General features: G+C 66.7%; 111 protein-coding genes, 1 tRNA gene and 2 pseudogenes (1 of these 114 cut by a window edge). 49 read left to right on the top strand and 65 right to left on the bottom strand.

Annotated features, from left to right (window positions below; translation table 11 throughout):
• Positions 1-136 precede the first annotated feature (136 nt).
• Positions 137-598, bottom strand: a complete 462-nt coding sequence (locus QM748_RS15555) for a MarR family winged helix-turn-helix transcriptional regulator (RefSeq protein ID WP_415247816.1) — start codon at positions 596-598, stop codon at positions 137-139.
• Positions 599-1130: 532 nt separating this feature from the next.
• Between QM748_RS15555 and QM748_RS15560 the strand changes: the two genes are divergently transcribed.
• From QM748_RS15560 to QM748_RS15675, 24 genes are all read left to right on the top strand, one after another.
• Positions 1131-2246: an amidase gene (locus QM748_RS15560; protein ID WP_415247817.1), complete on the top strand. Its 1116-nt coding sequence runs from the start codon at positions 1131-1133 to the stop codon at positions 2244-2246.
• Between the two features lie 17 nt (positions 2247-2263).
• Positions 2264-3430: an acyl-CoA dehydrogenase family protein gene (locus tag QM748_RS15565; RefSeq protein ID WP_415247818.1), complete on the top strand. Its 1167-nt coding sequence runs from the start codon at positions 2264-2266 to the stop codon at positions 3428-3430.
• 42 nt (positions 3431-3472) lie between these two features.
• Positions 3473-3832: a hypothetical protein gene (locus QM748_RS15570; RefSeq protein WP_415247819.1), complete on the top strand. Its 360-nt coding sequence runs from the start codon at positions 3473-3475 to the stop codon at positions 3830-3832.
• A 37-nt stretch (positions 3833-3869) separates the two neighbouring features.
• Positions 3870-4391 carry a nuclear transport factor 2 family protein gene (locus QM748_RS15575; RefSeq protein ID WP_415247820.1) on the top strand — a complete coding sequence of 174 codons (522 nt, stop codon included), beginning with the start codon at positions 3870-3872 and terminating at the stop codon, positions 4389-4391.
• A gap of 53 nt (positions 4392-4444) precedes the next feature.
• Positions 4445-5734, top strand: a complete 1290-nt coding sequence (locus QM748_RS15580; RefSeq protein WP_415247821.1) for an aromatic ring-hydroxylating oxygenase subunit alpha — start codon at positions 4445-4447, stop codon at positions 5732-5734.
• Between the two features lie 6 nt (positions 5735-5740).
• Positions 5741-6223: an aromatic-ring-hydroxylating dioxygenase subunit beta gene (locus tag QM748_RS15585; RefSeq protein ID WP_415247822.1), complete on the top strand. Its 483-nt coding sequence runs from the start codon at positions 5741-5743 to the stop codon at positions 6221-6223.
• Positions 6224-6233: 10 nt separating this feature from the next.
• On the top strand, positions 6234-6977 hold the full coding sequence (locus tag QM748_RS15590) for an SDR family NAD(P)-dependent oxidoreductase (protein ID WP_415247823.1): 744 nt from the start codon (positions 6234-6236) through the stop codon (positions 6975-6977).
• A gap of 71 nt (positions 6978-7048) precedes the next feature.
• Positions 7049-8005 carry a PDR/VanB family oxidoreductase gene (locus QM748_RS15595; protein WP_415247824.1) on the top strand — a complete coding sequence of 319 codons (957 nt, stop codon included), beginning with the start codon at positions 7049-7051 and terminating at the stop codon, positions 8003-8005.
• 27 nt (positions 8006-8032) lie between these two features.
• Positions 8033-8947: a flavin reductase gene (locus QM748_RS15600; RefSeq protein ID WP_415247825.1), complete on the top strand. Its 915-nt coding sequence runs from the start codon at positions 8033-8035 to the stop codon at positions 8945-8947.
• Positions 8948-9052: 105 nt separating this feature from the next.
• A complete protein-coding gene (locus tag QM748_RS15605; RefSeq protein ID WP_415247826.1) occupies positions 9053-9448 on the top strand; it encodes a tautomerase family protein in 396 nt (131 codons plus the stop codon).
• Positions 9449-9514: 66 nt separating this feature from the next.
• Positions 9515-10660 carry an ABC transporter substrate-binding protein gene (locus QM748_RS15610; RefSeq protein ID WP_415247827.1) on the top strand — a complete coding sequence of 382 codons (1146 nt, stop codon included), beginning with the start codon at positions 9515-9517 and terminating at the stop codon, positions 10658-10660.
• 114 nt (positions 10661-10774) lie between these two features.
• The gene (locus tag QM748_RS15615) at positions 10775-11812 is read left to right on the top strand and encodes a branched-chain amino acid ABC transporter permease (protein ID WP_415247828.1); all 1038 of its coding nucleotides are present in this window, start codon (positions 10775-10777) and stop codon (positions 11810-11812) included.
• Positions 11809-13602 carry an ABC transporter permease subunit gene (locus tag QM748_RS15620; protein WP_415247829.1) on the top strand — a complete coding sequence of 598 codons (1794 nt, stop codon included), beginning with the start codon at positions 11809-11811 and terminating at the stop codon, positions 13600-13602. The genes QM748_RS15615 and QM748_RS15620 overlap by 4 nt, the downstream gene beginning before the upstream one ends.
• A complete protein-coding gene (locus tag QM748_RS15625; protein WP_415247830.1) occupies positions 13599-14369 on the top strand; it encodes an ABC transporter ATP-binding protein in 771 nt (256 codons plus the stop codon). Before QM748_RS15620 ends, QM748_RS15625 begins: the two co-directional genes overlap by 4 nt.
• A gap of 23 nt (positions 14370-14392) precedes the next feature.
• Positions 14393-14992, top strand: a complete 600-nt coding sequence (locus QM748_RS15630) for a hemerythrin domain-containing protein (protein WP_415247831.1) — start codon at positions 14393-14395, stop codon at positions 14990-14992.
• 65 nt (positions 14993-15057) lie between these two features.
• On the top strand, positions 15058-15930 hold the full coding sequence (locus QM748_RS15635; RefSeq protein WP_415247832.1) for an MbnP family copper-binding protein: 873 nt from the start codon (positions 15058-15060) through the stop codon (positions 15928-15930).
• Positions 15927-17063: an MbnH family di-heme enzyme gene (locus QM748_RS15640; RefSeq protein WP_415247833.1), complete on the top strand. Its 1137-nt coding sequence runs from the start codon at positions 15927-15929 to the stop codon at positions 17061-17063. Before QM748_RS15635 ends, QM748_RS15640 begins: the two co-directional genes overlap by 4 nt.
• 62 nt (positions 17064-17125) lie before the next feature.
• Entirely contained in the window at positions 17126-18124 is a 999-nt protein-coding gene (locus QM748_RS15645; RefSeq protein ID WP_415247834.1) for an AraC family transcriptional regulator, read from the top strand.
• A gap of 134 nt (positions 18125-18258) precedes the next feature.
• Positions 18259-19713 carry an aldehyde dehydrogenase family protein gene (locus QM748_RS15650; protein ID WP_415247835.1) on the top strand — a complete coding sequence of 485 codons (1455 nt, stop codon included), beginning with the start codon at positions 18259-18261 and terminating at the stop codon, positions 19711-19713.
• A 59-nt stretch (positions 19714-19772) separates the two neighbouring features.
• Positions 19773-22091 (top strand): primary-amine oxidase, encoded by a 2319-nt coding sequence (tynA, locus tag QM748_RS15655; RefSeq protein ID WP_415247836.1) that lies wholly within the window; start codon positions 19773-19775, stop codon positions 22089-22091.
• Between the two features lie 95 nt (positions 22092-22186).
• Positions 22187-23038, top strand: a complete 852-nt coding sequence (locus QM748_RS15660) for a transporter (protein ID WP_415247837.1) — start codon at positions 22187-22189, stop codon at positions 23036-23038.
• Positions 23039-23228: 190 nt separating this feature from the next.
• Positions 23229-24836 carry an amidase gene (locus QM748_RS15665; RefSeq protein ID WP_415247838.1) on the top strand — a complete coding sequence of 536 codons (1608 nt, stop codon included), beginning with the start codon at positions 23229-23231 and terminating at the stop codon, positions 24834-24836.
• A gap of 159 nt (positions 24837-24995) precedes the next feature.
• Complete coding sequence (locus QM748_RS15670; RefSeq protein ID WP_415247839.1) at positions 24996-26339, top strand: DcaP family trimeric outer membrane transporter; 1344 nt, start codon at positions 24996-24998, stop codon at positions 26337-26339.
• A 184-nt stretch (positions 26340-26523) separates the two neighbouring features.
• A complete protein-coding gene (locus QM748_RS15675) occupies positions 26524-27189 on the top strand; it encodes an alpha/beta hydrolase (RefSeq protein WP_415247840.1) in 666 nt (221 codons plus the stop codon).
• A gap of 18 nt (positions 27190-27207) precedes the next feature.
• Here the strand turns inward: QM748_RS15675 and QM748_RS15680 are convergent, their stop codons facing one another.
• The 18 genes from QM748_RS15680 to QM748_RS15765 form a co-directional block, all read right to left on the bottom strand.
• Entirely contained in the window at positions 27208-27471 is a 264-nt protein-coding gene (locus tag QM748_RS15680) for a Txe/YoeB family addiction module toxin (RefSeq protein ID WP_415247841.1), read from the bottom strand.
• The gene (locus QM748_RS15685; RefSeq protein ID WP_415247842.1) at positions 27468-27710 is read right to left on the bottom strand and encodes a type II toxin-antitoxin system Phd/YefM family antitoxin; all 243 of its coding nucleotides are present in this window, start codon (positions 27708-27710) and stop codon (positions 27468-27470) included. Before QM748_RS15685 ends, QM748_RS15680 begins: the two co-directional genes overlap by 4 nt.
• A 59-nt stretch (positions 27711-27769) precedes the next feature.
• Entirely contained in the window at positions 27770-27973 is a 204-nt protein-coding gene (locus QM748_RS15690; protein ID WP_415247843.1) for a hypothetical protein, read from the bottom strand.
• 6 nt (positions 27974-27979) lie between these two features.
• Positions 27980-28177 (bottom strand): HigA family addiction module antitoxin, encoded by a 198-nt coding sequence (locus QM748_RS15695; RefSeq protein ID WP_415247844.1) that lies wholly within the window; start codon positions 28175-28177, stop codon positions 27980-27982.
• A gap of 5 nt (positions 28178-28182) precedes the next feature.
• On the bottom strand, positions 28183-28671 hold the full coding sequence (locus QM748_RS15700) for an NUDIX hydrolase (RefSeq protein WP_415247845.1): 489 nt from the start codon (positions 28669-28671) through the stop codon (positions 28183-28185).
• A gap of 22 nt (positions 28672-28693) precedes the next feature.
• A complete protein-coding gene (locus QM748_RS15705; RefSeq protein WP_415247846.1) occupies positions 28694-28957 on the bottom strand; it encodes a hypothetical protein in 264 nt (87 codons plus the stop codon).
• A gap of 240 nt (positions 28958-29197) precedes the next feature.
• Entirely contained in the window at positions 29198-29974 is a 777-nt protein-coding gene (locus QM748_RS15710) for a ferredoxin--NADP reductase (protein ID WP_415247847.1), read from the bottom strand.
• Positions 29975-29992: 18 nt separating this feature from the next.
• The gene (locus tag QM748_RS15715; RefSeq protein WP_415247848.1) at positions 29993-30301 is read right to left on the bottom strand and encodes a DUF971 domain-containing protein; all 309 of its coding nucleotides are present in this window, start codon (positions 30299-30301) and stop codon (positions 29993-29995) included.
• The gene (locus QM748_RS15720; RefSeq protein WP_415247849.1) at positions 30298-31173 is read right to left on the bottom strand and encodes an ABC transporter ATP-binding protein; all 876 of its coding nucleotides are present in this window, start codon (positions 31171-31173) and stop codon (positions 30298-30300) included. Before QM748_RS15720 ends, QM748_RS15715 begins: the two co-directional genes overlap by 4 nt.
• Complete coding sequence (locus tag QM748_RS15725; RefSeq protein ID WP_415247850.1) at positions 31170-32147, bottom strand: ABC transporter permease; 978 nt, start codon at positions 32145-32147, stop codon at positions 31170-31172. The genes QM748_RS15720 and QM748_RS15725 overlap by 4 nt, the downstream gene beginning before the upstream one ends.
• Before the next feature lie 3 nt (positions 32148-32150).
• Entirely contained in the window at positions 32151-33596 is a 1446-nt protein-coding gene (locus QM748_RS15730; protein ID WP_415247851.1) for an ABC transporter substrate-binding protein, read from the bottom strand.
• Between the two features lie 56 nt (positions 33597-33652).
• Complete coding sequence (gene fdxA, locus QM748_RS15735) at positions 33653-33988, bottom strand: ferredoxin FdxA (RefSeq protein WP_415247852.1); 336 nt, start codon at positions 33986-33988, stop codon at positions 33653-33655.
• A gap of 13 nt (positions 33989-34001) precedes the next feature.
• The gene (locus QM748_RS15740; RefSeq protein ID WP_415247853.1) at positions 34002-34949 is read right to left on the bottom strand and encodes a HEAT repeat domain-containing protein; all 948 of its coding nucleotides are present in this window, start codon (positions 34947-34949) and stop codon (positions 34002-34004) included.
• A 10-nt stretch (positions 34950-34959) separates the two neighbouring features.
• Positions 34960-35193, bottom strand: coding sequence for a ferredoxin family protein (locus QM748_RS15745; protein ID WP_110526524.1), 234 nt, complete (start codon positions 35191-35193; stop codon positions 34960-34962).
• A gap of 56 nt (positions 35194-35249) precedes the next feature.
• Positions 35250-36980 carry a fumarate reductase/succinate dehydrogenase flavoprotein subunit gene (locus QM748_RS15750; RefSeq protein ID WP_415247854.1) on the bottom strand — a complete coding sequence of 577 codons (1731 nt, stop codon included), beginning with the start codon at positions 36978-36980 and terminating at the stop codon, positions 35250-35252.
• Between the two features lie 235 nt (positions 36981-37215).
• Positions 37216-37986, bottom strand: a complete 771-nt coding sequence (locus QM748_RS15755) for a GntR family transcriptional regulator (protein ID WP_415248083.1) — start codon at positions 37984-37986, stop codon at positions 37216-37218.
• Positions 37987-38209: 223 nt separating this feature from the next.
• On the bottom strand, positions 38210-39001 hold the full coding sequence (locus QM748_RS15760) for a TSUP family transporter (protein WP_415247855.1): 792 nt from the start codon (positions 38999-39001) through the stop codon (positions 38210-38212).
• Between the two features lie 141 nt (positions 39002-39142).
• Positions 39143-40138, bottom strand: a complete 996-nt coding sequence (locus QM748_RS15765) for a YeiH family protein (RefSeq protein WP_415247856.1) — start codon at positions 40136-40138, stop codon at positions 39143-39145.
• Between the two features lie 105 nt (positions 40139-40243).
• On the opposite strand from QM748_RS15765, the gene QM748_RS15770 reads away from it, so the two are divergent.
• On the top strand, positions 40244-41137 hold the full coding sequence (locus tag QM748_RS15770) for a LysR substrate-binding domain-containing protein (protein ID WP_415247857.1): 894 nt from the start codon (positions 40244-40246) through the stop codon (positions 41135-41137).
• A gap of 14 nt (positions 41138-41151) precedes the next feature.
• Here QM748_RS15770 and QM748_RS15775 read toward each other — a convergent pair whose 3' ends face one another.
• The 4 genes from QM748_RS15775 to QM748_RS15790 all read right to left on the bottom strand — a co-directional run bounded on the left by QM748_RS15775 (position 41152) and on the right by QM748_RS15790 (position 43456).
• The gene (locus tag QM748_RS15775) at positions 41152-42393 is read right to left on the bottom strand and encodes an ATP-binding protein (RefSeq protein ID WP_415247858.1); all 1242 of its coding nucleotides are present in this window, start codon (positions 42391-42393) and stop codon (positions 41152-41154) included.
• Between the two features lie 84 nt (positions 42394-42477).
• Positions 42478-42861: a DsrE family protein gene (locus QM748_RS15780; RefSeq protein ID WP_415247859.1), complete on the bottom strand. Its 384-nt coding sequence runs from the start codon at positions 42859-42861 to the stop codon at positions 42478-42480.
• Positions 42858-43340 (bottom strand): glycine cleavage system protein H, encoded by a 483-nt coding sequence (locus tag QM748_RS15785; RefSeq protein WP_415247860.1) that lies wholly within the window; start codon positions 43338-43340, stop codon positions 42858-42860. The genes QM748_RS15780 and QM748_RS15785 overlap by 4 nt, the downstream gene beginning before the upstream one ends.
• Before the next feature lie 19 nt (positions 43341-43359).
• Positions 43360-43456: transfer RNA gene (locus tag QM748_RS15790), tRNA-Sec, on the bottom strand.
• A 58-nt stretch (positions 43457-43514) separates the two neighbouring features.
• Here QM748_RS15790 and QM748_RS15795 point away from each other — a divergent pair.
• The 4 genes from QM748_RS15795 to QM748_RS15810 all read left to right on the top strand — a co-directional run bounded on the left by QM748_RS15795 (position 43515) and on the right by QM748_RS15810 (position 47353).
• On the top strand, positions 43515-44000 hold the full coding sequence (locus QM748_RS15795) for a DUF2946 domain-containing protein (RefSeq protein WP_415247861.1): 486 nt from the start codon (positions 43515-43517) through the stop codon (positions 43998-44000).
• Between the two features lie 203 nt (positions 44001-44203).
• Positions 44204-44683, top strand: a complete 480-nt coding sequence (locus QM748_RS15800) for a copper chaperone PCu(A)C (RefSeq protein ID WP_415247862.1) — start codon at positions 44204-44206, stop codon at positions 44681-44683.
• 54 nt (positions 44684-44737) lie between these two features.
• Entirely contained in the window at positions 44738-45151 is a 414-nt protein-coding gene (locus QM748_RS15805) for a DUF2946 family protein (RefSeq protein WP_415247863.1), read from the top strand.
• A gap of 123 nt (positions 45152-45274) precedes the next feature.
• Positions 45275-47353, top strand: coding sequence for a TonB-dependent copper receptor (locus QM748_RS15810; RefSeq protein ID WP_415247864.1), 2079 nt, complete (start codon positions 45275-45277; stop codon positions 47351-47353).
• A gap of 77 nt (positions 47354-47430) precedes the next feature.
• Here QM748_RS15810 and selB read toward each other — a convergent pair whose 3' ends face one another.
• From selB to QM748_RS15860, 10 genes are all read right to left on the bottom strand, one after another.
• On the bottom strand, positions 47431-49389 hold the full coding sequence (gene selB, locus QM748_RS15815; protein ID WP_415247865.1) for a selenocysteine-specific translation elongation factor: 1959 nt from the start codon (positions 49387-49389) through the stop codon (positions 47431-47433).
• A gap of 138 nt (positions 49390-49527) precedes the next feature.
• A complete protein-coding gene (locus QM748_RS15820; protein WP_415247866.1) occupies positions 49528-50661 on the bottom strand; it encodes a Fic family protein in 1134 nt (377 codons plus the stop codon).
• A 210-nt stretch (positions 50662-50871) separates the two neighbouring features.
• A complete protein-coding gene (locus QM748_RS15825) occupies positions 50872-52251 on the bottom strand; it encodes an FAD-dependent oxidoreductase (RefSeq protein WP_415247867.1) in 1380 nt (459 codons plus the stop codon).
• A 236-nt stretch (positions 52252-52487) separates the two neighbouring features.
• A complete protein-coding gene (gene selA, locus QM748_RS15830; protein ID WP_415247868.1) occupies positions 52488-53891 on the bottom strand; it encodes an L-seryl-tRNA(Sec) selenium transferase in 1404 nt (467 codons plus the stop codon).
• A 108-nt stretch (positions 53892-53999) separates the two neighbouring features.
• Positions 54000-54947, bottom strand: coding sequence for a formate dehydrogenase accessory protein FdhE (fdhE, locus tag QM748_RS15835; RefSeq protein WP_415247869.1), 948 nt, complete (start codon positions 54945-54947; stop codon positions 54000-54002).
• Between the two features lie 77 nt (positions 54948-55024).
• Positions 55025-55648, bottom strand: a complete 624-nt coding sequence (locus QM748_RS15840; RefSeq protein WP_415247870.1) for a formate dehydrogenase subunit gamma — start codon at positions 55646-55648, stop codon at positions 55025-55027.
• Positions 55645-56532, bottom strand: a complete 888-nt coding sequence (gene fdxH / locus QM748_RS15845; protein ID WP_415247871.1) for a formate dehydrogenase subunit beta — start codon at positions 56530-56532, stop codon at positions 55645-55647. The genes QM748_RS15840 and fdxH overlap by 4 nt, the downstream gene beginning before the upstream one ends.
• Before the next feature lie 10 nt (positions 56533-56542).
• Entirely contained in the window at positions 56543-59599 is a 3057-nt protein-coding gene (gene fdnG, locus QM748_RS15850; protein ID WP_415247872.1) for a formate dehydrogenase-N subunit alpha, read from the bottom strand.
• 156 nt (positions 59600-59755) lie between these two features.
• Positions 59756-60706 (bottom strand): DMT family transporter, encoded by a 951-nt coding sequence (locus QM748_RS15855; RefSeq protein WP_415247873.1) that lies wholly within the window; start codon positions 60704-60706, stop codon positions 59756-59758.
• Positions 60707-60788: 82 nt separating this feature from the next.
• A complete protein-coding gene (locus tag QM748_RS15860) occupies positions 60789-61541 on the bottom strand; it encodes an AraC family transcriptional regulator (protein ID WP_415247874.1) in 753 nt (250 codons plus the stop codon).
• Between the two features lie 128 nt (positions 61542-61669).
• Between QM748_RS15860 and QM748_RS15865 the strand changes: the two genes are divergently transcribed.
• Entirely contained in the window at positions 61670-62374 is a 705-nt protein-coding gene (locus QM748_RS15865) for an SDR family NAD(P)-dependent oxidoreductase (protein ID WP_415247875.1), read from the top strand.
• Positions 62375-62424: 50 nt separating this feature from the next.
• Here the strand turns inward: QM748_RS15865 and QM748_RS15870 are convergent, their stop codons facing one another.
• Together QM748_RS15870 and QM748_RS15875 are read right to left on the bottom strand one after the other, a co-directional pair.
• Positions 62425-63180 carry an enoyl-CoA hydratase gene (locus tag QM748_RS15870; protein ID WP_415247876.1) on the bottom strand — a complete coding sequence of 252 codons (756 nt, stop codon included), beginning with the start codon at positions 63178-63180 and terminating at the stop codon, positions 62425-62427.
• A 19-nt stretch (positions 63181-63199) separates the two neighbouring features.
• Positions 63200-63925, bottom strand: a complete 726-nt coding sequence (locus tag QM748_RS15875) for an NAD(P)H-dependent oxidoreductase (protein WP_415247877.1) — start codon at positions 63923-63925, stop codon at positions 63200-63202.
• 170 nt (positions 63926-64095) lie between these two features.
• Between QM748_RS15875 and QM748_RS15880 the strand changes: the two genes are divergently transcribed.
• On the top strand, positions 64096-65091 hold the full coding sequence (locus QM748_RS15880; RefSeq protein ID WP_415247878.1) for a GlxA family transcriptional regulator: 996 nt from the start codon (positions 64096-64098) through the stop codon (positions 65089-65091).
• A gap of 203 nt (positions 65092-65294) precedes the next feature.
• Here the strand turns inward: QM748_RS15880 and QM748_RS15885 are convergent, their stop codons facing one another.
• Positions 65295-65771 carry a cytochrome P460 family protein gene (locus QM748_RS15885; protein ID WP_415247879.1) on the bottom strand — a complete coding sequence of 159 codons (477 nt, stop codon included), beginning with the start codon at positions 65769-65771 and terminating at the stop codon, positions 65295-65297.
• 314 nt (positions 65772-66085) lie between these two features.
• On the opposite strand from QM748_RS15885, the gene QM748_RS15890 reads away from it, so the two are divergent.
• Positions 66086-66613, top strand: a complete 528-nt coding sequence (locus QM748_RS15890) for a hemerythrin domain-containing protein (protein ID WP_415247880.1) — start codon at positions 66086-66088, stop codon at positions 66611-66613.
• 40 nt (positions 66614-66653) lie between these two features.
• On the opposite strand, the gene QM748_RS15895 is transcribed toward QM748_RS15890, so the two are convergent.
• Both QM748_RS15895 and QM748_RS15900 read right to left on the bottom strand, forming a co-directional pair.
• Positions 66654-68279, bottom strand: a complete 1626-nt coding sequence (locus QM748_RS15895; protein ID WP_415247881.1) for a peptide chain release factor 3 — start codon at positions 68277-68279, stop codon at positions 66654-66656.
• A 255-nt stretch (positions 68280-68534) separates the two neighbouring features.
• A complete protein-coding gene (locus tag QM748_RS15900; protein ID WP_415247882.1) occupies positions 68535-68753 on the bottom strand; it encodes a glycine zipper 2TM domain-containing protein in 219 nt (72 codons plus the stop codon).
• A gap of 358 nt (positions 68754-69111) precedes the next feature.
• On the opposite strand from QM748_RS15900, the gene QM748_RS15905 reads away from it, so the two are divergent.
• The 14 genes and pseudogenes from QM748_RS15905 to QM748_RS15970 all read left to right on the top strand — a co-directional run bounded on the left by QM748_RS15905 (position 69112) and on the right by QM748_RS15970 (position 83134).
• Positions 69112-70254 carry a sugar diacid recognition domain-containing protein gene (locus QM748_RS15905; protein ID WP_415247883.1) on the top strand — a complete coding sequence of 381 codons (1143 nt, stop codon included), beginning with the start codon at positions 69112-69114 and terminating at the stop codon, positions 70252-70254.
• Between the two features lie 151 nt (positions 70255-70405).
• Positions 70406-71560, top strand: a complete 1155-nt coding sequence (locus QM748_RS15910; protein WP_415247884.1) for a glycerate kinase — start codon at positions 70406-70408, stop codon at positions 71558-71560.
• A 32-nt stretch (positions 71561-71592) separates the two neighbouring features.
• On the top strand, positions 71593-72528 hold the full coding sequence (locus QM748_RS15915) for an AEC family transporter (protein ID WP_415247885.1): 936 nt from the start codon (positions 71593-71595) through the stop codon (positions 72526-72528).
• Complete coding sequence (locus QM748_RS15920; protein WP_415247886.1) at positions 72528-73478, top strand: AEC family transporter; 951 nt, start codon at positions 72528-72530, stop codon at positions 73476-73478. Before QM748_RS15915 ends, QM748_RS15920 begins: the two co-directional genes overlap by 1 nt.
• A 583-nt stretch (positions 73479-74061) precedes the next feature.
• A pseudogene (locus QM748_RS15925) lies at positions 74062-74235 on the top strand (glycoside hydrolase family 19 protein); the annotation flags it as partial.
• Between the two features lie 1172 nt (positions 74236-75407).
• Complete coding sequence (locus tag QM748_RS15930; RefSeq protein ID WP_415248092.1) at positions 75408-75851, top strand: hypothetical protein; 444 nt, start codon at positions 75408-75410, stop codon at positions 75849-75851.
• Between the two features lie 105 nt (positions 75852-75956).
• Positions 75957-76457 carry a thiol peroxidase gene (gene tpx / locus QM748_RS15935; RefSeq protein ID WP_415247887.1) on the top strand — a complete coding sequence of 167 codons (501 nt, stop codon included), beginning with the start codon at positions 75957-75959 and terminating at the stop codon, positions 76455-76457.
• A 61-nt stretch (positions 76458-76518) separates the two neighbouring features.
• The gene (locus tag QM748_RS15940) at positions 76519-77829 is read left to right on the top strand and encodes an NAD(P)/FAD-dependent oxidoreductase (protein ID WP_415247888.1); all 1311 of its coding nucleotides are present in this window, start codon (positions 76519-76521) and stop codon (positions 77827-77829) included.
• Positions 77830-77886: 57 nt separating this feature from the next.
• Positions 77887-78882 (top strand): hypothetical protein, encoded by a 996-nt coding sequence (locus QM748_RS15945; RefSeq protein WP_415247889.1) that lies wholly within the window; start codon positions 77887-77889, stop codon positions 78880-78882.
• Complete coding sequence (locus QM748_RS15950) at positions 78879-79661, top strand: lysophospholipid acyltransferase family protein (protein ID WP_415247890.1); 783 nt, start codon at positions 78879-78881, stop codon at positions 79659-79661. Before QM748_RS15945 ends, QM748_RS15950 begins: the two co-directional genes overlap by 4 nt.
• A 3-nt stretch (positions 79662-79664) precedes the next feature.
• A complete protein-coding gene (locus QM748_RS15955) occupies positions 79665-80450 on the top strand; it encodes a glycosyltransferase family 2 protein (RefSeq protein WP_415247891.1) in 786 nt (261 codons plus the stop codon).
• The gene (locus QM748_RS15960; protein WP_415247892.1) at positions 80450-81199 is read left to right on the top strand and encodes a class I SAM-dependent methyltransferase; all 750 of its coding nucleotides are present in this window, start codon (positions 80450-80452) and stop codon (positions 81197-81199) included. Before QM748_RS15955 ends, QM748_RS15960 begins: the two co-directional genes overlap by 1 nt.
• On the top strand, positions 81196-82374 hold the full coding sequence (locus tag QM748_RS15965; RefSeq protein WP_415247893.1) for a cation:proton antiporter: 1179 nt from the start codon (positions 81196-81198) through the stop codon (positions 82372-82374). The genes QM748_RS15960 and QM748_RS15965 overlap by 4 nt, the downstream gene beginning before the upstream one ends.
• A 175-nt stretch (positions 82375-82549) precedes the next feature.
• Positions 82550-83134, top strand: a complete 585-nt coding sequence (locus QM748_RS15970) for a hypothetical protein (RefSeq protein ID WP_415247894.1) — start codon at positions 82550-82552, stop codon at positions 83132-83134.
• Between the two features lie 74 nt (positions 83135-83208).
• Here the strand turns inward: QM748_RS15970 and QM748_RS15975 are convergent.
• The 9 genes and pseudogenes from QM748_RS15975 to QM748_RS16015 form a co-directional block, all read right to left on the bottom strand.
• Positions 83209-83673 (bottom strand): annotated as a pseudogene (locus tag QM748_RS15975) (penicillin-binding transpeptidase domain-containing protein); the annotation flags it as partial.
• A 154-nt stretch (positions 83674-83827) separates the two neighbouring features.
• A complete protein-coding gene (fabG, locus tag QM748_RS15980; RefSeq protein WP_415247895.1) occupies positions 83828-84547 on the bottom strand; it encodes a 3-oxoacyl-ACP reductase FabG in 720 nt (239 codons plus the stop codon).
• Positions 84544-84996, bottom strand: coding sequence for a 3-hydroxylacyl-ACP dehydratase (locus tag QM748_RS15985; protein WP_415247896.1), 453 nt, complete (start codon positions 84994-84996; stop codon positions 84544-84546). Before QM748_RS15985 ends, fabG begins: the two co-directional genes overlap by 4 nt.
• On the bottom strand, positions 84990-85820 hold the full coding sequence (locus QM748_RS15990; protein ID WP_415247897.1) for a beta-ketoacyl synthase chain length factor: 831 nt from the start codon (positions 85818-85820) through the stop codon (positions 84990-84992). Before QM748_RS15990 ends, QM748_RS15985 begins: the two co-directional genes overlap by 7 nt.
• The gene (locus tag QM748_RS15995) at positions 85817-87007 is read right to left on the bottom strand and encodes a beta-ketoacyl-[acyl-carrier-protein] synthase family protein (RefSeq protein WP_415247898.1); all 1191 of its coding nucleotides are present in this window, start codon (positions 87005-87007) and stop codon (positions 85817-85819) included. Before QM748_RS15995 ends, QM748_RS15990 begins: the two co-directional genes overlap by 4 nt.
• Positions 87008-87075: 68 nt before the next feature.
• Positions 87076-87810, bottom strand: a complete 735-nt coding sequence (locus QM748_RS16000; RefSeq protein ID WP_415247899.1) for a class I SAM-dependent methyltransferase — start codon at positions 87808-87810, stop codon at positions 87076-87078.
• Entirely contained in the window at positions 87807-88607 is an 801-nt protein-coding gene (locus QM748_RS16005) for a polysaccharide deacetylase family protein (RefSeq protein WP_415247900.1), read from the bottom strand. Before QM748_RS16005 ends, QM748_RS16000 begins: the two co-directional genes overlap by 4 nt.
• Before the next feature lie 22 nt (positions 88608-88629).
• Positions 88630-90978 carry an MMPL family transporter gene (locus QM748_RS16010; RefSeq protein WP_415247901.1) on the bottom strand — a complete coding sequence of 783 codons (2349 nt, stop codon included), beginning with the start codon at positions 90976-90978 and terminating at the stop codon, positions 88630-88632.
• Positions 90975-91208 carry a LolA-related protein gene (locus QM748_RS16015; RefSeq protein WP_415248084.1) on the bottom strand — a complete coding sequence of 78 codons (234 nt, stop codon included), beginning with the start codon at positions 91206-91208 and terminating at the stop codon, positions 90975-90977. Before QM748_RS16015 ends, QM748_RS16010 begins: the two co-directional genes overlap by 4 nt.
• On the opposite strand from QM748_RS16015, the gene QM748_RS16020 reads away from it, so the two are divergent.
• The gene (locus QM748_RS16020) at positions 91207-91587 is read left to right on the top strand and encodes a hypothetical protein (RefSeq protein ID WP_415247902.1); all 381 of its coding nucleotides are present in this window, start codon (positions 91207-91209) and stop codon (positions 91585-91587) included. The genes QM748_RS16015 and QM748_RS16020 overlap by 2 nt on opposite strands.
• On the opposite strand, the gene QM748_RS16025 is transcribed toward QM748_RS16020, so the two are convergent.
• From QM748_RS16025 to QM748_RS16055, 7 genes are read right to left on the bottom strand one after another with little or no spacing between them, the layout of a single operon-like run.
• Positions 91545-92447, bottom strand: coding sequence for an acyl-CoA synthetase (locus QM748_RS16025; RefSeq protein ID WP_415247903.1), 903 nt, complete (start codon positions 92445-92447; stop codon positions 91545-91547). The two genes, QM748_RS16020 and QM748_RS16025, sit on opposite strands and share 43 nt — an antisense overlap.
• Positions 92444-92749, bottom strand: coding sequence for a 3-hydroxyacyl-ACP dehydratase FabZ family protein (locus QM748_RS16030; RefSeq protein ID WP_415247904.1), 306 nt, complete (start codon positions 92747-92749; stop codon positions 92444-92446). Before QM748_RS16030 ends, QM748_RS16025 begins: the two co-directional genes overlap by 4 nt.
• On the bottom strand, positions 92742-94091 hold the full coding sequence (locus QM748_RS16035; protein WP_415247905.1) for an AMP-binding protein: 1350 nt from the start codon (positions 94089-94091) through the stop codon (positions 92742-92744). The genes QM748_RS16030 and QM748_RS16035 overlap by 8 nt, the downstream gene beginning before the upstream one ends.
• On the bottom strand, positions 94088-94762 hold the full coding sequence (locus tag QM748_RS16040) for a hypothetical protein (RefSeq protein WP_415247906.1): 675 nt from the start codon (positions 94760-94762) through the stop codon (positions 94088-94090). Before QM748_RS16040 ends, QM748_RS16035 begins: the two co-directional genes overlap by 4 nt.
• Positions 94759-95043, bottom strand: a complete 285-nt coding sequence (locus QM748_RS16045; RefSeq protein WP_415247907.1) for a phosphopantetheine-binding protein — start codon at positions 95041-95043, stop codon at positions 94759-94761. The genes QM748_RS16040 and QM748_RS16045 overlap by 4 nt, the downstream gene beginning before the upstream one ends.
• A gap of 18 nt (positions 95044-95061) precedes the next feature.
• Positions 95062-96309, bottom strand: coding sequence for a beta-ketoacyl-[acyl-carrier-protein] synthase family protein (locus QM748_RS16050; protein ID WP_415247908.1), 1248 nt, complete (start codon positions 96307-96309; stop codon positions 95062-95064).
• 2 nt (positions 96310-96311) lie between these two features.
• Entirely contained in the window at positions 96312-96554 is a 243-nt protein-coding gene (locus QM748_RS16055; RefSeq protein ID WP_415247909.1) for an acyl carrier protein, read from the bottom strand.
• Between the two features lie 241 nt (positions 96555-96795).
• Between QM748_RS16055 and QM748_RS16060 the strand changes: the two genes are divergently transcribed.
• Complete coding sequence (locus QM748_RS16060) at positions 96796-97485, top strand: phosphatase PAP2 family protein (RefSeq protein ID WP_415247910.1); 690 nt, start codon at positions 96796-96798, stop codon at positions 97483-97485.
• A 59-nt stretch (positions 97486-97544) separates the two neighbouring features.
• Here QM748_RS16060 and QM748_RS16065 read toward each other — a convergent pair whose 3' ends face one another.
• The 7 genes from QM748_RS16065 to QM748_RS16095 form a co-directional block, all read right to left on the bottom strand.
• Positions 97545-98372, bottom strand: coding sequence for a hypothetical protein (locus tag QM748_RS16065; protein WP_415247911.1), 828 nt, complete (start codon positions 98370-98372; stop codon positions 97545-97547).
• A gap of 81 nt (positions 98373-98453) precedes the next feature.
• The gene (locus QM748_RS16070; protein WP_415247912.1) at positions 98454-99047 is read right to left on the bottom strand and encodes a tetratricopeptide repeat protein; all 594 of its coding nucleotides are present in this window, start codon (positions 99045-99047) and stop codon (positions 98454-98456) included.
• 175 nt (positions 99048-99222) lie between these two features.
• Positions 99223-100560 carry a hemolysin family protein gene (locus QM748_RS16075; RefSeq protein ID WP_415247913.1) on the bottom strand — a complete coding sequence of 446 codons (1338 nt, stop codon included), beginning with the start codon at positions 100558-100560 and terminating at the stop codon, positions 99223-99225.
• Between the two features lie 489 nt (positions 100561-101049).
• Entirely contained in the window at positions 101050-102546 is a 1497-nt protein-coding gene (locus QM748_RS16080) for an AMP nucleosidase (RefSeq protein ID WP_415247914.1), read from the bottom strand.
• Between the two features lie 58 nt (positions 102547-102604).
• Positions 102605-103102: an LEA type 2 family protein gene (locus QM748_RS16085; protein ID WP_415247915.1), complete on the bottom strand. Its 498-nt coding sequence runs from the start codon at positions 103100-103102 to the stop codon at positions 102605-102607.
• An 88-nt stretch (positions 103103-103190) separates the two neighbouring features.
• Positions 103191-103709 carry a DUF302 domain-containing protein gene (locus QM748_RS16090; protein ID WP_415247916.1) on the bottom strand — a complete coding sequence of 173 codons (519 nt, stop codon included), beginning with the start codon at positions 103707-103709 and terminating at the stop codon, positions 103191-103193.
• 6 nt (positions 103710-103715) lie between these two features.
• Complete coding sequence (locus tag QM748_RS16095; RefSeq protein ID WP_415247917.1) at positions 103716-105812, bottom strand: TonB-dependent receptor family protein; 2097 nt, start codon at positions 105810-105812, stop codon at positions 103716-103718.
• Between the two features lie 209 nt (positions 105813-106021).
• Between QM748_RS16095 and QM748_RS16100 the strand changes: the two genes are divergently transcribed.
• Positions 106022-106837: a DUF3750 domain-containing protein gene (locus tag QM748_RS16100; protein ID WP_415247918.1), complete on the top strand. Its 816-nt coding sequence runs from the start codon at positions 106022-106024 to the stop codon at positions 106835-106837.
• Between the two features lie 37 nt (positions 106838-106874).
• Here the strand turns inward: QM748_RS16100 and QM748_RS16105 are convergent, their stop codons facing one another.
• The 4 genes in view from QM748_RS16105 to QM748_RS16120 are tightly spaced (at most 19 nt apart) and all read right to left on the bottom strand, a layout consistent with a single transcriptional unit that may run on beyond the window.
• Entirely contained in the window at positions 106875-107525 is a 651-nt protein-coding gene (locus QM748_RS16105; RefSeq protein WP_415247919.1) for a response regulator, read from the bottom strand.
• Positions 107522-108943 (bottom strand): HAMP domain-containing sensor histidine kinase, encoded by a 1422-nt coding sequence (locus QM748_RS16110; protein ID WP_415247920.1) that lies wholly within the window; start codon positions 108941-108943, stop codon positions 107522-107524. The genes QM748_RS16105 and QM748_RS16110 overlap by 4 nt, the downstream gene beginning before the upstream one ends.
• 19 nt (positions 108944-108962) lie before the next feature.
• On the bottom strand, positions 108963-109955 hold the full coding sequence (locus QM748_RS16115; RefSeq protein ID WP_415247921.1) for a quinoprotein relay system zinc metallohydrolase 1: 993 nt from the start codon (positions 109953-109955) through the stop codon (positions 108963-108965).
• On the bottom strand, positions 109952-110609 hold the 3' portion of the coding sequence (locus QM748_RS16120) for a quinoprotein dehydrogenase-associated SoxYZ-like carrier (protein ID WP_415247922.1). The gene runs 119 nt beyond the window's last position; only the last 658 of its 777 coding nucleotides appear in the window; its start codon lies beyond the right edge, outside the window — the gene reads right to left on this strand; the stop codon is at positions 109952-109954. Before QM748_RS16120 ends, QM748_RS16115 begins: the two co-directional genes overlap by 4 nt.

A 110609-nucleotide genomic window follows, 5' to 3' on the forward strand; every position in this document is an offset into this window, starting at 1 on the left:
TTTTTTGCAGCGCAGCAAACTGTTCTCCAGTGTTTCCTGGTGAAGTTTCTGCTGCCTGCGGCAAAGCTGCCCGATTCTGTCCGCCTCGGCCGGGAACGCTGCGTGCAGTGCGTCCTCCCCTGCCTGCGGCGGCGTGTCAGCTTTCGGCGAAATTCCTGAAGATCACCTTCAACGTCTCGTTGAGTTGCGCCAGTTGCGCTTCCGTGAGGTCGCGATATCCCTTCACGTAGACCTTCTGGGTCGCCTCCTGGATCTGGTCCAGCAAGGCCACGCCCTTAGCGGTCATGGACACGTCGGTGATGCGGGCATCCTCGGCATTGGCGCAGGTCGATACCAGCTCCGCATCGCGCATGCGCTGGATGATGCGGGTGAGCGTCGAGAGTTTGATGATGGTGTGTTCGGACAGTTGCGACATGGTGGCGGTACCCCTGAGGTGCAGCATCAGGAGCACGCGGCGGGTCGGCACATCCGTTCCCAGTTTCTTCAGCACCTTTTCCTGTTCGAGCATGTACATGCTGTGCACACGGGCAAGCCAGAAGAAGGGAAATTCTTCGTAGTCGAAGGCCGGGTTGTCGGGGAGAAATCGATGACTCTTCATGATAGGCATTATCACTCGGCTTCGGTCCTGCTTGGAATGCGCTCCACGCCGAACTGCCAGAGGCCGTGAAGGGCGGGCACTGTCCGCTGCCGCGGCGCGTCCGCCGGGCTGCCGCCCGGGGCTTCATGCTGCTTTTGCTCGCGGCTTCATGGGCGCCGACGCCTGCCCCGCTCGATCCCGCCGTATGCCTCTCCCGCATCCGTCCGCACCATGCGCTGGACCGGATGTGGTGCATGCCGCACCGCGGCAGTGCGTACCGTCCTTGCGCGGCAGTGCCTCTGTCGACGATAAAACATCAATAAAAACAACATTTTGATTCGTTTTTGTGCAGCTCGGGAAGCTGGCATTGCAATTGCTAGGTATGAAACGTTCCAAAGCGGGTCGAGGTGCGTGGCGCACGTCCCTCAAAAAATTTGCAAAATCACTTGATGATTCAAATAAATTTCCGATATGCTTTCATTCATCAAGTACATGGCCGGGTGCGATCGAACGGATCGCCTGGGATGAACCGAGTTCTCCGAGGAGTCAGAAGATGACGATTTTTGTCGAAAAGCTGGATCTGGGCGGCAGCGGCCCGACCGTCGGCATCAAGGATTCGATCGATATCGCCGGTTGCTGTACGCGGGCGGGCAGCCGTGCGCTGGAGGACGTCGCACCGGCAAGCGCGAATGCCGATGTCGTCGATGGCCTGCTTGCGGCGGGCTACCGCATCGTCGGCAAGACCAACCTGCACGAACTGGCATTCGGCACCACCGGCCTCAACAACTGGACCGGCACGCCGGTGAATCCGCTCTTCCCCGACTATGTCCCGGGCGGTTCGTCGAGCGGCTCGGCGGCGGCGGTGGCAGCCAGGCTCGCGGACGTGGCCATCGGCACCGACACTGGCGGTTCCGTGCGCATCCCGGCATCCTGTTGCGGCGTGTTCGGCTTCAAGCCCAGCTTCGGCCGGGTCAGCCGCCGCGGTGTCATGCCCGCGCAGACCACGCTCGACTGTGTCGGTCCGTTCGCACGCGACATGGACGCCCTGATCGACTGCATGCGTGCGATCGATCCCGGTTTCGGCGCCCTGCCCGATACCGCCGATGTCCGCATCGGCTTGCTGGACGTCGAGGCGCGGAGCGAAATCCGCGCAGCCGTCGAAGCGGCCGTGCGCACCAGCGCCTTCCCCTACGCCAGCCTGGCGCTCAGTGAATTCGTGCCTGCCTACGAGGCCGGACTGGTGATCATCAATGCCGAGACCTGGGCCGCCTGTGGCTCGCTCGTGGCGGGCGGCAAGGTCGGCGCGGACATTGCTGCGCGCCTGCTCGCGGCATCGAAAACCACCGCGGCGGACGTGGCGGCGGCGGAGCGCGTGCGTGCCGCCTTCACGGCGCAGCTCGATGAAGCCCTGCAGCAGTTCCAGGTGCTCGCCCTGCCCACGATGGCCGACGCGCCGCCCCTGCTCGAATCCGGTGCCGACACCAGCAAATTGGTCGGCATGACCTCGCTCGTGCGCCCCTTCAATCTTTCCGGCCATCCGGCCATCACGATTCCCCTGCCTGCCAGGGATGGGTATCCGGTCAGCCTGCAACTGGTGGCGGGAATGAATCAGGACGAATTGCTGTGTGCGGTGGCGCGCCAGCTCGTTCAACGATCGATGCAAGCCTAACTACAAAGGAGACAGCAATGTCAGCGACTCTCGAGACCGTGAAGAAGGTTGCGGCGGCTGAGCCACCGGCCGCCGGCATGGATGAATTGCTGCAGGACATCCGCGCGCGTCGCCGGGAGTTCGAAGCGCAGAGCTACATTCCGCAGGACATCGTCGACCGCTTCAAGGCCGTCGGGGTGTATCGCGCACTGGTTGCCAGGCGTTTCGGCGGCGACGAGAAGTCGCCGGCGGAGTTCTGCCGCCTGGTCGAGCAGATTTCGCAGGCGGACGGTTCGGCCGGCTGGGTCGCCAGCTTCGGCATCGGCGCGGTCTATCTCGCGGCGCTGCCCCTGGAAACCCTGGAAAAGCTCTATGCCAACGGACCGGACCAGGTGTTCGCCGGGGGCATCTTTCCGCCGCAACCGGCGGTGCAGGTGGAAGGCGGCCTCAAGGTCAATGGCCGCTGGAGTTTCGCCAGCGGCTCGACCTGTGCCGATGTGATCGGCACGGGCATCCTGCCCAGGAGCGGCGACAAGGTCGGCCTGCCGCGCATGGCGGTGATGCCGCGCGAGAAGGTGCGCATCGAGTTCAACTGGGACGTCATGGGCCTGAAGGCCACGGGCAGCAACGACCTCGTGGTCGAAGACGTCGTCGTGCCCGAGGAATGGACTTTCGTCCGCGGCGGCGCCTCGTCGCTCGACACGCCGCTGTACCGCTACCCCTCGCTGTCGCTCGCCACGCAGGTGCTGACCGTCGTCGGCCTGGGCATCGCGCGTGCCGCGATCGACGAAGTGCTGAACATGGCGGGCGGGCGGGCGTCGGTGACCGGCGCCCCCAACCTGGGCGAGCGCGTCTATGTCCAGCTCGAGATCGCCAAGATCGAAGCCGAGCTGCGTGCGGCGCGGGCCTGGTTCTACGAAGCGATCGACGAGGTCTGGCAGGTCCTGCTCGGCGGCGGCACGCCCTTGGATGACCAGATCAGCATGCTGCGCCTGTCCTCGACCCACGCCAGCCGAGTCGCCGCCGACGTCACGCGCCGTGCGCAGATGGTCACCGGCATGACGGGTGTCTATGAGACGAGCCCGCTCGCGGCCCAGGTGCGCGATGCCCAGATGATCACGCAGCACGCCTTCATGGGCGAAGTCACCTACCAGAACGCCGGCGCCATGCTGTTCGGCCTGAAGCCGCTGCCCGGTTACCTCTGATCCTCCGCACCAACCCGCACCAACCACTTCGAGGGAATGAAAATGAGCGACAAACAAGCGTTGCGCGTGCTGTTCTGTATCGGTGTGAACCAGAACTTCATGGATGGCACCGCCGAGGAAATGAAGGACGTCTGGGGGGCCTTCGTGGCCATGATGCAGGGCATCGCCAAGCTGCCCGGGGTCCGCGTGCTGGGCAACATGGATGACGACCGGATCATGGTCGGCCCTTCGGTCGCCTTCCCCTGGACCACCTACGTGCTGGCCGACGTGCCCGACTACGACACCGTGACCGCTGCGTGCAACCTGCTGCGCATCACCCCGGTCGGCGACGGCACGTACAAGCTGTGGAAATACATGCGCATCGAGGCCCGCATCGGCCGCGAACTGCAGTTCCCGGCCTGAAGCCGGACGGTCGCCGCATCGAATGCCGAGGTGCCCCGTGCCGGACGCAGAAACCATCATCGCCCTCACCCGCCGCATCGACGCGCTCGAAAGCGAGCGCGCCGTGCGGGCCTGCATGAATCGCTACATGTACCTGTGCGATCGGCTCGACGTCGGGTTTCCGCTCGACGACCTGATGGCCTTGTTTACCGACGATGCCACCTGGGAAGGGACGGGCGGACGCTACAAGAAGACCTTCGGCCGCCACGAAGGCAAGCAGGCGATCAGGGCGATGTTCGCGAAGTACACCGTCCCGCCCGCGCATTTCAGGCTGAACGTGCATTACCTGACATCCGAGCTCATCACGGTCGATGACTCGTCGGCGCATGGCAGTTGGGTACTGCTCCAGCCCTCGACGTTCTCGTCGGGGAAGTCTCAGCTCAGCAGCGCCAGGCTGAGCGTCGTGTTCCGCAAGGAAAGGGGGGCCTGGAAGATCGCTGAATTCCAGACCGAAGCCTTGTTCAGCCGTCCCGTCGAGCATCCATGGGATGCCAGCGCCGATCTGCCGGTTCCGGACTGACGGCGGGGCTGCAAGGCACTTTTACGCAACATATTCGCAAGGAAACAGAAGACATGACACAAGCTAACGCGAGCAATGGCCAGTGCATCGATGTCGGTAGCCTGGTCCAGGAAGACCGGGTGCACAAGAAGCTGTATTCGGACCCCGACATTTTCGCCGCCGAGATGGAGCGGATCTTCACCAAGACCTGGGTGTGGGTCGCGCACGAGAGCGAGATTCCCGACGTCGGCTCGTACAAGACGTCCTTCGTCGGCAACCACCCGGTGATCGTCAGCCGTGACCGCAAGAAGAACATCCACGTGCTGCTCAACCGCTGCCGCCACCGCGGCGCGACCGTGTGCGAAAAGAAGCACGGCAACACGCGCGCCTTCACCTGCCCCTACCACGGCTGGGGCTACTCCCTCGACGGCGAGCTGCGTGCGCTGCCGAAGCCCGAGGAATACGAAGGCGTGATCGACAAGAAGGATCTGCCGCTGCAGAGCCTGCGCACCGAGTCCTATCGTGGCCTGATCTTCGCGACCTTCGACAACGACATCGAGCCGCTGGAGGATTTCCTCGGCGGGGCGAAGAAGTGGATCGACCTGTTCATGAAGCAGTCGGGCGGCTTCCCGCTCAAGGTCCTCGGCGACCACCGCTTCCGCTTCGAGGGCAACTGGAAGATCCAGCTCGAGAACACGACGGATGCCTACCACTTCCCGATCGTGCACAAATCCTTCATCTCGTCGCTGGACGATCAGACCTCCGACGTCTTCGATTTCCTGGATGGTGCCGGCTTCGTCGAGGACCTCGGCAACGGCCACAGCGTCATGGTGATGATTCCGGAGCTGGTCGATCTCGAGGCGAACCTCGACGAGCCGATTCCCGACCGCTTCAAGGCGCTCGCCGAAGAACTGGCTAAGGAAGGCCTGCCCGACATGGAAGTGCGCAAGCTGGTGCGCGCTGCGACCGGGTCCGGCTTCAACCTCAACCTGTTCCCGAACCTGGCCTGCTCGATGGCCTTCTTCCGCGTCCTGCGCCCGGTCTCGGTCAGCGAGACGGAGATCCACCACATCGCGATCGGCGGCGACGGCGCGCCCGCGGCCTTCAACCAGAAGCGCATCCGCCTCCACGAGCACTTCCAGGGCCCGATGGGTTTCGGCACGCCCGACGACTCCGAAGGGTGGGAGCGCGTCCAGCGCGGCTCGGTGTCCGGCAAGGATGGCTGGATCCTGGTGAACCGCGGCATGAGCAAGCTCACCAGCAGCGAGGACGGCAACGTCGCCGGCGCCGTGTGTTCGGAGACCGGCATGCGCGCGGCCTACCGGAAGTACAAGCAAATGATGACTGCCAACGAAGCGGAGTGAGCACAAATGACATCGAAAAACACCGTAGCGGCCAATGTCATCGACCTCATCAACCTCGAAGCCGATCTGCTCGACCACAAGAGCTATGACGAATGGCTTCAGTTGTGGACGGATGACGGGCTGTACATCGTCCCGGTCGATACCCAGACAACCGATTTCGCCAACGCCGTGAACTTCGCCTACGACGACGCCGAAATGCGCCATCTGCGGACGGCGAGGCTGATGGGCGGGGAGTCCGTGTCGAGCGGCGCGCTCGACAAGACCGTGCGCAGCGTGTCGCGCTTCCGCCTGCTGGAGGAAACCGAAACCACCGTGCGCGTGCGCTGTGCGACGACGATCAACGAAGTGCGCGCCGGCCGCCTGCTCAGCTATCCCGGCGACGTCGAGTTCGAGCTCGTCAAGGGCGAGGAAGGCCTCAGGATCAGGAAGAAGATCGTGAGACTGCTGCACGCGGCCAGCTACCTGGCAACGGTTGCCTTCATCTTCTGAGGGGGACGACATGAAGCAGGTCGTTCTGATCACCGGTGCGGCGCAGGGCCTCGGCCATGTGATCGCGCAGAAGTTCTGCGCCCAGGGCGCGTGCGTGGCCGTCACCGACGTCGACCAGGCGAAGGCCGCGGAAGCGGCCGGCAGCCTGGACGCCAGCGGCGAGCGCGTCATCGCCCTGAAGCTCGACGTCACCCGCAAGCAGGATTTCGCCGATGCGCTCGAGGCCGCGGTCGCGCGTTTCGGCCATGTCACCACCCTGGTCAACAACGCCGCCATGACGCCGACGACGCCGGTCATGGAGATCAGCGCGGAAGAGTTCGACCGCGTGGTCGCCATCAACCAGCGCGGCACCTTCTTCGGCTGCCAGGTTTTCGGCCAGTACTTCGCCGGCCGCAAGCATGGCCGGATCATCAACATGGCCTCGCTGGCGGGGCAGAACGGCGGCACCGCCTCGGGCGCCCACTATGCCAGCAGCAAGGGCGCGATCCTGACCCTGACGAAGATCTTCGCCCGCCAGCTTGCCGCCAGCGGCGTCACGGTCAACGCGGTCGCCCCCGGGCCGATGGACCTGCCCTCGGTGCATGCCGCGGTGCCGGCCGACAAGCTCGCGGCGATCATCAACGACATGATCCCGGTCCGGAAGCTGGGTGATCCGGCGTTCGTGGCCGAGCTGGTGCTCAGCCTCGCGGCGGAGAACGCCGGTTTCGCCACCGGTGCCACGTTCGATGTCAATGGCGGCATCTTCATGCGCTGAAGCGGGCGCCATGCCGCGCCGCACGCAGTTCCCAGCGCGTGCGGCGCGCAACATTCTTCAAAGGATTGGCCATGGATCATGAATCGGTAAAGGTGGTGATCGCCCGTCGCGAGCTGCAGACACCGGAAATCGTAGTGCTCGAGCTGGCGCCCGCGGACGGGGCGAAGCTGCCGCCCTTCGAGGCGGGCGCGCATATCGACGTGCAGGTCAGCGACGACATCGTCCGTCAATACTCGTTGAGCAATGCCTTCGAGGACGGTGGCGTCTATCGCCTGGGCATTCTCAACGACCCCAACTCCCGCGGCGGTTCGCGCACCATCCACGCGCAGTTCGCGGAGGGCGACGAGATCAGCATCAGCCTGCCGCGCAACCATTTCCCGCTCGACATGAGCGCCGCGCACACGATCCTGTTCGGCGGCGGCATCGGCATCACGCCGATGATCGCCATGGCGTATGCCCTGAAGAAGGCCGGGAAATCGTTCGAGCTGCACTACTGCTGTCGGTCGTCCGCCAATGCCGCCTTCGTGGACGAGCTCGCCAGCCAGTTCGGCGACCGCCTCTCGCTGCATTTCGACGACGGCGCGGATGAACAGAAGCTCGCGCCCGCCGCCATGCTGCAGTCGCCGCGCGAGGGCTTGCACGTCTATGTGTGCGGGCCGACCGGCTTCATGGACTGGATCATCGACACCGCGAAGCAGGCGGGCCTGCCCTCCGCGCAGATCCATTTCGAGTATTTCAGCGCGGAAGTCGACACCTCGGGCGCGGCCTTCGAAGTGTTCGCGGCGGCCAGCGGCGTCACCGTCCAGGTGCCGGAAGGGGTCTCGATCGCGAATGCGCTGAAGGCGGCCGGCGTCAAGGTCGATGTCTCGTGCGAAGAAGGCGTGTGCGGCACCTGCATCTGCGACGTGCTGGAAGGCACGCCGGACCACCGCGATCACTTCCTCAACGACGAGGAGAAGGAATGCGGGGACCAGATGGCCGTGTGTTGTTCTCGAGCGAAATCTGCGCGGCTGGTGCTGGATATCTGATCGCGCGGCAGATTGTAGGGAGGTGATATGAGCTTGGATCCGAGGAATTTCCGCCGCGCGCTCGGCAAGTTTGCGACGGGCGTCACCGTGGTGACGACCGTCGACAGCCAGGGGCAGCGCATCGGCGTGACCGCCAGCAGTTTCAATTCGGTGTCGATCGACCCGCCGCTCGTGTTGTGGAGCGTCGACAAGAGCGCCTATTCGGCAGAGGTGTTCAGGAACGCGCCGCATTTCGTCATCAACGTGCTCGCCAATGACCAGGTCGATATCTCGAACCGGTTCGCGCGCCGCGGCGAAGAAAAGTTCGAAGGCGTCGCCTGCAGCGAGGGGGTCGGCAACGCGCCCAGGATCGCGGGTGCGGTCGCCTGCTTCGAATGCCGCACCTGGAACGTCTATGAGGGCGGCGACCACCACATCATCGTCGGCGAGGTGCTCGATTTCCATTACGACGAAAGCCGCAATTCCCTCGTCTTCCACAACGGGCGCTATGCAATCCCGCAGCAGCACCCCGTGACGCGGGAGGTCGACGAGAGCCGGGCGCTCGACGGCGTGCTGGGCGAAAGCCTGATCTACCTGCTGCGCCAGGCCTACTCGGCGTGCTGCGACGGCCTGTATCCGAAGTTGGGCGATTACGGCGTCACCGCCCAGGAGTGGCGGGTGCTGACCCTGCTAAGCGACCGCGGGCCGATGAAGGTCGACGACATCGGCGCCGTCGTCATGCAGCCGCCGAAGGGCATGAGGGACACCCTGGCCTGGCTTTCGGAAAAGGGCTTCGTGCACGTCGACAGCGACGACGTGGTCACGCTGACCGATGCGGGCAACAAGATCACCCATCGCTTGCTGGACATGGCGCGCGAATTCGAGAGCAACGCGCTCGGCGCCCTGAGCGCGGACCAGACCGGGCTGCTCAAGCAGCAGTTGCGGGACATCGCGCGCTCCTGAGCGGCCGCGGCAGGAAGCACTTTATCGGGGAAGTGCGTGGCGGATGTTCCGGCGGTCCAGCCGGGACGCGTTTGCGCACGAATCAACAAGGACTCCAGGACGATCATGCCGAATCTGAACATTTATCTCGTGGAAGGCTTCAGCCAGGAGCAGAAAGCGCGCCTGATGCGGCGGGTGACGGACGTCGTGGCGCAATGCCTCGCCGCCCCGCTGCCGTCGATCCGCATCTTCCTGATCGAACTGCCGAAGGCGCACATATGCGTCGGCGGCGAAATCCTCGCGGCCCAGGACTCCTGTGGTCTGACGGGAGGGCCGACGGTGCATGCCTTCCTCATCGCAGGACGCAGCGATGCGCAGAAGGAAGCAATGATCGCCGGCCTCACCGAAGTCATCGAGGAAACGCTGGGTATTCCGGCCGAACCGGTCCGGGTCATGTTTTTCGATATCGCCAATACCGATTTCGGCATGAAAGGGCTTACCGCCAAGTCGCTGGGGCGCTGAGCCGCTGGGCTTCGACACGCCAGCCCGAACGGCAGCATTTCGTTTCAGACCACAGGAGAGACCAAAATGAAGTACAGCAAGATCATGGGTTCGCTGTTGCTGGGTGCATTGATGCTTGGCAACGCACAGGCGCAGGTCAAGGTCGGGGTCGTCTCGTCGGCCACCGGTCCGGTCGCGATGGTCGGCATTCCGCAGAAGAACACGGTGTCGCTCCTGCCCGGGAAGGCCGGGGACTACACCATCGAATACATCGCACTCGATGACGGCAGCGATCCGACCGCGTCGGTGGTGGCGGTGAGGAAGCTGATCAGCGAACAGAACGTGGACGCCATCATCGGGCCGTCGGGTTCGCCCAATGCGATGGGCGTGATCCAGTTCGTCGCCGAGGCGGGCGTTCCGCTGCTCGCCCCGGTCGGCACGGCGGCGGTCGTGCAGCCGATGAACGAGCAGAAGAAGTGGGTCTTCAAGACCACCCAGAACGACGACCTGATTGCCGAGGCGCTGCTCGATCACATGGCCGGCGCCGGCGTCAAGACGCTCGGTTTCATCGGCACCTCCGATCCCTATGGCGAGAACTGGGCCAAGGTCGTGAAGGCGGGCGCCGAGGCGAAAGGCATCAAGGTGGTGGCCGACGAGCGCTTTGCGCGCCAGGATTCGTCGGTCATCGGCCAGGCGCTGAAGGTGATGGGCGCACGGCCCGACGCGGTCCTGATCGCCGCGCCGGGCACGCCCGCCGTGCTGCCCCAGACCACCCTCGTCGAACGCGGCTACAAGGGCCAGTTCTACCAGACCCATGGCGCCGCGCTGCCTGACTTCCTCAAGCTCGGCGGCAAGAAGGTCGAGGGCACCATTCTCGCGGCCAGCCTCATGCTGGTCGTCGATGAAGTCGCCGACAGCCACCCCTCGAAGGGCATCGCGAAGGACTACATGGCCCGTTACGAAAAGGCTTATGGCGTCGTTCCGGCGACCTTCGGCGGCAACGTGTTCGACGCCGGCCTGCTGCTCGAGAAGGCGATCCCGGTCGCGGCCGGCAAGGGCAAGCCCGGCACGCGCGAATTCCGCGCCGCCCTGCGCGAAGCGCTCGAGAAGACGACCGAGATGCCCGCCACCCAGGGTGTGTACAACATGACGGAAGAGGATCACAGCGGCTTCGACGCCCGCGGCCGCGAGCTGATCACCGTCAAGGACGGCACCTGGACGCTGGTCAAGTAAGGCTTTGCCCCCACCCGCGCGAGAGGCATCGCGCGGGCGGGAAATCAGCGTGAGAAACACAAGGACGAAAACGCGGCTCCGGCACCGTTCCGTGCCCGCGTGCAGGGGTTGTTCATGGATATGTCAATTGCATTGATCCTTGGCCAGGACGGGATCACCAACGGTGCGATCTACGCGCTGCTTGCGCTTGCGCTGGTGCTGGTGTTTGCGGTCACGCGGGTGATTTTCGTCCAGCAGGGCGAGTTTGTTGCCTACGGTGCGCTGACGCTGGCGATGATGCAGGCGGGCACGGTGCCGGCCACGGTGTGGCTGCTGGTGGCGATGGGGGGTCTGGTGACGGTGCTGGACGCCGGCCGCGCGCTCAAGGCGGGCCAGGTGCGGCGCGCCTGTATGGTGGCGCTCTGGAACCTGGCCTACCCGCTGGCGCTGGCGGGGCTGCTTTGGGCGTTGCCGGCCAATGAACTGCCGCTGTTCGCGCAGGTGCTGCTGACGCTGGCGATCGTGGTGCCGATGGGCCCGATGATGTACCGGCTGATGTACCAGCCGATCGCCTCGGCGCCGGTGCTGATCCTGCTGATCGTGTCGGTGGCGTTGCACATCGCGATGGCGGGCCTGGGCCTGCTGTTTTTCGGCGCCGAAGGCCAGCGCACGCCGTCCTTCAGCGACGCCAGCTTCGAGCTCGGTCCGCTGATGGTTTCCGGGCAGACGCTGTGGGTGCTGGTGGTGTCGGCGCTGCTGATCGTCGCGCTGTACCAGTTCTTCGAGCGCACGATCTACGGCAAGGCGCTGCGCGCGACGGCGATCAACCGCGTGGGCGCGCAGCTGATGGGCATCTCGCCGGCGCTCGCGGGCAAGCTCACCTTCTTTCTCGCCACCTTCATCGGCGCGCTCTCGGGGGTGCTGATCGCGCCGATCACCACCATCTACTACGACACCGGCTTTCTGATCGCGCTCAAGGGCTTCGTTGCCGCGATCATCGGCGGGCTGGCGAGCTACCCGCTGGCGGCGCTGGGCGCGCTGGTGGTGGGCCTGCTCGAAGCCTTCGCCTCGTTCTGGGCCAGTGCCTACAAGGAAGTCATCGTGTTCACCCTGATCATTCCCGTGCTGCTGTGGCGCTCGCTGCGTAGCCACCACGTGGAGGAAGAAGAATGAGAACCGACCGTCTGGTGCTCGGCGCCTTCCTCGCGCTGCTGCTGGCCGTGCCGGCGATCCTGTCGCCGTATTACGTCACCTTGCTGAACTACATCGGGCTGTATGCGATGGTGGCGCTCGGGCTGGTGCTGCTGACCGGCGTGGGCGGCCTGACCAGCTTCGGCCAGGCGGCCTTCGTTGGCCTGGGCGCCTACACCACCGCGGCGCTGACCACGGCGGCCGATCTGCCGGGCTGGCTGGCCTGGGTGGGGGCGTCGCCGTGGCTGACGCTGGTCGCGGGCCTGATCCTCACCGCCACCGTGGCGCTGATCCTGGGCTCGCTGACCTTGAAGCTGTCGGGCCACTTCCTGCCGCTGGGCACGATCGCCTGGGGCATCAGCCTGTACTTTCTGTTCGGCACGATGGAAAGCCTGGGCGGCCACACCGGCATCTCGGGCATTCCGCCGATCGAGCTGTTCGGCTGGACGCTGGACGAAGGCAGCGAGATCTACTACCTGATCTGGGCCTTCCTGCTGCTGGCGATGCTCACCACGCACAACCTGCTCGACTCGCGCGAAGGCCGCGCCATCCGGGCGCTCAAGGGCGGTCGGGTGATGGCCGAAGCGATGGGGGTGGACACCTCGCGCTCGCGCATGATCATCTTCGTCATCGCCGCGCTGCTCGCCTGTGCCTCGGGCTGGCTGTACGCGCACATGCAGCGCTTCGTGAACCCGACCCCGTTCGGCGTGCACATCGGCATCGAGTACCTGTTCATGGCGGTGGTCGGCGGCGCCGGCTACGTCTGGGGCGCGATCGTCGGCGCGGGCGTCATCACCGTGCTCAAGCAGTGGCTGCAGGACTGGCTGCCCGCTCTGCTCGGCGCCAACGGCAACTTCGAGATGATCGTGTTCGGCATCCTGATGGTGCTGGTGCTGCACCGCGCCCGCGAAGGGCTGTGGCCCATCCTCAGGAAGCTGGCGCCGATGCCGGTGGTGAACAAGAAGATCGACGAATCGGCCGAAGTGCTGCCGCGCCGCACGCTGCCCAAGGCGGGCGAGCTGATCCTCGAAGCGAAGAACGTCACGCGCAAGTTCGGCGGCCTGGTGGCGAACAACGACATGAGCCTGGAAGTGCGCGCCGGCGAGATTCTGGCGCTCATCGGGCCCAATGGCGCGGGCAAGAGCACGATGTTCAACCAGATCTCGGGCGTCGACACGCCGACCTCGGGCGAAGTGCTGTTCCTCGGCAAGCCGGTGGCGGGCCACGACTCGCGCGAGATCGCCCGCATGGGCATGAGCCGCACCTTCCAGCACGTGAAGCTGCTGCCGACGATGACGGTGCTCGAGAACGTCGCCATCGGCGCGCACCTCAGAAGCGGCAAGGGCGTGCTCAGCTCGGCCTGGCGCCTGGACCGCGCCGAGGAAGCGCGCATCCTGAAGGAAGCGGCCTGGCAGATCGAACGCGTGGGCCTGAAGGAGCACATGTACGAAGAGGCGGGCAGCCTCGCGCTCGGCCAGCAGCGCATCCTGGAAATTGCCCGCGCGCTGTGCGCCGACCCCTGCCTGCTGCTGCTCGACGAGCCGGCCGCCGGCCTGCGGCTGAAGGAGAAGCAGGCGCTGGGCGATCTGCTGCGCAAGCTGCGTTCCGAGGGCATGGCGACGCTGATCGTCGAGCACGACATGGACTTCGTCATGAACCTGGTCGATCGGGTGGTGGTGATGGAGTTCGGGCAGAAGATCGCCGAAGGCCTGCCCGACGAGATCCAGAAGAACCCGGCGGTGCTCGAAGCCTATCTGGGAGGTGTGGAATGAACGCACACAGCAATGCCGGCGCCGCGAAGCCGGTGCTGGAGGTCAAGGACCTCTGCGTCTCCTACGGCAAGGTCGAGGCGCTCACCAACGCCAGCCTGACCGTGGGCGAAGGCCAGATCGTCACCGTGATCGGCCCCAACGGCGCGGGCAAGACGACGATGCTGTCGGCGATCATGGGGGTGCTCGGCTCCAAGGGCAAGGTCGCCTTCGACGGCACGCTGGAAGTCGTGCCCGAGGTCGAGCGCATGGTCGCGCGCGGCATGAACCTGGTGCCGGAGAAGCGCGAGCTCTTCGGCGAGATGAGCGTCGAGGACAACCTCGTGCTCGGCGCCTTCCAGCGCTACCGGATGGGCAAGCGCGACCACGGACAGACGCTGGAAGAGGTCTATGCGCTGTTCCCGCGCCTGAAGGAGCGCCGCGACCAGGCCGCCGGCACCATGTCGGGCGGCGAGCGCCAGATGCTGGCGGTGGGCCGCGCGCTGATGGCCAAGCCCAAGCTGCTGATGCTCGACGAACCGAGCCTGGGGCTGGCGCCGCTGATCGTGCGGGAGATCTTCCGCATCATCGCCGAGCTGCGCCGGCGGGGGGTGTCGATCCTGCTGGTCGAGCAGAACGCGCGCGCGGCGCTGCAGGTGGCCGACTACGCCTACGTGCTCGAGACCGGGCAGGTGGCGATGGAAGGGCCGGCGCACCTGCTGGCGGACGACCCCCGCGTCATCGAAGCCTATCTGGGCTTCGGCAAGCACCAGGACATGCTGGCGACCTGAGCGCGCCGGGCAAGGAGAGACCGATGGAAGCGATGCGCATCTTGATGGACGAACACCAGTCGCTGGCGGCGATCATTCACGCCATCCGCTACATGATCAAGGAGATCGGCGAAGGCCGGCTCGAGCCGGATCAGAAGCTGCTGAAGGCGATGGTCGAATACCTGGACGCCTACCCCGAGAAGCGCCACCACCCGAAGGAGGACGAGTTCCTCTTCGGGCCGCTGATGGCGCGCACCCGGGAAGGGGCGGAAGTGCTGGCCCACCTGGGGCGGGAGCACGCCGAAGCGGACGCCCGCATCAAGACGCTGGAAGCCGCGCTGGCGCGCTACCAGGCGGGCGAGCCCTGTGGCTTCGAGGGCTTCAGCGAGGCCTTCGACGCCTATGCCGAGTTCTACCGCCTGCACATGATGACCGAGGAGCGCGAGGTCATTCCGCTGCTGATCAAGCATCTCACGCCCGAGGACTGGGCGCGCGCCGATGCCGGCTTCGCCGCCAACCGCGACCCGATGGGCGGCACGCGCAACGCGGGCGGGCAGGAGGACTTCGGCCGCATCTTCTCCAAGCTGGTCGCCGCTGCGCCCGCCCCCATTGGACTCGGCGCAGGACCCTACAAGGACGACTGACGCCCGTTCCGCCCTGCCGACAAACCGATGACAGAAGCCCGGACACCATGAAACCCGTTTCCGCCATGATCCTGCTGGCATGCGCTGCCAGTGCTGCCGGGTACGCAAATGCCGGCACGACGGCTGCGGCCGCCCCCCGGCAGCTGGACATTGCCTTCGAGATGCTGGCCAACGGCCAGCCTGTGCGATGCGGGCAGCCGCTGGCCAGCGTCGGCAGCGATGCCAGGCGCGCGACGCTGCGCGACGCGCGTTTTTATGTCTACGACGTCGCCCTGATCGGCGCCGACGGTAAAAGGACGCCGCTTGCCCTGGACATCAACGATTGGCAGAACGAGCAGGTGGCATTGCTCGATTTCGAAGACGCCAGCGCGGGCTGCAGCGGCGGAACGCCGGCCACCAACATGGTGGTCAGCGGTACGGTGCCGGCTGGCCAGTACAGCGGCCTGGCCTTCACGATCGGCGTGCCGCCCGCGTTGAACCACACCAGCACCGAACTCGAAGGCGCGCCGCTGGACATCGCCGCCATGGGCTGGAGCTGGCAGGCGGGCCGCAAGTTCACCAAGATCGAGATCGATCCGGAAGGCGGCGTCACCAAGGCGGATGGCTCGCGCGCGGCCGCCTGGTACGTGCATCTAGGCGCGACCGGCTGCACCGGCAACCCGGTCACGGGGGAAACGGTTTCCTGCCGGCGCGCGAACCGGGTGCCGGTGGTGATGGAGCGCTTCGATCCGGCCGGCGAACGCGTCGTGCTCGATCTGGACGTCCTGTTCGAGGCCACCCAGGTGTCCGCGGACCGGGGCGGCGCGGTCGGCTGCATGAGTGGGCCGACCGACCCCGAATGCAAGGGCATCTTCGAGCGCCTGGGCCTGTCCGTCGAGGAAGGCACGCCGCTCGCGGCCGGACGATCGCCCGCGTTCGGCACCAGACCCAAGCCATGAAGTCCTGGGCGCTGCCCGTGGCGCTGAGCCTGCTGGCCATGCCGGCGGCGTTCGCCGTGGCCGATACCGCCGCCTGGTCATGGAAGCTGCCCCCGCACGTGCCCGAACCGCGGGTACCGGCCGACAATGCCATGTCGGCGGCCAAGGTCGAACTCGGCCGGCACCTGTTCTACGACACCCGGCTGTCCGGCAACGGCACGCTGTCCTGTGCGTCCTGCCACCATCAGGAGCGGGCGTTCACCGACGGCCGCCCCCTGCCCGTGGGCTCGACCGGAGAATTCGCCCACCGCAACGCCCCGGGCCTGGCCAACAGCGCCTGGCACGCGACCTACAACTGGGCGAATCCGGCGCTGGTCTCGCTGGAGCAGCAGATGGAGATTCCGCTGTTCAGCGACGACCCCGTCGAGATGGGCGTCAATGATGCCAATCGCGCCGAAGTGCTGGACCGCCTGCGGCGCGAACCGATCTACCCTCCGCTGTTCCGGCAGTCTTTTCCTGACGAAGCCGAGCCCTTGAGCATGGCGGCGGTGATCAAGGCCATCGCCGCTTTCCAGCGCGCCCTGGTCTCGGCCGATAGCCGCTACGACCGCTATCTGCAGGGCAAGGAAAGCTTCACCGCCTCGGAAGAGCGCGGCATGAACCTGTTCTTCGGCGAAAAGGTCGAGTGCCACCATTGCCACGGCAGCTTCAATTTCAACGACCAGGTGGTGCACAGGAAGAGCCGCGTGGTCGAGACGCTGTTCCACAACACCGGGCTCTACGACATCGACGGCCAGGGCAGCTATCCCTATCCGAACCGGGGCGTGTTCGAAAGCACCGCCAGGCCCGAAGACATGGGCGCCTTCCGCGCGCCGAGTCTGCGCAACGTGGAAGTCACCGCGCCCTACATGCACGACGGCAGCGCCGCCAGCCTGGAGGAGGTCATCGAACAGTACGCCCAGGGCGGGCGCGTGACGGCTTCCGGACCGCACCGGGGCGATGGACGCCTGAACCCTTACAAGAGCGGGTTGATCTCGAAAATCGACCTGAGCGCGCAGGACAAGCAGGACCTGCTGAGTTTTCTCAAGACGCTGACCGACGAGGCTTTCCTGAACGATCCGAAGCTGTCGGATCCCTGGAGGCCGCGGCGCTGAATACCGCCGGCCGATGGCGTTTCGCCTGGCCGCATCGTTTGAGCAGAAAAAAGGAGACGCGCATGTCATGGACTGACGCAATTGGCTCAAGCAGGCTGGCCGGTGTCGGCATGCCTGCCGCGGATCAGGCTTTCCACCCTGCTCTATGGGCGCAGCAGGTCCGGCAGAGTTTCTTTCCGCTCGACGTGACGGTCGATGCCGATACTCCATTCACCGCCCAGTCGCGCCTGGCGGGGTATGCGCAGTGCAGGATGGCGCAGGTCGCGGCCGGCCGCCATGTCGCCTCGATGAGCCAGGCGAACTGCGACGACCTGGGCCAGCGCTACGTCAAGATCCTCTGGGAACTGGACGGGGCTGGCTGGCTGGAGCAGGCGGGTCAGGGCGTCTGCCTGCAGCCGGGCCACTTCACGATCTACGAGGCCAGCCGGCCCTATTCGATCCAGATGGAAGCCGGCTCCGCCTTCGTCGTCCTGCTGTGCGAGGTGGCGCCCAATGATCTGCTGACGTCGCTGGCGCAGCGCGTGGCCGGCCGCGCGCTGCCGACGACCGGCGGCGCGGCGGTGGCGCTGGCCGCGGTGCAGGAAATGGTGGCGCAGGGGCAGGCCATCGGCCACGGCAGCCGGTTCACGGTGGTCGAGTTCGTCTCCACCCTGCTGGCCCAGCAGGTCAAGGCCCTGGAAGGCGAGCGTGGCGCGCGGCAGAAGCGTTCGCAGGAGGAACTGCTGTGCGAGGCCTTGCAGTACATCAAGTGCCACATGGACGACAGCGACCTGTCCCCCGACCGCATCGCCAGCGCCTTGAGCGTCTGCCGCCGCACGCTCTACCACGCGTTCTCGTCGATCGACGAGACGCCGCAGGCCACGGTGCAGCGTCTGCGGCTGGAACGCTGCCGCGAGATGCTCGCGCAACCCGGCGGCGCGAGGCCCACCGTCACCGAGCTGGCGCTGCAGTACGGTTTCTCCGATCCGGCCTACTTCGCCAGGCTGTTCCGCAAGCGTTTCGGCATCACGCCGTCGCAGTGCCGCGCCGAGGAGGAGTTCGAGCGCAGGGGCGGCCGCTGACCCTGGACAGGTATGCACCCGTTTCAGGCTGCAGGTGCATCCAAATGCAAGCCAAGCCAGGGTCGGGCTCCTAAAGTCATTCCAGTCCCGCAGGCGCAAGGCCAAGGGGAAATGCAATGCATTTGGAGAGCTGAATGTCCGTGCCGAACACATACCGACACCTGATTGCCGGCGCGTCCCGGGATGCTTCCGACGGCGCCCTTTTCGACAAATTCGAGCCCAGCAACGGCCGGGTGATGGCGCAGGTCGCCGCGGGGACGCTGCAGGACGTGGACGCCGCCGTGGCGGCGGCGCGCGCCCAGTTCGACGGCGGCGAATGGAGCAGGATGCCCGGCGCCGAGCGCGGCAGGCTGCTGCTCCGGCTGGCGGATCTGCTGGAGCGCGATGCCGAGCGCTTCATCGAACTGCTGGCGCGCGAGCAGGGGCGGCCGGTGATGGAGATGCGCATGCTCGACCTGCCCGTGGCGATCGATACCCTGCGCTACTTCGCCGGCTGGGCGGACAAGCTCGAAGGCCGCCAGATCCCGACCGGCGGCTTCATGGGCCGGCCGACGCTGAACTACACGGTGCGCGAGGCTGTCGGCGTGGCCGCGCTGATCGTGCCGTGGAACGCGCCGCTGATGATCGCGTGCTGGAAGCTCGCGCCCGCGCTGGCGGCGGGCTGCACGGTGGTCCTCAAGCCTTCGGAAGACGCGCCGCTGGCCGTCGATGCGCTGGCGCGGCTCACGCTGGAAGCGGGCTTCCCGCCGGGCGTGGTCAACCTGGTGCATGGCATCGGCCCCACCGTGGGTTCGGCGCTCGTCGAGCACGCCGGGGTGGACAAGATCAGCTTCACCGGCAGCACCGCCGTGGGGCGCCAGATCGCCCAGGCGGCGGGGCCGAAGTTCAAGCGCCTGACCCTGGAGCTCGGCGGCAAGGCGCCGCAGATCCTGCTGGAGGACGCCGTCCTGGAGCAGGCCGTCGGCGGCCTCGTGATGGGCCTGTTCGTCAACCAGGGGCAGACCTGCGCTGCCGGCAGCCGGATTCTGGTCCACCGCCGCCACTACGAGGACGTGGTGGCGGCGCTCGCGGAGGCGGCGCGCTCGATCAAGATCGGCGACCCCTTCGACCCCGACACCCGGATGGGCGCCCTGATCAACGCCAGGCATGCCGAGCGGGTCCGCGGCCACATCGACAGGGCCCTGAACGAGGGCGCGCGACGGGTCGCGGGCGACGAGACGCTGCCCGTCAACGGCTATTTCGTGCGGCCGACGATCTTCGCCGGCGTCAAGCCGTCCATGGGCATCGCCTGCGAGGAAGTGTTCGGCCCGGTCGGCGCGGTGATTCCGTTCGACACCGACGACGAGGCGGTGGCGATCGCCAATGACACGCCCTACGGGCTGTCCGCGTCGCTGTGGACCCAGAACGTCGCCAAGGCGCACCAGATCGCCGGCCGGCTGCGCGTCGGCGCCGTCGCGGTCAACGCCTGGGCGCCGCTGGACGCCCGCCTGCCCTGGGGCGGCCTCAAGGACAGCGGCATCGGCCGGGACCTGTCCGCGTGCGCCCTGGATGCCTACCTGGAAGACAAGGTCGTCACCGTGGTGATGTGAAGGCCCGCCGCCTCGCATCCCCGTTCTTCACCTGCCCCCAACACCGACAAGAGGAAACCATGTCCCGTTCGTCCGATCCACATCACGCCTTCACGCTGCCGCCGGTCCTGCGTACCGTCGCCGTGGCTGTTTCACTCATCTGTGCCGCATCGCTGGGCGCGCCCGAGGCCCGCGCCCACGGCGCGCCTGCCGAAATGAAGCCGCTGTCCCAGGTGCTGGAGGGCTTCGACGCCCGCGTGCGCTGGGATGAATTCGCCAAGGTGTACGACATCCAGCACAACAGCACGCTGGTGCGCATCAAGCCCGGTTCGAACGAGGCGACGGTCAACGGCCAGGCGCTGAAGCTGTCGGCGCCCGTCATGCTGCGCGACGGCCAGCCCCACGTGTCGAAAGACTTCGTGAACGAGGTCTTCCAGTCCGGCCTGGACAAGACCTTCGTGATCGAGAGCACGCCCAGCCCGCTCAATCCGCTGACGTCCGAGGAAATCAGCACCACGGTGGAAGTGCTCAAGGCCTCGGGCCGCTTCCTGCCGGGCTACCGCTTCACCGAGATCACGCTGAAGCGGCCGCCCAAGGACCAGGTCTGGGCCTATGCGCTGGAAGGCAAACCGGTCACCGCTCCACGGCAGGCCGCGTTCGTGATCCTCGACGGCAAGAAAGTGATCGAAGGCAGCGTCGATCTCGCCAAGCGCGAAGTGAGCGGCTGGGAAGAGATCAAGGGCGCGCACGGCATGGTGCTGCTGGACGACTTCGAGGCCGTGCAGTCCGCGATCGAGAACAGCCCCGAATACGCCGCGGCGCTGGCCAAGCGCGGCATCACCGACGTCAAGAAGGTGGTGGCCAACCCGCTGACCGTGGGCTACTTCGACGGCAAGGACCAGCTCCGGCAGGAAGACCGCCTGCTGAAGATCGTCAGCTACCTCGACGTGGGCGACGGCAACTACTGGGCCCACCCGATCGAGAACCTGGTCGCGGTGCTCGACCTGGTGCAGAAGAAGATCATCAAGATCGAGGACGCCGGCGTGATCCCGGTGCCGCTCGCGCCGCGAGCCTACGACGGCCGCGACGGCAAGTCTTCCGAGCCGCCCAAGCCGCTGCGCATCGTCGAGCCCGAGGGCAAGAACTACACCATCACCGGCAACACGCTGCGCTGGCGCAACTGGGACTTCCACCTGCGGCTGGATTCGCGCGTGGGCCTGATCCTGTCCACCGTCACCTACAACGACAAGGGCACCAAGCGCAAGGTGATGTTCGAGGGTTCGCTCGGCGGCATGATCGTGCCCTACGGCGACCCGGACGTGGGCTGGTACTTCAAGGCCTACCTCGACTCCGGCGAATACGGCATGGGCACCCTGACCTCGCCGATCGAGCGCGGCAAGGAAGCGCCCGAGAACGCCGTGCTGCTCAATGCGGTGCTGGCCGACTTCACCGGCCAGCCCACCGAGATTCCGAACGCGATCGCCATTTTCGAGCGCTACGCCGGCCCCGAGTTCAAGCACAACGAGATCCTGACCGAACCGCGCAACGTCGCCGTGGAACGGCGCGAACTGGTGGTGCGCTGGCTCAGCACCGTCGGCAACTACGACTACATGTTCGACTGGGTGTTCGCCGAGAACGGCACCATCGGCATCAACGCCGGCGCCACCGGCATCGAGGCCGTCAAGGGCGTGCTGGCGCGCACCATGCAGGACCCGAGCGCGGTGGAGGACACCCGCTACGGCACGCTGATCGACCACAACATCGTCGGCACCACGCACCAGCACATCTACAACTTCCGCCTCGACCTGGATGTGGACGGCGAGGGCAACGCGCTCACCGAGATCGACCCGGTGGTCAAGCCCAATACCCGCGGCGGCCCGCGCACCAGCACGATGCAGACCGAAGAGCGCACGGTGCAGAGCGAGAAGCAGGCGGCGCAGAAGTTCGACCCCGGCACCATCCGGCTGCTGAGCAACCCGAACAAGCTCAACAAGGTCGGCTATCCGGTCAGCTACCAGTTGATCCCGTATGCCGGCGGCACGCACCCGGTGGCCAAGGGCGCCAACTTCGGCACCGACGAATGGATCTACAACCGCCTGAACTTCATGGACAAGCAGATCTGGGTGACGCGCTACAAGTCCGACGAGTTCTTCCCCGAGGGCACCTACCCCAACCGTTCGGCCAAGGACACGGGGCTGAAGCATTTCACCGACGACGACGAGAACATCGTCAACACCGACAACGTCGTCTGGCTCACCACCGGCACCACCCACGTGGCGCGCGCCGAGGAGTGGCCGATGATGCCCACCGAATGGGTGAACGTGCTGCTCAAGCCCTGGAACTTCTTCGACGAGACGCCGACGCTGGGGCTGAACCCGCCGTTCCAGAAAAAGCCCTGAGGGCACACCCGACACCGCCGCGTGCCACGGCGCCCGCCTGAAGGGCGCGCGTGTGCACGCCGGCCCGTGCATTCATTTTCCAGGGACCACATGTCATGAAAAAGCATCGACTCCTGCGTCGCGTACTGCCCCTCATCCTCATGGCCGGCACGGCCAACGCCCTGGCCGCCGGCACGCCCGACCCCGGCGACTACGTGCCGGCGCCCCCGGGTGCCACCATCGTGGCGCTCTACGGCCAGCACTTCCGCGGCGACAAGGTCTACGACGGCGGCAGCCGCGTCGCCGATGACCTGGGCTTCAAGCTCGACATCGGTCTGGCGCGGGTCATGCACTACTTCGAGCTGGGCGGCATGCCGGCCGACTTCGAAGTCATCCTGCCCTATGCCCGCCAGCGCATCGACGCCGACGACTACCGCGAGTCGGGCGTGGGCAACCTCATCCTCGGCATGACCTTGTGGCCCAAGAGCGACGAGGCGTCCGGCCGCCACCTGGGCTTGGCTGCCTACCTGAGCCTGCCCACCGGCCAGAAACGCGACGACGGCCTTGCCGTGAGCGAGGACCGGTATGCGCTCGACATCGAGACCGGCTACATCCTCCCGCTCGGCGGCGCCTGGTCGCTCGACCTGATCGGGCAGGTCGAGTTCTACGGGCAAGATCGGACCACCAAGGTCAAGCGCAAGCCCATGGTGCGCGGCTTCGCCCACCTGAGCTACCACCTCTCCGACGCCACCCGGCTGGCGTTCAGCGTGCGCCAGACTTGGGGCATGCGCGAGTCGTACCACGGCGACACGGTGGTCGGCGCCCACAACGACACCAACCTGATGCTCACCTGGCAGCACCAGCTCACGGAGAACGCGCAAGTGCAGGTGCAGTACACGCGGGACGTGGACGTGCGCAGCGGGCTGAAGATGGACGGGCTGCAGACGCGGCTGGCCTTCTTCTTCTAGGCCGGCCCGGCCACTTGCCGCCGCTGGCGGGAGCGGGCGGACGGGATACCGGAAAGAAGGCCCGTTCCGCTCCCCGCTCGCCCGACGGCGGTCGGCGATCCATGTCTTATGCCCAGAAGACAGGATAAGGACACATAAATATAAAGATGGGCAGCCCCTGGCCAATATCAAGAATAAATACGGAGAGAACATGAGCACGGATGCGAAGAACGAGGATCTCGGGACGGAAGGCGAGCGGCGCGTGGCGCCTGACTCGGGGCGGCGGGCGTTCCTGCGCCGTTCCGGCCTGCTGGCGGCGGCGACGGCGATGCCGGGCATGCTTGCTGGCGGCCGGGCAATGGCGGCCGGCGGCGGCACGCACGGCCCGGCGGACATCGTCATGGCCGATGCGCTCGAGCTGTCGGAGTGGATCAGGTTGCGCAAGGTGTCCTGTCGCGAGGTCATGACTGCTTTCCTGGACCACATCGACCGCATCAATCCGGTGGTCAATGCGCTGGTCTCCCTGCAGGATCGCGGGAAGTTGCTGAAGCAGGCGGACGAGCATGACGCCCTGCTGGCGCGCGGCCAGTATCTTGGCTGGATGCACGGCTTGCCGCAGGCTCCGAAGGATCTGACCAATACCGCCGGCATCCCGACGACCAACGGCTCACCGATCCTGAAGGACTACATACCGGCGAAGGACTCGATCATGGTCGAGCGCATGCGCCGCAGCGGTGCGATCCTGATCGGCAAATCCAACACCCCGGAGTTCGGCGTCGGTTCGGTGTGCTACAACGCCGTCTTCGGCATCACCCGGAACGCTTACGACCAGAGCCGTAACGCGGGCGGAAGCAGCGGCGGTGCGGCGGTGGCGCTGGCGACGCGGATGCTGCCGGTAGCCGATGGCAGCGACATGATGGGCTCCTTGCGCAACCCGGCGGCCTACAACAACGTCTTCGGTTTCCGGCCGTCGCAGGGACGAGTGCCTTTCGGGCCGACCAGTGAAGTTTTCTTCCAGCAGATGGGTTACGAGGGGCCGATGGCGCGCACGGTACGCGACCTCGCCATGCTGCTGTCGGTGCAGGCTGGCTACGACGCCCGCACCCCGCTGTCGATCGACCAGGATCCGGCCATCTTCACCGCGTCCCTGCAGCGTGATTTCCGCGGTGCGCGCATCGGCTGGATGGGCGATTACCGCGGTTACCTGCCGATGGAGCCTGGCGTGCTCGAACTCTGCCAGGAAGCGCTGAAGGGTTTCGAGGCGGTTGGCTGCGTCGTCGAGGAGGTGATGCCCGACTACCCGATGGAGCAGTTGTGGCAGACCTGGCTGACACTGCGCCATTTCAGCATTGCCGGCGTGGGCGGCGGCTTCTACGCCGATCCCGCCAAGCGTGCGCTGATGAAGCCCGAAGTGATCTGGGAGATCGAGGGCGGACAGAAGCTGGGGGCGGGCGACGTGTGGCAGGCCAGCGTGCAGCGCAGCAAGTGGTATGAAACCCTGCGCCGGCTGTTCGAGACTTACGACTACCTGGTGCTGCCCACCGCCCAGACCTTCCCCTTCGACGCCGAACTGCACTGGGCCACCGAGATCGCCGGCCGGCCGATGGATACTTACCACCGTTGGATGGAAGTCGTGGTCGGCGGCACGCTTGCCGGCCTGCCGATCGTCAACGTGCCTGCCGGCTTCAATGCCGAGGGCCTGCCGATGGGCCTGCAGATCATCGGCCCTGCCCAGGCCGACCTCGCCGTGCTGCAGATGGCCTACGCCTATGAGCAGGCGACGCACTGGGTTCAACGGCACAAGCCGGCCCTGCTCTAGCCTTGCTGCCCGCCCCGCGCCCGAAACATCGGGCGGGGGCTTGCCCTAGCCTCTTCGCCACCCCCGGCCCTGCCGCCACCGATGTCCCCATCGGCATCGGCCGGCGGGTAGGCGCGCGCCCCTACCCTGCCCGTAATACTGTCCACGAAGGAGACAGACATGGATCAACCGCTCGTGCAGCCCATGCTGCGCACTCTCTCCGCCAGCCTGTTGTCGACGGCCATGGCCACCACTGTCCATGCCAGCGACGAAATAGCCGAACTGCGCGCCCTGGTGCAGGATCTGCAGGCCCAGATCAACGCCCTCAAGGCGCCCCTGCAGACTGCTGCTGAGCCGGCGCCTGCCACCGCGACGCGCTACGTCGAGGCCGGTGATTTGCCCGGTTCGTTCAAGCTGCCTGGTAGCGACATTTCGATCAAGCTCTACGGTCACGTCCGCTTCGACAGCACCTACGACATCAAGGGCCGCCAGTCGAACATCAATTCCACCGGCTGGGCCAACAGCCTGTTCGTACAGCCTCTCGACCGCAGCGCGGCAGGCAGGCGCCACGGCCAGACCTATGCCACCGCCCGCGGCTCGCGCTTCGGTTTCATGGCGTCGATGCCGACCGGCACCGACGCAGGGCCGTTGCTCGCCAAGCTGGAGGGGGATTTCGACGGCCGCAATGATCTGGGCGGCGAAACCCAGACCAGCGTCCGCCTGCGCGAAGCATACGTGAAGCTCGGCGGCCTGCTCGTGGGCCAGTCCTGGAGCACCTTCGTTGACCTGCGTGCCGTCCCCGAAATGGTTGAATGGAACAGTACCGGCATCGTTCCCAACATCCGCCAGGCCATGCTGCGCTACGGCCTGCCGCTGGGGGAAAACGGCCGCGTCGAACTCGCCGTCGAGAACTCGATCGGCAATAGTTGGAGCCGGCCGCCGAATGCCGATTTCGACACGGGCTACGACCTGGTCGCGCGTTACGACCACAATACGGCCTGGGGGCATTTCTCGCTGCGTGGCGTGAGTGTGCAGTACGAGAATGACCGCCATGATCGCCGCGGCTATGGCCTGGCGGCCAGCGCACGCGTCAATCTCGGTGCAAGCGACAGCATCGTGCTGCTGGCGGCCGGCGGCGAGGGTATCGGCCGCTACCTGTACAACGGCCTGGTACAGCAGGCCGTGGCCACGGACGAGGGCATCCGGCTGTGGAAAGGCTGGGGCGCGCATCTGGGCTACACGCATAAATGGTCGGACATCCTGCGCAGCACGGCAGCCGTGGCCTACACCCGCTTCACCGCCGACGAGACCGCGAATGCCGCCCAGCTCGCTGCGGTGGGCGGCCCCTTGTCGGATTTCGCGCCCAACCGGGAACTGCGCCAGATATTCCTGAGCACCCTCTGGAGTCCATACCGCAATGTCGACGTCGGCCTGGACTATACCTACGGACAGCGCGAGACCTTCCAGGACGACGAGGGCACCATCAGCCGCCTGAGCGCGATGATGCGCTACCGGTTCGAATGACGGATCAGCTGCACAGGACGCACCGCGCGAAGAGCGAGCGCTCAGGCGCGGGCCGTCCGCTGTTTGCGGCCATACCGGCGCCGATCGGGCGCGGTGCCGGGCCGCGCAAGGGGAATGGCTGCAGCGCCTGCCCCCGCTGATCCCCGAACGAACCGATAATGGCGGCTCAGATCCAGGAGCTGCCATGCCCGATATCAGTTTTGTCGAACTCGAAACCGCGCCGAACCCCGGTGTGGCGGTGATCTGGCTGCACGGCCTCGGCGCCGACGGCCACGATTTCGAACCCATCGTCCCCGAACTCGGGCTGGCGTCCTCGCCCGCCGTGCGCTTCGTCTTCCCGCATGCGCCCCACCAGCCGGTCACCTGCAACGGCGGCTACGTCATGCGCGCCTGGTACGACATCGTCTCGCTGGCGCCGGACAGCCGCAAGATCGACGAAGCGGGCCTGCTCGCCTCGCGCGACGTCGTCCGCGCCCTGATCGCCCGCGAAGTGGCGCGCGGCATCCCCAGCAGCCGCATCTTCCTTGCCGGCTTCTCGCAGGGAGGCGCGGTCGCCTACCTGAGCGCGCTGACGCATCCCGAGCCGCTGGCAGGCGTGATCGCGCTATCGACCTACATCCCCGCTCCCCATCTGATCACCGATGCTCTGTCCGCCGCCAACCGCGACATTCCGCTGTTCGTCGCCCACGGCAGCGAAGACGACGTGGTATCGCCGGCGATGGGCAGGCAGGCGCTGGAACTGCTGCAGAGCCTGGGCCTGAAGCCGGAATGGCGCACCTACGCGATGCCGCATGCGGTTTGCACGCAGGAGATCGACGACATCGGGGTATGGCTGCGGGCGAGGTTGTGAGGCGGGCATCGTTGGCTGCTACTCGTAATGTGTCCACATGCGCAGCACTTTGACTGTGTGCTCCGGTTGAAGCACCTCATAAACGAGACGATGCTGGATGTTGATGCGTCTGGAACAAGCGCCAGCCAGATCACCGACGAGCTTCTCGTAGGGCGGCGGATTCTGGAAAGGATCTTCCGCAACGATGGCGAGCAAGGCTTGCGCTTTGTCCTTGAGCCCTGAAGAAGCAAGCTTGCGTGCGTCTTTCTGCGCCTGCTTGGTGAAGACAACCTGCCAAGTCACCAGTCGAGCTCCGTTGCGCAGGAATCAACAGGTTCAGCCATCCCGGCCTTGATGGACTCACGCATGCCGGGAACGGAGAGCAGGAAGAGCGTTTCCTGGATCGCAGCCCAATCCTCCTCCGCGACGAGAACGGCATTGCCGCGCTTGCCGGAGATGAGGATCGGACGATGTGATTCCGCTGCCTGATCGATGAGGCGATAGAGATTGGCACGCGCTTCGCTGGCAGTGAGCATGGTCATGACGGTGCTCCGGAGATTAGAGTACATATCGTACGGCATTGCGTACGTGATCGCAAACGTCACACTTGTGGCAGCTTGCAAATGGTAGGCCGATACAGCGCTCCTTCCCCGCGCTTGGCACGCCCCCATATCTCCTCGTCGGACAGGGAGGTCTGGATCAGCTCCACCGGAACGCCTGCATCATTGATGATTGCGACGAAGTAGCCATCGATGGGCTCGTACGGGCCGAGAATCACTTCCTCGCCAGCGATGGCATCCTGCATGGCGAGTCAGCTTTCCGGGCTGCGCCCGATGGCCTTGGACAAGCGGAGCGCCATTTCGGGGGTGACCCGGCTGCTGCCCTTGAGGACACGGCTCAGCGTGGAGGCTGCCATATCGAGCTTTTCCGCAAGTTCGCGGCCACTGATGCCATTGGGCTCAAGATGGACGGCGGTGATGAACTCACCCGGGTGAGGAGGATTGTGCATAGCCTTCAGCTCGTCGGAGTTCCCTCGTGCCGGTGCACGACATGCCGCAACGAGAAGTCCTGGTCTTGCAATAGCTGCTTCAGGAAAGAGGGGCGAATGTCAATCGAAGCAAGCTCGTCCGGAGAAAACCAGGCAAACTCCAAACGACAATGCTTTTCCAGCCCTACATACGGCCCCGGTTCATTAAGCAGCAAACTGTCTTCTGACGGCTCTGCGAGGAAATACAAACCGACCTCGTGATGGGCTTCACCTTCGTGCTGAAAGAAATTCTCCACCACCCATGTCAGTTGCGTAGGCGTGACTTCGACCGCGAGTTCTTCCTTCATTTCGCGTGTCACTGCATCTGCCGCAGCTTCGCCTGGCTCGACTCGCCCGCCGGGTAAACCCCAGAATGTGTAACCTTCGGCACGATGCAGCAGCACGGCGTCGTCTCGAACCAGAACTGCTGCTGCGCGCAGATGAAACCTATGGGTGCCGATGGGGAAGCTGATCATGGGTTGTATGCTTGATCGCCCGTCATAGCGGCAGATCGTTCGGCCACAGAAAATAGGGGCCGAATTTGGGGCTCATGCGAAATTCGCCGCCGGCTTCTTTCCCCTTGGCGGTGAGGTAAGTTTTTCCGTCGCGCAGTTCCAGCAGCCCGATCGTAATCAAGCGTTCGGTCAGAGCCTGCGTTTTCAAGCCGGAAGCCTTGGCGAGTTTCGATGTAGTCAGTTTGGCGCTCGGGGTTGCTTCATCGGTTCGTGCGCTCTGTTCGGGTGCCCTCACGGCCAGTGGCATGAGAGGGCTTCGTCGTTACCTGGTTCAAATTGCCCATCATGGTAACCAGGATTTTGAAGACATGCCGTGATCTGGTTGGTATGTGATGTGGACGGCTGCTGGTTCTGTCTGGTCTGCTGCTCACATCGAGGCTGCAAGTAGCTTTGCACCGCACGGGATCGGTTCCCGTCCGGTGCAAAGTATTGCGCCACGCTGGAAGCCTCGCGGCTCGATCTTCAGCGGCTTTGCACCGCTGGTACTTCACTTCTCGACAAAAGCCCGCTCGATCACATAATCCCCACGCTCACCCTGCCGCGGGCTGATCTCGAAACCACGGGCATCGAGCAGTTTGCAGGTGTCGGCCAGCATTGCCGGGCTGCCGCAGATCATCGCACGGTCGTGCGCGGCGTCGAGCGGCGGCAGGCCAAGGTTGGCGCAGAGCTTGCCGGAGTCCAGCAGGTCGGTCAGCCGGCCCTGGTTGCGGAAGGGCTCGCGCGTCACCGTCGGGTAGTACAGCAGCTTCTCGCTGACCACTTCGCCGAGGAATTCGTCCTGCGGCAGTTCGCGCTCGATGAAGTCCACATAGGCCAGTTCGCTGACCTGGCGCACGCCATGTACCAGCACGACGTGATCGAAGCGCTCGTAGGTTTCCGGGTCGCGGATGATGCTGAGGAAGGGGGCGAGGCCGGTGCCGGTGGCGAGCAGGAACAGGTTGCGGCCGTCGTGGACGTCGTCGATCACCAGGGTGCCGACCGGCTTGCTGCCGACGATCAGTTCGTCGCCCGGGCGCAGGTGCTGCAGGCGCGAGGTGAGCGGGCCGTCGGGCACCTTGATGCTGAAGAACTCCAGGTGTTCGTCGTAGTTGGCGCTGGCGATGCTGTAGGCGCGCAGCAGCGGCTTGTTTTCGCCGGGCAGGCCGATCATGACGAAGTGGCCGTTGCGGAAGCGCAGGCCGGGGCTGCGCGAGGTGCGGAAGCTGAACAGGGAGTCGTTCCAGTGGTGGACGTGCAGGACGCGTTCGGTGCTGAGATTGCTCATGATGGTTTCCTTTTCGGTTCAGGCGCGCCCGTCGCCGAGTTCGCGCAGATAGGCCCAGGGATAGATGCCGCGGTCGTGGCCGTCGGCGAAAACCAGGTTGAGTCCCTTGTCGGCGACCGGCCGGATGTCGGCCAGGGCGGAAGGCGGGGCGGGCATTTCACCGTTGCGCCGGCGCTGGGTGCAGGCGGCGCAGCGGCATTGCTGGCGCAGCCTGCCGTGCTGCAGCAGACTCAGCGCGCCGTCGTCCCATTCGATGACCAGCAGGCCGGATCGGCGCCTGTCGGTGATCTGCACCGGCAGGCAGGATGGCGTGGCGACGGCGTTCATAGCACGGCCCTCACGTCGTCCTTGCTGCCGAGGTGCCAGTCCTGGCCCAGGCCGCCGTCCTTCAGTTCGCCGCCCATCGCGGCCAGGCTTTCCTCGCGGATCAGCGCCTTCAACTGGCGGTGCAAGGCCATGAAGGTCGGCGATGCGGTCATCTCCGCGGTGCGCGGGCGCGGCAGCGGGATCGGGATCTCGGCCTTGATCCGGCCCGGCCGTGCGGTCATCACATAGACCTTGTCGGAGAGGAAGATCGACTCTTCGATGTCATGAGTGATGAACAGCACCGACAGGCGCAACTGCTGCCACATGTTGGTGAGGATTTCCTGCATCACCACCCGGGTCTGGGCGTCGAGCGCGCCGAAGGGCTCGTCCATCAGCAGCACCTGCGGGCCGGTGGCGAGTGCGCGGACGATGCCGACGCGCTGCTTCATGCCGCCGGAAAGCTGGTCCGGGTAGTGGTTCTCGAACGAGAGCAGCCCCGCCAGGCCGAGCAGGGTGCGGGCCTTGGACTCGCGCTCGGTCCGCCCCATGCCCTGCATCCTGAGACCGAACTCGACGTTCTCGCGCACCTTCAGCCAGGGGAACAGCGAGTATTGCTGGAACACCACGCCGCGTTCCGAACCCGGGCCGTCGATCGGCTTGCCGTCCACGCGTGCTTCGCCGCCGCTCGGCTTCAGGAAGCCGGCGACGATGTTGAGCAGGGTGGATTTGCCGCAGCCCGAAGGGCCGACCACCGAGACGAATTCGCCCGGCTGGACGTCCAGCGTGACCCCGCTCACCGCATCCAGCGACACGCCGTTCTGCATGAAGCTGACGCGGATGTCGCGCAGATCGATGTGGCCCCTGGCCGGGCCCCTGTCTTCGCTTGCCATCATCCATTCTCCTTGTGGCCGGCGCGCTGCCAGGGCATCGCCAGCCTTGCCAGCAGGCGGATGCCGCCGCTGCAGAGCAGGCCGAGGACGCCGATCACCAGCATGCCGATGACGATGTGGGGATACTCGATGAGGGAATAGGCTTCCCAGGTGAAGTAGCCGACGCCGAACTGGCCGGAGATCATCTCGGCCGCGATCAGCGACACCCAGGCCACGCCCATGCCCACCGCCAGGCCGGTGAAGATGTGCGGCAGTGCGCCGGGCAGGATCACGCGGACCAGCAGCGCCAGCTCGCCCGCGCCCAGGCAGCGCGCGGCCCGGATCAGCACCGGGTCAACCGCGGCGACGCCGTGCAAGGTGTTGAGCAGGATTGGGAAGAAGGCGCCGATGAAGGTGATGAAAACGATGCTGCTCTCGGTGCTGGGCCACAGCATGATCGAGATCGGCACCCAGGCGATCGCCGGAATCGGCCGCAGCACCTCGAGGGCGGGAAACAGCAAGCCCTTCAGTATTGCGTAGCGCCCGCACAGCAGCCCCAGCGTCACGCCGAGCACGGTGGCGATGCCGAAGCCGGACAGGATCCGGCCCACCGAGGTGCCGATGTTGGTCTGGAACTGGCTGCTGCCGATCAGGCCCATCAGCTCGGTGAACACCTCGCCCGGGCTCGGTATGTTGGTGAAGCGGATGTAGAAATCCCAGCGGTACTCGGTGCCGAGGTACCAGAAGCCGAGCAGCAGCGCGATCGACAGCACGCTCAGCGCCAGCGAGCCGAGCTGGGCGCGCAACTGGCCGAGCAGCCGGGCGCCGGTTCCGGGCGGTGTGCCGGACGGTGCCGCCGGCGTGCTGCCCAGGTCGCGGCGCTTGATCACCAGCGGAGGGTTGATGCCTTCCTCCACCTGATGCACTTCCGCCGTGTGCGGCGGGGCGATGTCGGCCGAGCTGCCGACGATCGCTCGCATTGGAATTGCGCTGGCCATGGCTCAACTCCCGATCAGCGCGAGCGCTTCTTCATAGCTGCCGACCTTGCCGCCGTTGGCGGCGGCATGGGCTTCGGCATCCTTCTTCAGCAGGAAGGCCACCACCGAGGGCTTGCCGTCGACGCTGGCGAGGGAATAGAAGGCCTTGTCGGCGAACAGCTTGATCCGGGTCGTGTGATCGAAGACATAGCTGGCGCCGATCTTCTTGCCTTCGCCGACCGCCTTGTTCACCGCCGCCAGCGTGCAGGCGGTGGATTTGTAGGCGGTGATGCCGGCGCCATCGATCCATACCTCGCCGGCTTTGCGCGGCGTGTCGATGCTGCCGCCGCACAGCGGGTCGGTGCCGCCGATCTCGTAGTTGTCGAGGCTGGCGCGCTGCTGCTCGTAGTCGAGGCCGAGTTCGGCGTAGGCCTGGCGCAGGTAGCTTTCATCCACCCAGGCATCGGCGTCGAAGTCCTTCACCCGGCCCATGCGCTGCAGCACGCCATGGTCGTACTTGATCGTCTCGACCCACTTCGGCTTGATCGTCGGGTCCAGCGTATGCACGCCGCTGGGGCCGAGGAAGATGTAGGCGACTTCCTTCTCCACTCGGGTCCATTGCTCGATGCGGGCCGCCGCTTCGGCCGGGTTGCTGCGCACCCAGTCGTTGGCCTCGATCAGCGCCTTGATGTAGGCGACCACCACTTCCGGGTACTTGGTGGCGAAGTCCTCGCGCACCACCACGCCGTGGAAGGTCGGCACCTTGGTCTCGACGCCGTCGAAGATCTTGCGGGCGAAGCCGCGGTAGGGCAGCAGCTCGGCGAAGGGCACGAAGTCGCCATGGCCGTCGATGCGCTTCTCCTGCAGGCTGGAGGTGCCGACTTCCGGGCTCTGGCTGGAGAGTTCGAAATCCTCCGGCTTCCAGCCGCGGTCCTCGAAGGCCTTCAGCAGCATGCCGTGGGCGGCGGAGCCGAAGGGCACGGACAGCTTCTTGCCCTTGAGGTCGGCCAGCTCGTAGTAGGGCGAGTCCTTGTGCACCACCACGCCGTTGCCGGCGCCGTCGGCGTTGTAGGCGATCAGCGCGATCAGGCGGCTGTTGGTGCCGTTGGCGTTCTGGAAGGTGGCGCCGTTCACCAGCAGCGGATAGTCGCCCATCATGCCGATCTGCAGCGTGTCGGCGACCATGCCGTTGGTGACGGGCGGGCCGGAGGTGAAGTTCTGCCACTGGATCCGGAACTCGATGTTCTGGTACTTGCCGGTCTTGGGCAGGTGCTTTTCGAGCAGGCCGAGCTCCTTCAGCACGATGCCGCCGGTCACCGTGTTGGTGGTGGTGTTCTGGGTGCCGATACCGATGGTGACGACTTCGGCCATCGCAGGCAGCGAGAGGCAACAGCCCAGGGCGAGCGTGCCGAGCCGGCTGGCGAGGCTCTTCCTGCCAGGCCGGGCGGTGATGCTGGAATGTGCAGTCATGATGTGCGTCCTTTTCCGGTGAATCCAGGGGGGAGGGGCAGGTGGAAAGGCGGTGTTCAGGCCGCCGCGCCTTCTTCGAGGTATTGGCGCTTGTCCTTTACTTCGGCCCAGGTTTCGGCCTCGGGCAGCGGTTCGCGCGCTTCGGTGATCAGCGGCCATTCGGCTGCGAGCCGGGCATTGATCTCGACGAATTCGAGCTGGTCCGGCGGCAGCTCCGCTTCGTCGAAGATGGCGCCGATCGGGCACTCGGGTACGCACACGCCGCAGTCGATGCAGCCGTCGGGGTCGATGACGAGGAAGTTCGGCCCTTCGTGGAAGCAATCGACCGGGCATACCGCCACGCAGTCGGTGTATTTGCAGCGCACGCAGGCTTCGGTGACGACGAATGTCATGTCCGTTCTCCTGTTACTGGCGTGCCAGCTCGATTGCCGTCAGCGCCAGCCGGGACAGCTTGCGGACGTCTGGATCGGGGTCTTCGAGCGCCTTTTCCAGCGCGGGAATCGCGCGCGGGTCGGCGATCTCGCCGAGGGCGATGGCGGCTTCCTTGCGCAGGTTGCTGATCGTGTGCGAGAGCGCTTCCACCAGCGCCGGCAGGCCGGCCGCGGCTTTCAGCACGCCGAGGCTGCGCGCGGCCTTGACCCGCACCTGCCAGTACTCGTCGTTCATGGCCTTGACCAGGTCCGGGATCGCCGGGCCGAGGCGGAGCTTGCCGATGGTCTGGGCCGCTTCGTCGCGCACCATCCAGGCGCCGTCGTTGAGCGCCCGGGTCAGCGCCGGCAGCACGCTGATCTCGGAGGTGTAGCCGAGCGCGCCGACGGCGATGCGGCGCACTTCGGCGTCCGGGTCGTGGGCGGCGACTTCGGCCAGCTCGCCCACCGCCTCGGCGCGGCGCAGGTAGCCGAGCACGCCCACCGCCTCGCGGCGCACGCCGGGGTCGGGGTCGCGCAGGGCGTCGATTGCGGGCTCGAAGGCGCCGGCGACGCGCAAGGCCCGCACCGCGCGGAAGGCCAGCATGCGCACGGCTGCGGCATGGCCGCGCAGGTAGGGCAGCAGGTGCTCGGCCGAGTCGCTTTCCTTCAGTTCGGCGAGCACTTCGCCGGCGGCGTCGCGCACGCCCTCGTCGTCGTCGAGCAGGCGGGTCGCCAGCGCCGCCACCACTTCCGGCTCCTCGAAGCCTTCGAGCGCGCGCACTGCCTCGGCGCGGACGTCGGCGACCTCGTCGGTCAGGCGCGGCAGCAGCAGCGGCACGATGTCGTCCTCGTCACTGTACGGCAGGTCGATCACCGCCAGGCGGCGGACTTCGGCGTCGTCGCTGGCGAGGCGTTCGGCCATGGAATTCAGGCTGATCGTCATCGTGTTCTCCTCAGCGCAGCAGATAGGGGATGCTGACCTCGACCGCGCCGGTGGGGCAGTCGGTCTCGCAGGGCAGGCAGTACCAGCATTCGTCGAACTGCATGAAGGCCTTCTTCTTCACCAGGTCGATGGCCAGCACGTCGAGCGGACAGACGTCCACACATACGGTGCAGCCTTTCTCGGCGATGCATTTGTCTTCATGGACTTTGACCGGCACCTGGGTCAGGGTGGTGGCGATGCTCATGGCGGAATCCTCTGTTCGTTGGGGTATCTGGGCGGGCGGCGGGTGGCTGGCCGGAATCAGGCGGCCTCGGCCTTGCGCTCGACGCGCAGGCGCTGGTAGGCGTCGCGCTCGTCGTCGTCGATCTGCACGACGTAGGGCTCGACGGCCTTCTTGGCCATGCTCATGCTGCCGTCGGCTCCCTTGCTCAGCAGGGTGTGGCAGAACCAGTCGGCGTCGTTGCGCTCGGGGTGATCGACGCAGTAGTGGTACAGGCCCCAGCGGCTCTCGGCACGGAACATCGATGCACGTGCGGCCATCTCGGCGCAGTCGATGATCGACATCGCTTCCATCGCCCGCATCAGTTCGTGCGGGTTGGTCGCCACCATGGTTCGGGCGTCCTCGCGTACCTCGTCGAAGCGGCGCAGGCCGATCTCGTACTTGCGCGTGATCTTCGGCGGCTGCAGGTAGTCGTTCACCAGGCGGCGGGTCTTGTACTCGATCTGGAACGGCGTCAGCCCTTCGCTGCGCTGCAGCGGCGCCGAGATGCGGGCCTGTTCGGCAGCCACCGCGGCCTCGTCGATTTCCGCGCCGGCGGCCGTGCTGCAGTACTCGGCGGCGTTGTAGCCGCAGATACGGCCATAAACGAAGGCGCCGAGCATGTAGTTGTGCGGCACGCTGGCGCAGTCGCCGGCGGCGTACAGGCCGGGCACCGAAGTTTCGCCGCGCGCGTTGGTCCAGATGCCCGAGGCGCTGTGGCCGCTGCAGAAGCCGATCTCGGAGATGTGCATCTCGATCATCTGCTTGCGGTAGTCGTTGCCGCGCTTGTCGTGGAAGCGGCCGCGGCTGGGGCGCTCGTTGGTGTGCAGGATGTGCTCGATCTCGCTGATGGTCTCTTCGGCGAGGTGGTCGAGCTTGAGGAACACCGGGCCGTTGCCGCTCTGCAGCTCGCGGTAGAACTCCAGCATCATCTGGCCGCTCCAGTAGTCGCACTCGATGAAGCGCTCGCCCTTGCCATTGGCGGTATAACCGCCGAAGGGGCCGGTGACGTAGGCACAGGCGGGGCCGTTGTAGTCCTTGATCAATGGGTTGATCTGGAAGCACTCGAGGTTGGCCAGTGCCGCACCGGCGTGATAGGCCATGGCGTGGCCGTCGCCGGAGTTGGTCGGGTTCTCGTAGGTGCCCATCAGGTAGCCGGATGCAGGCAGGCCGATGCGGCCGGCGGCGCCGGTGGTGATGATCGCGGCCTTGCAGCGGATCACGTAGAAATCCGCGGTGCGACAGTCGAAGCCCATCACGCCGGTCACTTCGCCGTTGGTCCCGGTCAGCAGGCGGGTGACGACGACGCGGTTGGTGATCTCCACCCGTGCGCGCTTCATCTGGCGGTAGAGGATCTTCTTCATGTGGTGGCCTTCCGGCATCGGCAGCACATAGCTGCCGAGGTGATGCACCTTGCGCACCGCGTAGTCGCCGGTCTCGTCCTTCTCGAACTTGACGCCCCAGCGGTCCAGCTCCTGGATCATGTCGAAGCTGTTGGCCGCATAGGCCATCACCGCTTCCTGGTCGACGATGCCGTCGTTGGCGATGGTGATTTCCTTGACGTACTGCTCGGGCGTGGCGTGGCCGGGGATGACGGCGTTGTTGAGGCCGTCCATGCCCATCGAGATCGCGCCGCTGCGCTTGACGTGGGCCTTGTCGATCACCAGCACCTTCAGCTTGGGGTTCTTTTCCTTGGCCTTGACCGCTGCCATCGGGCCGCCGGTGCCGCCGCCGATCACCACCAGGTCGAATTCCATGTCGATGCGTTTCATTGCTGCTCCTTGAGTCGGAAGTACGTCTTGCGGTGAGGGCGCCGGTGACTGGCGCAGCGCAGGCTGTGCGGCATCGGCTCCCACGTTCCGGCCGGCATCGCTGCCAGCCATGTTCATCGCGGCTGTCCTGCGCCTGGGGGCAGAACCTTATGCCGCTCCGATTCGGTCACGAACCAATATGAATTGCTATCCATTCCATGCCCGTGAATAAGTCGGACGGCGGAACGAGCCGGTTTCAGCTGCGGTCGATGCGCAGGCGATACTGGAAGGCATCGCCGCGGTAATAGAGGTATTCGAAATCGACGGGCGTCTCGCCGGCGTGGGTCATGCGCTCCATCCTCAGCAATGGCGCGCCTTCCGCGATGCCGAGCCGGCGGGCGAGAAACTCGTCGGCGCAGATCGCCTCGATCTGCAGGTCGGCATGGGTGAGATTCAGGCCGTAATCGTTTTCGAGGATCACGAATATGTCGCGCGTGGCCAGGTCTTCCTGGATCAGGCGCTGGCCGATATCCAGCGGGAAATAGCTGACATCGACCGAAATGGGTTCCCTGTTCAGGTAGCGCAGGCGCTGTATTTCGAAAACCGTGCTGCCGAGATTGAGCGAAAAGCGCTGGGCAACGACGGCGCTGGCCTCGATTTCACGTGCGCTCAACAGCCGGGAACAGGTTTCGTAACCCGCTGGCGCCATGGCCTCGCCGAACCCCTGAAGCCGGGAAAGGCTTTGGAAAGCCTTGGGTTTCGCGACAAAGCTGCCCTTGCCCATGATCTTGAAGATCAGGCCTTCCTTTTGCAGATCGCCCAATGCCTGCCGAATCGTGATCCGGCTGACGCCGAATGAGCTCATCATCTGGCTTTCGGATGGAATCTGCGAATGAGGCGCCCACCGGCCATCGAGAATATATCGCCTTAGCGTTTCCCGAATTTGGGTATGGAGCGGAACCGGAGAAATGGGTGTGACACCGTCCCTGGCTTGCTGACTGGCATGCATGTTTCCGATTTGGGGCATATCGATCACCTGAATTGCTCAACCTGTCATGACAGGTCATGTCTAGCAATTGCAGTGCCAGTTTTCCGCGTTGCACAATAAAATATAATTCATTGTTTTTATTGAATATTTATTTTTATTCTGGAACTGGGGTGCGGCACTGCACGAATGCCGCGCACTGGCGCAGTGCGACATGCACCACATTCGTTCGGGCGAATGGCGGAAATGAGTGCGGAAAAGCCGCTCAGCGGGAAAGGAATGAAGCGGGATCGAGGATGGCAGGCAATGCCGCCATTGCGCCCGCGAGCAGAAGCAGGGCGAGAACCAGATGGCGGAGCAGGCGTTTTTCGATATTCTGGTACAGCTTCACGCCGAATGATCCGCCGACATGGAATAGCGGAAACAGCAGCAGGCCGGAAAGCAGGACCGAATTCGACATCAATCCCGATAACAGCAGGAGTGCGCAGGACACCGGATAGAGCAGCGCAAAGAAGATGACGAAGTTGGCGCGCGCCCGGTAAGGATCATCCTCGATGCTTGCCAGGTACAGGATCGCCGGCGGTCCGCCGACGCCGCTGAAGCCGGTCAGCATTCCGCTCAGCCCGCCGACTGCTGCAGATGCCCTGCCCGAGCGCAGGTTCGGCAGGCGGATGCCGGACATCAGCACCAGCGCGCTGGCCATGACGCCGAAACCGATGATCGGGCCGAACACCTTGCCCGGAATCCGGGTCGCCAGCCACATGCCCGGCGCCAGTCCGCAGATTGCGGTGATGGTCAGCGGGCGCACGACGCCGGCATCCATGTCCTGCCAGGCCAGGCGCATGTTGCGCGGACTCAGCGGCAGCACGCTCAGCAGCGTGATCAGGCACAAGGTGTCGCGCGGCGACATCACCAGGCTGAACAGTGGCGCCATCAGCAATGCAGCGCCGAAGCCGGTGAGTCCGCGCACGATGCCGCCGGCGGCGACGGCGAGCATCAGCAGAATGGATACGGGGAGGGAAGGAAGAAGGCTTGCTGTCGTGGCCAGTGCGTCCACGCCCGGCTCCAGGGGAAAAGTGACAGATGCGCGGGGCGCTTCGCGGCTGCCTCAGCGAGATCGGATGCTGGCGCCGCTTGTGGCCTCAGTGTGACACAGGACGGAGATGCTCGCTGTTTTCCACCTCCGTGCCGGCCTCCATCATGCCAGCCACTTCACCAACCCGAAGCCGGCCACCAGCAGATAGGACCACAGCAGCAGGGCCAGCACCCAGACCTTCGTGCCTGCCGCCCTGATGTCGGCGATGCGGGTGAGCATGCCGAGCGCGGCCAGGCCGCTTGCCAGCAGCGCATCGGCGAGCAGGGCGCCGGGCTGGCGCAGGGCTTCGGGCACGAGGCCGGTGAGGTTGAGGACCAGCACGGCGAGGAAGAACCACAGGAAAGCCGGGACTTCGATGCGTGCGCCGTTGCCGGTCCGTCGTTGGCCGGCTTGCAGCGCGATCCACAGCACCGCGGGCGCCAGCAGCATCACGCGCAGCATCTTCTCGACCAGCGCGGTGCTGGCCGCATCGGGGCCGACCATCGCCGCCGCGGCGACGACGTGGCCGAGCTCATGGACGGTGAGCCCGATCCACAGCCCGAAGTCGGCGCCGGACAAGCCGGTCAGCGGCATCAGCAGCGGCATCAGGTACATCGCCAGCGTGCCGCAGATCACCACCGCGGCGACCGCCGATGCCACCTGCCGCGCCCGCGCGCCCAGCACGCCGTCGGCGGCGGCGACCGCTGCCGCGCCGCAGATCGCGCTGCCGGCGCCGATCAGCAGTGCCAGGCTGGGCTCCAGCCCCAGGCGGCGGCCCAGCAGGCGCGCCAGCAGCAGCGTCGAGGTGACGATGACACAGGCCAGCGCCAGTCCTTGCCAACCCACCGAAGAGAGGTCGGCAAAGCTCAGCTTCAGGCCGTACAGCACGATGCCGGCGCGCATGAGCGTGCCGCGCGCAAGCGCCAGGCCGTGGCTGCCGGACTGCGCCAGGCTCGGCCACAGGTTGCCGACCACCATGCCGAGCACGATCGCCAGCGGCAGCCATCCCAACCCATGGCTGGCCAGTGCCGGCAACGCAGCCAGCCCTGCGGCAGCGGCAGCGAGCGCGAAGCTGGTCAGCAGGCCGGTGCGGGTGTCCAGGCGCAGGATGGAGGTCATTATGTCTTCCAGTTCTATGTTCAGTTTTGCTGGGCATAACGATAGAACGGCGCCTAGAATTCTTGTAGGCAATGAAAGTTAAGTTTGAATTCCTCCGGGTTATGCATGAACCTGCATCTGCTCAAGATCTTCGTCCAGGTCGTCGAAGAGAACAGTTTTTCGCGCGCGGCCGAAACGCTCGGCATCAGCCAGCCGGCGGCATCGAAATCGGTGCGCGAACTCGAATCCCAGCTCGATGCCGTGCTGCTGGAACGACGTGGCCGCTTCTTCGAGCCGACCGAGGCCGGCCAGGTCCTGCTCGAATATGGCCGCAGCCTGTTCGCGCTGGAGCGCGAAGCGGACGAAGCGCTGCGCGCGTTCAACGGCCTGGGGCGTGGCCGCCTGCGCATCGGCGCGAGCACCACGATCGCGACCTACTGGCTGCCGCCCTTCCTGCGCCGCTTCCACGACCGCCATCCGGGCATCACGCTGCAGGTCGTGGCTGCCAACACCCACCAGATCGCTGCCCGCCTGCTCGATTGCGAGGTTGACGTAGCCTTGGTCGAAGGTGGGATCGACGATGCGCGGCTGGAGATACGCCCATGGCGCAGCGAAGAGATGATCGTGATCTCGCCGCGCGAGGCCTTGCTGCCGGTGGCTGGCGACGAGGCGGAACCCTGGGGGCCGCAGACGACATGGATCGTGCGTGAGCGCGGCTCCGGCAGCCGCGATGCCACTGAGGCGCTGTTGCGCAGGATCGGTGCCGAATCGGCGGAGATCATCGAGGTGGGCAGCAACGAAGCCATCGTGCAGGCCGTCGCAGCCGGCATCGGCTGCGGCGTGGTGCCGCGAATCTGCGCCCGCGATGCGCTTGCCCTCGGCCGCGTCCGCCGCCACGTCCCCGTCAGCGGCCCGATCGAACGGGCGCTCTACCGCCTGCGCCTGCCGCACCGGCCGGTCAGCCCTGCCGCGCTGGCTTTCGAGGCTTTGCTGGCAGTACCGGAGTCGGCCGAGGATTGAGCGGAATCAGGCGCTCAATTCGGCTGCGCCCACCACACCGACATCGGCACCGCGAACAGCTTTTCGCCGAAAGGGATCGTTTCCCGCCCGGTGTAGAGCACGATGCCGCGCTGGAAGCGTTCCGGCTCGGTCTCCTGCAGGTGCTTGAGGCCTTTGAAATCCTTCCGGTCGACGCTTGTGGCCGCCTTGACCTCGATGCCGGTCAAACGGCCCTGGCGGTCTTCGAGCAGGAAGTTGACCTCGGCGCCGGTCTGGGTGCGGTAGTGCCAAAGCGACAGGCCGCGCGCCGAGAAGGCGAGATGCTTGAGCAGTTCGGCGGCAACGAAAGTTTCGACCAGATCGCCCGGCAGACCTTGGGCGGCGTCGAGAGCGGCGGCGTTGTGGCCGCAAAGATGGGCGAGCAGGCCGGAATCGGGCAGGAAGATCTTGGGCGCCTTGACCAGGCGCTTGGACGGGTTGCGTTCCCAGGCGGGAATGCGCTGGACGAGGAAAAGCGTTTCGAGCAGGGCGAAGTAGCGTTTGAGCGTGGTTTGCGCCAGGCCGCTGCTGCGCGAGAGCTCGGCGAAATTGAGCAGGCTGGCGCTGCGGTGGGCGAGCAGCTGGACGAGATTGGGCATCTCGGTGAGCTGTTCCAGATGCGCAAGTTCGCGCACGTCGCGTTGCAGCACGGCTTGCAGATAGCTGTCGAACCAGGCTTCGCGGCGGCGCGGCGTGCTGCGTGCCACGGCTTCCGGAAAACCGCCGGCGAGCAGCGCGTCGACGAAGAACCCGCGGTCACAGGCCGGCAATGGCTGCTCGGCGATTTTGCCGTCGAAAAGCCAGTCGACCCGATTGAAATGTGGGAAACCCGCCTGCTCCGCGCAGGACAGCGGCGTGAGCTGGACGATCTCCATGCGCCCGGCCAGCGAGTCGGCCAGCGCCGGCAGCAGCATGACGTTGGCCGAGCCGGTGAGCAGGAAGCGCCCTGCCTGGCGGTCGCGATCCACCGCGGCCTTGATGGCGAGGAAGAGCTCGGGGGCGCGCTGGATTTCGTCGATCGCGACCGGTCCGGTGATTGCCGTGATGAAGCCGCTCGGATCGGAGCGTGCGGCAGACAGCGTGGTGTGCTCGTCCAGCGTCAGGTAGCGGCGCGGCGTGGATTCGCGCAAGGACTGGGCGAGCGTGCTCTTGCCGGTCTGGCGCGCGCCGTTGATCAGGACGACGGGCGTATCGGCCAGGGCTTCGAGCAGCTGGGGCGTGATGTGGCGATCGAGCATGGCGCTCACTCTACGCCGTTGAGTGGCTGAAAATCAACCGCCAAACGGCTGAAAATCATCCATTGAACGGATGATTTTCAGCCATCAGAACGTCAGCGCCCGCCATGCCGGATCGAGTGTGCGGCCGATGAAGGCAGCGGCGCCGGCCTGGCCGCGGACTTCGGTGCGCAGCGCTTCCGGTACCACGCCATGGGCCTGCATCGCAGTCGGGCAGGCATACAGCCGGGTGCCGTAGCGGACGGCTTCGTGCAGGAAGTGGGACAAGGGCGGCATGCCGCTGCCCTGCCCGCCCGGATACAGCGTTTCGGCCACACCGGGCACCAGCAGGCGGACCGAGCGGGCGGTGAAATACATTTCGACTTCTGCATCCATCGCGGCGGCGACGGCGGCGAAATGGAAAGGCGTGGCGCACAGATGCGGGCTGTCCGGATCAACTGCCCAGACGAGGATGGCGAGGTGCTCGCTCATTCGCGCAGGCCTTTCGCGCCTTCGCCCAGCAAGGGCGCCTGGAAGCCTTGCAGGTCATCGAAGCGCCACAGGTCCATCTGCGCGGCGATGCCGGCGCGGGCCTCTTCCCAGCGCAGCAGGTGGCTGGCCGCATCTGCCGGCGCGATGCGCAGCCGTGCCAGCCAGGCAGCATAGGCGTTGGTATTCATCTGCGCGGCGGAGTACGACAGCGCCTCGTTGCCTTCGACCAGCATGGCCTCGACCGGCGTCTTCACCGGGAACACGGTCTTGCCCGCTTCGAGCAGGCCGAAGGCGCGCCCGGCGGCCAGCGTGCGTCCGGCCGGCTTGGGCGTGAATAGCAGGATTTCGCCGGCGATGGCGACGCCAAAAGGTGTCACGCCGACGCGCCAGACATCGTCCGCCTCGGCGGCAAACCACAGGTGGTTGGCCGGGTCGTAGCGGAGGTCTTCCGGAAAGCTGCAGCCGCGGAGTTCAGCCATGGCGGATCGTCGGAAAGGATGGCGGAAGAGAATGGGAGTCGAACCCACCTGGGACCGGCTGACGGCCCCACCTGGTTTTGAAGACCAGTCGCCCCACCGGGGAACGCCTCTCTTCCATCGGAGCGGGGATTGTAGCCCGCTGGGCTGGATTCTTCACCCAGCGGAAATTCGCGCTTGATCTCCGTCATTGCCGTATACCCAGGGGGCTGGAGAAACTTGGGGCGTGGCTATAATCGATCCGCTCCGAACAGCATTGCTGCCATGACCACTGTCCGCCCTTCGCGCTTTATCGCCTGGATCGCCGCCTTCGCGGTGGTGCTGGCTGCGCTGATGCCCACGCTTGCCCAGGCGGTGGCTTCGGCTGGCGGCGGGCAGGTGAAATGGATGGAGCTGTGCACCGTGGCCGGCATGAAGCTGGTGGCCGTGCAGGACAATGACGATCCGGCCAGTTCCGGCAGTGACAGTCAGGGCATCCTGAAGGTCGCGCATTGTCCTTATTGCTGCTCCCATGCCGGCAGCTTTGCCCTGCCGCCTTCGGCAACACCTCTGCTGGCGGCACCGCTCGCCACCTGTCGGCAAGCTGCCTTCCTGCCGGTTGCGCACAAGGCACTCCAGCGCTGGGGCATCTTCCTTTCCCGCGCTCCCCCGGCACTTTCCTGATCGCCTCGTGCTGCACGCCGCCGCTGTTCTCCCGGACACGGCGAGCTATCTCTCCGGTCCTTTGGGAGCTGGCTGGTCGCCACGTCGGCAGCACGCGTTTTCGTAAGCAGCGGGCACCTGCATGCCCGCTGCTCCGCTCGACTGGTACGTCCTCGATCCCGAGGGCGCTGCATGGGGGGCAATCCCCCGCAAGGAGAGGAAGCATGAGAAGGAAAGTCGTCGTATCGCTGTTCGCCGCATTGCTGTCGTCCGCCGCATTGGCCCAGGTGGAGGTGGCCGAACCCTGGGTGCGTGCCACGGTTGCGCAGCAGAAAGCCACGGGCGCCTTCATGCGGCTGACCGCCGCCAAGGATGCACGCCTGGTCGAGGCCCGATCCCCGGTGGCCGGCGCGGTGGAAATCCATCAAATGAAGATGGAAGGCGACGTGATGAAGATGAACGCCATCCCTGCGCTCGACCTGCCTGCCGGCAAGACGGTCGAACTCAAGCCCGGCGGCTATCACGTGATGCTGCTCGGCCTGCATGCCCAGGTGAAGGAGGGCGAGATGGTGCCGCTCACGCTGGTGGTCGAGGACCGCGACGGCAAGCGCGAACAGATCGAGGTGCAGGCACCGGTGCGTCCGCTGGCCGCAGGGCGCGAAGCCCAGCACGATCGCGGCCATGCCATGGAGCACAAGCACTAAGACGACGTCCGCATGATCCGCTGATTTGAGCGCCGTTTTTTCCTTCAGTCCATGATGCCGCGTTCCTTGCGCCGTATCCGCCTGTTCGCCCGTTTCGCCGTGCTGGTGATTCTGGTGGGCACGCTCGCGCCCTCGCTGATGCAGGCCAGCGTGCGTGCGGCCGATGTCGAGCGCTGGATGGAAGTGTGCTCGGTCGCCGGCATGATGCGCATCGCCACTCCGGCGGCCGATGCGGACGGCGATGCCCGATCAGCCAATACGCTCGACCTTCGCTATTGCCCGCTGTTCGTTCCGCTGGGCGGCCATGTGGCGCTCCCCGGCAGCCTGGCATGGCTGCCGCCGATGCTGCCGAAAGCGCATGCACAACCCGTCCATGCAGACCTGCCCGCCGTTATTGCGCGAACCTGGCGCAAGACCTTGCCGCGTGGCCCGCCGGATTCCTCGATGCCGTTCATCGCTTTCGCCTGAAAGCACCCGGCTCCTTCGGGCGCCGGCACACCTGCCTTTCCCGACGGCACCGTACACCGCCACGCCGGCTGCGCATGGCGGCGCTCGTCCGTGTCGATCGAATCCGCTTCAAGGAATCCGACAATGAAATCCCTGCCGTCTCCCAGCCGTCTGGCATTGGCGTTGTGCGCCATGCAGGCCGGCATGCTTGCCTCTCCGGCGGTATCCGCCGCCGACACCGAAAACGCCTTGGGTGCCGTGGTGGTCACCGCGCCCACCAGTGCCGAGCCGCTTACCGTGGTCACCGACCCGAAAGCGCCGCGCCAGCCCATTCCCGCGCATGATGGCGCTGACTTCCTGAAGAGCATTCCGGGCTTCTCGGTGATCCGCAAGGGCGCCACCGACGGCGATCCGGTCTTCCGCGGCATGGCCGGCTCGCGCCTGGGGATCTTCCTCGACGGCCAGGAAATCTACGGCGGCTGCGGCGGCCGCATGGATCCGCCGACGGCCTATGTGTATCCCGAGTCCTACGACCGCGTGACCGTGCTGAAAGGGCCGCAGACGGTGCTCTACGGCGCGGGTTTTTCGACCGGTGCGGTACTGTTCGAGCGTGACTTGCGCCCTTTGAAGGAAACCGGCTGGAGCCTGAACGGCAGCCTGACGGTGGGCAGCTTCGGGCGCAACGACCAGGTCATCGACGTGAAGGGCGGCACGCCGCAGTTCCAGGTTCGCGCGGGCGCCACCTACGTGGATTCCAACGACTACGAGGACGGCGACGGCACCCGCATCCATTCGCACTACCGGCGCTGGAACACCCAGGCCGCACTGGCGTGGACGCCGGACGAGCACACCGCGCTGGAGCTGTCCGCGGCGCGCAGCGACGGCAAGGCGGCTTATGCCGACCGCGGCATGGATGGTTCGCGCTTCGCGCGCGACAACGTCGCGCTGAAGTTCGAAAAGCGCGAACTGTCGCCGCTGGTGCAGAAAGTCTGGGCACAGGCCTACTACAACTACGTCGATCACGTGATGGACAACTACAGCCTGCGCGACCAGCCGCTGGCCAACCGCTTCTCGGCGATGAACCCGGATCGCATCACCGTGGGCGCACGCGCCGGCATCACCCTGGCGCCGGGCGAAGCCTGGAGCGTCACCCTGGGTGCCGACACCAAGCGCGATACGCATCGTGGCCGCAACGTCATGAACGCATCCAGCAGCGATGCCGCGAAGGCTGCCTTCCGCGATCAGCCGTATGAGGAGGACATGAGCTTCCGCCAGTTCGGTGTGTTCGGCGAGATGGCCTACACCATGGCCGACGGCGGCCGCGTGGTGGGTGGTCTGCGCGTGGATCGCCATGCGGCCAAGGACAGCCGCCATTGCGTCAATGGCATGTCCATGAACGGCATGTGCATGATGGCGCCGATGAACCAGACCCGCGGCAAGACCGACCGCGACACCCTGAGCAGCGGTTTCCTGCGCTACGAGGGCCTGTCCGAACTGGGCAACTGGTACGTCGGCCTCGGCCATGCCGAACGCTTCCCCGATTACTGGGAGCGACTGCTGCGCGACGAGGACACGTTGAACAGCGCCTTCCTCAGCATCGAACCGGAAAAGACCACCCAGCTCGACGTGGGCATGAACTGGCAGCATGGCGCATGGAACGGTTCGGTATCGGCCTACTACGGCAAGGTGCAGGACTACATCCTGCTGAAGTGGGTGGCGCCTGCCCGCGTGCGCAACGTCGATGCCACCATCTACGGCCTGGAAGCCGATGCGACCTGGCGCTTCGCGCGCAACTGGAGCACGACCGCCACGCTGGCCTGGGCGCAGGGCGCCAACGACACCGACGGCAAGGCACTGGCCCAGCAGCCCCCGCTGGAAGGCCGGCTGTCGCTGGACTACGACGACGGCAGCTTCTCCTACGGTGCGCTGCTGCGCGTGGTCGCAGCACAGAACCGCGTCGATATCGGCTCCGGCAACATCGTCTCGAACGGCCAGGACATCGGCAAATCCTCCGGCTTCGGCGTGTTGTCGCTGAATGCCGGCTGGCGGCCGAAGAAGGGCGTGCTGCTGACCGCCGGCATCGACAACGTGTTCGACCGTACCTACGCCGAGCACCTGTCGCGCACCGGGGCATCGCTGCCGGGCTTCGTGTTTCCGGCCGACACTCGCATCAACGAGCCGGGCCGCAATGCCTGGCTGAAGCTGCAGGTCGCGCTGGATTGAAATCCGTGCGGTGTCTCGTTTGCAGCAATGCCGCACCACCCGCGGCACTGCTGCAAGTCCTGTCGGCCGCTGTCGGGCTACGCGTCCTCGGTGATAGGCGGTTCGCCGCGCAGGATGTGGGCGCGCTGGCTGCCTTCGCCGACGCGGCGGGTGAAGCCGAAGCGGTCGAAGAATTCGAGGATCTGGATGGCGCGCTTGCGGCCGCCGCCGATGCGGTCGCGGAAGTCGGCGGCGCGGATGCGGCCGTCGTTGCCGGCGGCCAGTTCGCGGACGATGCCGATCATTTGGGCGACGATCGCGCGCGGATAGAACAGGTCGCGGACGATCTGGAACACTTCGCCGCGCATCGCCACGCGGCGCAGCAGGCGGCGGACTTCGACCTCTTCCATGTTGCAGCTCGCGGCGAGATCGCGCACCCAGGGCGGATCGAAAGCGCCGTCGGCCAGGCGTCGCAGGATTTCGTCGGCGCGAACCCGCTCGGCGGGCGAAAGCTCGGCGGTATGGGTCGGCAGATGCCAGGCCGAGCCGGCGCGGCGCAGGCGATCGTCGACCAGCAGGCTTTCGAGGCGGGCCAGGAAGATCGCCGGCGGCAGTTGTGGGGCGCACATCCGGCGCAGGCGTTCGCGTTCCACGCCCGGTTCGTCGGCAAAGGCTTCATGGTGCGCTGCCAGGCGGGCGAGGATGCGTTCGGCGAGTGCTTCCCAGGCCACAGGCGAGAACAGCCGGGTGCCGCCCTTGGTGGCGACAACGTCCACCTCGGGCAGGCGCTGCTGCCAGGACGGTGCGTCGGCACTGTGCAGGTTGTGGGCGGTGGCCAGTTCCCCGGCGTCGGCGCCGAGTACGGCGGCGTCGATCAGCGCACGCAGGCGAACGTCAACGTCACGGTGTTCGAGCGCCGCCAGCAGGGCGAGGCGTTCGGGCCGGCGGCGATGGCGCGCGGGCGGGAAGGGGTCGAGCACCACGCCGCCGCCCAGTGTCTCGCGGCCGGCGGCGTCGCGGATCACGATGCGGTCGCCGCAGCAGGCGAACAGCGGGCGGTCGAGCACGGCCTGCACCAGGCCGTCGTCCCCGCCCTTCAGGCCGCCCGCCTCCAGCGCGCCGTCGAGCAGCACCAGCCGTGCCATCGCATGGCCGCCGGCATGGTGCAGAGTCACGCCCGCCCATTGCCCCAGCTTGCGCCGCAGCTCCGGCAGCAGATGCAGGCGCAGGTCGAGGCGGTCGGTGCTACGTATCGGATGCGGCGACAGCAGCCAGTCGCCGCGCTCGATGTCGCGGTATTCGATGCCGGCGAGGTTGACCGCGCAACGGCTGCCCGGCCCGCCGGCCTCGGCCTTGCGGTTGTTGACGTGCAGCCCGCGCACCCGCAGTTCGCGCGCCTCACCGCCCGGCCGGGCCAGCAGCACGGTATCGCCGACGCGCAACTGGCCGGCATGCACGGTGCCGGTCACCACCGCGCCAGCGCCGGCGATGGCAAAGCGGCGATCCACCACCAGGCGCAGGCCGCCTTGCACGCTGCGTGCATCTTCGGCGGTTGCTACCGCTTCGAGATGGGTGCGCAGTGCCGCCACGCCCTCCCCGTTCTGTGCCGACACCGCGAACACCGGCGCATCGGCCAGCCGGGTCGGCGCCAGCAGCGCCGCCACTTCGGTACGGACTTCCTCGATGCGTTCATGCGGCACGCGATCGCTTTTGGTGATCGCCACCGCGCCGCGGTCGATGCCGAGCAGATGGACGATGGCGAGGTGCTCGCGCGTCTGCGGCATCACGCCGTCGTCGGCCGCCACTACCAGCAGGGCGAAGTCGATGCCGCTGGCGCCCGCCAGCATGGTCGGGACGAATTTCTCGTGCCCCGGCACGTCGATGAAAGCCAGCGTCCGCCCTTCGCCATCGCCCGCCAGCGGTGCATAGGCATAGCCCAGTTCGATGGTGATGCCGCGCTGCTTCTCTTCCGGCAGGCGGTCGGTGTCCACCCCGGTCAGGGCGCGGACGAGCGTGGTCTTGCCGTGGTCGATGTGGCCGGCGGTGCCGATCAGCATGAGGAAGTTTCCTGTGTCGGGGCGAAGGAAAGGCCGGGCTCAGGCCAGCCTGAGATACCGCTGGTGGCGCGTGAGATCTCTGCTCATGCAAGCTCTCTTTACTTTGCGGCTCTTTTAGTTAAAGAAAGCACAGTATCTTTAACTAACGAACAGTTCAAGGTAACGGTCGAAAGCATAGACCCGGCCGCGCTGCTGACCCGTGATCTCAATCAGAATCTCTTTATCGATCAAAGATTTGATCAGGCTGTTGGCCGTCGGGGTGGAAATGCCCAGTGCCTTTTCCAGCTCTGCCGCGTCCAGAACAGGTTTGCGGTACAGCAGGTGGATGGCCTGGCGGGCCAGAGAGGCCCGCTTGCCCATGTCCATCGCTGCCTGCTCCGCCTCCGTGCGCAGTGCCAGAATCCTCTGGAAGACATCCCGCCCCTTGCTGGCGGTCTGGGCCACGCCGTTCAGGAAGAAGCGCAGCCAGTGGGACAGGTCATTACTCGTGCGCACCCGCATCAGGGCATCGTAGTAGCTGGCCCGGTTGCGCTCGAAGAAGTCGGACAGATACAGCGAAGGCTTGGCCAGCAGGCCGTGGCTGACCAGATACAGCGGGATCAGCAGCCGGCCGATGCGGCCATTGCCGTCCAGAAAGGGGTGAACGGTCTCGAACTGGTAGTGGCTGATGGCGATACGGATCAGGTGAGGGACCACGACCTCTTCGTTATGCCAGAATTTTTCCAGATCCCCCATCAGTGTCGGCACGTTTTCGTGATGCGGCGGGATGAAGGCCGCATCTGCCAGGTTTGAACCGCCGATCCAGTTCTGGCTGTTGCGGAATTCGCCGGGCTGCTTGTGGTCGCCGCGTACGCCACGCATCAGAATCGCGTGTGTCTGTTTGAGCAGACGGTTGGACAGCGGCAGGGTTTTCAACTCGGCAACGGCAGTATTGATGGCCTCGATGTAGTTGCGCACCTCTCGCCAGTCGTCGCGTTTCTCCGGGCGGATGTGTTCTTCCGACATCAGCGCTTCGTCGATGCCGGTCTGGGTGCCTTCGATCTTGCTGGAAGTCTGTGCCTCCTTGACGACGTGCATTTCGATGAACAGATCGATGTCCGGCACGATCAGCGAGAAGGCATTCAGCTCACCCAGTGCCCGCGTGGCCTGTTCCAGCAGTGCATTGATGGTCGGATCTTCCCATCGCCACTCATGGTTGACCGGCACCGGCTCGAAGCTCTTGTACTGGTAGCGTTGCTGCCATTGGCCGGCTTTGAAGGTTTCGATTTTCATGCAGCTTCTTTGAAGGTGAGCAGGCGATCGCGGTAGTGCCCAGGCAGATGCGATCCTGCCGTCCTTCAGTGCGGGATCGGAACACCGAAGCTCCGAATCCTATCAATGATCTCGCCGGGCATACCAGTTCCGGGGGGCTGCAGAAATGTGGGAACGGCCATCGAAGCCATACAGCCGGGTCGTCTCCGATGGCGCGTTCCCGGCCGGACATCAGCCGAACATGTCCTCGTAGATCCCCCGCGCCCACTCGAAGTCCTCGCCCACTGTTTCCGGCTTGCGTTCGTTGAAGTCGATCTGGGTCTGCTCGATGATGCCGAGATCATTGACCTTGTAGTCGAACTTCACCGAGATCGCTTCCTGCGGCTGGGTGCTGACCATCATGAAGCACAGGTTGTCGGGCAGGCGGTAGCCCGGCTGGCGGTCGGCCTCGCGCTCGGCGATGTAGTGGGTGACGATGCGCGCGTGCTGGTTGGCGACGTGGCCGGCCTTGGGATAGAAGGAGAACTGCGGCGACACGTAGCCGACCGCGTCGCCGATCACGTACACGTCCTTGTCGTCCTCGGCGTGCAGGAACAGCGGATCGACCGCGGCCCAGCCGTCCGGCCCGCCCTGGAAGGACTGGCCGACCACACCGGCTTTCCAGGCCAGGTCGCCGGCCTGGTGCGGCGCCATCAGGATCGCGTGGTCGAAGTCGAAATCGCCGGCGGCGGTCTTGATGCGCTTGTTGAACGGATCGACTTCCTTGACGTGAGCATTCGGCACGTAGGTGATGATGTCCTTGTACAGCTCCTGGAAGGCGGCCTTGAAGCCTGGGCCGATCGGCATCACGTCGGGCTTGTGGTCGAGGATGGTGATGCGGGCGTTGAGCTTCTTCGCCTTGAACAGCGAGGCGATCAGGCAGGCGCGCTCGTAGGGGCTGGGCGGGCAGCGCTGCGGCGGCGGCGGCAGGGTCATCACCAGGTCGCCGCCCTTGAAATCCTGGATGGCCTGCTTGAGGCGGAAGTGCTCGGCGCTGGGGATGTAGGCCGCCGGGAAGCGTGCGCGGGTGGCTTCGGCCGCGCGGCGGTCGTTGCCGAACCAGGCTTCGTAGTTGTAGCGGATGCCGGGCGACAGGATCAGGTAGTCGTAGTCGAGCGCGCCGGCGGCGGTGATGACGCGCTTGGTGTCGCGCGCGATCTCGAGGATCTCGGTCTGGATGAAGCGGTAGCCGAGCTCCTCGGACACCTTCAGGTAATCCTTGGTCAGGTACTGGGTGTCAACGACGTCCACCAGCCACTTGTTGCTCATCGGGCAGGAGAAGAAGTTCTGGTTGCGCTCCAGCAGCACTACTTCCAGGTGCGGCACCTGCTGGCGCAGGTACTTGGCGGCGGTGATGCCGCCCCAGCCGCCGCCGCAGATGACCACCCGGCGCGCCTTGCCGCGCGGGATCAGGGTCTCGGTGCTGCGCCCGACCAGCGGCGGCAGCGGGCGTTCGGTGCTTGCGCGCGGCACGGCCGCCTGGCTCAGGCCGGGCGCTGCCAGCGCGGCGGTGGCGATGCCGCCGCTCGCCGCCAGGAAGCGGCGGCGTGAAGCATTGTATTGATCAGTCATGGTGTTCCTCCCGATGATGTTTCAGCCGCCCCGGTGCGGGATGCCGCCGGAGCTTGATGTGCCGTGCGCAAGGCTCGGCCGTGGGGGTGGCGACCGAGGTCGCCTTGCCGGACGGCAGATATTCAGATCGGCCTGATGTGTCCGGCCGCCCGGGTGGCATGGCTGCCGTCCGGGCGGATTCTGCGAAGCGATGCCGGTCCGCGTGCCGGCTGCTTCAGTGCGCTTGCTGCGTTGTTTCAGCGCGGCCTGGCCGCGAGTTCGTGAAGCTGGGCGGCGAAGCGGGCTTCGTCGGTCTGCCGCAGGCAGCGCAGGTCCAGCCACAGCGCGTTGTCGGCGATGTGGCCGATGACCGGTACCGGCAGCCCGCGCAAGGCTTTTTCCAGCCGGTTCAGCAGACCGCCCTTGCGCTGCGGACGGCACACCAGCCCGGCGGAGGGCAGGCGGTCGACCGGCAGGCTGCCGGAGCCGATCTGCGAGCGCATCGGCTCCACGCTCACCGTCAGCGGCCACTCCGCCAGCGCGGTGGCCAGCGCCGGGCGCAGGCGTTCGGCCTGGGCGAGGATGTCGGTCTGGGCGCGGGTCAGCAGTCTCAGGGTTTCGAGCCGTTCCGGCAGGCGGTCGGGGTCGCGGTACAGGCGCAGCACCGCTTCCAGCCCGGCGAGGGTGATCTTGCCGACGCGCAGCGCGCGCTTCAGCGGGTTCTTCTTGATTTTGGCGATCAGCTCCCTGCGGCCGACCAGGATGCCGGCCTGCGGGCCGCCGAGCAGCTTGTCGCCGGAGAAGGTGACGAGGTCGGCGCCGGCGGCGATGGCTTCGCGCGGCGTCGGCTCGTGCGGCAGGCCCCAGGCTTCGAGGCCGGTCAGCGTACCGGAGCCGAGGTCTTCGACGAAAGGCAGGCCGTGGGCGTGGGCGATGGCGGCGATCTCGGCCTGCGACACCGACTTGGTGAAACCTTCGACCGCGTAATTGCTGGTATGCACCTTCATCAGCAGGCCGGTGCGCGGGCCGATGGCTTCTTCGTAATCGCGCGCGTGGCTGCGGTTGGTGCAGCCGATCTCGACCAGCCGCGCGCCGGCCCGCTTCATGATGTCGGGTATGCGGAAGGCGCCGCCGATCTCGACCAGTTCTCCGCGCGAGACGACGACTTCCTTGCGCTGGGCCAGGGTGTTGAGCAGCAGGAACACCGCCGCGGCGTTGTTGTTGACCACGGTGGCAGCCTCGCCGCCGGTCAGCTCGCCGAGCAGGTCGGAGACGAGGTCGTCGCGGTCGCCGCGGCCGCCGGAATCGATGTCGTATTCCAGCGCGCAGGGGTGGCGGGCAGCTTCGACCATCGCCGCGATCGCTTCCTCGGGCAGGGTCGCGCGGCCGAGGTTGGTGTGCAGCACGGTGCCGGTGAGGTTGAACACCTGGCGCAGCCGGGACTGGCTGTCGCGGGCGATGCGCTGGCGGATCGTGTCGATCAACGCAGGAACGTCAGGTGGTGTGCTGCCGTTCCGGGCTGCTTCACGTACCGCGGCAAGTTCGCTGCGGATGGCTTCGGTGACGATCTGGCGGCCGTGGGTGGAAATTTCAGCAACGATCGAGGGCTCGGCGAGCAGGCGGTCGACCGCGGGAAGGGAGGCAAGTGGGGATGTCGTCATGGCCTGGGCCCGCACCGGGCAACGAGGTCTATCGAAGGTTGAAGCGTAGTCGATTCCGGACTTCCTGGGGTGGGCCGGCATTGCCGGCCCGGTTCTTGGCTGTGGTGTTCAGCGGTCGGCCTGGGATTCGGCGACATCCCCCGGCACGAACAACGGATTCGGCCCGCTGCGCAGGTAGCCGGCTTCGTCGACCAGGATGTCCAGCGCCAGCGTGGCGAGGTCGTCGGCCACCGGGTCGGCGCTGGCGTCCTTGTCGCGCAGCACCTGCTTCAGGTAGCTGTGGCAGTCGTCGCAGACTTCGGCGCGCACGGTGTCGTGGGTGGTGTTGCCCGCGGCTTCGAGCACGCGGTAGGACACCTTGTCGGTTTCGCCGCAGCTTGTGCAGTTGGCGCGCACCAGGTTCCATTCGGTGTTGCACAGCGAACAGTGCAGGTAGCGCACGCCGGTGTATTGGCCGGCTTGGATCACGCTGGATACCGGCAGGCTGCCGCAGCAGGGGCAGACGCCGGGCACGTCGAGCCGGGCCAGGCCGGCCAGCGCGGGCTGGGCGGCCATCCAGGTCCAATACACCTGCAGCGCGGCGGCGATGAAGGGCAGGCGGGCGCTGTGCGCGGGGTCGTATTCGGTGCGCAGCACGCCATCGGCCAGACGTTCCAGTTCGGCTTCGTTGGTCGTGAGCAGCCCGGCCAGCACCGGGCGCAGTGCTTCGGGCGCATGGGCTTGCAGGCCGTCGGCGAGGGCGGCGAGATGCTTGTGCCAGACCGGGTCGCGCTGCCAGCCGTTGGTCGGCAGCACCGGCATGCCGTGTTCGCGCGCCTGCGTGCGCGCGGCATCGGACGGCAGGGGGATGGCCGGGTGGGCCTTCAGCAGGTCGTGCTGGATGCGGCTCAGGCGGGCGAGAAAGGCGAGCCAGTCGCCCAGGGCGTGGCCGTCGGCCAGGCGTTCGAAGCGCGCGGCACGGTCGGCGAAGACGCTGGCCGGCATGGGCTGCAGCACCGCGGGCGCTTCGGAGCACTGCTGCAGATTGGCGCCGGCGGCGGTTTGGGGCAGGTTCATGTGCTTCCTCACAAGGCGCGGCGGGCGGGGCCCGGTTTAACCGGACACCGCCCGCCGTGGGTCGGGGACAGGACCGATCAGTCCTTGCCCGTCATCTGGCGGTACCAGCCACGGTGGTGCTGCTTGGCCCAGGCCCGCGTCACGGTGCCGTAGAGCATGGCGCGGATGGTGCCGCGGGTCCAGATCGCGGCATACACGTGCACGAAGATCAGGCCGATCATGAACGCAGCGGCGGCGGCATGCACCACCACGGCGATGCGCACCAGCTCGGTCGGGAAGTCGAACTGGCTGCGCCACATCACCACGCCCGAGACGGTGATCAGCACCATGCACAGCGTCAGCAGCCAGAACAGCAGCTTCTGGCCGCCGTTGTACTTGCCTTGCTCGGGCATGTCGTGGTCGTTGCCGTCCACCATCTTGCCGACCTTGGACAGCCAGTCCCAGTCCTTGCCGCCCATGAAGTTGAGGCTGGCGAAGCGGAAGAACATGATGACGAAGAACATCGCCATCACCACGCCGATCCAGGGGTGCAGGATGCGCGCCCAGGTGCCGCCGCCGAACAGATTGACCAGCGGGAACAGCGCGGGGTGGAAAAAGGCCAGGCCGGACAGCGCGAGCAGGATGAAGCAGATGCCCACGATCCAGTGGTTGGCGCGCTCGGAGGCGTTGTAACGCTGCAGGTCACGCGGATTGCGGATCATTGTGCGTCCTCCTTTTCCATTTCCGCTTCGAGCTCCTTGGAGACCTCGTTCGGACCCTTCATGACGTAATGGAACAGGCTGCCGATGGCCGTGGCGCCCAGCGCGAGCAGGGCGAGCGGCTTGGCGACGCCCTTCCACAGCGCCACGGTCGGGCTGATCTGCGGGTTCTCCGGCAGGTCGGCGTACAGCGTCGGCTTGTCCGCATGGTGCAGCACGTACATCACGTGGGTGCCGCCGACGCCTTGCGGATCGTAGAGGCCGGCGTTCTGGTAGCCGCGATCCTTGAGGTCGTCGATGCGCGCCTCGGCGTAATGCACCATGTCCTCCTTGGCGCCGAACTTGATCGCGCCGGTCGGACAGGCCTTGGCACAGGCCGGCGCCTGGCCGACCGCGACGCGGTCGGAGCACAGCGAGCACTTGTAGGCCTTGTTGTCCGTCTTCGACAGCCGCGGGATGTTGAACGGACAGCCGGTGATGCAGTAGCCGCAGCCGATGCAGTTCTCCTGGTGGAAATCGACGATGCCGTTGGAGTACTGGATGATGGCGCCCGGCGAGGGACAGGCCTTCAGGCAGCCGGGATCGGCGCAGTGCATGCAGCCGTCCTTGCGGATGAGCCATTCGAGCCTGCCGTTCTCCTCGACCTCGGTGAAGCGCATCAGCGTCCACGTCTTGTCGTCGAGATCCTGCGGGTTGTCGTAGATGCCGACGTTGTTGCCCACTTCAGGGCGGATGTCGTTCCACTCCATGCATGCCGCCTGGCAGGCCTTGCAGCCGATGCAGGCGGACACGTCGATGAGCTTGGCGACTTCGGTGGTTTCGCGCACCTTGGGCGCCTCGGTGGTGGTCGCCGAGCGCCGCGCGATGTCTAGCGATTGCAGTGCCATGGGACCCCTCCTATGCCTTCTCGATGTCCACCAGGAACGCCTTGTACTCCGGCGTCTGGCTGTTGGCGTCGCCCACGAACGGCGTCAGGGTGTTGGTGATGTAGCCCGGTTTGGTCTCACCCTTGAAGCCGTAGTGCAGCGGGATGCCCACCGTATGCACCGTGCGGCCGTCCACCGTCAGAGCCTTGATGCGCTTGGTCACCACCGCCACGGCCTTGATGTGGCCGCGGTTGGAGCGCACGGTGACGACGTCGCCCTTGCGGATGCCCTTCTCGGCCGCCAGTTCCTCGGAAATCTCGACGAAGTGCTCCGGCTGGAGGATCGCGTTGATCTTCGAGGTCTTGGTCCAGAAGTGGAAGTGCTCGGCCAGGCGGTAGGTGGTGGCGACATAGGGGAACTCGTCGGCCTTGCCGAACACTTCCATGTCGCCCTTGTACACCCGTGCCGCCGGGTTGCTGACCACCGCGGGCACGTCCGGATGCATCGGGTTCTTGCCCAATGGCGTCTCGAACGGCTCGTAGTGCTCGGGGAAGGGGCCTTCCACCATGCCGGGCGCGAACAGGCGGGCAACGCCCTCGCCGGTCATGATGAAGGCGCCGACGCCCTCTTCCGGCGCGGCGTTGGGCCGCATGTCGGGCACGTCGTTGCCGCCCCAGGCCTTGCCGTTCCAGTGGAGGATGTTGCGGCTCGGGTCCCACGGCTTGCCGCTGGCGTCGCACGAGGCGCGGTTGTACAGGATGCGGCGGTTGGCCGGCCAGGCGTAGCCCCAGTTGAGCGACTGGCCGAGGCCGGTCGGGTCGCTGTTGTCGCGCCGCGCGGTGAGGTTGCCGGCCTGCGACCACATGCCCGAGTACAGCCAGTTGCCGCAGGCGGTGGAGCCGTCGTTGCGCAGCACGGCGAAGCCCGCGACCTGTTCGCCGGCTTTCACCGTGACGTTGCCGCTGGCGTCGGCCAGGTCGGCGACCGCGTAGCCGCTGATCTCGCGCGCCAGTTCTTCCGCGGACGGATGGGTGGCGATGCGGTAGGGCCAGTGCAGCTTCATCAGCGGCTCGGCGAAGGCGCCGCCTTCGGTGGCGTACATCCTGCGCAGCCGGGTGAACAGCTGGCCGAGGATCTCGGTGTCCTCACGCGTTTCACCCGGGCCGTCGGCGGCCTTCCAGTGCCACTGGATGACGCGGCTGGAGTTGGTGAAGCTGCCCTCGTGCTCGGCGAACAGCGCCGCCGGCAGGCGGAACACCTCGGTCTGGATCTGCGCCGGATCGACCTTGTTCAACTCGCCATGGTTCTTCCAGAACTCGGACGTGTCGGTGGCCAGCGGGTCGATCACCACCAGGTACTTCAGCTTCGACAGCGCGGCCGAGACCTTGCCCTTGTTGGCCACCGAGGCCAGCGGGTTGAAGCCCTGGCAGGCGAAGCCGTTCATGCGGCCCTGGTGCATGCGCTCGAACATCGCCAGCACGTCGTAGGCGGTGTCCTGCTTGGGCAGCCAGTCGTAGCCGAAGTTGTTTTCCGCAGTGGCGTTCGGGCCGTAGAAGGCCTTCAGCAGGCTGACGAAGAATTTGGAGTAGTTGCTCCAGTAGTTCATCTGCCCCGGGCGCAGCATCTTCGGCGTGCGCTTGGTGATGAAGCTCTCCAGCGTCGGCTCGGCGTCGGTCGGTTCGTGCAGGTAGCCCGGCAGGCTCTCGCCGAACAGGCACTGGTCGGTGATGCCCTGCACGTTGGCGTGGCCGCGCAGTGCGTTGATGCCGCCGCCGGCCACGCCCATGTTGCCCAGCAGCAGCTGGATCATCGCCATCGTGCGGATGTTCTGCGAACCCACCGAGTGCTGCGTCCAGCCCAGCGCGTACAGGATGGTCATCGTGCGCGTCGGCGCCGAGCATTCGGCGATCATCCCGCAGACCTTCAGGAAGGCATCCTTCGGCGTGCCGGTGATGCGGCTGACGGTGTCGGCGTCATAGCGCGCGAAGTGCTTCTTCATCAGCTGGAAGACGCAGTTCGGGTCCTGCAGCGTCGGGTTGACCCTGGCGTAGCCGTCCTCGCCCATCTGGTAGCTCCAGGTGGACTTGTCGTAGTTGCGCTTGTCAGCGTTGTAGCCGCTGAACAGGCCGTCCTTGAAACCGAAATCGGGGTTGATCAGGAAAGGCGCGTTGGTGTGCGTCTTCACGTACTCGTGCTGGATCTTGTCGTTTTCCAGCAGGTAGTGGATGACACCCGACAGGAAGGCGATGTCCGCGCCCGGACGGATCGGCGCGTAGTAGTCGGACACGGCGGCGGAGCGGGTGAAGCGGGGGTCGACGACGACCAGCCTGGCCTTGCGGCCCTGCTTTGCTTCCTGCACCCATTTGAAGCCGCAGATGTGCGCTTCGGCGGCGTTGCCGCCCATGATCAGGACGAGGTCTGCATTCTTGATGTCAACCCAGTGGTTGGTCATCGAACCACGCCCGAACGTCGGAGCCAGACTGGCTACCGTGGGAGCGTGTCAGATACGGGCTTGAGTATCGAATGCAACCGCGCCAAGGCCGCGCAGCACCTTGTGGGTGAGGTATCCCGGTTCGTTGGAGGCGGCGGAGCTGGCGAGGAAACCGAAGGTGTTCCAGCGGTTCACCGTCAGGCCGGCTTCGTTCCGTTCGATGAAGTTGGCATCGCGGTCGGCCTTCATGTGCCTGGCGATGCGGTCGAAGGCTTCGTCCCAGGAAATGCGCTTCCATTCGTTGCTGCCGGGTTCGCGCACTTCGGGGTGGGTCAGGCGCAGCGGGCTGTGGACCATGTCCAGCAGGCCGGCGCCTTTCGGACAGAGGCTGCCCCGGTTGACCGGATTGTCCGGGTCGCCCTCGATGTGGAAGATCCGCGCCTTGGCGTTCTTCGACTTGTCGCCCATCGAGTAGACCAGCGTTCCACAGGATACCGAGCAGTAAGGACAGATGCTGCGTGTTTCGGTTGCGTGCGCGAGCTTGTACTGACGAACCTCGGCCAGTGCCGCGGTGGGTGCGAAACCCATCGTGGCCAGGCTCGAACCCGTCATGCCCGCCGCGCAGACCTTGAAGAATCCGCGTCTCGAGACGTTCATGGCTCCCTCCGTCTTCGTTGGTTTGCAGGGCTGTTTTGACAGCTACTGCTTATGGGACCATAAAAGCCTATGAAATGTAAGGCATAGGTTTACCCTAGGTGGACGGGGCTCCATCCAGAAGGAATAAACGATCGGATGCCATTGGTTTTGAAGGAGTTAACCATGTTGCGGGGAGTCTCCGGCGGGTCGCCGGTGGGCGGCGATGCAGGACACCACGCTCAGCGACACCAGCGCGAAGGCGCAGACTTCCAGCACCGTCGGCAGCCGCTGTTCCCAGGCGAAGCCGTACAGCAGCGCGAACAGGGTCTCGAACAGGATCATCTGGCCCACCAGGGTCAGCGGCAGCAGGCGGCTCATGCGGTTCCACAGCGCGTTGCCGGCGATCGAGGCGAACAGGGCCAGGCCGGCGGCAACGCCGGCGAGGCGGAGCCAGTCGGCGGCGGTGTGCGACGAGCTGTCGAGCAAGGCTGCGAATGGCAGCAGCGCCAGTGTCAGGGCGCCGGTCGCGACGCCGGTCAGCAGGTTCCAATCGTGGGCGGTGATGCCTTGCAGCCGCCCCAGCCAGCGGCTGTTGGCGACGGCGAACCAGGTCCATGTCGCCAGCGCGCCCAGCGCGCACAGCAGGCCGGCGAGCTGGCGTTCAGTCGAGCCTGAAGCCGGCGCGGCCAGCGCCTGCCAGCCGATGCACAGCGCGCCGGCCGCGCAGAAGGCGAGCGAGAGCGTGAGCTTGCGCAGCGGCACCGCGCCCGCGTCGCGGCTGCCGATGATCGTCACCGCCACCGGCAGGAAACCGATGACGAGCGAGGTCATGGCGATGCCGCCGAGCTGCACCGCGGTGGACAGCAGCGCGTAGTAGGCGATGTTGCCGACCAGCGCCAGGCTGCCGGCGCCGAGCCATTCGCGCCGTGTCAGGCCCGGCAGCACGACGCGCCGCCGCGGCGCGAGCAGCGCGGCGGACAGCAGGCCGTAGAACAGATAGCGGCCGAAGGTCAGGTGCAGGGGATTGAAGTCGCTGACGAGTTCGGGCGCCAGGAATACCAGGCCCCACAAGGCGCCCGCACCGGCGCCGCAGAGGATTCCGATCGTGGTTTGCGAACCGCCCGGCATGTCTGTTTCCCTGATCTGATGAAGACGACAGGCTAGCCGCCCCTGGCGGGCGGGTCTTGTCGAAAGCTATCGGGTTTTGGGCTCAGGCTCCTGCGGCTTGCCGGCGATAGGCTGCCGGCGTCATGCCGCAGGCCTTGCGCACCGCGCGGGTCAGCGCGCTCTGGTCGGAAAAGCCGGCGCGCAGGGCGATCTCGGCGATCGGCAGCTCGGTCGTCGCCAGCCAGCGCAGAACCTGCTCCAGCCTGCGCTCGGCCAGCCAGGTGTGCGGCGTGGTGCCGAGCTCCTCGCGGAACACGGCGTGCAGCCGGCTGCTGCTCAGTTTCGCCTGTGCCGCCAGGTCGGCGACCGTCCAGCCGAGGACGTGTTCGGAGCCCATTGCGGCGAGCAGCGCGGCCAGGCGGGAAACCGGCCGTGGCGGCGCCTCCGCGAGCGCATCGAGCAGCAATGGCGTCCACAGCGCCATGTTCCGGGCCGGTGCACCGCCTTCCAGCGCCGCGCCCATGTAGTCGATCAGATGGGCCGCCGCTGGCGTGATGGTGACGAAACGGCGTGCCGCGAGCTTATCCAGCGCCAGAATGTCGGCATCGACTGCAGGCAGATCGACCACCAGGAAGCGGTTCGGCAAACGGCTCTCCTGCGCATGGCGCATGCCGGGCGGCACGTAGGCTGCCTGTGTCCGGTCGAGCCTTGCACCCTGCCCTTCGAGGTCGATTTCGAGCGATCCGGCCAGCGGCAGCACGAGCTGGGCGAAATCGTGGGCATGCGCGTGGCCGTCCGTGCCGTAGCTCCGGATCGAGATCGCAGGCGGTGGAGTGTCGGACGTATCCCGGTTCATGGCTGGCGATTATCCCGGGGTGCGGGCAGACGCGCCATTCGGGCTGACATGGGGTGATTCAGGAATGGCTGTCCGCCGCCGTAAGGTGGGAAGATGTTTTTTTGTCCGACCTGAAAGGAGCCATTCACATGACCCAGACCGCATCCGCCCCTTCCATTCTCATCGTCGGCGCATCGCGGGGCATCGGCCTTGGCCTGGTGCGCGAATACCTGTCGCGGGGCTGGCAGGTCATCGCCACCGAGCGCAAGCCTGCTTCCGACTCCGCGCTCGGCCGCCTGGCGCAGGCGTCGGCCGGTGCATTGCGCGTGGAAGCGATCGACATCGACAGGCCCGAGCAGATCGCCGCCTTGTCGGCGCGGCTGCAAGGTGTTTCGCTGGACGTCCTGCTCGTCAATGCTGGTGTGATCGACAGCCCCCGGCTGCCCATCGGCGAGGTGAGCACCGAGGAGTTCGTGCGCCTGATGGTGACCAATGCGCTGAGTCCCTTGCGCGTCATCGAAGCGCTGGCCCCGCTGGTCAAGCCGCAGGGCATCATCGCCGCGATGTCGTCGGGGCTGGGCAGCATCGCCAACAATGCCGATGGCGGCTCCGAGCTGTACCGCGCCAGCAAGGCCGCGCTGAACATGCTGCTGCGCAGCTACACCGCCCGCGCCGGTGGCGAGCGCACCGTGCTGGCCTTGATGCCGGGCTGGGTGCGCACCGACATGGGCGGCCCGGATGCGCTGGTCAACGTGGAAGACAGCGCGAAAGGGCTGGCCGACACCATCGCCCGCCACCAGGGCGAGCGCGGCACGATTTTCGTCGATTACCAGAACATGCCGATTCCCTGGTAAGGGGAATGATGGCGCGCGCGAGGGGGCTAAGGACCGGCCCGCGCCCTCGATCAGTCCAGGCCGGAGAAATCCGGCTTGCGCTTCTCGAGGAAGGCTGCGAAGGCCTCGCGGGCTGCGGGGCCTTGCGTCCGCACGACGAAGGCGTCGGCTTCCCGCTTGATGCGGGCCAGCACTTCGTCGGTATTCTTGAGCATGGCCTTGGTCTGGAGCACGGAGCCGGCGGGCAGCCGGCTCAGGCGCAGTGCCTGCTCCAGCGCGAAGTCCCGCACCGGCTGTTCGCTGACGACCCGATTGACCAGGCCGATCTCGCGGGCCTCGGCGGCGGACAGAGGGTCGCCGAACAGCAGGACTTCGGAAGCGCGCTGGTGGCCGGCGAGCCGCGGCAGCAGCAGGCTGGACGCGCCTTCGGGGATCAGGCCGAGGGCGACGAAGGGAAAGGAGAAGCGGGCGCTGTCCTGGGCATAGACCAGGTCGCAATGGAACAGCATCGTCGCGCCGACGCCGACCGCAAGTCCGTTGACGGCGGCGATCACCGGCTTCCTGGTCCGGACCAGGGCATTGAGGAAATGGAAGGGCGGCGCATCCACGCTGTCCGGCGGGTACTGCAGGAAGTCCTGCAGATCGTTCCCGGCCGAGAAGGCGTCACCCCTGCCGGTGATCAGGATCACCGCGACGGTGGCATCCGCGTCCGCCGCGACCAGGGCTTCACGCAACCGGTCGTACATCTCGCCGGTAAACGCGTTCTTCTTCTCGGGCCGGTTCAGCTCGATCACTTGAACGCCATGCTGGCGGGAGCACTCGATCATCCATGTTCTCCTGGTGGGGTCAGCGGCCGATGGTATCAGCGTTCACATGCAGCGGACGGAGCCTGCCGTCGTAGTCGGCCAGGCGCGGAAATTCGAGCGGGACGTCGGCGTCGAGCGACTGGAGGCGGTCTTTCCAGGCTTCCATGGCCTGATTCCGCGCTTCGTCGGACAGATAGGGAATGTGCCAGCCGACGAAGGGCGGCAGCACCTGCAGTCCGGCATAGGCCAGCGTGCCCTGCAGGAAATGCTTCAACATGTCCTCGATCGGTCCGTGGATGCCTTGCGGCTCGAACATGTGTTCCTGACCGCCCAGCGTGAGGCCGACGAGCGCGCGGCGCCCGGCCAGGCCGCCGCGATCGTAGAAGCGCTTGCCGCCGTAGACCTGGCCCGAGACGAACACACGGTCGATCCAGCCCTTGAGGATGGCTGGCGTCGAATACCAGAAGACGGGAAAGACGAACACCACCAGATCGCACCACAGCAGCTTGTCGAGTTCCGCGCGAATGTCGGCGCTGAGGGTGCCGGTCTGCACGCCGTGCCGCTGCTCGAGCGCGTAGACGCAGTAGTCGGGATCGGCGCGCTCGCCGAAGTCGGCGGTCGAGGCCACCGGCTGAAAGCCCATGGCGTAGAGATCGGAGACCTGGACTTCATGGCCTTGCTGCGCGAAGGCTTCGACCGCGGCGGATTTCATCGCGGTGCAGAAGGACTGCGGCTCGGGGTGGGCGTGGACGACGAAGACTTTCATGGTTTGGTGCTCACTGTCGGCAGGCTGCACCGTTGCCGCAATGGGCCGGGGGCGCCTTTTTGTTGGCAATCGCTTCGGCTGAAGCATTTGCGGATGAAAGCAGTTTAGAAAGCCGGGCCTGCCGTGTAGAGTGGCAAAAACGACTATCTACATGCGAATTCCGTCACGCCATGATCCGCGCCGCGATCCTCGTGCTCGAGCAGTGCCATGCCTCTAGCGCCGCTGGTTTTGCCGACATCCTGCAGGTCGCGAACGCGCATCTGCGCCGGCAGCAGGGCGCCGATGCGATGCAGTTCGGCTGGCGCTTCGTCGCTGCATCGGACGAGCCCGTCATCGCGAGCAATGGCCTGCAACTGCAGGCGCGCAAGCTGGAGCCGGGCGAGCGCTACGATCTCGTCTTCATCCCTGGTCTGCACTACGAGAGCCGCGCGCGCTTCGACCGCTTGCTCGAGCGCCAGGCCGAGGCCTGTGCCTGGCTGGCGACGCAGTGGCGGGCGGGAGCGTGGGTCGCCGCCAACTGCACCGGCACTTTCGTGCTGGCGCAGACGGGGCTGCTCGCCGGCAGGACGGCGACGACGACCTGGTGGCTGGAACGCCAGTTCCGCGCCCGCTATCCCGAGGTGGAGCTGCAGTTGCGCTCGGTGGTCACCGAGTCGGAGCGGATGGTCTGTGCGGGCGCCTCGGCCTCCTACCTGCTGCAGGCGATCCGTGTCGTCGAACGCTTTGCCGGGCAGGCAGTTGCCGCGCAGACCGCCAGGAGCCTGCTGATCGACGTCGGCCAGACCAGCCAGGTCCCTTACCTGCCGCTGCTGGCGGAGCGGACGCACGCGGATTCGCTGGTGCAGCGCGCGCAGCACTGGCTGCAGAGCAACATGACGCGGGAGCTGCGGATCGCCGAGCTTGCCGCGGCGCTGGCGGTCAGCGACCGCACGTTGATCCGACGCTTCAAGGCCGCGCTGGAACAGACGCCGCTGGCCTATCTGCAGGACCTCCGGCTCGAAGCCGCGCGCAGGCTGCTCGAAACCGGCGACCTGAGCATGGACGCCATCGCCGGCCAGGTCGGTTATGCCGATACCAGCTCGTTCTCGCGGCTCTTCCGCCAGCGTGTCGGCATGAGCCCGGGGGCGTATCGGAATCGGTTCCGGATCGATCTGGCGCCCAGGTGACGGCAGCCGGTCGGATATCGCAAAAGCCGGGTGGCGGCAGGGGGGCACTTTTGCTTCCTGCCGCGAGAACGAGCGCTCAAGCCTTGGCCTTCTCCGATTCGCACACCGTCAGTGCCGGCTTCGTGGGTGGAGCCGAGACGATGTGGGTGAAGAGATCGAGCCCGCCCCCCCCCGATCGGTTTTCTGTGACGGGAATTCGGCAGTCATTGGCCGCGGGTGAATAGATAGTCGTTGTCTGCCAGCGGGATGTGACAGGAGAAGCACTGGATGCCGCCATCCGTCACCGCCCTGGCGTTCGGGTCGCCGCCCTTGAAGGCCTGGAAGCCCCAGCCGCCTGTTTCGGGATAAAGCTCGTCGTCCTTGACCATCACGGCGACGACCTTGCGCGCGGCCTGGGACAGCGAGTGGTTGTCGTCCGCGGAATAGGCGAAGCGGTCCACGGCGAAGGTGGCGCCCTTGGCGAACTTGCCGGTCTTCAAACCCTCCAGCGCGGCGGCATCGACATAGACGTGCTGGATGCCGACGTTGCCTGCCGGCTCGTGCCCGTCGAGGTTGACGGTCGAATGATGGTGGTGCCAGTCGCGGTAGCCTTCCGGTAAGGGAATCTGGCTGGTGTCCTGCGCGGCCAGCGCGGTGCCTGCGCTGCCGAGGGTGATGGCAATTGCCAGTGTCCTGAACATTTCGTCGCCTCCTGATCTCGTCTCGGGAACGGGGCCGGCGATGGGCCGGAGCCCGTGTTCTTGATGGGCTATGCCCAGTTTCAGGCTACATGCGCCATGCAGTGTCCGGCATCGCCGTAATCGGCAAGCGCAGATAGAGAAAATCATGATTCGGCGTTTCGCGAGGCAAGGCATGAGGCGAGCGCGTGGGCAGAATACACATGTCATGAGTATGGATTTGATCCATCGCATGGAAACCGGCAGGTGTTCCGTCTTAGCGTCGGAGGTCATTCCGCGACCGGCCGCCGCTGCGCGGCCACCCTCAGGAGTTTTCCATGTTTCTGCTCGACTGGCTGTTCGGCAGGCATCACGACAAACCACGGGCCGAGCCTGCCCATTCGGCGCCGGAATCCGGGCCCTGCGCGCCCGGTACCTCGATCCGCTACAGCAGCGACCTGATCGAGCATTTGGTGCGCGATCACCGCAGCATGCTCGACTGCTTCGGCCAGATCGGCAGCGCTGCGCGCAGCGGGCGCCTGGACGAGGTGGTGCCGCTGCTGGAGCGTTTCCGCGCCGACCTGCACGGCCATCTGCTGGTCGAGAACGTGCGGTTGTACGTGTATCTCGAGCATGCGCTGGCGAACGATCCCGCCAGCCATGCGCTGATGCACGGATTCCGCCACGACATGGACGAGATCGGCAAGAAGGTCGTCGCTTTCCTGACGCGCTACGCCCGTCTTGGCGAGGATCCTTCCCTGGCGGCCAGCTTCGTTGCCGATCTCGATGCCGTGGGTGCGGCGCTGGTCGACCGCATCCGGCGTGAGGAAGAGGTGCTCTACCCGCTGTACGCGCCGGTGGCCTGAGGCTGCAGGCTGCGCCAGACCGTGACCGCGGCCGAGTGTTTCAGCCCAGCACCTGGCCGTGCTCGCGGGTGGCGTGGAAGGTGACTTTCGGCCACTTCTCCGCCGTCACTTCGAGGTTGTAGCGGCTGGTCGCCAGATACACCGGGTTGCCGTCGATGTCCTTGCCCAGGCGCAGCGCCTGCTCGCGCTCGAAGTTGCGGCGGGTGAGGTCGTCGGGGTAGGTCAGCCAGCGCGCGGTGTGGATGTCGGCCGGCTCGAAGATCGCGTCAACCTTGTATTCGTCCTTCAGGCGCTGGGCGACGATCTCGAACTGCAGCACGCCGACCGCGCCCAGCAGCATCTGGCCGCCTTCGAGTTCGAAGACCTGGATCGCGCCCTCCTCGCCCAGCTCCTGCAGGCCTTTCTGCAACTGCTTGGACTTCAGCGGATCGCGCAGGCGGGCGGCGCGGAACAGTTCGGGCGAGAAGTACGGAATGCCCTTGAAGCCGATGTTCTCGCCTTCGCTCAGGGTGTCGCCGATCTGCAGCTGGCCGTGGTTGTGGATGCCGATGATGTCGCCGGCGACGCCGTCCTGCATGATCACGCGCTCGTTGGCCATGAAGGTCAGCGCGTTGGCGAGCTTCATGTCGCGGCCGGCGCGCACGTGCCTGACCTTCATGCCCGAGCTGTAGCGGCCCGAGCAGATGCGGAAGAAGGCGATGCGGTCGCGGTGCTTGGGATCCATGTTGGCCTGGATCTTGAACACGAAGCCGGTGAAGGCCGGCTCGGCCGGCTGCACCATGCGCGTGCCGTCCGCCGCGTTCGTGCCGGCAACGCGGGGCTGCGGCGGCGGCGCCCAATCGAGCAGCGCCTGCAGGATCTCCTGCACGCCGAAGTTGTTGATCCCGGAGCCGAAGAACACCGGCGTCTGCTGGCCGGCGAGGAATTCGGCGAGATCGAAGGGCGGCGAGGCGCCGTCGATCAGTTCCACGTCCTCGCGCAACTGGCCGATTTCCAGCGGGAAGCGGCTGTCGAGCTCGGCATTGCCCAGGCCCTTGATGATCTCGCCGTCGCTGCGGCGCTCCTCGCCCGGCGTGAAGGTCAGCACCTGCTGTTGCAGCAGGTGGTAGACGCCGCGGAAGGCCTTGCCCATGCCCAGCGGCCAGGTCACCGGCGCGCAGGTGATCTTCAGCACGTCCTCGATCTCGGCGAGCAGGTCGAAAGGCTCGCGCACTTCGCGGTCGAGCTTGTTGACGAAGGTGATGATCGGCGTGTTGCGCATGCGGCAGACGTTGAGCAGCTTGATCGTCTGCGCTTCCACGCCCTTGGCGGCGTCGATCACCATCACCGCGGCATCGACCGCGGTCAGCACGCGGTAGGTGTCTTCCGAGAAGTCCTCGTGGCCCGGCGTGTCGAGCAGGTTGATGGTGTGGCTCTGGTAGTCGAACTGCATCACCGAACTGGTCACCGAGATGCCGCGCTGCTTTTCCACTTCCATCCAGTCCGAGGTGGCGTGGCGGGCGGACTTGCGCGCCTTCACCGTGCCGGCGAGCTGGATTGCGCCGCCGAACAGCAGCAGCTTTTCGGTCAGTGTGGTCTTGCCCGCGTCGGGGTGGGAAATGATGGCGAAGGTGCGGCGCTTGTCGACGTCGCGCAGCAGCTCGGGCGGGAAGGGGGTGGTCGTCATCGGGATTCGTCAGCGAAAAGAAAACCGCCTGCGCGCGATGGTGCGAGGCGGGACGGTGGCGATTCTACCAAGGATGCGACGGGCTGCCGTTGCGCCGAGCGGGCTGCGGCGGTACGGAACGGGCAAGAAAACGGGCATCGGCGCCGGACGGGGCGCCGATGCCCGATGTGGCTCCATGGCGGGAGCAGAGGAGAAACGCGGAAAGGTGCGGCCGGCGAGGTGCAGCCGGCCAGGTGCGGCCGGCGAGGCACCGTCTTATTTCTTCTTGCCGACCTGGTCACCGATGACGCCGCCGATGGCTGCGCCGCCCACGGTACCGAGAATGCCGCCGTCGGTGATGACTGCGCCAGCCACACCGCCGACTGCAGCGCCGGTCGCGGCGCTCTTTTCGCGCGAGGACATGTTGTCCCAGGTCGCGCAACCCGTTGCGGCGATGGTGATCAGGATGGCGGGGATCAGGCTGTGGATCTTCATGCTGTGCTCCTTTCTTCTGCTTGCTGGATGGCAGGAACGCTGGTGTTCCGCCGATCGCCGAGGCCATGAATGGGAACACGGTGCCGGCGGAAAACTCCGCGCTCAGCGTGACGACTTGTTTCAACCCTGCAGCTGTCCGGTATCCGCCACTGGCGCCATTCCCGTGGGGCCGGCGGCAAGCACGGCGGTCGGCATCACGGCCCTGCGGATTGCGCATTAACATTTGGACGCAGCTTGGCAGCAGGATGCAGGGCACCGGCACGGCAGGCATGGGCTTCGGCATCCTCGATGCCCGGACGCTTGTCCGCGCCGGCCGCACACGGCAGCATGCAGTCATCCGTCCGTTTCCATCCACGCCATGCTGCTGCTCGAAGCCTCTCTCGCCCAATCCATCGTCGATCGCACGATGCAGATCCTGCATGCCAACGTGAATGTCATGGATGCGCGCGGGGTCATCATCGCCAGCGGCGATGCGGCCCGCATCGGCAGTCCGCACGAGGGGGCGATGATGGTGCTGGCGCAAGAACGCACGATCGAGATCGACGATGCGCTGGCGCGCCGCCTGCACGACGCGCGGCCGGGCATCAACCTGCCGCTGCGCGCCGAAGGCGGCATCGTCGGCGTGATCGGGCTCAGCGGCGAACCCGACGCCATCCGCCAGTTCGCCGAACTGCTGCGGATGGCTGCCGAAACGATGATCGAGCAGGCGCGGCTGATGCAGATCATCGCGCGCGATGCGAGGCTGCGTGAGGAACTGGTGCTGCAATTGATCGGTGCGGCCGCACCGGCGCCGGCGCTGGAAGAATGGGCGCGCCAGCTCGGCGTCGATCCGGCGTGCCAGCGCGTCGCGCTGTTGCTCGAGCCCGACCCTGCCGTTGCCGATGCGGCCGCTCAGCTTGCCGGGCAACAGCGGCTGCTGCGTGTGCTGGCCGCAGAGCCAGGGATATTGTGCGCACCGGTGTCGCTGCGCGAAGTGGTCGCCCTGCTGCCGGTATCCGCTGCACCGGATGTGGCGAAGCATCTGCGCACACGGGCCGAAGCCCTGCTTGCGCGTCTGCAGCGCGATGGCCAGGTGGCGCTGCGCCTGGCGCTCGGCGGTGTGTTTCCGGGCAGTGCCGGGCTGGCGCGTTCCTACCAGTCCGCGCGCTCAGTGCTGCGACTCGGCCGCCAGCGCGGCGGCGCGTTCCATTGTTATGCCGACCAGACACTGGCGGTGCTGCTGGCCGGCCTGAACGAAGGTTGGCAGGCGGATGAGCTGCGCCGTCCGCTGCAGCGCTTGTCGCAGCACGATCGCGACGGTCAGCTGCGGCATACGCTCGCTGCCTGGTTCGCGCACGACATGAAGTCGGCTGCTGCCGCACGCGCACTGGGCGTTCATCGCAATACGCTCGATTATCGCCTGCGCCGGCTCGGGGAACTGAGCGGGCTGGATCTGGCCCGGCTGGACGATTGTCTGCTGCTGTTCATCGCCTTGCAGCTCGATGCGGCCGGTCCGGCATGATGTTTATATGTATGAGTGCACAATTAATATTAAAAATATAGACATATTTTGTGCGTTCAGATGAAGATCACAAGGCGCATCCGGTTCTAAGCTGTGGCTGCCGTGGAAGTGCCATCGTGCCTCTTATCCATTCCTCGCCTGGAGCCTGCTCATGAACAAGATCGTCATCGCCCCCGATTCCTACAAGGAAAGCCTGTCCGCGCTGGAAGTCGCCCAAGCGGTCGAGGCCGGCTTCCGCGCTGTCTTTCCGCAGGCCGAATACGTGCTGGTGCCGGTCGCCGATGGCGGCGAAGGCACGGTTGACGCGATGGTGGCCGCCACCGGCGGACGTCGCCTGGAAGCCGCCGTCACCGGCCCGCTGGGCGACAGCGTGCCGGCTTTCTACGGCCTCACCGGCGACGGTGCCACCGCGGTGATCGAGATGGCAGCCGCCAGCGGCCTGATGCTGGTGCCGCCGGCGCAGCGCGATCCGCTGCGCACCACCTCGCGCGGCACCGGCGAGCTGATCCGCGCCGCGCTCGACGCCGGCGCACGGCGCTTCATCCTCGGCATCGGCGGCAGCGCCACCAACGACGGCGGCGCCGGCATGGTGCAGGCGCTGGGCGCGCGGCTGCTGAACGCCGACGGCCGTGAGCTGGGGCCGGGCGGCGGTCTGCTGGCCGAACTGGAGCGAATCGACGTCTCCGCGCTCGATCCGCGCCTGGCCGAATGCTGCATCGAAGTCGCCTGCGACGTGGACAACCCGCTCACCGGCCCACGCGGGGCCTCGGCGGTGTTCGGCCCGCAGAAGGGCGCGACGCCGGACATGGTGCGGGTCCTGGACGACAACCTCGCCCGCTTCGCCCGCATCGTCGAGCGCGACCTCGGCGTGGCGGTGGACCAGGTGCAGGGCGCCGGCGCGGCCGGCGGCATGGGGGCGGCGATGCTCGCCTTCTTCGGCGCGGTGCTGAAGCCGGGCATCGAGATCGTCACCGCCGCGGTCGATCTCGACCGCCACGTGCGCGATGCCGATCTCGTCGTCACCGGCGAGGGCCGCATCGACTTCCAGACCGTGCATGGCAAGACGCCGATCGGCGTCGCCCGCGTCGCCAAGCGCCACGGCAAGCCGGTGATCGGCATCGCCGGCTCGCTCGGCGCCAACGTCGGCGTCGTGCACGAGCACGGCATCGACGCGGTGTTCAGCGTGCTCTGCCGTCCCTGCACGCTTGAAGAGGCGCTGAGCGATGCGGCGGCGAACGTCGAACTCACCGCCCGCAACGTGGCTGCCACGCTGCGCATCGGCCGTGGCGCGCCTGCGTTACCATGAGCGCCCCCTGAGCTTCCGCCCATAGAGCCGTCTTGGACATCATCTTCGGCATCATCCTGCCGGTCTTCGGCACGCTCGGCCTCGGCTATGTCGCGGCGCGCTGTGGCGTGTTCGACGAGGCGGCCAATCGCGGGCTGTCGCTGTTCGTGTTCAACTTCGCCCTGCCGCTGATGCTGTTCCGCGCCATCGCCCAGGCCGAACTGCCCGCGGCGATGCCCTGGGGTTATCTGCTGTCCTACTACATCGGTGCGTTCGCGGTGTTCGGGCTGGCGATGCTGGCCGGGCGGCTGCTGTTCGGGCGCCGGCTGGACGAGCAGGCGGTGCTCGGCCTCGGCGCCGGCTTCTCCAACACCGGCATGCTCGGCATTCCGCTGGTGATGACGGCCTACGGTCCGTCGGCGGCGCTGCCGCTGTTCGTCATGATCGCCTGCCACAGCCTGCTGATGCTGCCGCCGACCACCGCGCTGATCGAGGCGGCGCGCGGCGGCCAGCAGTCGGCGGCGGCGACGCTGCTGAAGCTGGGCAAGAGCGTGCTGGCGACGCCGATCATCTGGGGGCTGAGCTGCGGCCTGGCATTTGCGCTGTCCGGCGTGCCCTTGCCCGGTCCGCTCGATTCGGTGGCCGGCGGCCTGGGCGCCGCGGCCACGCCCTGCGCGCTGTTCGCGCTCGGCGCCTCGCTGACGCGCTACAGCCTGGGCGGCAACCTGCGCGAACCGCTGGTGCTGGTGGCGCTGAAGACGGTGGGACTGCCGCTGCTGGTGTGGCTGCTGGCGACCCAGGTGTTCGAGGTGCCGCCGCTATGGGTGGCGACCGGCGTGCTGCTGGCGGCGCTGCCGGCCGGGATCACACCTTATCTCTTCGCCCAGCGCTACAACGTCTGCCAGTCCTCGGTCGCCTCGGCGGTGTTCCTGTCCACGCTGCTGTCGGTGGTCACGCTGACGGCACTGCTGTTCCTGCTGCGGCCCTGATGTCCGACTTCCTCGCGATCCTCAGCTTTTCGTTTTCGGTCACCGGGCCGATCTTCGTGCTGCTCGGCCTGGGCGTGCTGCTGCGCCGCACCGGCATGCTGACCGACGGCTTCATCGACGCCGGCTCCAGGCTGGTGTTCACCATCGCCCTGCCCACGCTGCTGTTCACCAGTATCGCCAAGACGCGCATCGCCGAATCGGCCAATGCCGGCATGATCGCCTATGGCCTGGCGGCGACGCTGCTCATCTATCTGGTGCTCGAATGGGCGGCGAAATTCATCGTGCCGTCCGAACGCGACCGCGGCGTGGTGGTGCAGGGTGCATTCCGTTCCAACTTCGGCGTCGTCGGCCTGGCCTACTGCGTCAACGCCTACGGCGACGCCGGGCTTGCCGCGGCCTCGCTCTACCTCGGCCTGGTCACGATCCTGGTCAACGTGCTCGCCGTCATCACCCTCAGCCGCTCGCTGCACCGCAGCCAGGGCATCGGCAGGATCGTGCGCGGCATTGCTACCAACCCGCTGATCATCGGCATCCTGCTCGCGCTGCCGGTGTCGGCGCTGGAAATCCGCCTGCCGGCGCTGGCGCTGAGTTCGGCCCAGTACCTCGCCGACATGACGCTGCCGCTGGCCTTGCTATGCACCGGCGCCTCGCTCGACTTCCGCAGCCTGCGCTCGGAAATCGCCAGCACTACGCTGGCCGCGCTCGGCAAGCTGGTGATCGTGCCGGTGCTGCTGACGCTGGGCGCGGTGGCGCTGGGTTTCCGCGGCATCGAACTGGGCATCCTGATGCTGATGGCCTCGGCACCGTCGGCTGCCGCCGGTTACGTGATGGTGCGGGCGATGGGCGGCAACGCCACGCTGGCGGCGAACATCATCGCGCTGACGACGCTGGGCTCGTTGCTGACGACCAGCTTGGGGGTGATGGTATTGCGGAGTGGCGGGCTGATCTGAGTGATTGAGGCTATGCATTGACGGCAAGCGAAGTCACGAGGACCTGGTTTCGGAAGGGGCACGTAGATCGGGCAGCTCCGGCCGAACGCTGTCTCCACCCGGTTGCCGTGCTGGGCCTGCGCACAGCTGGAAGGGGGCGAGATCGATGATCTGGACCGCAACCTCGACACCTTGCGCGCCTCCGCCCTCAAGAGGCACCACGCCCCGCTTGCATTGGCCCTCATGCTGAACTTTAGTGAAAGTGCGCAAATGCCGTGTGGCAGGCGCTTTCAGGGGGTGCGGCATGCTGATCACACGCGAGGTGCTTACCCGGATGGGCGCGAGCAGCGCCAATGCCGACCGTTACGTCGATGCGCTCAATTCGGTGATGGCCGTCCATGCCATCGACACAGTGCCGCGCATCGCGCATTTTCTTGCCCAGGTGATGCACGAATCGGGCTGTCTGCGGCTGACTGTCGAGAACCTGAATTATTCGGCGGACGGATTGCTGACAGTTTTCCCGCGGTATTTCGGCACACGCGCCGAGGCCGAGGTCTGTGCGCGCAAGCCGGAAATGATCGCCTGCAGGGTTTATGGCGGGCGCATGGGCAACGGACCGGCGGTGAGCGGCGATGGCTGGCGTTACCGCGGCCGCGGCCTGATCCAGCTGACGGGCAAGGACAACTACCGCGGCTTTGCGCAATGGTGCGGCCGGGACGTGCTGGCCGATCCGGATCTCGTTGCCGGCAATCTGGCGGTCGATGCCGCGGTGTTTTTCTGGAAGCGCGAGAATCTGAACGCGCTGGCCGACGTGGATGATCTGAAAGCGGTAACGCGCCGTGTCAATGGCGGTTTGAACGGCTTTGCCGATCGCCGCGAACTGCTCGAAAGAGCGCGCCAGGCCTTGCGTGATCTGGGGCTGGCGGGGAGCTTCGTGCCGGCGATGTCCCCCTTCACACCGACTCACCGTGTCGTGCCCTTGCAACTCAATCTGCGTTCCACGCCACAGGTGGCACCGGGCAGCCTGCTCGCCGCGCTGGCTCAGGGTACTGAAGTCGAGCTGCGCGCGCCGGCGGCGGTGGATGGCTGGGTGGAGGTCCATGTATTGCTCAATGGTGTCGTCCGTGCGGGCGTGCTGGCCGAGCGCTACCTGGAGCCTTGCCCGGTGCGTTCCCGCACCCGTGGCGCTCAGCGTTCCCGCAGTGCGCCGGCGATGGACGTGCTGCCAGCGCTGCACGCAGTCCATCTGGAGGCCGACCGCGCCGACGTCACCCGTGTACGCGATGGGGGGCGGGCTTATCCGTTGGGCGAGGCCGACCGCCCTGCACGTACTGGAGCCAATGGCGCACGCGACGCCGGAGGGCTGCAGAGGATCATCGATTATCTCGATGTCGCCAGGGCCGATCACCTGCGTTACCAGCCACGAGCCGGCACGAACTTCTGCAGCACCTATGCCGCCGATTATGCGGATCTGGCAGGTGCCTACCTGCCTCACGTGTGGTGGAGCGACTCGGCGCTGCGCCGTTTGGCCTTGGGCGAAGCCGTGGAGGTGGGATACGGTCAGACGGTGCGTGAACTGAATGCCAATGCCCTGTACGACTGGCTCGACGAGCATGGCACCGGGTTTGGCTGGGTGCGCGAGCTTGATCTGACCCTGCTGCAGGCAGCAGCGAATGGCGGTGAAGTCTGCGTAATCGTCGCCAGGCGCCGCGACCTCAACAGCTCCGGCCACATCAGTGTCGTCGTGCCCGAACAGGAGGGGAGCGAAGCGAAGCATGCCGCCGATGGCGAGGTTCTGCGCCCGCTCGAGTCGCAGGCCGGGACACGCAATGTCACCCGGGGGGTTTCGGCCGGTGCGTGGTGGACTGCTGAGCGTTTCCAGTCCTTCGCATTCTGGCGGCATCCTTGATCGGCCGCCGGCGCACTGTTGCATGGCGAAACACGCCCTGGATGGAATCTTTTGCCCGGGATGCGTCTCTGAAACGGTATTCTGCCGCTTCGGCCCGCCGTAGCGGCCCCGACACCTTGATGGGATGCCTCATGTATCGAGATCCGAAGTTCTCCGGTCTTTTCAATCAGTTCGCTGCCCGTGGCGGCACTCCGCCCAGCCTGCTGCAGAAGGTCATCGCTGCGATCGTCACCGTTGCGGTGTTTGGTGTGGCACTGATGTTCTCGGTGGTCTTCTTTGCCGTCGTCGTTACCGTCGGCGCCGTGGCCTGGGGTTATCTGTGGTGGAAGACGCGCGCGCTGCGCAAGCAGATGCGAGACCATCCGCCGACCGCGCGCGGCATGGTGATCGAGGGGGAGGTCATCCGCGAAGTCGAGATCGAGGAAGGTTCAGGGCGTGCGGGTCCGGGACGCGATCGTCCTGGCGATGATCAGCCGGTGCGCTGAGCGCCATCGCCCCATACCCCGTTGGCTTGGTGTAGTCTTTCCGTCCCCCGTCGGCGTACCGCAAGGGCAGGCGGCGGGATCCCATACAGACAGAGGACAACAAGCATGAGCACTGTGACCCTTGGCGGCAACCCGATCGACGTGGCTGGCCGTTTTCCGCAGGCGGGTGACGCCGCCCCCGCCTTCAAGCTGACCGGAGCCGACCTGGCAGACGTCGGCCTCGACGCCTTTGCCGGCAAGCGCAAGGTGCTGAACATCGTCCCCAGCCTCGACACGCCGGTATGCGCAACGTCTGCGCGCAAGTTCAACACCGAGGCGAGCAGCCTGGCCGACACCGTGGTGCTGGTCGTCTCCGCCGACCTGCCCTTCGCCGCCAAGCGCTTCTGCGAAACCGAGGGCCTGCAGAACGTCAAGACGCTGTCGACCTTCCGCAACTCCGCCTTCGCCCAGGACTACGGTGTTGCCATCACCTCCGGCCCGCTGGCCGGCGTGACCGCGCGCGCGGTAGTGGTGCTCGACGCCAATGACAAGGTCGTGTATTCGCAGCGCGTACCCGAGATCAAGGAGGAGCCGGACTACGCTGCTGCACTGGCTGCGTTGAAGTAAACTCCGCCGCTTGCGCAAACGACGGCCTGCCCGCGGGGCGGCCTACCGACGGAGTGGCGAGATGCAGCAAGAAGAATCCGGCGTGTGTGATGTCCTGGTCATCGGATCGGGACCGGCCGGAGCCACGGTAGCGCCCCTGCTGGCGGAAAAGGGCTACAAGGTCGTCGTGCTGGAAAAGGACCGCTATCCGCGTTTCCACATTGGCGAATCCTTGTTGCCTGCCAATCTGCCCTTGCTGGAACGGCTGGGCATTGCCGACGAAGTGCGAGCGATCGGCATGATGAAACCGGGGGCGCAGTTCGTGTCCCCGCATCATCCGCACACTCAGACCTTTTATTTCTCCAAGGCGTGGAACAAATCCATGCCCTACGCCTATCAGGTGCTGCGCTCCGAGTTCGATGCCGTGCTGATGCGCAACGCCGTCCGGCGCGGTGTCGAAGTCGTCGAAGGCTGCCGGGCGAAATCGGTGAACTTCGAGGCCGAAGACCGTGTGGTGGTTCAGGCGGCCCACGACGACGGCCGTGAGCAGACCTGGCAGGCGCGTTTCCTGGTGGATGCCTCGGGCCGCGACACCTTCCTCGCCAATCGATTCAAGATCAAGAACCGCAATCCCAAGCACACCAGCGCAGCGGTGTTCGGCCATTTCTCGGGCGCGCGCCGGAACACCGGCAGCGACGAGGGCAACATCACCATCTTCTGGTTCGAACACGGCTGGTTCTGGTTCATACCGATGATGAATGACGTCACCAGCGTCGGCATGGTGACCTGGCCCTATTTCATGAAGACGCGCGGCAGCCGCAATCTGGAGCAGTTCCTGCGCGACGGCATCGCAAGCTGCCCGCCGCTGGCCGAGCGCCTCGAGGGCGCCGAACTGGTGCATGCGGTCGAGGGGACGGGGAATTTCTCCTACGCTGCCGGGCGCAATCATGGCCCCAACTACCTGATGCTGGGTGACGCCTACGCCTTCGTCGATCCAGTGTTTTCGTCCGGTGTCTGGCTGGCGATGAACAGCGGCCTGATGGCGTCCGAAACGATCGACACCTGCCTGCGCGAGCCGGCCAGGGCCGGCGCGGCGCTGAAGCACTTCGATCGCCGCATGAAGCACGGGCCGAAAGTGTTCTCCTGGTTCATCTACCGCATGACCAACCCGATCATGCGGGATTTCTTCATGGGGCCGAGAAACGCCTTCCGCACTCAGGAAGCCTTGCTGTCGGTGCTGGCGGGCGACATTTTCGGCAAGACACCCATCTGGCCCTCGGTGTGGGCCTTCAAGGTGTTGTATTACGCTGCCAATCTGTTCCAGCCCCGTCGGGCGTTCGCTGCCTGGAAGCGCCGCCGCTTCAACATCCGTCGAGTGGAAGAAGCGGCCTGAATGCCTGTATCATCGCGTGCTTTCGCCGATTCTGCCGCACCGAGGCATGATGAGAGCATGAGCTTCCTGTCGTTCCAGACCGCTACCCAAGCGCTCCGCGCTGTTTGCGACTCTGCCAGTGTGCTGGGCGGTATTCGCTTGGGTACGGCTACTCCGGCGGAATGGCCTGAACAGGCGCTGCCGGCGGTGCTGTCCGCCTCGTCCGCCCAGCCCGGTCCGCTACGAGAATTCTGGCGGGTGTCCCAGCCCTGCATCGGCGGACACGACGAGGGCATCGCCTGGCGGCGGGCCGGTGATCTGCTCTACGGCGTGATCGAGCTTGATGAAGCCGATTTCGCCGACGCTTCGGCCAGTCCCTTGCAGGCCGCTGCCGAAGCCGCCTACCGCCGCATTTTCCGCCTGCTCGACGCCCAAGGCTTGCCAGAGCTGTGGCGGGCATGGAATTACATGGCGGCGATCAATAGTGAAACCCATGGCCTTGAACGCTACCGCCAGTTCAACATCGGGCGGCAGAACGCCTTCGATGCCGCCCGCGGCGCAGGCTGCCGGATACCGGCTGCCTGCGCGCTGGGCCTGGTCGACGGCCCGCTATTGATTGCCTTCATGGCCGGCAAGGAGGCGATCGTGCCGGTAGAGAATCCCCGTCAGGTCAGTGCTTACCGTTATCCCGAGGATTACGGGCCGCGCAGCCCGACTTTCTCGCGTGCTGCGCTGGCCTATCCGCCGGGGCAGGAAGTGCTGTTCATTTCCGGCACTGCCAGCATCGTCGGCCACCATACGGTGCATGTCGGCGACGTCGCCGCGCAGACGCGGGAAAGCCTGCTGAACATCCTGGTCGTGCTCGACGAAGCCAATCGTATCGCGCGGACCGGGCCGTTCCGCTCGGAAGCCCTGATCTGCCGCGCCTATCTGCGTGATGCCGTGGATCTGCCAGTGGTCGACGCCCTTGTCCGCGAAATGCTCGGCGAGGTCGAAGTCAGCTACGTCGAAGCCGACGTGTGCCGTGCCGATCTGCTGGTCGAGATCGAGGCGATGGCCTTGCAAGCGCGATGAAAAGCCTGTGCACGCGCATCTGGCGCGTCTATGAAGCGGTGGCGATGTGCCTCGGGCTGGGTGCGCTGGCCGTGGTCTGCCTGACATGGCTGCCTTTTGCGATGGTGCTCAATCCGCTGCTGCCGCAGCGCCTCGCCCAGCGCATCGGCCGCTATGCGATCTTCACCGGGCTGCGCATCTACCTGCTGTTCCTGCGCGTGTTCTGCGCCTGCCGCTTCGACTTCGGCGAACTCGACCGCCTGCGCGACGGCGGGCCGGTGGTGGTGGTGGCCAACCACCCGTCGCTGCTCGATGCGGTGCTGATTCTGTCGCGCCTGCCCAACGCCGTCTGCGTGATGAAGGCCAGCATCCTCGACAACATCCTGTTCGGCGCCGCCGCCCGCATGGCGCGCTACATCCGCAACGACGCGCCCTTCAAGATGATCCGCGACGCGCGCAAGGAACTGGCCGACGGCGCGCAACTGGTGATCTTCCCCGAAGGCAGCCGTACCCGCCTGTTCCCGCTCGACCGCTGCATGCCGACCGCCGGCCTGATCGCGGGCCGCGCCAAGGTGCCGGTGCAGGCGCTGCTGATCGAGTTTTCCACGCCTTACCTCGGCAAGGCGTGGCCGCTGGCCAGGCCGCCCTCGCTGCCGCTGTCCTGCCGCATCCGCTTCGGGCGGCGCTTTTCACCGCCGACCGACGTCAGCGCCTTCACCGCCGAACTGGAAGCCCACCTGCGTGCCGAGCTGGGCGCTACCGAAGCCGCCGAGCCCGCCCCGCAACCCGCCAGCGCCTGAACCATGCCGCAGCCTTCGCGCACCCCTTCGCGTACCCATCTCGTCCTCATCCCCAGCTACAACCCCGGCCCCGGCGTGCTTGAAACGGTGCGTGCCGCGCGCGCGCAATGGTCGCCGGTGTGGGTGGTGGTCGATGGCAGCACCGATGGCAGCGCCGGGCGGCTGCAGGCGCTCGCGGAACAGGACGAAGGGCTGCACGTGATCGTGCTGCCCGAGAACCGCGGCAAGGGCGCAGCGGTGCTGGAAGGCATGGAGCGGGCTGCGGCTCAGGGCTTCACCCATGCGCTGACGATGGATTCCGACGGCCAGCATCCGGCCGATCTGATCCCCGAGTTCATGGCCGCTTCGCAGGCCGACCCCGGCGCAATGGTGCTGGGCAAGCCGGTGTTCGGTGCCGATGCGCCGGCACTGCGCGTCAATGGCCGCAAGGTGTCGAACTGGTGGGCCAACTTCGAAACCCTGTGGATGGGCATCGGCGATTCGCTGTACGGCTTTCGCGTGTATCCGATGGCGTCGCTGATCCGCATCATGCGCGGCAGCCGCTGGATGCGCCGCTTCGACTTCGATCCCGAGGCCGTCGTGCGCCTGTGCTGGGCCGGCGTGCGGCCGATCAACCTCGCCGCGCCGGTGCGCTACCTCAGCGCCAGTGAAGGCGGCGTGTCGCATTTCCGCTACCTGCGCGACAACGTGCTGCTGACCGGTATGCACACCCGCTTGTTCTTCGGCTTCCTCGGCCGCCTGCCCGCCCTGCTGCTGCGCCGCCTTTCTTCCCGTCGAGATATCCCCTGATGACCAAGAAAAATTCCGCGCTCAAGGACGATGCCCGTCTGGACGCCTATTTTGCCGACGAAGGCGAACGGCGCAGCGTGACGCGGGAGATGTTCGACGAAGCCGCGGCCGGCTACGATCAGGCCGACCGCATCACCGCGCTCGGCAGCGGGCGCTGGTATCGGCGCGAAGTCCTGCGCCGCAACGGCGTGCGGTCCGGCATGGCGGTGCTGGACGTGGCTGCCGGCACCGGCCTGGTCACGGTCGAAGCCCACCAGCTCGTGGGGCCGCAAGGCCGCGTGGTGGCGCTCGACCCCTCGCCTGGCATGCTGACCGAGCTGAAGAAGAAGCTCGACGTCGAAACCCTGACTGCTTATGCCGAGTCGATCCCGTTGCCCGACGCCAGCGTCGATTTCGTCTCGATGGGCTATGCGCTGCGCCACGTAGGCGACATGGACGCCGCGTTCGGCGAGTATTTCCGCGTGCTGAAGCCGGGCGGCCGCGTCTGCCTGATGGAAATCAGCCGTCCGGCAAGCCGCCTCGGGCAACTTGCGCTGCGCGCCTACATCGGCGGCGTCGTGCCGGTGGTCGCGCGCCTGTCCGGCCAGGCCGCCGACGTGCGGCGCCTGTGGGAATACTACGGCGACACCATCGATGCCGCCGCCGATCCGGAATCCATTCTGGCCGCGCTGCGGCGCGCCGGTTTCGTCGATGTCGATTGTGCGCTGACCTTCGGCATCTTCCGGGAGTACACCGGACGCAAGGCATGAACACCACCGAGCTTTTCCTCATCGCCATGGCGATGATCTTCGCCCTGCCCTGGCTGATCTGGCGCCTGGGCAACACCGACTATTACGCGCCGCTGGTCGTCATCCAGATCCTGACCGGCATCCTGCTTGGGCCGGGTGTGCTCGGCGCGGCCTTCCCCGACTACTACCACTTCGTGTTCACCCCGGCGGTGGTGCAGACCCTGACCGGCATCGCCTGGTGGGGCGTGATGCTGTTCGTGATGATCGCCGGTATTGAGCTCGACCTCGGCAAAGCCTGGCAGCACCGCCGCGAAAGCGGCATTACCGCGGGGCTGGCGCTGGGCGTGCCTTTCGTCTTCGGTGCCGCGGCGGCCGTCGTGATGCTGCTGACGGGCAAGGGCTGGCTCGGCGGCCAGGGCGAGCACTGGCAGTTCGTGCTCGGCATCGGCATGGCCTGTGCGGTGACGGCGCTGCCCATCCTGATCCTGCTGATGGAAAAGATGGACATCCTGCGCCAGCCGCTCGGCCAGCGCATCCTGCGCTACGCCAGCCTGGACGACATCGCCATCTGGGCGGTGCTGGCGCTGATCCTGATGGACTGGCAGCGGGTCGGCAAGCAGGTGATCTTCCTGATCGGCTTTGCCGTCGCCACCTGGCTGTTCCGCCGGCTGATGGCAGCCGTCGCCGAGCGCGACCGCTGGTACCTGGCGCTGATCTGGCTGGCGGTGTGCGGTTTCGCCGCCGACTGGGCCGGCCTGCACAGCATGGTCGGCGCTTTCCTGGCCGGCGCGGCGATGGAATCCAGGTGGTTCGACCAGGAAAGGATGGACCTGCTGCGCCACCACGTGCTGCTGGCGCTGATGCCGGTTTTCTTCCTGTCAACCGGTCTGCGCACGAACTGGGAGGTCGGCGGCGGTGCCGTCTTCGCCGCTGCCGCACTGCTGCTCGCCGCCTCGGTGGCCGGCAAGCTGCTCGGCGTCCAACTGGCCGGCCGCATCCTGAAATGGCCGCCGGGCGAAGCCACGATCATCGGTTGGCTGCTGCAGACCAAGGCGCTGATCATGATCATCTTCGCCAACGTGCTGCTGGATCGCCACATCATCTCCAGCGAAACCTTCACCGCGCTGCTGCTGATGGCGGTGGCGAGCACCATGCTGACGGTGCCGAAGGTGGCGCCCAGGCTGCGGGGCGGGTGAGCGCAGGCGGTCCGGGGCGTCTGCCTCATGCCAGTTTCCGGGTGCCGGCCTCCGCTATCATGCCGGGTCGGCGATGTCTGCTTCCAAATGTCCGGTGGATGCCGGTATCGAGTGACATTGCAGCCAGCAAGTGACCTGCCTGGGCACCCGGAACAACCCGCAGAAGGATGCAGTCGTGGAAGTCAGCCAGAAAAAACGATCCAGTCAGTTGAAGTTCACGTTCGGCGCCGACAGCTTCAATTATGCCTACAGGGATAAATCAGGGTCCGGTGATATCGACGTGCAATACGCCGGGTTCCCGACAAAGGCTTCGATTTCGATCGAGCGCAAGGACTGGCTGCGTAATGCCGGGCTGATCTGGTGCCTGATCGGTGTCCTGCAATTGGGGTATGCAATCACCGCCGGCGACTCGATTCAGGGGCGGGGCTTCTGGCTCCTGATCGGCGCAATCTGCCTCGTCTGGTACCGCTGGTTGACCGTCGAGTATTCCGTTTTCCGCGCGCAGGAAGGCAACGTCTTCGTGATTCGGGACGACAAGCACGATCGTATCGTTGACGAAATCAAACGGCGGAGAAAGGACCGGCTGCTTGCGCTGTACGGTAGCCTGGATACGCGGAATACGCTCGATGAGGAAATCGCGAAATTTTCGTGGCTGCATGAGCAGGGCGTATTGTCCAAAGACGAACTGGAGAGCCGCCTTGCGCAGGCGCACGATTTTTTCCAGGAATCCGGGCAGCCTGCATTGAAGCAGCTTCATTGATGCCGATGGGGTTCACCGACGCCGATACCCCGCCCGGCGAGGGTATGGCGATCGCAGGGGATCGACATGGCCGGTCAATGCGCCGTATCCGGAGCGGGCGGCAGCGCCTCGATGGCACGCAGAGTCGACCGCGCAACGGCTTCCCGCTTGAAAAGGTCATCCAGCCTGTTCGGGGTGTCGATTTTCAGCGCGAAGAACACCGGGCCGTTCGGCCATTCCACCCAGCCGACCCACCAGCCCGTGCGCCCTTCCCAGCCGGTCTTGGCGAGCAGGGTCCAGTTGCGTCCGGCTTCGACGATCATCAGCTCCTTGTCCAGACGCTGATGCTCCACCCGGAAGGGCTGTGCGTTCCGGTAGAGCTGCTGGAGAAACGCGACCTGATCCTGGTTGTGCTCCGCGAAGCTCCGCTCGATGCCGTCCCAGCGGAAGACCTGAAACTCGTCGCGCACGACGCCGGCATCGAGGGCAAACAGCGTATGTGGAATCTTGAAGCTTGAGGCAGGCGAATAGCGCTTTTCCAAGCGTGCCTGATCGAAAACGGCTGCTACGGATGCAGCCTTGTGCATGGGCACTTGCGATCAGGAAAAGGCAGGACAGGAGCTGGCGGAGATTCGGCTTGGCATGGGATGTTTCCTTCGGGGGCTGAGGCGTGTCCGGGCTCCACACCCTCCGTCATGGTCCGCCACCTGTCTTTCAGATCATCGCCCCGTTGATCGAAATCACCTGCCCGGAAATATAGGCCGCCTTGTCCGAAGCGAGGAAGGCGACGAGTTCGGCGACTTCCTCGGGCCGTCCGGCGCGCTGCATCGGCACCAGCTTCCTGATCGCGTCGGCGTCGAAGTGGCCGTCGATCATGTCGGTGGCGATGATGCCGGGGGCGACGGCGTTGACGGTGATGCCGCGGCTGGCGACTTCGAGCGCGAGCGACTTGGTGGCGGCGTGCAGCGCACCCTTGGCGGCCGAGTAATTGACCTGGCCGCGGTTGCCGGTGATGGCCGCGATCGACGAGATGTTGATGATGCGGCCCCAGCGGCTGCGGATCATCGGCAGGCTGAGCGGCTGGGTGACGTTGAAGAAGCCGTTCAGCGACACGTCGATGACCTTGTGCCACTGCGCGGCGCTCATGCCGGGCAGCACTGCGTCGTCGTGGATGCCGGCGTTGTTGACCAGCACCTGGATGGTGCCGGCCGCGAGCAGGGTTTCGAGCACGGCGGCGGTGGCTGCACCATCGGTCAGATCGAAGGCGACGGCTTCGGCACTGCCGCCCTTGCTGCGGATGTCGGCGGCGATGGCCTCGGCGCGGTCGAGGCCGCGGTTGGCATGGACGATGACGTGCAGGCCGTCGGTCGCGAGCCGACGGCAGATGGCGGCGCCGATGCCGCCGCTGCCGCCGGTGACGAGGGCGCGTTTCATGCGGAGTGCTCCAGGGTGGGACGCCCGGCGTCCATGACGACCACGGCGCGGCCTGCGAGCAGCGTGCGGCCGGCGTGTTCGAGCCTGAACTGGTAGAGGATGGTGCCGCTGTCGCCGGACAGGCGTTCGGCATGGACGTCGAGCGGGCCGGGCAGATCGTCCAGGCGTGCGGTGTTCAGCTGCACGTTGCGCACGCTCGCCAGATAGCCTTGGCGGGCCGCGCCGTCGGGGCCGGCGAGCAGCGCGCCGTGCAAGGCCATCGCCTGCGCGGCGTATTCGATGCCGGCCGCGGCGCCGAGGCGGCCGTCGGCGCGCAATGGATTGTCTGCCTTGGTATGGCTGCTGGCGCGGCAGTGGATGTGTCCGTCGTCCCAGGCCACGGCGCTGTCCAGCAGGCACATGCTGCCCTGGTGAGGGATGCGCGCGGCGATGCCGGCGCGGTCTAGCATGGCTGGACGCCGATGCGGAGCTGCATCGGCGGCAGGTAGTCGAGGGTGACGGTGCCCGCGCTGCCGCGGGCGAGGTGTTCCAGCAGCGGCAGGGCGCGTAGCGCCGGGATGGCGGTGCGCAGGTTTTCCAGTCCGGCCAGATCAGGGTCGGTCAGCCGGTCGGCGGCGGCGTCGGTCGGCGCCAGCTCGATGGCGGCCAGCGAGTGCGCAGTCGGTGCCGGGCTGAGCAGCAGCGCCACGCCGCCGCAGTCGGGCGTGTCGCGCTTGGCATGCAGCGGCTGCGGGTATTCGCTGTCGTAGGCGATCAGCAGCACCGGCACGCCGTCGCCGGCGACCTGGGCCAGCGCATCGAGCAGGCCGGCGCCGAAGCTGGCGTCGAAGGCGCAGATCACCTGGCAGGGCTGCATCGCATGGGTGGCGATGCCCCAGTAGCCGGCGGCGGCGTTATGCACGGAATTGTGGAAGCGCGTGGGCGAGATCTGGCGGTCGTCGCCGGCCAGTTGCTCGCACAGCGCATGGCAGTTGTGGCCGTCGGCGCCCGATGCGGCGAACACCGTCGCCAGCGTGGCCGGGTCGGCTTCGGCATGGGCCGCGGCTTCGAGGCCGAGTGCCAGTGCCAGCTTGACCACCCGGCTGGCGCGGCGGCGCTCGGCCGGGGGCAGCAGGCCGGGTGCGGGGAGAATGCTGGGGGCCGACTGCCAGGCCTGTTCGCCGCGCAGCACGGCGCGCGCGGCCGGCCAGTCCGGCAGGCCGGGGGCGATGAAGCCGATGCCGTCCACCCAGGCGCGCAGCGGCGTGGCCGCATTGGTGTTCGTCGTATTCATCGCGCCACGCCGAAGATCAAGCTGCAATTGCTGCCGCCGAAGCCGAAGGAGTTGGACAGCGCATGGCGCAGTTCCGCGGGCCGCGCGTCGATGAGGTACTGGAGCGGAATCTCCGGGTCGGGCTGCCGGCTGCCGGGACTGCCGGGTAGCCAGCCCTCCTGCAGCGCCAGTGCGCAGACGACTGCTTCGACCGCGCCGGCGGCGCCCAGCGTGTGGCCGGTGGCACCCTTGGTCGAGCTGCATGGCACGCGCTTGCCGAACAGCGCGGCGACGGCCTTGCCTTCGGCGGCATCGTTGGCCGGTGTCGCCGTGCCATGCAGGTTGATGTAGCCGATGTCGCCGGCATCCAGTGCCGCCGAACGCAGCGCGGCGCTCATCGCCAGTCGGGCGCCGAGGCCTTCGGGGTGGGGCGAGGACATGTGGTAGGCGTCGCTGGATTCGCCGCAGCCTTGCAGCAGGATGTCGCCCGCGGCGGCCTCGTCGGCACGTTCGAGCAGGGCGAAGGCCGCGGCCTCGCCGATCGAGATGCCGTCGCGGCCGGCGTCGTAGGGACGGCAGGGCTGGGCCGAGGTCAGCTGCAGCGAGGCGAAGCCGTACAGCGTGGTCAGGCACAGGCTGTCAACACCGCCGACGACGGCGGCGTCGATCGTGCCCAGCGCGATCTGCCGCGCGGCTGCGGCGAAGACCTTGGCGCTGGACGAGCAGGCGGTCGAGATCGCCATCGCCATGCCTTCCAGCGCGAAATAGTCGCGGGTGAATTCGGCCGGCGAAAAGGAGTTGTGCGTCCTGCGGTAGTCGAAGTCGGCCGGCAGTGCGCCGCTCATGGGGGCGCGCCAGCGGTAGGCGAGCTCGGTCTGCAGGATGCCGGCGGTGCTGGTGCCGACGAAGACGCCGACCCGGTTCCTGCCGTAGCGGGCGATGGCTTCGTGCACGCGCCCGGCGAAGCCGTCGCTCTCCAGGCCGATCCGGGCCAGGCGGTTGTTGCGGCAATCGTAATGGGCGAGGTGCCCGGGCAGGCGCTCGTCATCGACCCCGCCGACTTCGCCGAGCCAGGTCGGCAACTGCACGGTCTCGAAGGCGCAGGGCTGCAAGCCGCTCCGCCCGTCGCGCAGCGCCTCGCGCGTCGCATCCAGGCCGCGGCCGAGGCAGGTCGTGGCGGTGAAGGAAGAAAGCAGCAGTGGCGTCACGTCGTGGCCCGGAACAGGGAAGGCCCGGATTCTAGCAGAGGGCCGCAGGGCGGATGCCCGGCTGCGCTTCAGGCTCGGCGCGCGGGCACACGGCACACGAGCATGACGTTGGCGAAGGGTCTGCCTTCGCTCATCTTCATCGGCTCGACCTCGAAGCCGATCTCTTGCAACAGCGCGATCCACTCCGGCAGCGGACGGCAATACAGGCGCGGCAGGCGGTGGCCGCGCATGAAGGTGACGACGTGATCCGTCAGGTTGCACAGGTGGTAGGGCAGGCCGGCGGCAGCGTCGCCGATGCGGGTCACGAACACGCCGCCGGGCGGCAGGGCGGCGTGGATGCGGCCGAGCACGTCGCGCTGGCCGTCGTGATCGAAGTAATGCAGGGCGTCGAGGATGGTGACGACGTCGGCCTGGCCGAAATCCGTCTTGCACATGTCGCCCTGGACGATGCTGACCACCGGATGATTCGCGCCGAACGCCTGCGCGGCGCGGTCGACGTCCTTCTGCATCAGCTCCACCCCGCGCAGCGACAGCGGCTTCGGCGCGGGTGCCCAATCCGCCGGCCAGACGCCCTGTTCGTACAGCTCGCGCGCAGCCAGCAGCCACGAGAACAGCGAACCCTGGCCGCAGCCGAGGTCGAGGAAACGCCCTTGCGCGGGGAAGATGCCCTGGCGCAGCAGTTCGCGGAAGATGCAGTCGCCGGAAAGCTTGCCGCGCGCGTAGTGCCAGGCGAAGCGGCCGCTGGCGCGGAAGCGGTCGGTGGCCTGGTCGAGCAGGGTGTTCAGAAAAGCTTGATCGGTCACGGGCAGGCGTCGCCGAGCGGAATGGCGGTGAGCGGGTATTCGTTCAAGCGCGCGAGGATGCGCGGCAGTACGGTGAGGATGACGGGCTGACCGGCGGCGTCGCGGCGGGCGTTGCCGTCGTGCATCAGCAGGATGTCGCCGGGGCTGAGGCGGTGGACGAGGCGGCGGTAGACGGTATCGGGGTCGGCGCAGCGGGTGTCGTAGGCACGTCGCGTCCACGCCGCCAGGTGCAGGTCGAGCCGGGCGAGCACCGGGTCGAGGAAAGGGTTGCGCAGCCCGGCGGTGGCGCGGAAGAAGCGCGGCGCACGGCCGGTGATGTCGGCGAGCGCGGCCTGGGCGGCGCTGATGTCGGTCCGCATCCGGCCCGGGCCGAACAGCGAGAAGACATTGGAGTGGGCGTCGCCGTGGTTCTCGACCTGGTGGCCGCGCTCGGCGATCTCGCGGCACAGCGCCGGATGCTTGCGCGCGCGCCAGCCGATGCAGAAGAAGCTGGCGCGCACGCCGGCGGCATCGAGCAGATCGAGCACGCGGGGCGTGATCTCGGGATCGGGGCCGTCGTCGAATGTCAGTGTGATCTGGCCCTGCGCCGCCGCTGCGGGCGGCAGGCGGGTGAGCGTGGGGCCGAGCAGTTGCGAGCGCGGCAGCAGGCCGGCGGTGGTGAGCACGGCGTGGTTCGCCGCCAGCGCGCCGACTGCCCAGGGCCAGTGGCCGGGCGAGGCGAGCAGGCCCAGCGCCGCGCCGCCATGTACGGCGAGGCTGGCTTTGAGCGTGGCGGAAGGTGTCCAGCGGCGGGGCATGGTGGGCGGCTTCAGTGCCGCATCAGCGCGAACGTGGTTGAGCCGCCGGGCGCGGCACGAACATCGCCGCCAGCAGCAGCGAAATGATCGCGCCGGGGCCGACGGTGAGGCCGACGGCCTTGAGTACCGGCACCGAGGATAGCGCAAGGGTGCCGAAGCCCATTGCGGTGGTCAGCGTGGCGATGCCCATCGAGGCGCGGATTTCGGGGGCCGGTTCGGGCTGGCGGGCGTCGCGATCGAAGAACAGGGTGTAGTTGGAGCCGACCGCGACGATCAGCAGCAGGCCGACCAAATGCAGCAGGTGCAGGCGCTCGCCCAGCAGGTGCAGGCCGGCGATGACGAAGATGACGGCGAGGATCAGCGGCAGCATCACGGTGGCGACGCGGCGCGGTGAACGCAGGCTCCAGGCCAGCATCAGTACGATGCCGCCGACGCCCGCCAGCGACAGCACGATGGCTTCGCTCAGGTAGGAGCCGTACAGCGCGTCGAACTCGCCTTTGAGGTCGATGAACAAGCCGTCGGTGCCGGCCAGCGCGGCGCGGACGCGCTCGGTCGGGATGTGGAAATCGGCGTCTTCGGCGGGGTGCAGCGGCAGCATCACGCTCCAGCCCTGCTCGCGCTGCAGCGTCAGCGCATCGACGGCGAGCGCGAGATTGCTGCCGGCGAGGTCGTCGCGGGTCAGCGGCGGTGCGGTGCGGGCGGCGGCGATGTCGGTGATGAAGGCATCCAGGCGGCTGGCGGACAGCGGCAGCTCCGTCAGTGCGCTTGCCAGCCGCTGGCGGAGCTGATCCGGCTCGGGCAGCGCGGCGCGGCGCGCGAGCTGGGTGGCCTGGCTGGGCAGGAAGCGGGCCGGGCTGTCGTAGCCCGCGATCACGCCGGCCTCGACCAGCTTGTCGAGTTCGCGGCCGGCGCGTTCGGCGGCTTGCAGCGCGGCTTCGCGGTCGGGGCCGTTGACGACGACCAGGTAGCGCGAATCGGGGGCTTCGAGGTCGGCGCGCAGGTCGCCGTCGAGGCGGGCCTCTTCCTCATTGACGGTGCTCAGCACCGACAGGTCGGGGTGCCAGAGTTCGTCGCGCTCGCTGGCCAGCCAGACGGTGGCGACCAGCGCCAGGGCCAGCACCGGCCAGCGCAGCTTTTGCAGCCAGTCGATGGCGCGGTCGATGCCGTGGTCGATGCTTGGCGGAACGTTGACCGGCGCGATCGGGCCGGCCAGGTGCGGCAGCGTGTAGCGGGTGACGAGGGCGGCGGCGCCGACGCCGGCCAGCGAATACAGGCCGAGCTGGGCGAGGCCGGGAAAGCCGGCGAAGAGCAGGCAGCCGAAGCCGCAGATCGAGGTGGTGACGCCGAGGTGGATGGTCGGCCAGAAGCGCTCGCGCCAGGTGGCGAGGCCGAGCCGGCCCGACTGCATGAAGTAATAGGTCGAATAGTCTACAGACTCGCCGATCAGCGCGGCGCCGAAGCCGACGGTGATGCCGAACACCGTGCCGTAGGCGAGGCCGACCGCGGCGACGCCGGCGACGATGCCGCTGATGATGGGCAGCAGGCTGAGCACGATCGGCCGCGGGCGGCGATAGACCAGCGCCAGTACGAAGATGATCGCTGCGCCGCTGATCAGGCTGAGGGTGAAGATTTCCTGCTTGATCTTGCCGCGCGACTGGACGGCGAAATGGCCGGGGCCGGACAGACTCAGGCCCAGCCCGCTGACCCCCAGGGTCTTTGCGCTGTCGTCGAAAGCCTGGCGGATGGCGTTGATGGCGGCTTCCTGGCCGTCGGTGTCGGCGCCGTCGGCGCGGGTCTGCACGATCAGCATCGCGCGCTTGCCGTCGCGCGAGGCCCACACGCCTTCGCGGCTGGCGGGCTGGCGCGGGCTGCCGAGGCCGGTGAGCAGTTCGACCACTTCGCCGGTCGGGTCGCGGGTGAAGAAGGGCTTGAGCAGCACGCCGGCGGGCGAGGCCAGCATGCCGATGCTGTCGGCGATGGCGCTGCGCAGGCCGTTGACGGTGAAGCGCTCGGGCGCGACGGCGGGGCTGAGCTGGTAGCGGTGGGCGATCAGCAGGTCGCGGTCGGTGTCGAGGTGTTTGCTGTCGCCGTTCTGCACCGACACGAACAGGCCGCTGTCGACCAGGCGGCGGTGCAGTTCGCGCGATACCGCGGCGCGCTGTCTGGGCTCGCCGTCGGTGATGGCGAGCATCAGCATCCGGGTGACGGCGCCGGTCTTGAGCTGTTCGACGAGTACCTGCTGTTCCGGCGTCGGCTTCGACGGCAGGAAGAAGCTCATGTCGGCCGAAAAGCGGCTGTTGAGGGCGATGAACAGGCCGGTCAGCGTTGCCGCCAGCCAGATCAGGAAGGCGCGCAGGGCGGGGCTTTTCATGGTGTGTCGAGCGGCGTGATGCGCATGCTGGAGCGGTCGCCGTCCGCCTGCAGGTATTCGATCGTGGTGACCTGGCCGCCGCTGCCGCTGACGTCGATGCGCAGCACGAACTCGGCGATCTGCGGGTCGCTTGGATGCAGGCTCAGCGTCCAGTCGTCCGCGTCGCCGCTCAGATGCAGGGCATAGTTGCGTTCCAGCGCTTCGCGCTTGCCGGCCAGGGTACCGCGGATGCTGTTCGACGAAAGCCATCGCCTGCGGCTGGCTGGCGAGGTCGATCGAGAGCTTCTGCTTGCCGCGTTCCAGCGTCAGCCGGTCATGGTCGAGGATCAGGGTTTCCGGGGTGGGTTCGAGGGTCCGCTTCTCCAGCCGGTCGGGGGGCGAATAGCGCATTTCGCCGCGGGACACGAGCGGGGCGTCGAGCAGCGCGAGGTGGCGGGTCTCGACGAAGCTGGCCTTGCCGCCGGGATGGCGGGACAGCGCTTCCATCAACTGCGCGAGATCGAAGGCGGCGGCGACGGCCGGGAAGCCGAGCAGGCCCAGCAGCAGTCCGGTGCTCAGGAGCTTGATCATTCTCGATGCCAGAAAGGGAAGAAGTTGAACCAGTTGTAGGGCGCGCGCCGGCAGAAGTCCGCCAGCCGTTCGGCGTAGGCGCGGGCCGCCGCCTGCATCGCGGCGTCGCGCTCTCCACGCCCCACCGCAGAAAAATCCGCCAGCGGCTCGAAGTGTATTCGATAGCGCTTGCCGCCGAGGTACACGCCGGCCATGAAGAATACCGGACGCTTCAGCATCGCCGCCATCCGCCACGGCCCGAGCGGGAAGGCAGCGGGCTGGCCGAGGAAGTCGCAGTCGAGGCGGGCATCGTCGCCCAGCCCGCGGTCGGCGAGCATGCCGACCAGATAGCCTTGTTCGAGGCGGTCGTGCGCGGCCAGCATCGAATCGAGGCGCCCGAGCGGCAGGATGTCCTCGCCGGCGCGCGGGTTGATCGCCTTCAGCGTGGCATTGATCTTGCGGGCGTTTTCCTCGTACATCAGCATCGCCACCTTCAGCCCTGCCTGGCGCTGCCCCACGGCGCGCAACACCTCGAAGCTGCCGAAATGGGCGCCGACCAGCAGCGCCCCCGGCTGGCGGGCGAGTGCGGCCTGCAAGGCTTCGGCACCGACGATTTCGATGTCGAACAGGTCGAAGCGGTCGTTCAGCAGATAGACGCGGTCGTGGATCGTGCTGGCGAAGCTGAGGATGTGGCGGTAGCCGTCGCGCCAGCCGGGCTTGCGGTCGAGCACCCGGCCCAGGTAGTCCTTGCTGGCGCGGCGGGCGCGGGGCGCCAGCAGCAGATACCAGAGCGCGATGCCGCGCAGCACGAGGCGGCCGATGCCGCGGCCGAAGCTCAGCGAAATCCACACCATCAGCCGCAGGATGGCGAGGTTGCTGCGCTCCTGCTGCTCGCGCCAGTCGCCGCTGCCCTCCGTCATGACGCGGGTATCAGGCTGCCGCTGGCGACCACGCGCCCGGCGCAATCGATCTCGAAGGCGATGCTGCCGCGTACACCTGCGCGGAAGCTGAAGCGCAGGTGCTCGCCGGGCGCGACCGGGCTGAGGAACTTGGCGTTGCCGATCTGCCGGATGGTCTTGTCGGGAAAGGCGGCTTCGGCCAGCAGCAGGGCACGGTCGAGCAGCACCACGCCGGGCAGGATCGGCTTGTCGGGGAAGTGGCCGGCAAAGGCGGGATGATCGGCCGGCACTTCCCAACTGAAGGCGGTGCTCGTTTCAGGCATCTTTCTTCGATCCGGCCAGCAGCGCCTGCAAGGCGTCGCGCGTCAGCTTGCCGGTGGTGTTGCGCGGCAGTGAATCGCACAGGATCAATGGGCGCGGCATGAACGCCGGGTCGATGTGCGGGCGCAGCGCCGCCAGCATCTGCGCGCGATCCATGCCTGGGGCGCAGACGCAGGCGGCCAGCCGGGTGATGTGCCGCTGCGGCGCGGTGTCGGGCAGGAAGAAGGCGCCGTCGCGCACGCCGGGCAGCGCGCAGAGCTTGTGGTTGAGCCAGGCCAGCGAAGTGCGCTTGCCGGCGATGTTGATCATGTCGGCATGGCGGCCGGTGAGGGTGAAGCGGCCGTCCGGCAGGCATTCGATGATGTCGCCCAGCGGCACTTCGCCTTCGACGTGCCTGCCGCTGGCGGTGGTGGTGTCGCCGGACTGCGTCAGCGACACGCCGGCCAGCAGCGTCCACTGGGGGCCGGCGGTGGTGCGCCGGCTGGCGAGCTGGCCGCTTTCGGTCGAGCCGTATATTTCCAGCACCGGCGCCTTGCAGCGGGCTTCGGCACGGGCGGCGAGTTCGGCGGACAGCGGTGCGGTGGCCGACAGGATCACGTCGATTTCCGGCAGCGGGATGCCGGCATCGAGCAGGGTCGACAGGTGGAAGGGCGTCGTCACCAGCAGCCGGGGCCGGGGTACGGCGGCGAGCGCGTTGGTGACGTCCTGCGGATAGAAGGGCTTGCCGGCCCAGAACGGGCTGCCGTCGTGGAAGGCGGGCAGGAAACTCGATTCGAAGCCGTAGCTGTGCTGGGCCGGCACGGTGGCGACGATGTTCATCGGCCGCTCGTCCAGGCCGAGGCGGTCGGCGCCGGCCTGGGCGTTGGCGACCAGCCTGCCCCAGGTCTTGCGCTGGGCCTGCGGCTTGCCGGTGGAGCCGGAGGTGAACAGGATGGCGACAATCCGCCCGGCGTCGATCTCGGGCATTTCCGCTGCGGCGGCTTCATCGGCGGCGGAAGGCGTCAGCGCGGGGAAGTCGATGCAGGGCAGCTCGCCGGCGGCGGCGAAATCGTCGTCGCGCAGACAGCAGGTGCCGGGATGGCGGGCGGCGATGTCGGCCAGCGTGTCGGTGGTTTGCGATGCGGGCTGCAGGCTGGTCTTGCCCGCCAGCAGGCCGGCGACGAAACCGACAGCGAAGCGGTAGCGGTCGCTGCACACGTTGAGCAGCCAGTCGCCGGCCGGCAGCCGGGCCGCGAGGGCATGCGCTTCGGCGAGGAAGCGGCGCACGCTGACCGGGCCGTCGCTGCGCCAGGCCAGGGTGTCGTCCGGGTGGCGGCGGGTGAACAGGGGCAGGCGCTGGCTCATGAAACGGTTCTGGAGGTTTTCGATTGCGGCGCGTGGCTGCGCCAGGCGCGGATCGCGGAGACGAAGCCGGGGCGTTCCTGTGGCGACAGCACGCGCAGCCGGATCAGGTATTCGACCAGGAAGACCAGGCCGATCAGCGGCCCGGTCAGCAGGTTGGCGTGGATGGACCACACGGCGGTAGGGGCGAAGGCGAACAGCAGCGTCAACAGCAGGGCGTTGCCGAAGAAGAAGGCCGTCCACACGATGCTGACTCGGCGGGTGTAGCGGATCTGGCGTTCGGAGAGCTGGCCGCCGGGCTGGATGGCGCGGGCGAGGCGGGTGATCAGCGCTTCGCCGGGGCCGAGCAGCGTCTGGCCGAACACCATGCCGAGCGCGACGTGGCTGCCGAGATGCTGCAGGTAGTAGAGCAGCGCGATGTTGTGCAGCAGTTGCGGCCACAGCCATACCAGCAAGGCCGCACCGGCGGCACAGGCGGCGTAGCGTAGTGGTACGGACGGGATGCGCCACAGCAGCAGCGCGGCGGCGATCGCCAGCGGCGCCACGCCGAGCGCGGCGCCAAAAGCGGGGTGGACGTCGCCCGCGCTGCTGTAATGCGAGGCCAGCGCCCACACGGCCAGTAGCGGCAGCACGGCCAGGCCGCGCAGCAGATCGGCCGTGTCCGCAGACCTCATTTGCTTCGGTTGGCGGCGATGTGTGTCGTCAGGGCGCGCAGCGAAGCGAAGATGCGGACGTTGTTCTCGTCGTCCGAGCGCAACTGAAAGCCGTAGCGCTTGGAAACTTCAAGCGCGATTTCGAGCACGTCGATCGAATCCAGCCCGAGGCCGTCGCCGAACAGCGGCGCATCGGCTTCGATCTCGTCCGCGTTCATGTCGAGGTTGAGCGCTTCGACGATCAAGCGGGCGACTTCGGGCAGCAGGGCGTCAACAGCTTCGGGGGCGGGTGTCGAGGACATGGTGGGTTTCTTCCGGGTTCAGCGTCCGACGGCGCGGAACGCGAGCACCGCGTTGCTGCCGCCGAAGGCGAAGGAGTTGGACAGCGCGGCCCGCAGGGGACGGATGCTGGCGCTGGTGACATGGTCGACGCCGGCACAGGCGGGGTCGATGTTCTCGAGGTGGGCGGTGGGCGGCACGGTCTGTTCGCGCAGCGCCATCACCGTGGCGATGGCCTCGATGGCGCCGGCGGCGCCGAGCTGGTGGCCGTGCATGGACTTCGTCGCACTGACGGCGACCTCGCCAGCGCGTTCGCCGAGTACTGTCTTCAGCGCGGCGATCTCGATCGGATCGCCTTCCGGCGTCGCCGTGCCGTGGGCATTGACGTAGTCGATCTCGGCGGCGTTGAGCCCGGCGTCGGCCAGGGTGTTGTTCAGGGCACGTACCTGGCCTTCGGCGCTGGGTCTGACCAAGTGGCTGCGGTCGCAACTGGTGCCGTAGCCAACCAGTTCGGCGTGGATGCGGGCGCCGCGGGCACGAGCGTGCTCCCAGTCCTCCAGCACCAGCGCGGCGGAGCCTTCACCCAGCACCAGGCCCTGGCGGTCGGCGGAGAACGGACGGCAGGCGCGCGGCGCGCTGTCGGCATCGCCGGGCGCGAGCACGCGCAAGGCTTCCCAGGCCGCAGCGACGCCATAGGCTTGCGGTGTGTCGGAACCGCCGGTCAGCATCACCGTGGCTTCGCCCGAACGCACGCGGCGGAATGCCTCGCCGATGGCGATCGAAGCCGAAGCGCAGGCCACCGCATGGCTCATGCTGATGCCACCCAAGCCGAGCTGGATCGAGATGTGGGCGTTGGCCGCGTTGTGCATGCCGATGACGACGGAGGAGGGCGGCAGGCGGCTGCGGCCGTTCAGCCACATCTCGCGGTAGCCGCGTTCAAAAGCCAGCGTGCCGCCGAGCGAGGTGCCCCAGGCGCAGCCCCAGGAGTCGCGGTTTTCGCCATCGGCGGTGCGTGCCAGTCCAGCGTCGTCCCAGGCCGAGAAGGTGGCCGCCATCGCAAGCTGGGCGAAGCGGTCCATCATGATCGCGAGCGGCCTGCCGAGGGCGCCGTCGGCATCGAAATCCGTGCAGGTGACAAAGGGCATCGGCAGCGGGCGCGGCACGTCGCCGGTGACCAGCTGACGGATGGCGGATTCTCCGGCGCACAGGTGAGCGAAGAAGTCGTCGAGGCCGCCGCCATAAGGGCTGACCAGGCCGAGGCCGGTGATGGCTACCCGTCGCTGTGTCATCGTCAGGATTGCTGCGAAGCGGCGATCAGGCAGTCCATCAGCGTCACCATTTCGCCAACGGTCTTGGGCGGTGTTGAATCGGCAGGGACGTCGATTTTGAAGCGGTCTTCGAACTCGAAGATCAGTTCGAGCATTCCGAGGGAGTCCACGCCGAGTTCTGCCAGGACGGTTTCCGGAACGACCTTTTCAGGGTTGACGTTCATGCGGTCCTTGAGAAATTCGCGGATGAGTTCGATCGATTCCATGGGCGCGGATTCTAGCTGAAACAGCTTGCAGTAAGCAGGTGGTATGTCCGCCACCGGTTCAGCGTGACGGCGCGAGTCAGGCATGTCATGTGCAGGCAACGATGACAGGCAGGATTGTACTCATGCGTGCGTGCTCCCGTGAAAACTCCGTGAGCGGTCCGATGCGAAACATGGCTGGACAGCGGGCGATTTCCTCGCGCATTTTGCTACCATGAGGCATCCTTTCCGACGCCCGATTTTCATGCGCCTGCAATTGTCCGACGCTGTTCGCGAACTGCCTTGGTTTCGCCAGATTGCAAGTCGGATCATCCTGCTCTGGCCACTCAAGGCCGTTGGCACGTCGCTCTTCATGGCGTTGTTCTTCTGGGGGTATTTCGGCGTGCTGGAGAGCCCGCTGAGGGCAGCGGTCGTGATGCCGGTGACGGCGGTCGACCGCTGGGTGCCATTCACCGAGCTGGCGCTGCCTGTGTATGTCTCGCTGTGGTTGTATGTGTCCTTGATGCCAGCCTTGCTGGGCAGCTTCCGTGCGCTGCTGTACTTCGGTTTCTGGGTAGCCGCGTTGTGCCTGTTCTGCCTCAGCATATTCTGGCTTTTCCCCACCGAGGTTCCGGCAGCGGGTATCGACTGGGCGCTCTATCCGAGCATGGCCTTGATCAAGGGGATCGACGCAGGCGGCAACGCCTGCCCTTCCCTGCATGTGGCATCTGCCGTATTCGTCGCCTGCTGGTTCCAGCGCATGTTGTACGGTATGAAGGCACCGCCAGCTCTGCACCGGCTGAACTGGGCAGTCTGTCTGCTCATCGTATGGTCAACGATGGCAACCCGGCAGCATGTGGTGCTGGACGTCGTTGCAGGTGCGGCGATCGGGTTGCTCTTCGCCTTGCGCGCGCTACGCGATGTGGAGCGCTGCTGTAAGGGCGGAGCGATCTAGCTCCGGCAAAGGATCCCCGGCTCTCTGCCGGGGATGTCGGTCCGTGACGTAGGGAGGTTTCAGTTCCCCACTTTCAACCGGCCGCCCTTGCCCAGACCGCCCTTCACTTCCTGTGCCTTGTAGTTGCGCAGCGAGATCACCATGTTGTTGTAGGCGTCCATGAAAGCGGCCACGGTGGCCTTGCCTTCGGGAGTGCGCGAGAAGCCGCCCAGCCCGGCGGCTGCACCGCCGCCGATCGCACCCAGGGCCGCACCGAAGTTGGTGGCCGTGGAGTTGCCTTCGGAAATGGAAATCTGTACGCCCGAACGGATGTCGAACATGCTCAGCGTCACCACCGATACCTTGCTCTGCATGGCGCCGCCGATGGCGGTCCCGACTGCACCGAACAGGCCGCCAACGCCTGCGGCCATCTGGCCGGTAGCGTCGTTGTCGATGATGATCGACGGTTCCATGTAGTAGTCGGCTGCCACACGCTGTCCCTTCTGCTGCTTGGAGCCGGCGCGGAATTCGCCTGAATTGCGTTGCTTGTCCGTGATGGCGCTGATCTTGCTCTCGGTGCGGTTGTTGCCGACCGAAGTGATGACGAAGCAGTTCGACTGCTGCACGGCCAGCCGGATCAGCGGCTCGATGGTGGTGATGTTGGTAGCGGCGCCGAAGCTCGCGTACCACTCCTTGCCGCGGCCATCGTCCACTGCCAGCGTGCCCAGGGGCTCGTCGCAACGTTCGAGGTTGGCATTGGCGTCGACGCTGGTGCCGCCGGCAGCTGCACCGGTGGCGGCAGTGGGGCTGTTGCCTGTGGACACGAGGCCGCCGGCGCCGGGAGTCACGCAGCCGGCCAGAACCAGCGAAGCCGTCAGCACAGCCAGGGAGAGAGAGGTCTTGGACATGGGGAGTCGCCCTTCGTAGCGTGTTGAAAGGATGGGAGTGGAAAGAATGTCAGATGCGGCGCAAGCGAAGGCGTCGGATGCTCAGCGCAGATACCAGCCGCTCGATCCCCAGATCCAGTAGTACGGGTAATCGCTGTACCAGACGCCCCAGGATTTGCGCTGTTCTTCACGGATGCGATAGAGCTCGCGTTCCTCCTGCTTGGCTGCCCGGGCTTCGGCCATCAGCTTGTGGGCGTCCTTGTAGTTCGCTGCGGCGGCTCGGCTCAGCCAGGCTTCGGCCTCGGCGGGGTCGGGGCCCATTTCCTCGAAGCCCAGCAGGTACAGGCGGCCCAGTGCGTACTGGGCTTCGGTGTGGCCGCGATCGCCGGCCTGGCGCAGCCATTCGATGGCCTGGTAGCTGTCGCGTGTCACGCCGTCACCGCGCAGCAGGCGCAGTCCCAGGTCGTAGGCGGCGCGAGGGTCGCGTTCGGCGATCTCCGCCAGGGCCTGCAGCCGGCGTTCAGCCTCCGGGTCACCCGGATCGGCCTGGAAGGTGGCCGTGTTGCGCGGTACGTCGGCGCAATCGTTGCTGCTGCACAGGCGGACAGTATCCGACCGGGGGGCCATCTGCTCTTCGGGTGTCTGTGCGCAACCGGTTGCCATCAAGGCGGCCAGCAGCAGGGCCAGGGGGGGCACGATGGATCGAACAGCGGCGCGCATGGCAGACGTTTCTCAAGGGGGGAGTACTGAATATATAGAAAATTTACAATTCAGTCGCTAGCTTTTTTATGAACTCAAGGTCCCGGCCCGCTCCGCCCCCCCCAGCAGGATGCCGGAGCGGGCCATGAGTGGCCGGGCTGCCGTTCGAGCATCATTCTGCGCCGCGAGCCGTGTCGTCCTTGTCGTCGTCGATCTGGACTTCCGCTTCTTCCGGCACCTGCGTGGCAAGCACCTTGTCGATGCGCTTGCCGTCGATGTCGACGACTTCGAAGCGCCAGCCTTCCCATACCGCGATGTCGCCGGTGTTGGGCAGGCGGCCGAGCAGCCACATCATCATGCCGGACAGGGTGTGGTAGCGGCCCTTGTCTTCTTCCGGCACGTTCTTCATCGCCAGGCGATCCTTCAGTTCGAGGATCGGGATCAGGCCGTCCAGCAGCCATGAGCCGTCTTCTCGCTGCACTGCCCAGGCTTCCTCGGCGTTTTCGGTCTGGAATTCGCCGGTCACGGATTCGAGCAGGTCGTGCAGCGTGACCATGCCCAAGACCTCGCCATACTCGTCAATGACGAACACCATGTGGGTGCTGGAGGCGCGGAACTGGTCGAGCAGCTCCATGCCGGTCAGCGATTCGGGCACGTAGATCGGCGCCTGCAGCGCTTCGGTCAGGTCGACTTCGGCGCCGCGCAGGGTCTGGTTGAAGAGCTGCTTCGAACTGATGATGCCGAGGATCTCGTCGAGGCCGCCGCGGCACACCGGGAAACGCGAGTGGGTCGACTCGGCCATCTCCTTCAGGTTCTCGTCAAGCGGGCGGTTGACGTCCAGCCAGACGATGTCCGAGCGCGGCACCATCAGCGAGCCGAGCTGGCGTTCGTCGAGGCGGAACACGTTGCGCACCATCTCGTGCTCGCTCTTCTCGATGATGCCGGCTTCCGAGCCCTCGTCGAGCATGGCGCGGATCTCCTCTTCGGTCACGCTCGGGCCGTTGACCTCGCGCTGGCCCATCAGGCGCAGCAGCAGCGCGGTCGAGTTCGACAGCAGGTGCACGAAGGGGCGCGAGATGATCGACAGCATGTTCATCGGCCGCGCCACCAGGCGGGCGATGCCTTCCGGATTGATCTGGCCGATGCGCTTGGGCACCAGCTCGCCGATCACGATCGACACGTAGGTGATGACCAGCACCACCAGCACGGTCGAGCCGATTTCGCTGGCGCGCTGCTCCACGCTCAGCGTCTGCAGCCAGTCGGCCAGCGGACCGGCCAGCGCCGCTTCGCCGACGATACCGTTGAGGATGCCGATGGAAGTGATGCCGATCTGGATCGTGGACAGGAAGCGGGTCGGTTCCTCGCCGAGCTTGACGGCGACGGCGGCGGCGTTGTCACCCTCTTCGGCGAGCTTGGCCAGCCGCGCGCGGCGCGCGGTGACGAGCGCGATCTCCGACATGGCGAAGATGCCGTTGAGCACGATGAGGGCGATGAGGACGAATATTTCCATTGAAGTGTTCGGTACGGCGTTCAGGCGTGCGGGTGCATCCGCGCCGGGGCGGATGCAGTGAGCGACGGCATTGGGGGAGCGATTCCGGCGCCGGAATCAGCGCGGAATTCGGCACACGGCGCGGCACGCAGCGCAGGGCATGCGAGCGGGGCCTGCATCAGGAAGAGGGCGTGCGTCCGACGGGCCGGATACGGCGGGACGCGCAACGGCGATCGGTGGGTGGCCGTGGCTGGCGATGCTGGACTGGGACAAGATCGCCCGGTCGAGTCGCCGTCGGCCGAGGATTCGTCCTCGGTGCGGGGCGGCTCGGAAGGAGGCGGAACGGAGTTCGACAGGGAGTGTTGACTCATAGCGCGGAGCCGTTTTTATCGGCCCCGCCTGGCCCTTGATTTGTTTGAGGAAAAATAATCATGCCGCAAGTGCCGGGAATTGTCACCTTTCGTGACGGGCGGCTCGCCGGCCTTGCCGGGACGTATCCACCGGAAGGCCTCACTGGAAGGCCACTTCGGCGAAGCTGCGCAGCTTGCGGCTGTGCAGGCGGTCGATGCCCTGTTCGCGCAGGCGCTCCAGCGCGCGGATGCCGATGCGCAGGTGCTGGTCAACGCGTTCCCGATAGAACTGGTTGGCCATGCCCGGCAGCTTGATCTCGCCGTGCAGCGGCTTGTCGCTGATGCACAGCAGGGTGCCGTAGGGCACGCGGAAGCGGAAGCCGTTGGCGGCGATGGCGGCGGATTCCATGTCCAGCGCCACCGCACGGCTCTGGCTGAAGCGCCGTTCCGGACTGCTGGCCATGCCGCGCGACGGCAGCAGCTCCCAGTTGCGGTTGTCGGTGCTGGCGACCGTGCCGGTGCGCAGCACGCGCTTCAGCTCGTAGCCCGACAGCCGGGTGATTTCCTCCACTGCCGCTTCCAGCGCGAGCTGCACTTCGGCCAGCGCCGGGATCGGCACCCACAGCGGCAGTTCCTCGTCGAGCACGTGGTCTTCGCGCATGTAGCCGTGGGCCAGCACGTAGTCGCCCAGCTGCTGGCTGTTGCGCAGGCCCGCGCAGTGGCCGAGCATGATCCAGGCGTGCGGCCGCAGCACCGCGATGTGGTCGGTGATGGTCTTGGCGTTGGCCGGGCCGACGCCGATGTTGACCATCGTGATGCCGCTGCGGTCGCCGCGAACCAGGTGGTAGGCCGGCATCTGCGGCAGGCGCGGCGGCGCGGCGCCGGCCGCATCGCGCTCGCCGGGCGGCAGGCCGCGGCGGCGGGTCAGGACCTCGCCGGGTTCGACGAAGGCCTCGTAGCCGTGGCCGGATGAGGCATCGGCCATCAGTTCGTGGCCGAGCTTGATGAACTCGTCGATGTAGAACTGGTAGTTGGTGAACAGGATGAAGTTCTGGAAGTGCTCGGGCCGTGTGCCGGTGTAGTGGCGCAGGCGGTGCAGAGAGTAATCCACCCGCGCTGCGGTGAACAGTGCTAGCGGATGGGGTTCGCCGGGGCCGGGTTCTAGGGTGCCGTTGGCGATGCCGTCGTCCATCGCGCCGAGGTCGGGCAGGTCGAAGCGGTCGCGCAGCAGCAGGCGGCGGTCGGGGCCGAGCTGGCCTTCGAGATGGTCGTTCTCGGCGAGGGCGAAATGCACCGGAATCGGCTGCGTGCTGGTACCGATTTCCAGCGGCACCTGGTGGTTGCGCAGCAGCAGGCCGAACTGTTCGAGATAGTAGTCGGCGAACAGCTCGGGCCGCGTCAGCGTCGTTTCATACACGCCGGGGCCGGCGACGAAGCCGTAGGACAGGCGTGAATCCGCCCGCGCCACGGTGTTGGTGCGCACCCGCAGCAGCGGGTAGCAGGCGCGCACATGCTGGCCGATGTCCTCACCGGCAACGTAGCGCTGCAGCGCATCGCGCAGGTGGCGGGTGCTGGCGGCGTGGATTTCGCGCACGCGCTCGAGCGCGGTGGCGGCATTGTCGAACAGGGCGGGGGCGAAGAAGGGTGCGGTATTCATGCTCGAAGGGTCGGAAGCAGTGCAGTCGGGCGGGCAAGGACAGGGGGACGTGTGGCGTTCAGCGCGGTGCCCTTAGTCTGTCGGGCAGGTTCAGCCGGCCCTCGTCGGAGAAGCGCACGCTCCCCAGCATGCCGCCGGCCAGCCGGCCTCGCAGCGTGTAGGGCACGCCATCAGCCATGGCGCGGCCCTCGATCATGCCGATTGCCTGGCGCAGCACGGCGGAAGCCGACACGCTCACCGGCACGCTGATCACGGTTTCGCCGAAGCGGGGCACGGTGCCGCGCTGGTCGCTGACGCCGGTGGCGAAGGCCTTGCCGTCGAGATCGAGCTCCAGCGCCAGACCGTCGAAATCGATCGCGGCGTCGTTCGGATTCTGCACCCGCAGCTTCAGCGTGAAGCGCATCTCCATGCCCTGCCCCGCCAGCGGTTCGAGGCCGACGACGTTGATGCGCACCGGCTCGCGGTGAGTCAGGCTGGCGCAGCCGGCCAGTGTCAGCACGCACAGCAGCAGGCAGGACAGCCAATGGGACAGATTGCGGCAAGTGGCGTTTGGCATGGGAGGGCTCCGTCGGATCACAGGGCGGCTTCCATTCTAACCGCCGCAATGTTGAGGTTTTCCGTGTCCGGATCCCGGAGGCGTGGAGTCAGCGCACTGATTCGGCGGTGCGCTCCACGATGCGTTCGAGCAGGGCATCGACTGCGCTACCTCCTGCTGTCGAGGCGCTGCGGCGGTAGCCTAGATGGACGACCGGCGAGTCGGCGGTGATCCGGTAGACCGCGATCGACAGCGGGCACAGGACGATGTGGTGGGGCGATTCGGCGCTCAGGCGGGCGGCGGCGCTGGCGCTGCAGAAGGTGTAGATGCGGGCCTGGTCGAAGAGCGTGGGGGAATGGCCGAGATCGGGTGCGGTGCGGCGCAGCATGTCGCTGAATTCGCTGAGCGAGGGCGGCGTGATGCCTTCGGCGGCGATCGCGTTGACGAGCGCAAAGGTGACGTCCTCGAACTCCGCCCCGGCGATTTCCCGGGTCACGATGTCGGCCTCGGCCTCGGCCTCGGCCGCTGCAGGGCCGGCCTGCAAAGCGAGGAAGAAGGCGAAAAAGAGCCCGATACCACGGCGGAGCAGATCCCGGTACCGGGGTTGCAGTAATCGTGTCGTGTTCACTCGGATTCAGAAGCGGTAGCTGGCCTGTACGCCACCATACACATTTCTGCCCGGGCCGGGTTCGTAGAAACGGCCGTTGCCGTCGCCGACGATGACCGAGGCGATGTGCTTGCGGTCGAAGACGTTGTCCAGCCTCAGCAACTGGCTGAAGGTCCAGGGGCCGGACTGCTGCTCCGCCACCAGGCGCAGGTTGAGCAGCGTGTAGGACGGCGCGGCCTTGCCGGTGTTGGTGTCGTTGACCTCGACCGCGCTGCGATGAACCGCCTCCATCGCGGTACTGAGCCCGGCCATCGGTTTCCATACCAGTTCGCCCCAGGCCGAAACCCTGGGCACGCCTGGAATCCGCTTGCCGCTGTCGACGTTGTCGAAGGCTTCGTCGTAGATCGCGCGCATCACCGTCAGCGCGCCGCGGGCGCTGAGTTTATCGGTGAATTCGGTCTCGACCGCCAGCTCCAGGCCCTCGCGCAGGGTCTTGCTGGCGTTCCTGTACGAGGTGCGGCCGCCGATGGCGCCAGCACTGACGATCTCGTCCTTGGTCTTGATCTGGAAGGCGGCGAGATTGACCCGTGTGCGCTCGCCGACGTAGGCCTTCAGGCCGAGCTCGAACTGGCGGCTGGTCGAGGGTTTCAGGCCGAGGTTGAAGCTGCCGGTGGAGGAGTAGGCGATCTCGCCCAGCGTCGGTGTCTCGAAGCCGGTGCCGAAGCTGGCATAGACGTTCAGCAGCGGGGTGGCGCGCCACAGCAGGCCGACGGCCGGCGTGGTCTTGCGGTAGCGCACCGAGCCGCTGTCGTCGCCGTTCGGGCCGACGATGTAATCGTCGTCCACCTCGAAGCGCACGTTGCTGTGGCGCACGCCGAGCGACCAGTCCCAGTCGCCTTGCTGCCAGAGGGCCTGCACGTAGGGGTCGGTGCTGGTGACGGTGTTGGTCTCGTCGCGCCGCAGCCTGCCCTTGACCCCGAGCAGGCTGCCGATGAAGTTCTCGTAGCCCTGGCGGTCGTCCTCGGCGCGGTCGTAGTCCACGCCGGTGGTCAGGGTCAGCTTGCCGCTGCCGATCTCGCGCTGCATGATCCAGCGCGCGCCGATGCCGTGGAACTCGCGGTCGAAATCGATCACGCCGCCGGCATGGCGGGGGTTGGCCTGCGCGGCAGCTGGGATCGACTGGTACTGGATGACGCTGCGCTGCCCCGCATAGGCCTGGATCTGCAGCCGGTCCTCGCCGAAGCGGCGTTCGTATACCGCGCCGCCCTGCATGTGGTCGATCGACTTGCGCGTCCTGTATTGCAGCGCGATCGGCTCGACACCGCGCGCGTCGCGCTTGTAGGTGTTCCAGGTGATGCCCAGCGGGTCCTCGGTGTCGGGCTGGTGCAGGCTGCTGAACAGCAGCGTCAGCTTGCTGTCCTCGTCCGGCGCCAGCGTGATCTTGGCGAAGCTCTGGTCGCGGCGGGCGGCGCTGTAGCGGCGCTCGCCGTCGGTCTCGAAGCGCGAGGCGTCGAGCACGAAGCCAACGCCGTTCTTCTCGCCTTCCGCGCCGATGCCGATCTTGTAGGTGCCGTGCTCGCCGGCGTACACGCTGCCGCGGATGCGCGGCGCGCCCTTGCCGTCGCGCGAGAACAGCTGGATCACGCCGCCGGCGTGGTTGCCATACACGGTGGCGAAGGGACCGCGCAGCACTTCGATGCGCTCGGCGGTGTCGAGGTTGAAGGTGGCGGCCTGGCCCTGGCCATCGGGGTTGCTGGCGGGGATGCCGTCGGCGATCAGCTTCACCCCGCGCACGCCGAAGGCCGCGCGGGCGCCAAAGCCGCGCACCGAGATCTGCAGGTCCTGGGCGTAGTTCTGGCGGTTCTGCACCACCACGCCAGGCACGCTGCCGAGCACTTCGGAGACGTTCACCCGCAGGCCTTCGGCGGTGCCGCCGAGCTGCACGGCGTCGATCGAGTACGGCATGTCGAAGGACGAGGCCTCGACCCGGCTGCCGGTGATGACCATGGTGCCGAGGGTCTGCTCGGTTTCGGCGGCGACGGCGGGCGTTGCTGCCAGTGCGTACAGCAAGGCACAGTGCAGACGATTGGGCCGTGGCAGGCGGAGTGTGAACGGGCGGGCCATGATCGAAGTCTCCTCGGGCTGCTCTGGCGGCAGCGACGGCTGCAGTCTAGAGCCTGCCCACCGCCCCTGTCGCCGAGGAAAACGCGAGCCCGGCCTCATGATTTTCATGAGACGCGCCAGGCGGAGCACCGGATTGCCGGAGCATTGCGAACTCGTGGCCGGCGCACTGGTCTGTCGATCCGTGAATTCAATCACCATCGTTCCCTGCCGTGCATCCATTCAAGCATACCGCCCTCGCTCTGTCCCTCATCCTGCTCCTGCCGCTGGGCATCAGCCTGGCCAACCCGCCCCGCGCTGAAGGTTTGGACGGGCGTGGCTGGCGCGCGCTGCCGCGCCACTCCGCCGGCCTGGCGCCCGATCCGGTGGCCTTCGCCGACTCCGCCATCGTGCAGGTGTATGCGGCTGCCACCTACGGCTGGCGCGGCTACTTCGCCGTCCATCCGTGGATCATCTTCAAGCGCAGCGGCGAGACGGCATACACCCGCTACGAAGTCACCGGCTGGGGCCGCGGCCCGGTCGTCCGGCGCAACGGCGCGGTGGCGGACGGGCTGTGGTTCGGCGCGGTGCCGACGGTGCTTGCCGAACATCGCGGCGCCGGCGTGGATGAGATGATCGAGCGCATCGAGGCGGCGATCGGCTCCTATCCCTACGCGGAGACCTACCGCAGCTATCCCGGTCCCAACAGCAATACCTTCATCGCCCACATCGGCCGCGAGGTGCCGGCGCTGCAGCTCGACATGCCGGCGAATGCGATCGGCAAGGACTGGCGGCCGCTGGCTGATCCGGTCGGGCGCGCGGTGTCCGGCACCGGCTGGCAGGCCTCGCTGTTCGGCCTGCTCGGTGTCACGGTCGGCATCGAGGAAGGGCTGGAATTGAATGTGCTCGGCCTGAACTTCGGCATCGACCTCAACCGTCCTGCCCTGCGCCTGCCCCTGATCGGCCGTCTCGGATTCAGCAATGGCGTGCCGACGGCCGAAGCCGCGCCGAATTCCGCCGAGCAGGTCCCGGCGGAAGCACGGCCTTGAACGAAGAACTGCAGAAGTAAGTGCGGCCCGGCGTTGTTCAGATTTCCACCAGCCCGGCCCGTACCGCGATCAGCGCGAGTTCGGCGGCGTTGCTGGCATTGAGCTTCTGCTTGATGTGGTACAGGTGGGTGCCGACGGTGCTGCTGCTCAGGTTCAGGGTGGCGGCGACTTCATTGACGGACTGGCCGCGCGCCAGTTGCAGGAAGACGCTGAACTCCTTGCTGGTCAGCGTTTCGGCCGGATGGCCGCCGCCGCCGAGGCGGGCCAGCGCGAGCTTGGGCGCGAGCTCGGGGTCGAGATGGCGGCGGCCTTCGGCGACGTCGGCGATGGCGCGCAGCAGTGCGTCGGGATGGGCACGCTTGGAGACGTAGCCGGTGGCGCCGGCCTGCAGCGCACGGGTGGGAACCAGGGTGTCGTCATGGGCGGAGAGCATCAGCACGCGTGCATCCGGATGGTGGGCGAGCAGGCGTTCGAGTGCGCCCAGGCCGCCGATGCCGGGCATCGACACGTCCATCACCAGCACGTCCGGCTGGTGCTCGTTCCAGGCCTTGAGCGCGGTCTCGCCGCTGTCGGCTTCGGCGACGACGGTGGCGCCCGCGCCTTCGATCAGCAGGCGGAAGCCCATGCGGACGACCGTGTGGTCGTCGGCAAGCAGGATGCGCAGGGGTGGGAGCCGGACCGCCATCATGAGCGCAAGGCCTCGCCAGTGAAGGTGGGGAGGAAAGGAGACACGGGAACGGCCGGCAGCGCAAGCGGCAGGCTGGCTTCCACCCGGCAGCCGCCGGCAGCCGGCCGCTCGAGCTGCAGCGTGCCGCCGAGGGCACGCACCCGCTCCTGCATGCCGACCAGGCCGTAGCGCGGCCGTGCATCGGCCGGCTCGGCGCAAAGGCCGCGGCCGTTGTCGGTGATGCTGAGCGTGATCGCCTGCGCATTGCAGTCCAGCATCACCGAGACTGCGCTGGCTTGGGCATGGCGGGCGACGTTGGTGAGGCTTTCCTGCAGCAGGCGCTGCAGCGCGTGGGTCTGTTCGTTCGCCAGCATGAGATCTCCTGCGGTGATCCGGCAGTCGAGGGCGATGCGCGGATAGAGCCGCGACCACTGCTTGCAGACTTCGTCGAGAATGGCGCCCACCGTCTTCGGCGCCTCGGGCGATGGCTGGCGCAGGCGCTCGAGGATGGTCCGCACGCCGTCCTGCATCTGGCTGGTCATCGCCAGGATGACCTGGGCGTTGCCGTGGATGCCGGGCTGGTCGGCGCTGCGCTGCTGGATCGCGCCGGCGATGGCGCGCACCGCGGTGATGCCCTGCGACAGCTCGTCGTGCAGCTCGCGGGCGATCAGACAGCGCTCGGCTTCGAGGCGGTCCTGCACCGCGCGGGCGAAGTGGCGGTCGGCGGCGAGCGCGGCGTTGTCGGCCAGGGTGTGGTCGAGACGGTCGGCGAGGAGGTTGTAGCTGCGCGCGAGGCGGTCGAGTTCGGGGGCGCCGACTTCGGGCAGGCGGCGGTCGAAGCGCCCTCGTACGCCGCGGTCGAAGGCGGCGTCGACCGCACGCAGCGGTGCCAGCGCCCGGCGCAACCCCAGGTGGCAGCCGATGCCGGCCAGCAGCAGGCCGGCGAGCGCCCAGCCGGTGAAGCTGGCGAGCCTGTCCCAGGTGTCGAGTACCGAGCGTGAGGCATCCGGCAGCAGGCTGATCTGGACCGGGCCGGCGTCGAAATGGCGCACGCGCAGATGCGGCGTCAGGTGTTCGGCGAGCCACGCGGGCGCGTGGCGGCCGGCCTTGTAGGTGGCGGCGGGCGAGGCATACAGGCGTTCGCCGCCGGTGGCGGTGATTTCGAGCGCGTGCGCGCGGATGCGGCCGATCGCGGCGAGCGCGGACATCAGCCGCGCCTGGCCCTCGGCGCCGTCGTGGCGGGTTTCGTCGATCAGCACGATCAGCCATTGCTCGGCGACGCGGCCGGCGGATTCGACCTCTTCCTGGATCGCGCTGCGCGTTTCGCGCAGCCATAGTGCGGCGCCGGAGAGCAGTGCGAGCGCGAGCAGCAGCGTCAGCATCAGGCTCAGCCGGGTGTGCAGGCTGGCGCTGCGAAGCAGGGGGGGGCGCTTGTCCATGTGCCGTGGCCTGCCGGCTTCAGCGGCCCTGCAGCGCGGCTCGTTCGGCCGCTGGATAGAGGTGGATGACCGAGCGCCGGAATTCAGCGGCGGCGCCGTCGAGCGTGCCGAAGCGTGCGGGCACTTCCTGCTCCAGCATTTCGGTCATGTCCAGTCCCTGCTCGGCGCCTTCGTGCAAGGTCCGTTCCAGCCACGCCAGGTAGTTGCGCGTCTGGGCGATCGGCGTGGTGTCGGTGGCGACCGGGCCGTGGCCGGGCACGAGCTGCCTGAACGGGATGCGTTCGAGGCGCTCGAGCGCCTGCAGCCAATGCGCGATGTTGGCGTGCGGGGTGGTGGGCGCGCGGTTCCAGAACACGATGTCGCCGGCGAACAGGGTGCCGGTGGCGACGTCCAGCAGCGCGAGGTCGGCCGGGGTGTGGCCCGACAGCATGAACAGTTCCAGCTTGCGGCCGCCGATGTCGAGCGGCCCGGCTTCGAGCTTGCGCTCGGGCAGCACCGTCGCCGTGCCGCGCATCCACTCGCCGGTCAGGCGGTACATGTTCTCGAGCAGGGCCTCGCCTTCGGTTTCGAGTGCGCTGCGTGTCGCGGGCAGCGCGGCCAGTGTCGCTGGCGGAAACGCCTGGTTGCCGAGGACATGATCCGGGTGGTGGTGGGTGTTGATCACCAGCACCACCGGCAGCGGCGTGATGGCGGCGATTGCCTGGCGCAGCTGTTCGCCGTAGCGCAGCGAGGGGCCGCTGTCGACGACGATGACGCCTTCGCTGCCGACGATGAAGCCGGTATTGACGATGTTGCCGCCGTTCGCGGGCGAGAAGTCCTCGGTGCTGCCGATCAGGACATACACGCCGTCGGCGATGCGATGGGGGGCAAGGCGGTAGTCGAAGCCGGAATGCTGCGCGGCTGCCGGCGGGGTGGCGATGGGCAGGCCGGTGAGCAGCGCCAGTGCAGTGATGGCGGCGGCGGCGGCCGTCCGGCTGCCGCTGCGCCGTGCATGAAGCTTGCAGCCGTTCATTGCTCCACCTCGGCCACGATCGGGTTGCCGTTGTTGTCGCGCCCGCTGATGCGGAAGCCGCCGCTGCCGTTGGCAGCGGGCGGGATGTCGATGGTGAATAGCGGGTTCTCGGCAACGGGTTCGCCGGGATGGATGCGCATCAGGCGCTTGCCGTCGGCATCGCTGATGTCGAGCGTCTCGATGTGGAACACCGGGATGCCGGCGGCGAGGCCGGTGTCCATCGGGTGGATGACCTGCACACGCAGCCGCGAGCCCCCGTCGATGCGCGGCCAGACTCGGGCGCTGACTTCGTTCAGGCGCTCCTGCCATTCGGGCGAGCCGGTGCCGGCCGAGGGCACGGTGCAGCCGCCGCCGGTGGTGTTCACCCAGGTGCCGCCGACGTGCCAGCGGCCGTCGGCGGTGCGTGCCGCGACGCGCACCGGGGTGGATTGCTGCAGCTTGAGGCGGAAGGCGAGCCCCGGATGGGCGCCGGAAGGTTCGTAGCTGAGGGCGCGGACGATGGGGTTGAAGTCGGCGAACACGATCACCTCCTCGACTGCCTGCAGGCCGCGCAGGTCGATCGCCACCGGGACGTTGAGCGAATCTTCGGCCATCGTGGGCGCGCTGACGCGGACACGCTCGTCGAACCCGACTTCGGCGCCGGGGAAGAAGCTC

It is taken from the genome of Thauera sp. (assembly GCF_047601425.1).
GTDB lineage: Bacteria > Pseudomonadota > Gammaproteobacteria > Burkholderiales > Rhodocyclaceae > Thauera.

What these genes read in the sequence shown, in the direction of transcription:
- QM748_RS15725 (WP_415247850.1), bottom strand. Translation starts at nt 32,147, where the DNA reads ATGGCCAGCGCAATTCCAATGCGAGCGATCGTCGGCAGCTCGGCCGAC.
- QM748_RS15670 (WP_415247839.1), top strand. Translation starts at nt 24,996, where the DNA reads ATGGATCAACCGCTCGTGCAGCCCATGCTGCGCACTCTCTCCGCCAGC.
- QM748_RS15900 (WP_415247882.1), bottom strand. Translation starts at nt 68,753, where the DNA reads ATGAAGATCCACAGCCTGATCCCCGCCATCCTGATCACCATCGCCGCA.
- QM748_RS15625 (WP_415247830.1), top strand. Translation starts at nt 13,599, where the DNA reads ATGAACGCACACAGCAATGCCGGCGCCGCGAAGCCGGTGCTGGAGGTC.
- QM748_RS16035 (WP_415247905.1), bottom strand. Translation starts at nt 94,091, where the DNA reads ATGAGCCAGCGCCTGCCCCTGTTCACCCGCCGCCACCCGGACGACACC.
- QM748_RS15870 (WP_415247876.1), bottom strand. Translation starts at nt 63,180, where the DNA reads ATGATCGAGTGCTCCCGCCAGCATGGCGTTCAAGTGATCGAGCTGAAC.
- QM748_RS15805 (WP_415247863.1), top strand. Translation starts at nt 44,738, where the DNA reads ATGCCGCGTTCCTTGCGCCGTATCCGCCTGTTCGCCCGTTTCGCCGTG.
- QM748_RS15810 (WP_415247864.1), top strand. Translation starts at nt 45,275, where the DNA reads ATGAAATCCCTGCCGTCTCCCAGCCGTCTGGCATTGGCGTTGTGCGCC.
- fdhE (WP_415247869.1), bottom strand. Translation starts at nt 54,947, where the DNA reads ATGAACCTGCCCCAAACCGCCGCCGGCGCCAATCTGCAGCAGTGCTCC.
- QM748_RS15755 (WP_415248083.1), bottom strand. Translation starts at nt 37,986, where the DNA reads ATGCCCCAAATCGGAAACATGCATGCCAGTCAGCAAGCCAGGGACGGT.
- QM748_RS16045 (WP_415247907.1), bottom strand. Translation starts at nt 95,043, where the DNA reads ATGTCCTCGACACCCGCCCCCGAAGCTGTTGACGCCCTGCTGCCCGAA.
- QM748_RS15605 (WP_415247826.1), top strand. Translation starts at nt 9,053, where the DNA reads ATGCCGAATCTGAACATTTATCTCGTGGAAGGCTTCAGCCAGGAGCAG.
- QM748_RS15785 (WP_415247860.1), bottom strand. Translation starts at nt 43,340, where the DNA reads ATGGCTGAACTCCGCGGCTGCAGCTTTCCGGAAGACCTCCGCTACGAC.
- QM748_RS15910 (WP_415247884.1), top strand. Translation starts at nt 70,406, where the DNA reads ATGAACAAGATCGTCATCGCCCCCGATTCCTACAAGGAAAGCCTGTCC.
- QM748_RS15780 (WP_415247859.1), bottom strand. Translation starts at nt 42,861, where the DNA reads ATGAGCGAGCACCTCGCCATCCTCGTCTGGGCAGTTGATCCGGACAGC.
- QM748_RS15775 (WP_415247858.1), bottom strand. Translation starts at nt 42,393, where the DNA reads ATGCTCGATCGCCACATCACGCCCCAGCTGCTCGAAGCCCTGGCCGAT.
- QM748_RS15665 (WP_415247838.1), top strand. Translation starts at nt 23,229, where the DNA reads ATGAGCACGGATGCGAAGAACGAGGATCTCGGGACGGAAGGCGAGCGG.
- QM748_RS16110 (WP_415247920.1), bottom strand. Translation starts at nt 108,943, where the DNA reads ATGGACAAGCGCCCCCCCCTGCTTCGCAGCGCCAGCCTGCACACCCGG.
- QM748_RS16020 (WP_415247902.1), top strand. Translation starts at nt 91,207, where the DNA reads ATGCTGTTCGACGAAAGCCATCGCCTGCGGCTGGCTGGCGAGGTCGAT.
- tpx (WP_415247887.1), top strand. Translation starts at nt 75,957, where the DNA reads ATGAGCACTGTGACCCTTGGCGGCAACCCGATCGACGTGGCTGGCCGT.
- QM748_RS15675 (WP_415247840.1), top strand. Translation starts at nt 26,524, where the DNA reads ATGCCCGATATCAGTTTTGTCGAACTCGAAACCGCGCCGAACCCCGGT.
- fdxH (WP_415247871.1), bottom strand. Translation starts at nt 56,532, where the DNA reads ATGGCACTGCAATCGCTAGACATCGCGCGGCGCTCGGCGACCACCACC.
- QM748_RS15745 (WP_110526524.1), bottom strand. Translation starts at nt 35,193, where the DNA reads ATGAGCATCGCCACCACCCTGACCCAGGTGCCGGTCAAAGTCCATGAA.
- QM748_RS15820 (WP_415247866.1), bottom strand. Translation starts at nt 50,661, where the DNA reads ATGAAAATCGAAACCTTCAAAGCCGGCCAATGGCAGCAACGCTACCAG.
- QM748_RS15770 (WP_415247857.1), top strand. Translation starts at nt 40,244, where the DNA reads ATGAACCTGCATCTGCTCAAGATCTTCGTCCAGGTCGTCGAAGAGAAC.
- QM748_RS15840 (WP_415247870.1), bottom strand. Translation starts at nt 55,648, where the DNA reads ATGATCCGCAATCCGCGTGACCTGCAGCGTTACAACGCCTCCGAGCGC.
- QM748_RS15565 (WP_415247818.1), top strand. Translation starts at nt 2,264, where the DNA reads ATGTCAGCGACTCTCGAGACCGTGAAGAAGGTTGCGGCGGCTGAGCCA.
- tynA (WP_415247836.1), top strand. Translation starts at nt 19,773, where the DNA reads ATGTCCCGTTCGTCCGATCCACATCACGCCTTCACGCTGCCGCCGGTC.
- QM748_RS15920 (WP_415247886.1), top strand. Translation starts at nt 72,528, where the DNA reads ATGTCCGACTTCCTCGCGATCCTCAGCTTTTCGTTTTCGGTCACCGGG.
- QM748_RS15765 (WP_415247856.1), bottom strand. Translation starts at nt 40,138, where the DNA reads ATGACCTCCATCCTGCGCCTGGACACCCGCACCGGCCTGCTGACCAGC.
- QM748_RS15825 (WP_415247867.1), bottom strand. Translation starts at nt 52,251, where the DNA reads ATGACTGATCAATACAATGCTTCACGCCGCCGCTTCCTGGCGGCGAGC.
- QM748_RS15875 (WP_415247877.1), bottom strand. Translation starts at nt 63,925, where the DNA reads ATGAAAGTCTTCGTCGTCCACGCCCACCCCGAGCCGCAGTCCTTCTGC.
- QM748_RS16065 (WP_415247911.1), bottom strand. Translation starts at nt 98,372, where the DNA reads ATGTCCAAGACCTCTCTCTCCCTGGCTGTGCTGACGGCTTCGCTGGTT.
- QM748_RS15685 (WP_415247842.1), bottom strand. Translation starts at nt 27,710, where the DNA reads ATGACCATGCTCACTGCCAGCGAAGCGCGTGCCAATCTCTATCGCCTC.
- QM748_RS15865 (WP_415247875.1), top strand. Translation starts at nt 61,670, where the DNA reads ATGACCCAGACCGCATCCGCCCCTTCCATTCTCATCGTCGGCGCATCG.
- QM748_RS15945 (WP_415247889.1), top strand. Translation starts at nt 77,887, where the DNA reads ATGAGCTTCCTGTCGTTCCAGACCGCTACCCAAGCGCTCCGCGCTGTT.
- QM748_RS15960 (WP_415247892.1), top strand. Translation starts at nt 80,450, where the DNA reads ATGACCAAGAAAAATTCCGCGCTCAAGGACGATGCCCGTCTGGACGCC.
- QM748_RS15800 (WP_415247862.1), top strand. Translation starts at nt 44,204, where the DNA reads ATGAGAAGGAAAGTCGTCGTATCGCTGTTCGCCGCATTGCTGTCGTCC.
- selA (WP_415247868.1), bottom strand. Translation starts at nt 53,891, where the DNA reads ATGACGACATCCCCACTTGCCTCCCTTCCCGCGGTCGACCGCCTGCTC.
- QM748_RS15690 (WP_415247843.1), bottom strand. Translation starts at nt 27,973, where the DNA reads ATGCAGGATGCCATCGCTGGCGAGGAAGTGATTCTCGGCCCGTACGAG.
- QM748_RS15580 (WP_415247821.1), top strand. Translation starts at nt 4,445, where the DNA reads ATGACACAAGCTAACGCGAGCAATGGCCAGTGCATCGATGTCGGTAGC.
- QM748_RS15590 (WP_415247823.1), top strand. Translation starts at nt 6,234, where the DNA reads ATGAAGCAGGTCGTTCTGATCACCGGTGCGGCGCAGGGCCTCGGCCAT.
- QM748_RS15585 (WP_415247822.1), top strand. Translation starts at nt 5,741, where the DNA reads ATGACATCGAAAAACACCGTAGCGGCCAATGTCATCGACCTCATCAAC.
- QM748_RS15600 (WP_415247825.1), top strand. Translation starts at nt 8,033, where the DNA reads ATGAGCTTGGATCCGAGGAATTTCCGCCGCGCGCTCGGCAAGTTTGCG.
- QM748_RS15990 (WP_415247897.1), bottom strand. Translation starts at nt 85,820, where the DNA reads ATGAATACGACGAACACCAATGCGGCCACGCCGCTGCGCGCCTGGGTG.
- selB (WP_415247865.1), bottom strand. Translation starts at nt 49,389, where the DNA reads ATGCTGATCGGCACCGCCGGCCACATCGACCACGGCAAGACCACGCTC.
- QM748_RS15720 (WP_415247849.1), bottom strand. Translation starts at nt 31,173, where the DNA reads ATGATGGCAAGCGAAGACAGGGGCCCGGCCAGGGGCCACATCGATCTG.
- QM748_RS15570 (WP_415247819.1), top strand. Translation starts at nt 3,473, where the DNA reads ATGAGCGACAAACAAGCGTTGCGCGTGCTGTTCTGTATCGGTGTGAAC.
- QM748_RS15615 (WP_415247828.1), top strand. Translation starts at nt 10,775, where the DNA reads ATGGATATGTCAATTGCATTGATCCTTGGCCAGGACGGGATCACCAAC.
- QM748_RS16115 (WP_415247921.1), bottom strand. Translation starts at nt 109,955, where the DNA reads ATGAACGGCTGCAAGCTTCATGCACGGCGCAGCGGCAGCCGGACGGCC.
- QM748_RS15635 (WP_415247832.1), top strand. Translation starts at nt 15,058, where the DNA reads ATGATCCTGCTGGCATGCGCTGCCAGTGCTGCCGGGTACGCAAATGCC.
- QM748_RS15930 (WP_415248092.1), top strand. Translation starts at nt 75,408, where the DNA reads ATGGAATCTTTTGCCCGGGATGCGTCTCTGAAACGGTATTCTGCCGCT.
- QM748_RS15560 (WP_415247817.1), top strand. Translation starts at nt 1,131, where the DNA reads ATGACGATTTTTGTCGAAAAGCTGGATCTGGGCGGCAGCGGCCCGACC.
- QM748_RS15855 (WP_415247873.1), bottom strand. Translation starts at nt 60,706, where the DNA reads ATGCCGGGCGGTTCGCAAACCACGATCGGAATCCTCTGCGGCGCCGGT.
- QM748_RS15890 (WP_415247880.1), top strand. Translation starts at nt 66,086, where the DNA reads ATGTTTCTGCTCGACTGGCTGTTCGGCAGGCATCACGACAAACCACGG.
- QM748_RS16075 (WP_415247913.1), bottom strand. Translation starts at nt 100,560, where the DNA reads ATGGAAATATTCGTCCTCATCGCCCTCATCGTGCTCAACGGCATCTTC.
- QM748_RS15740 (WP_415247853.1), bottom strand. Translation starts at nt 34,949, where the DNA reads ATGACGATCAGCCTGAATTCCATGGCCGAACGCCTCGCCAGCGACGAC.
- QM748_RS15965 (WP_415247893.1), top strand. Translation starts at nt 81,196, where the DNA reads ATGAACACCACCGAGCTTTTCCTCATCGCCATGGCGATGATCTTCGCC.
- fabG (WP_415247895.1), bottom strand. Translation starts at nt 84,547, where the DNA reads ATGAAACGCGCCCTCGTCACCGGCGGCAGCGGCGGCATCGGCGCCGCC.
- QM748_RS15880 (WP_415247878.1), top strand. Translation starts at nt 64,096, where the DNA reads ATGATCCGCGCCGCGATCCTCGTGCTCGAGCAGTGCCATGCCTCTAGC.
- QM748_RS16050 (WP_415247908.1), bottom strand. Translation starts at nt 96,309, where the DNA reads ATGACACAGCGACGGGTAGCCATCACCGGCCTCGGCCTGGTCAGCCCT.
- QM748_RS16010 (WP_415247901.1), bottom strand. Translation starts at nt 90,978, where the DNA reads ATGAAAAGCCCCGCCCTGCGCGCCTTCCTGATCTGGCTGGCGGCAACG.
- QM748_RS15700 (WP_415247845.1), bottom strand. Translation starts at nt 28,671, where the DNA reads ATGATCAGCTTCCCCATCGGCACCCATAGGTTTCATCTGCGCGCAGCA.
- QM748_RS15555 (WP_415247816.1), bottom strand. Translation starts at nt 598, where the DNA reads ATGAAGAGTCATCGATTTCTCCCCGACAACCCGGCCTTCGACTACGAA.
- QM748_RS15730 (WP_415247851.1), bottom strand. Translation starts at nt 33,596, where the DNA reads ATGACTGCACATTCCAGCATCACCGCCCGGCCTGGCAGGAAGAGCCTC.
- QM748_RS15710 (WP_415247847.1), bottom strand. Translation starts at nt 29,974, where the DNA reads ATGAGCAATCTCAGCACCGAACGCGTCCTGCACGTCCACCACTGGAAC.
- QM748_RS15650 (WP_415247835.1), top strand. Translation starts at nt 18,259, where the DNA reads ATGTCCGTGCCGAACACATACCGACACCTGATTGCCGGCGCGTCCCGG.
- QM748_RS15950 (WP_415247890.1), top strand. Translation starts at nt 78,879, where the DNA reads ATGAAAAGCCTGTGCACGCGCATCTGGCGCGTCTATGAAGCGGTGGCG.
- QM748_RS16105 (WP_415247919.1), bottom strand. Translation starts at nt 107,525, where the DNA reads ATGATGGCGGTCCGGCTCCCACCCCTGCGCATCCTGCTTGCCGACGAC.
- QM748_RS16060 (WP_415247910.1), top strand. Translation starts at nt 96,796, where the DNA reads ATGCGCCTGCAATTGTCCGACGCTGTTCGCGAACTGCCTTGGTTTCGC.
- QM748_RS16040 (WP_415247906.1), bottom strand. Translation starts at nt 94,762, where the DNA reads ATGAGGTCTGCGGACACGGCCGATCTGCTGCGCGGCCTGGCCGTGCTG.
- QM748_RS15985 (WP_415247896.1), bottom strand. Translation starts at nt 84,996, where the DNA reads ATGCTAGACCGCGCCGGCATCGCCGCGCGCATCCCTCACCAGGGCAGC.
- QM748_RS15645 (WP_415247834.1), top strand. Translation starts at nt 17,126, where the DNA reads ATGTCATGGACTGACGCAATTGGCTCAAGCAGGCTGGCCGGTGTCGGC.
- QM748_RS15640 (WP_415247833.1), top strand. Translation starts at nt 15,927, where the DNA reads ATGAAGTCCTGGGCGCTGCCCGTGGCGCTGAGCCTGCTGGCCATGCCG.
- QM748_RS15620 (WP_415247829.1), top strand. Translation starts at nt 11,809, where the DNA reads ATGAGAACCGACCGTCTGGTGCTCGGCGCCTTCCTCGCGCTGCTGCTG.
- QM748_RS16055 (WP_415247909.1), bottom strand. Translation starts at nt 96,554, where the DNA reads ATGGAATCGATCGAACTCATCCGCGAATTTCTCAAGGACCGCATGAAC.
- QM748_RS15630 (WP_415247831.1), top strand. Translation starts at nt 14,393, where the DNA reads ATGGAAGCGATGCGCATCTTGATGGACGAACACCAGTCGCTGGCGGCG.
- QM748_RS15610 (WP_415247827.1), top strand. Translation starts at nt 9,515, where the DNA reads ATGAAGTACAGCAAGATCATGGGTTCGCTGTTGCTGGGTGCATTGATG.
- QM748_RS16030 (WP_415247904.1), bottom strand. Translation starts at nt 92,749, where the DNA reads ATGCCTGAAACGAGCACCGCCTTCAGTTGGGAAGTGCCGGCCGATCAT.
- QM748_RS16025 (WP_415247903.1), bottom strand. Translation starts at nt 92,447, where the DNA reads ATGACGGAGGGCAGCGGCGACTGGCGCGAGCAGCAGGAGCGCAGCAAC.
- QM748_RS15885 (WP_415247879.1), bottom strand. Translation starts at nt 65,771, where the DNA reads ATGTTCAGGACACTGGCAATTGCCATCACCCTCGGCAGCGCAGGCACC.
- fdxA (WP_415247852.1), bottom strand. Translation starts at nt 33,988, where the DNA reads ATGACATTCGTCGTCACCGAAGCCTGCGTGCGCTGCAAATACACCGAC.
- QM748_RS15905 (WP_415247883.1), top strand. Translation starts at nt 69,112, where the DNA reads ATGCTGCTGCTCGAAGCCTCTCTCGCCCAATCCATCGTCGATCGCACG.
- QM748_RS15940 (WP_415247888.1), top strand. Translation starts at nt 76,519, where the DNA reads ATGCAGCAAGAAGAATCCGGCGTGTGTGATGTCCTGGTCATCGGATCG.
- QM748_RS15750 (WP_415247854.1), bottom strand. Translation starts at nt 36,980, where the DNA reads ATGAAACGCATCGACATGGAATTCGACCTGGTGGTGATCGGCGGCGGC.
- QM748_RS15595 (WP_415247824.1), top strand. Translation starts at nt 7,049, where the DNA reads ATGGATCATGAATCGGTAAAGGTGGTGATCGCCCGTCGCGAGCTGCAG.
- QM748_RS15705 (WP_415247846.1), bottom strand. Translation starts at nt 28,957, where the DNA reads ATGCCACTGGCCGTGAGGGCACCCGAACAGAGCGCACGAACCGATGAA.
- QM748_RS15895 (WP_415247881.1), bottom strand. Translation starts at nt 68,279, where the DNA reads ATGACGACCACCCCCTTCCCGCCCGAGCTGCTGCGCGACGTCGACAAG.
- QM748_RS15955 (WP_415247891.1), top strand. Translation starts at nt 79,665, where the DNA reads ATGCCGCAGCCTTCGCGCACCCCTTCGCGTACCCATCTCGTCCTCATC.
- QM748_RS15715 (WP_415247848.1), bottom strand. Translation starts at nt 30,301, where the DNA reads ATGAACGCCGTCGCCACGCCATCCTGCCTGCCGGTGCAGATCACCGAC.
- QM748_RS15660 (WP_415247837.1), top strand. Translation starts at nt 22,187, where the DNA reads ATGAAAAAGCATCGACTCCTGCGTCGCGTACTGCCCCTCATCCTCATG.
- QM748_RS16080 (WP_415247914.1), bottom strand. Translation starts at nt 102,546, where the DNA reads ATGAATACCGCACCCTTCTTCGCCCCCGCCCTGTTCGACAATGCCGCC.
- QM748_RS16095 (WP_415247917.1), bottom strand. Translation starts at nt 105,812, where the DNA reads ATGGCCCGCCCGTTCACACTCCGCCTGCCACGGCCCAATCGTCTGCAC.
- QM748_RS15695 (WP_415247844.1), bottom strand. Translation starts at nt 28,177, where the DNA reads ATGCACAATCCTCCTCACCCGGGTGAGTTCATCACCGCCGTCCATCTT.
- QM748_RS15860 (WP_415247874.1), bottom strand. Translation starts at nt 61,541, where the DNA reads ATGAACCGGGATACGTCCGACACTCCACCGCCTGCGATCTCGATCCGG.
- QM748_RS16085 (WP_415247915.1), bottom strand. Translation starts at nt 103,102, where the DNA reads ATGCCAAACGCCACTTGCCGCAATCTGTCCCATTGGCTGTCCTGCCTG.
- QM748_RS16005 (WP_415247900.1), bottom strand. Translation starts at nt 88,607, where the DNA reads ATGCCCCGCCGCTGGACACCTTCCGCCACGCTCAAAGCCAGCCTCGCC.